This window comes from Streptomyces solitudinis, from assembly GCF_036323765.1.
Taxonomy (GTDB): Bacteria; Actinomycetota; Actinomycetes; order Streptomycetales; family Streptomycetaceae; genus Streptomyces.
In genome coordinates this window covers 797,077-891,313 of record NZ_JAZDCW010000001.1, presented here as the reverse complement: position 1 = coordinate 891,313, position 94,237 = coordinate 797,077, and the positions used below count along the sequence as shown (strand labels likewise).

The following is a 94,237-nucleotide window of genomic DNA, read 5'->3' as shown; positions in this document are numbered from 1 at the left end:
GTCTCCGACTCTACCAGAACCTTTTCCCGTCTTTCACATTCACGTTCCTGCGGTAAACCGGCAGGAGGGAATCCGAAGAGTGGAACAGAATGGATTCATCAAAGGTGTGCCCGCGCCGTTGGCGTCGAGCAGGGAGTCGACAGTACAGGGGTGCGAGCGGCGAGGCAAATCGGTGCTCCGCCGCCTCCTGGCGTGCCATGCCGCGTGCCGGGACCGGGCCCCGCACGCTCGTGCGGAAACCGCAGTTCACATGACTTAGGCTCGGGACGGTACGCCGTCCGGCACGTAGCGGCGGCAACTGAACGATCCCCGCCCCTGGGAGGCTTCCCATGACCACCGTGACGTCACCGATGACCGGACGCGTCATCGGACTCGCGGCTGTGCCCGATCCGGTGTTCTCCGGCGCGATGGTCGGTCCCGGTACCGCCATCGACCCCGTGCGTGAGCCTTCCGAGGCGGTGGCACCCGTGGACGGCGTCATCGTCTCGCTCCACCCGCACGCCTTCGTCGTCGTCGACTCCGAGGGACACGGCGTCCTCACCCACCTCGGCATCGACACCGTCCAGCTGGGCGGGGAGGGCTTCGAGCTGCTCGCGGCGAAGGGCGACACCGTCAAGCGCGGCGACGCCGTGGTGCGGTGGGACCCGGCCGCCGTGGAGCGGGCGGGGAAGTCGCCCGTCAGTCCGGTCGTGGCCCTGGAGGCGACGGCCGAGGCGCTGTCCTCCGTGGCGCAGGACGTCGAGCTGAGCGCGGGCGACACCCTCTTCGCCTGGAACTGAGACCACCGCGGCCCCGGTGACCGAGCGGTCGCCGGGGCTTTCGTACGAGACGTACCGCGGTGGTGCGTCCGCCGCAGGAACCGGAGACGGTGAGATGGACACGAAGCTTCAAGGTGTCGGGGTCAGCCACGGCGTAGCCATCGGCGAGGTACGGCACATGGGTACCGCCGTCCTGGAGCCCCCGGCGAAGCAGATCGACGCCGGGGAGGCGCCCCGGGAGCAGCAGCGGGCCCGCCAGGCGGTGGAGGCGGTCGCGGCCGACCTCAACGCCCGCGGCAACCTGGCCGGCGGCGAGGCCCAGGCCGTGCTGGAGGCACAGGCCCTGATGGCGCAGGACCCGGAGCTGCTGGCGGACGTGGAGCGGCGCGTCACGGCGGGCAGTACCGCCGAGCGCGCGGTGTACGACGCGTTCGCCGCGTACCGGGCGCTGCTGGCGGGGGCCGGTGAGTACCTGGCCGGGCGGGTCGCGGACCTGGACGACGTGCGGAACCGCATCGTCGCGCGGCTGCTGGGCGTGCCGATGCCGGGCGTCCCGGACAGCGACCAGCCGTACGTGCTGATCGCCCGTGACCTGGCTCCGGCCGACACGGCGCTGCTCGACCCGGCCCTGGTGCTGGGTTTCGTGACGGAGGAGGGCGGACCCACCAGCCACAGCGCGATCCTGGCGCGGGCGCTCGGCGTACCCGCGGTGGTGGCGCTGCCGGGCGCGGGCGAGCTGCCCGAGGGCACGGTGGTCGCGGTGGACGGGAGCACCGGTGCCGTCGTGGTCAGCCCCGACGAGGCCGAGCGCACCGAGCTGGCCGCCGCGGCGGCGGCCAGCCGGGCGGCGCTGGAGGCGGCGACGGGGCCGGGCGCGACGTCGGACGGCCACAAGGTGCCGCTGCTGGCCAACGTCGGGGGCCCCGCCGACGTGCCGGCGGCCCTGGAGGCCGGTGCCGAGGGCGTGGGGCTGTTCCGGACCGAGTTCCTGTTCCTGGACGACAGCACGCAGGCGCCGTCGGAGGCGAAGCAGGTCGAGGCGTACCGGCAGGTTCTGGAGGCCTTCCCGGAGGGCCGGGTGGTCGTGCGGGTGCTCGACGCCGGAGCGGACAAGCCGCTGGACTTCCTGACGCCGTCCGACGAGCCGAACCCGGCACTGGGCGTGCGGGGGCTGCGGACGCTGCTGGACCACCCGGAGGTGCTGCGGACGCAGCTCAGGGCGCTGGGCACGGCCGCCGAGGGGCTTTCGGTGTACCTGGAGGTCATGGCGCCGATGGTGGCGGACCGGGCGGACGCGAAGGCGTTCGCCGACGCCTGCCGGGAGGCGGGGCTGGACGCGAAGTTCGGCGCCATGGTGGAGGTGCCGTCGGCGGCCCTGCGGGCGCGGTCGGTGCTCCAGGAGGTGTCGTTCCTGTCGCTGGGGACGAACGACCTGGCGCAGTACACCTTCGCGGCGGACCGGCAGGTCGGAGCGGTGTCCCGGTTGCAGGACCCGTGGCAGCCGGCGCTGCTGGACCTGGTGGCCCTGTCGGCGGAGGCCGCCAAGGCCGAGGGCAAGAGCTGCGGGGTGTGCGGGGAGGCGGCCTCCGATCCGCTGCTGGCGTGCGTGCTGACGGGGCTCGGTGTGACGAGCCTGTCGATGGGCTCGTCGGCGATCCCGTACGTACGGGCGACCCTGGCGAAGCACACGCTGGCCCAGTGCGAGCGGGCGGCCGCCGCGGCGCGGGCCGCCGACAGCGCCGAGGAGGCGCGACGGGCCGCGCAGGCGGTGCTGTCCGGGGTGTGAGGCGGGTTGCCGCGTCCGACGTCGCCGGCCGTCCCGGGCTTCCGGGGCGGCCGTCGACGTTCTCCGGGGTGGGTGTCAGGGGGCCGGGAGGTGCAGCCCCGGGCGGTAGTCGACTCCTGGTTCGGGGGGCACGGGTTCGCCGGTGAGCGGATCCGTGCAGTAGGCGGTGAAGACCTCCGCCTCGGTGAGCGGGTGGAGCCAGCCGTCGTGCAGCCGCCAGGCGCGCACGGTGTCCCGGCCCCCGCGCGTGGTCCGCAGGACGACACCGCCGGGCAGGCCCGTGGTGAGGGCGGCGGCCAGGACGGTGGTGAACAGGTGCCCGGCCGTCCGCGGGTACCGCGGGCCGCTCAGGGGCCCGGTGCCCTGTTCGGCGTGGACGGCCGCGGCCAGGGGCGGCCCGGCGCGTCCGGTGGGTGTCACGCTGCACACGAGGTGGTGGCGGCCGTGCCCGGCCGCGGCGAGGAGGCGGGCGAGGGCGGTGCGGGCACGGTCGTGGGCGTCCTCGTGGTGCTGGTGCATGGTTCCCCCCTGGCTGCGGTGAATGACGGGTTCGTCACTGAAAGTAGCCAGGGGGTGTGACAGCCGGGTGGTCAGCGCGGGGAGGACGCGCGCCGGCGCGCGAGGGCCTCGTACTCCCTGAGCAGGCCGACGTCGTCGACGGAGCCGGGGTTGACGGCCTTCTCCAGCGGGGTGCCCTGGAGGAGACGCTTCACGGGGACCTCCAGCCGCTTGCCGGTGAGGGTGTGCGGGACACCGGGGATCTCGATGATCTCGTCGGGGACGTGCCGGGGCGAGAGCTGGTCGCGGATGACGTGCTTGACGCGGTCCCGCAGGGCGTCGTCCAGGGTGGCGCCCTCGGCGAGGTGGACGAAGAGCGGCATCCAGTAGCCGCCGTCGGGTTCCTCGACGCCGATGACGAGGGATTCCCGGATCTCCGGCAGGCGTTCGACCGCCTCGTAGATGTCGGCCGAACCCATGCGGACGCCCTGCCGGTTGAGAGTGGAGTCGGAGCGGCCGTGGATGATGACGGAGCCGCGGGAGGTGAGGGTGATCCAGTCCCCGTGGCGCCAGGCGCCGGGGAACATGTCGAAGTAGCTGTCGCGGTAGCGGGAGCCGTCGGCGTCGTTCCAGAAGCGCACCGGCATGGACGGCATGGGGTTGGTGACGATCAGTTCGCCCACCTCGTCGGTGAGGGGCTCGCCGTTCGGGTCCCACGCCTGGAGGTCGGTGCCCAGACAGGGGGCCTGGAGTTCGCCGATGTGCACGGGCAGCGTCGGCACGGCTCCGGCGAAGCAGCTGCACACGTCGGTGCCGCCGCTGACGGAGGCGATCCACAGGCCGGCGCCGGCTTCCTCGTGCAGCCAGCGGAAGCCGTCGGGGGGCAGGGGCGAGCCGGTGGTGGCCACGCAGCGCAGAGCCGACAGGTCGCGGTCGCGGCCCGGGTGGACGCCGGCCTTGCGGCAGGCCATGACGTAGGCGGCGGAGGTGCCGTAGAAGGTGGCGCCGGTGCGTTCGGCGATGCGCCACTGGGCGTCGGTGCCCCGGTGGCCGGGGCTGCCGTCGTAGGTGATGACGGTGGTGCCGGTCAGCAGGCCGGAGACGAGGAAGTTCCACATCATCCAGCCGGTGGAGGTGTACCAGAAGAACCGGTCGCCGGGGCCGAGGTCGCAGTGGAGGCCGAGCTGTTTGAGGTGTTCGACGAGGATGCCGCCCTGGGACTGGACGATGGCCTTGGGCAGGCCGGTCGTGCCCGAGGAGTACAGGACCCACAGCGGGTGGTCGAAGGGCACCTGCTCGTAGACGGGTGCGGTGTCGGCGGAGGTGACCGCGGCCCACTCCAGCGCGCCGTCGGGGGCGGGGGCACCCAGCAGCGGGACGTGCACCACGGCGCGCAGGGTGGGCAGCTCGCGGCGCAGTTCCGCGACGGTGCCGGTGCGGTCGTGCTCCTTGCCTCCGTAGCGGTAGCCGTCCACGGCGAAGAGCACGACGGGTTCGACCTGCTGGAAGCGGTCGAGGACGCTGCGGGCGCCGAAGTCGGGGGCGCAGGACGTCCACACCGCGCCGACGGCCGCGGTGGCGAGCAGTGCGACGACGGCCTCGGGCACGTTGGGCAGGTAGCCGCTGACCCGGTCGCCGGGGCGGACGCCGAGGTCGCGGAGCCGGGCGCTGAGGGAGCCGACCTGGCGGCGCAGCTCGGCCCAGCTGACCTCGCGCGGGGCCGCCTCCGCCGGGCCCGCGGCGTCCTGGTGGTTCTCCGTGACGTGGACGAGGGCGGGTTCGTGGGCGCGGGCGGGGTCGTCCGCGGTGCGCAGGGCGTGCTCGGCGTAGTTCAGCGTGGCGCCGGGGAACCAGGTGGCGCCGGGCATGGCGCGGTCGGCGAGCACCGTCTCGTACGGGCGGGTGAACCGCACGCCGAACCACTGGGTGACGGCCGTCCAGAAGGCGTCGAGGTCCGCCACGGACCAGTCGTGCAGCGCCGCGTAGCTCCCGGCCGGGTCTTCCGGGGCCGGGGCGGGCGCGCCGTGCCGTTCGGCGGCCCAGGCGTGGAAGCGGGTGAGCCGGGCGGAGGCGACGCGGTCGGGGCCCGGCTGCCACAGGGGGCCGGGCTGCTCGGTGGCGGGCGTGGCGGTCATGGGCTGCTCCGTACGGGACGCGGGGTGTGCGTGCGGTCCGCGCACGGGCGGGGTGTGCGCGTGACGCGGCGGCTGTGCAGGACGATGCCACGTGATCGTTCGCCGCACCAGGGGTGCCGCCCCACATCGGGGGCGGCGGGTATGTGGCGCAACGGTGGGGGTGCGGGCGGTGAACGGGAGTTGAACAGCACCCGGGTCCGGGGGCGGCTGGTGGCACTCTGAGCAGCATGGACGCTGGGGGCGCCGGTGGCGCTGGGGGCCTGGGGCGGTCGCTGCGGCGGCTTCGTGCCGTGCGCGGGCTGCGCGGGCCGGGGACGAGTCGCGCGCGGGCCGTCCTCCCGTCGCGGCAGGCGGGCGGGGAGGGGCTGCGGGCTCGGGTGCCGGGTCCGGTGCTGGGCGCCGAGCCGGGACCGGGCGGTGGTCTGGTGCGGTGCGCGCGGTCGGTGCTGCGGGTGGAGGTGACGAGCGGCGGCTCGGTGTTCCTGGGGTGGGACGGTGCCGGTCCCGGGCCCTCGGCGGCGCTGGTGGCGGGGTGTCCGGCGGTGGACGGGCGGGCGACGCTGGAACCGGACACGGACGGCGGCTGGCGGGTGGTGGCCCAGCGGGTGCTGGTGACGGTGTCCCGTGACGGCACGGTGGTGGTGCGCACGCCCGGCGGGGTGCTCCTGCGCCGGGATCTGCCGCCGCGCTGGTGGGAGAGCGAGCCCGGCGCCGGGGGCGCGTGGGTGCAGCGTGCGGAGGTCGCGGCGGACGCGCGGTTCCTGGCGGTGGACGGGGCGCCGCTGCCGGACGGGACGTACGCGGTGCCGGGGAGTGCGTCGCCCGGGGTGCGGGCGTCCGGTTCCGGTGTGGTGGTTCCGGTGCAGCTCGTCGTCGCGGAGGCGGGGACGCACCTGGTGTTCCACGACGGTGGGGGCGGCGGGCGGGTGTCGCTGCGGGCGGGGGCGTGGGGCGGCGGCTCGGGGCACGACCGGGCGGGGCGCTGCGAGCTGCGGATGGCGGGCGGTCCGCTGCGGTACTGGGTGCTGCCCGGGCCGCGGGAGCGGGCGTTGCGGGAGTGGGCCACGCTGACCGGGGCACCGGTGGACCCGGACGCGGGCGGCCCCGGCGGGCCGGGGCGCTGAGGCCGGGGCGCACGGGCGGACGGGGGGCCGGGACACGGCGTCGCGGACGGTGCGGCGGTGGACGGCGGGCGGCGTGTCCCCCGGACGGGTGGTTGTGGCGGGACGTGCCCCGCGGGCGCGGCGCGGCGCGGGTAGAGGTGGGGCCGTGCGACGTGTGACGGGTGCGCTGCTGGGTGCGGCGCTGCTGGTGGCCGTGGGGCCGACGGCGTGGGGCGGGCGGGAGCCGCGGGCCCCGGCGGACTTCGTCGCGCTGCGGGACGTGGCGCCGCAGGTGCTGGAGGACATCCGCTACGCGGGGCCGCACAACTTCACGGGGGTCCGCGTCGACGGCTACGCGGCGCCGCTGTGCCTGCTGGCACGTGACACGGCGCTGGCGCTGCGGGCGGCTCAGCGGGCGGCCGCACGGCGCGGCTACGGCCTGAAGGTGTACGACTGCTACCGGCCGCAGCGGGCAGTGGACCACTTCGCCGCGTGGGCCGGGGACGCGGGCGACGCGCGGATGAAGGCGGAGTTCTATCCGCGCGTGGCCAAGGAGCGGCTGTTCGCCGAGGGCTACATCGCGCGGCGCTCCGGCCACAGCAGCGGCGGGACCGTGGACGTGACGCTGGTGCGGATGCCCGCGCGGGCGGCGCGGCCGTACGTGCCCGGGCAGCCGCTGGTCCCGTGCTTCGCTCCCCGGCCGCTGCGGTTCCCCGACAACTCGGTGGACATGGGCACCGGCTACGACTGCTTCGACCGCACGGCCCGCACCCGTTCGCCGGAGGTCACCGGAGGGCCGCGGGCGCACCGGCTGCTGCTCGTGCGCCTCATGGCGGACGCGGGTTTCACGAACCTGCCGCAGGAGTGGTGGCACTTCACCCACCGGGACGAGCCCCACCCCGGCCGCTCCTTCGACTTCCCCGTCAGCCGCGGCTCGCTCGGCGGCGGGGACCGGCCGCGCCGCCGCCCGCAGGACGGCACCGCGGCCGGACGCGCCGCGCGGCACGGGCACACCGGCCGGGGCCACGTCGGTCATCCTGATCCCCCACCGCCCGCAGCGGCCTCTTCGGGCGGGGCACGAGCGAGGAGCCGTCATGGACTACGCCTCCGGCGACATTCTCGTCGGTGAGATCATCGGCACGGCGATCCTGGTCCTCTTCGGGGTCGGGGTGTGCGCGGCGGTCACGCTGCACCACTCCAAGGCGCGGGCGAGCGGCTGGATCGTGATCGCCTTCGGCTGGGGCTTCGGTGTGCTGGCCGGTGCCTACACGGCGGGGCCGCTCTCGGGCGGTCACATCAATCCGGCGGTCACGGTCGGCATCGCCGTGGAGAGCGGGGAGTGGGCGAAGGTGCCGCTCTACGTCACGGGCCAGCTGGTGGGCGCGGTGACCGGCGCCGTGCTGGCCTGGCTGGCCTACTACGCGCAGTTCCGCGCCAACGCCGACCCGCGGAACGCCCAGCCGACGCTGGGGGCCTTCGCGACGATCCCGGAGATCCGGCATCCCGCGGCCAACCTGGTCACCGAGATCATCGCCACGGTCGCCCTGGTGCTGCCGGTGCTGGCGTTCGGCCTGACGGAGGGCCTCGGCACCTCGGGCACCCAGACCCTCATCGTGGCCCTCCTGGTCGTCGGCATCGGGCTGGCGCTCGGCGGACCGACCGGCTACGCGATCAACCCGGCCCGTGACCTCGGGCCGCGCCTGGTGCACCACCTGCTGCCCCTTCCGCACAAGGGCGGCTCGGACTGGGGCTACGCCTGGGTGCCGGTAGCCGGTCCGCTGCTGGGCGGCGCCATCGCGGCGGGCCTCTTCAACCTGGCGTTCTGACGGGCCCCCGGTCGGCCCGGCGCTCGGGGCCGGGTCAGCGGCCGACGGGCTGGCGGCGGGCGGCGGCCGTGCGCAGGGCGTGCTCGACGAGTGCGACCAGCACGTCGCGCGCCGACTCGCGGCGCCGGGCGTCGCACAGGAGCAGCGGCACGTCCTCGTCCAGGTCGAGTGCGGCCCGCACCGTCTCGACCGGGTGGACGCGGGCGCCGTCGAAGCAGTTGACGGCGACGGCGAAGGGCAGGCCGCGCCGCTCCACGTAGTCGATGGCGGCGAAGCTGTCCTCAAGGCGCCGGGTGTCGGCGAGGACGACGGCGCCGAGGGCACCGCTGGCCAGTTCGTCCCACAGGAACCAGAAGCGGTCCTGGCCCGGGGTGCCGAAGAGGTACAGGACCATCGTGTCGCTGAGGGTGATGCGTCCGAAGTCCATGGCGACGGTGGTGGTGTCCTTGGCCTCCACGCCGTCGAGCCGGTCGAAGGGACGGCTCGCCTCCGTGATCGCCTCCTCCGTGCGCAGCGGTCTGATCTCGCTCACGGCGCCGGTGAAGGTCGTCTTGCCGGCGCCGAAGCCGCCGGCCACCAGGACCTTCAGCGTGACCGGATCGGCGGCGCGGCGCGCGGCGCGCTCAGAGCGCCCGAAGGCCATCGATTACCCCTCGCAGGATGGACTCGTCCGGCAGTTCGGCCGGCGGGACGGGTCGGGTGACGCGGACGAGGTCGGCGGTGACGAGGTCGCCGACCAGGACCCGCACCACGCCGACCGGGAGGTCGAGGTCGGCCGCGAGTTCCGCGACCGACTGGGACGCCTGGTGGCAGCGTCGCAGGATGTCCAGGTGCTCGGGCGCCAGGCCCAGGTCCGCGGCGTCCTCGGGACCGCCGACCGCCCGGTCCCCGCCGGCGCTCCCCCCGGTGACCGGGGAAGGGGCGTCGGCGGTGACCAGGGCGATGAGGTCGAGCTGGATGCCGGCCCCGCTGCGGGTGCGGCCGCGCGTCATCGCGTAGGGCCGCACCACCGGACCGGCCGCGTCGTCGAACCAGGCGTCCGTCATGCCCCGCCCCTTCACCCTCCGCCGGGCAGGTCGGTGCGGGTCGCGGTGCCCAGGTGCGCGCCGACCCGCTTGACGAGCAGGGTCATCTCGTAGGCGACCTGGCCGACGTCGGATTCCGCGTCGGCCAGCACCGCGAGGCAGCTGCCGTCGCCCGCGGCGGTGACGAACAGGAAGGCCTCCTCCAGCTCGATGACCGTCTGCCGCACACCGCCCACCGCGAAGTGCCGGCCGACGCCCCGGGCGAGGCTGTGGAAACCGGAGGCGACGGCGGCGAGGTGCTCGCCGTCCTCGCGGGAGAGGTCCGCGGACACGCCTCTGGGCAGGCCGTCACCGGACAGGACGAGGGCCTTGCGGATGCTGCCGACGCGTCCGACCAGCTCGTCGAGGAGCCAGTTCAGTTCACCGGCTTCGTGGGCGGCGTTGTGGCTGGTGGCATGCGATGCGGTCATCGACCGTCCCCCTCGGGTGTGGTTCCGTCGTTCTGTTCCCGGCCGCGCCGCCAGCCGCGCTGGAGGGCGGCCATGCGGTCGCGGACGGCTTCCGCGTCCCGCTCGTCCGGCGGCTTCGCCGGTCCGCCCGGGACCGCGGACGGGCCCGGAGCGTCCGCCCCGCCGCCGGAGGGCGGGTCGTCCTCCTTGAGCTGCGGGGCGAGACTGGCCTGGCGCCTGCGGCGCGGCAGGCCGCCGATGGTGGCGGGCGGCTGCGGTTCGCCGGCCGGGCGCGGTCCGCGCGGGCCGGGCCCGGCCTGGGCGGTGCGCGGGCCGTCTTCCCGCTGCTCGCCCGGGTCCGCCTGGTCCGGCCGGTCCTCTTCGCGCCGGTCCCCGTGCCCGGCCGGGCGGGCGTGGTCCCCGACGGGGCGCCCGTGGTCGGAGACGAGGACGGGGCGGCCGGTGGCGCCGGGGCGGCGTTGGGGCAGCGGGGTCGCACCGCCGTGCTGCGGAGCGTTCTCGGCGCGCTTCACCGGCGGGTGACCGGTGCCGTCGCGGTGCGGTCCAAGGGCACCGTCCGCGTTCCCGTGCCGCTGGTGCAGCGAACGCAGGAGGTGACCGATGCCCTCGGGCGCGGAGGTGTCGGCGCCGCCGGGGGCGTCGTCGAAGTCGTCGAGGGGGCCGTCCAGTTCGACGGGCCCGCCCCTGCTCCGTCCGCTCGCGCCGCCCCGCTGGCCACGGCCGTCCGTGCCCAGCGCCGCCGCCAGGTCGCGCCGGGACCCGGGCGGGACGCGGGCCAGGGCCGGCGGGCCTTCGGCCTCACCGGAGCGGGCACCCTCCAGCGTGGCGGCGCCGTTGTCCGCCTCGTTGAGCACCGAGCCGGGGACCAGTACGACGGCGGTGGTTCCGCCGTAGGGGGAGGGCTGGAGGGACACGCGCACGCCCTGGCGCTGGGCGAGCCGGGAGACGACGAACAGTCCGAGCCGGTCGGTGTCGGACAGCTCGAACTCCGGGGTCTCGGCGAGCCGCAGGTTGGCTTCGAGGAGCGTCTCGGGCGTCATGCCGAGGCCCCGGTCGTGGATCTCCAGGGTGAACCCGTTGGCGACGCGCTCGCCGCGCACCTGGACGGCGGTGTGCGGCGGGGAGAAGGAGGTGGCGTTCTCCAGCAGTTCGGCGATGAGGTGGGTGAGGTCGCCGACGGCCGGGCCGTCCACGGTGAGCGGGGCCAGGCGGCGGATCTCGACGCGTTCGTAGTCCTCGACCTCGGCGACGGCCGCGCGGACGACGTCCATGAGGCTGACGGGCCTGCGCCACTGCCGCGTGGGGGCGGCGCCCGAGAGGATGACCAGGCCCTCGGCGTGGCGCCGCATCCGGGTGGTGAGGTGGTCGAGCCGGAAGAGGTCGGCGAGTTCGTCGGCGTCCTCGGTGCGGCGTTCCATGGTGTCCAGCAGGGCGAGCTGGCGGTGGGTGAGCACCTGGCTGCGCCGGGCGAGGTTCACGAACACCTCGGAGACGCCGCGCCGCATGTCGGCCTGTTTCACCGCGGCCTCGACCGCGGCGCGCTGGAGGGTGTTCAGCGCCTGGCCGACCTGCCCGATCTCGTCGGGTCCGTAACTCAGGCGCGGCGCCTCGGTCTCCACGTCGACGTGCGAACCCGCGGCCAGCCGGCGCATGACGCTGGGCAGCCGCACCCCGGAGACCTCGTGCGCCTCCTTGCGGAGCGCGCCCAGGTCCCGGACGAGTCCGCGGCCGATGCGGACGGAGACGACGACGGACAGCAGGACGGCGCAGAAGCCGCCGACGCCCGCCAGTCCGGCCCGCCACAGGACGGAGGTGGCGACCGGCTCGATGCGCTCGGCGTAACGCTCGGCCGCCTCGTGGTCCAGGCGGTCCAGGTCGTCCAGCACGGTCGTGGCAGCGGCGTCCCAGCGCTCGGCGTTGACGGCCCGCAGGGCGCCGGCGGCGCCCGCTTCGGTGGCGGCGTCCTCCAGGGAGGCCAGCGTCTGCCCGCCGGCCCCGGCCCAGTAGTTCTCGAAGGCGCGGCGGTCGCGTTCGGGCAGCGCGGGAAGGGTGGTGCTGTAGATGACCCGGCGCTCGGCGACGCGGTCGGAGAAGTCCCGCAGTTCCTCGGGGGTGATGCGGCCGGCGGCGAAGGCCGAGGCGAGCAGGGCGTCCTCCCGGGCGAGGATCTCCCGGGCACGCAGGAGGCCCACCAGCGCCCTGCCCTCCCTGTCGAGGGTGGCGTCGCGCAGCGCGTGCAGCGACGCCAGCAGGTCGTAGCAGGGGTCGATGACGGCGCTGTAGGCGGCGGACGCGCTGCGGCGGTTGGCGGTGTTGTTCTCCACCTGCTCGCGCGCGGTGCCCAGCATGTCCAGCTCCAGCAGGAGGCGGTCCAGCCGGTCGCGGGAGTTCGCCGGGAGCCCGGCACGGGACTCCCGTGCCTTCCCGCGCATCCGGGCCACGGCCCGGTCGGTCTCGGTGCGGGCTGCGGCGAGCTCGGTGAGCGCGTCGGACCGGCGCGGATCGCCGAGGTGGACGAGGACCTGGCGGCGCTCGGCCTGGAGGGTCTGGACCATGTCCTCGGCCGGGTGGCCGACTTCGGCCACGAAGCGGGCCGCGTCCAGCAGTTCCTTGGCCTCGCGGCCGGTGAGGTAGGTGGCGAAGCCCCAGATGGAGGTGAGGGTCACCAGGGGCACGAGCAGCAGCGCCACGATCTTCCGGCGGATGGACTTCCCGCGAAAGCGCATGGCCTCCCCTACGTCACAACGCCGCCGGGCGGTGGCGTCGGGTCTTGTCGCGTGCGTCAGCGTCGTGGGCGTGCGTCGGACGTCGGACGGTTCTTCCCACCGGTTCTTTCCACGGAGTTCGGACGGTCGCCGCCCCCCGGATGCGGGGGCGGGGTGCAGCAAACGGCGCGAGCCTACTACTGGGTCCCGGCCGTTCCACAGACATGTCCGAGCCATGGAACGCGCGGACCGCGTCATCTCGTCCTGAAGTGTCGGGTGATGACCGGACGAAATCCCGCCTCCTGTGGTACAGCACACGTGCGTCGGGCAGGCGTCCGCGGTGAGACGAGGAGGGGTACCCATGTACGACGACAGGCCCAGACTGCCCGATCCGGTGCGGGCGGCGGCGGTCCGCGCGGTGATCGTGGCCGCGGTGACGCTGGTACTGGCGATGATCGCCGTGCTGTGCTCGCTGGCGGAGGTGTGGCTCGCCTTCCCCGCCGTGCTGTGTGCCCTGGCAGGCGCGGTGGTGGCGACCTGGGCGGTGCTGGACGTGTGGATCACCCGCCAGGTGTGGCGGCAGCGCAACGGCGTGCTGTCCGAACCCAGCAGCGTGGCGCGCGACCGGCTGGTCCGCCGGCGGGCGGAACCGCAGGGCTGAACGCGGGCCGGGGGGCCGGGGCCCCGGGGCGCCGTCAGGGGCGGTCCGGGGGGCGGCGGTACATGCGGGTGGCGGTGATCTGGCCGTGGACGGCCTCCTCCGTGTCGCCGGGGGCGGGCCCGGGGAGGCCGGGGCGCAGGTGCTCCTCCACGCTGATGTACTTCAGGCCCGCGCGCAGGTCCGCGTCGTTGCGCAGCCGGATCACCAGGGGGAACTCGGCGAGCGCGGTCGTGTCGAACAGGCCGGTGGTGTAGAGGAGCTGCACACCGAGCGCGTCGGCGACCGCCCGCTGGAGCTCCAGCAGGTAGGTGGCGTTGGCGCGGCCGATGGGGTTGTCCAGGAACAGCGTGCCGGCGTGCCGGTGCTTGTCGCGGCCGCGGTCGTTGCTGCGCAGGGCGGCCATCGTGCAGTAGAGGGCGATGGCCGCGGTCAGGAGCTGGCCGCCGGAGAAGACGTCACCCATCTGCCCGACGGGCACCCGCTCGGCGCGCAGGACGGCGTCCGGCTTGAGGATCTCCACGCTGACCCCGCGCGGCTGGAGGGCCGCGTGCACGCCGCGCAGCAGCAGCGTCATGCCGTCCCGGCGCAGGTCGCTGTTCTTGCGGACGGCGGCGCGGGTCGCCTCGTCGATGACCTCCCCGAGCCGTTCGGTGAGGGTGGCCTGGTCGGGGTCGTCGAAGCGGATGCGCAGGAACTCCTGGCCCGACCACTCCCCCAGCCCCTCGGGCAGCCGGGACAGCCGCTGGGCGGAGCGGAGCGTGGCGAGCGCCGACTCGGTGAGCCCGCGCAGCCGGTCCACGATGCTGTCCCGGTTGCGTTCCAGCTGCCGCAGCTCGTCGGTGAGGACGCGCAGCCGGGGGGCGAACGCCTCCGCCCAGGCCGCGGCGTGCTCGGGCAGGGCGGCGGCGGGCAGCTCCCTGATCTGCTGCCGCGCCGGGGTGCGGACCGGTTCGTAGCGCACGGAGTTGGCGTGCCGCACGAGCACGTCGCCCGCCTCGCGGACGGCCGTCTCGGCGGCGGAGAGGTCGGCGGCGCAGCCGCGCAGGGAGCGGCGGGCCTCGGCGGCGGCCTCGCGGGCCTGTGCCGCGCTGCCGGGGTAGGGATCGGGCCGCTCCTGCCCGTCCTCGGCGTGCGGCGGGTCGCGGAGCAGGTCACGCAGGAGGGCGGCGGTCTCCTCGAAGGCCGCGGCCGCGTCCTCGGCGGCGCGGTGGGCGTGGCGCAGCTCCTCGTGGGCGGTGCGGGCGGACTGGAGCGCGTCGGTGTGCCCGGCCAGTTCGGTGCCGGCGGCCCGCAGCAGGGTCTGGGCCTGCTCGGCGTCACCGGGCACCCGGTCCTCGGGGAGGGCCGCGTGGGCCGCTCCGTCCTGCGGGGCGAGGCGTTCCGCCTCCCCTCGCAGGCGGCCGAGCTGCTCACTGGCCGTCGCCGCGCGGGCCTCCAGCATCTGGACCCGCTCCTCGGCCCGGGCGGCGGCGGCCTGGCGGGAGGGGCCGTCGGCGCCGTCGGCGGTCTGGAGGAGCTGGGCGGCGCGGGTGCGGACCTTGTGGGTGAGCCGGTCCAGTCCGGCGAGCGCCGCGCTCTCGTCGCTCTCGGCCCGGGCCTGCTCGGCGCGCAGGTCGGCGCCGACGCCGACCTTGTCGTAGAGCTGCGAGGCCGAGCGGTACGCCTCCCGCAGCGCGGGGAGGGAGGCGGCGGGCTCGGTGCGGTCCCCCGCTTTGGTGCCGTCGTCCGCGTCCGGCAGTTCTCCGGGGACGCCGGCGATCTCGGCACGCTCGGCGCGCAGCGCACGGGCGGTGCGGTGGGCGTCGTCGGCGGCCCGCTGGGCGGCGCGGCGGTCCTCGTCGGCGGCCCTGGCCGCTTCCACGCGCTCGGCGGCCCGCGTGAGGGCGTCGGCGGCCTCGTCGGACAGCTCGCGCAGCCGGGCCTGCCACGCCGCCCGCTCGCGCAGCCGGAAGGCGAGCCCGGCCAGCGCGTCGGCGGAACGGCGTGCGCGCTGGGCGGTCTCCTGGCGGGCGTCCCGCGCCGCGACGGCCTCGGCGGCGGCCTGCTGGGCCTCGGCGCGGGCGGCGGTGGCCTCGGTGTGCCGGTCCACGGCCTCCGCGGCCGCCTCACCGGCCGAGGCGGCGGCGGCGGTCAGCTCCGCGAGGCGGCCCGGCGGGCACCCGGTGCGCCAGGAGGCCAGCCGGGCGGTCAGGGTGCGGTACTGGGCGAGCCGGGCGGCCAGGGCGCGGATCTCCTCGTCGCGGACGGCGGCCCTCTCGCGCAGGGCGTGGCGCTCCCCGTCGGCGGCCTGCTCGTCGTGCATGGCCGGGTTGGGCGGCACGAGGAAGACGCCGCTGCCCGCGCCGGCCGCGGCGGCGGGGGCGAGCAGCGCGGCGGCGGTGCCGACGGCGACCGCCGAGCGCGGCAGCAGCGCGGCGGCGGCCAGCACCTCGCGTGCCCTGGCGTGGCTGCCGGCGTCGGTGATGACGACCCCGTCCACCAGTTCGGGGCGGGCGGCCAGGACAGCGGCGTGGTCGGCCGGGTCGACCGCCTGGGCGAGGTAGCGCCAGCCGGGCAGGGCCGGGATGCCGTGCTCGCCCAGGTACTCGACGGTGGCCAGGACGTCGGGGCCGGGCGGCAGCAGTCCGCCGTCGCCGAGGGCGGCGAGCATGCGGGTGTCGTCCGCGGCGGCGGTGCGCAGGTCGAACAGCCGCCGTTCGGCGTCGGCGACGCGCTGGTCGAGCATCTCCCGCAGGCTGTCCGCGGCCCGGTCGAGTTCGGCCGCGGTGGGCGGCGTGCCGGTGCCCAGGAGCGCGACCACGCCGGGTTCCGCGCCGAGGGCTTCGGCGGTGGCGCGCTCGGCGGCCAGAGCGGCCTCCGCGGCGCGGGCGGCGTCGGCGGCCCGGGCGGCGGCCAGTTCGGTGCGGGCCAGCTCGGCCGCCGTGTCGCGTTCGCGCTCGGCGGCGCGGCGGGCGGTCTCCCGGGCGGCGTCCCAGGCGGCGGTGGCCTCCCGTTCGGCGTCGCCGGCGGCCAGCGCGGCCCGGACGGGGTCGGTGTCGGCCGACGCCTGTGCGAGCCAGCCGGCCCGTACCGCCTCGGCGGTCTCCCGCTCGACCTCGGCCAGCCGTTCGCGCAGGTGCTCGCTCTCGCTGCGGGCCCGCTGCGCGTCGGTGGCGGCGGCGGTGGCCTCGCGGTGCGCGGCCTCGGCCGCCTCCTGGAGGGCGGCCGAGCGCTCCTCCCCCGTGGCCGCCTGCGCCTCGGCGTCGCCGGCTGCGGCGTGCAGGGCCCGGACGAGGGCGTGCGCGGCCTTGGCGCGGGCGGCGAGCGCCGGGGCGGCGTCCCGTTCGGCCTCCCGGATGGCGGCGGCGGAGCGGGCGGCGCGGTCGGCGGCGGCGCGGTGCCGCAGCACCGTCTCGGCGGCCTGCCATGCGGCGTGCAGCGTGCGGGCGTCGGACAGTTCCCTGCGCTGCGCCCCGGCGGACTTCTCGGCGGCGGCCAGTGCGAGTGAGGCGTGCCGGTAGGCGAGTTCGGCGGCGACGGCCGCCGCGCGGGACCGGGCGCCCTCGGCAGCGGTGACGGCGTCGGCGGCCCGGTCGGTGCGCTCGGCCAGTTCCGCGGCCCTGCCCCGCTCCTCACGGCCGCGCACGGCGAGCCGGGCGGCCAGGGCGCGGGTGCGCTGTTCGGCTCCGGCGTGGACGGCGCGGGCCCGGTCGCGGTCGGCGGCGGCCTCGGCGATGCGGGTGAGGAGGTCGAGCGATCCGGCGGTGAAGTCCCGTTCGGCGGTCAGTTCGGCGCGGCGGCCCAGTTTGTGGGCGAAGCCGTGGACGAGGTCGGCGAGGCCGTCGGTGTCCCGGGTGTCGGTGACGGCGCGCAGCAGGAGGTCGGTGAAGTCGGCGTCGTTCTTGACGGCGAACAGACCGGCGGCCTCGCCCTCGTCGGCGTTCATCTCGCGCTGGTAGCGGAACAGTTCGGGGTCGAGCCCGATGCCGTCGAGGTGTTCCTTCCAGCGGTCGTGGACCTCCTCCCAGACGACGTCCAGGTTGGGGTAGGCCCTGCCGTTCTCGGTCAGGACGTCCCGGAAACCCTTCATGGTGCGGCGGCGGCCCCTGGCCGCGGAGGCGCCCTCGGCGCTCGCCCGCAGCGCGGTGGACTCGGCGACGGGCAGGGAGTCCAGCGTCATGCCCGGGCCGGGGCGGAAGGAGTACCAGGCTTCGGCGAACTTGCGCGGGTCGCTGGCGACCTGCCGACCGCGCCACTCGCTGACCTTGCCGACGACGACGGACTCGCCGGTGAGGGTGTGCTGCCACTCCAGGGCGACGTGCCCGGTGTCGTCGGCGAGGAGGAACTTGCGCAGCACGCCCGAGCTGGCGCCGCCGAGGGTGTTGCGGTGGCCGGGCAGCATGACGGAGAAGATCAGTTTGAGCAGTACCGACTTGCCGCCGCCGTTCTCCAGGAACAGCACCCCGGCCGGGGCGGGGCGGCGGGGCGGCCCGGTGGGCTCGTCCTCGAAGAAGTCCGCCTGGGCGGGGGCGGGGCTGGGCACGGGCTCCCCCACTCCGCGCAGGTCCAGCACGGTGTCGGCGTAGCGCGCACCGGCGGGGCCGATGGAGTACAGACGGATGCGGGACAGCTCGTACATGGCGGAACTCTCGTCGGCGTGCGGGGCGGGAAGGGGGGGGACGGGGTCGGGGCGGGGCGGCGGGGTCAGGAGTGGAAGGGCAGCCCGGCGCCGTCCGCCAGCTCGGCGCCGTCGTCGTCCGCGGGAGGCAGCAGGGTGCCGCTGCCGTCGCTGACGGGGACGATGCCCAGGTCCAGCAGTTCGGCGAGGGCTGCGCTGCCGGCCATGTCGCGGACCTGGAGCTGGTAGCGGGCGGTGGTGCGGAAGGTGCCGCCGCCCTCGTCGCCGGTGCGCTGGAGGAAGCCGGAGTCCACCAGGAAGGCGACGGCCTTGCCGACGATGCCGGTCGTGGAGCCGGCCAGCCGCCGCGCGTCCTTGGTGGCGCCGGTGGCGCTGCGCCGGGCGTAGACCCGCCAGGCCGCCTCCAGGCCCGGCGCGTCGCTGGCGGGGTCGGTGTTCTCGCCCTGCTCGGCGGCGCGTTCCTCCAGCCTCCGGCACGCCTGGCGCACGAAGGCGTCCACGCCGTTGACGGAGACCCGGCCGATGTAGCCGTCGTCCGCGAGGTCCTCGGGGCGCGGGAAGGCGAGGGCGGCGGTGGCGAGGTGGGCGAGGCCGTGCAGGAAGCGGTCGGTGGCGTCGGTGGCGGCCCGCTTGGCGTAGTCGCCCATGCGGACGGCGAAGACGGAGTCCTCCGCGGCGGTCACGGCCATGCCCGCGCGCGGGGAGACCTCCAGGACCACCAGGCCGAGCCCGGTGGCGACGGCGTCGGCGAGCCGCGCGAAGGGCGGCTCCTCACGGTAGCGGCGCAGCAGTCCGGCGTAGTCGGCGTCGCGGGCGGGCGCCAGCTTGGGCTGGAGGCCGAAGGAGACCAGCCGGGCGGCGTCGGCGGCGTCGGCCGGGGTGAGGGCCGCGGCGGGGCGTTCCGCGGCCGGCTGCGGGTCCGGCTCGGTGCCGTAGTCGGACACGGCGGTGGCTCCTCGGTGGTGCGGTTGCGGTGCGTGCGGGGTGCCGGGGGCGGTCACGGTGCCGCCTCGCTGCGGGCGGCCGCCATGGAGGCGGCGTCCAGCAGGGCGGTGCCGACGACGAGGTCGGCGCCGCCGAACTCCGGGTCGTCCAGCTCGGTGCCGTCGTCCACGGCGAACAGTAGCTGCCGCTCGCCCTGCCGGTAGGCGGTGCCCACCGGGGGGCTGGCGGCGTGGACGGCGAGCAGGGCGACGAGGTAGGGCAGTTCCGGATCGCGGCGGCGCGCCTCGGTGAGCAGCCCGGACAGGCGGCGCGGCGCGTCGGGCGGGAGCCGCAGCAGCTCGGTGGCGGCGGCCAGTTGCTCCTCGCTGAAGCGGCTGTCGTCGGGCGTGGCCACGAGGTCGGGCTCGGGCATCTCGGCGCCCAGGTGTTCGCGGGGCGCCGGCGGGGTGAGCAGCAGCTCGGTGAGGTCCCCCAGGCGGACGGCGCCGGGTGTGCGCAGCCCGGTGCCGCGGGCGAAGAACGCGTCGGTGACCCGGCTGGCCCGCTCCACCGGTTCGGGCAGCAGCGGGGCGAGGAGCTGCCCGTACAGGTCGAGCCCGGCGCGGGCGGCGGGCGGGGCGAACGCCTGGCGGTCCTGCTCGGCGCGGAACAGCGGCCCGGCCTCCAGCAGGCGGGACTGGAGCTGGGTGTGGCGGCGGATGCAGTCCTTGACGATGTCGACCAGCTCGGCGGCGCGCAGCTTGTGGTCGGGGTGCTTCTCCTCGCCCGTCTCGTCCCGTGCGCGGCGGATGTTGGTGAGGATGGCGTTCTCGTGCCGGTAGCGGTCGGCGACGTGGTCCAGGGCCTCGGTGATGAGGTCGGGCACGGCGTGCAGCCAGTCCACGGCGCGGACGTTGCGCCGGGTGGCCTCCAGGGTGCGGCGCAGCGTCTCGGCGTACTGCACGGTGCGGTAGCGGGCCTGTTCGGCGGCGAGCTGGGCGTCTGCGAGCCGGCCGCGGCTGACGAGGACCTCCAGCTTGACCTCGGCGGCGATCTGGGCGCTGGTGACGTCGGTGTCCAGCGCGCCGACGAGGACGTTGACCGCCTCGTCCGTGGTGCGCAGGTAGACCCGGCCCCCGGGGCCGGGCACCTCCTCCAGGAGTTTGAAGTCGTAGTCGCGGCGGACGTAGGCGCCGTCGGGCGCGAAGGTGCCGTAGACGGCACGGAAGCCCCGGTCGACGCTGCCGACGTTGATCAGGTTCTCCAGCACCCAGCGGGCCACCCGCTCGTGCTCGGCGGCGGGCCGCCCCGGTGCCTGGGCGGCGACCCGGGGCAGCAGCCGCGTGACGACGTCCTCGTGGTCGGCTCCGGTGTCGAAGTCCATCTGGAGGGTGACGAGGTCGATGGCCGCGAGCGCGACCTCGGCCATGGCGTAGGCGCCGTACTCGCCGGAGAGGTTGGCCTTGCGCGCGTCCAGGTCGTGCAGCGGCGCGGTGCAGGCGAGGGCGCGCAGCCGGCGGGACAGGCCCTCGTCGGCTGCGGGGCCCGGGGCCGGGCGGGCGGTGGCCTGCCCCGTCGCGGGGTGGGCGGATACGGCGGAACTCACGACGGACAGGGTATGCGCCGCCACCGACACCGCCCGCCACGGCCGTCCGCCCGGGCCCCCGCGGCGGCCCGGCGGCCCGGCGGCCGGACCGCGACGCGGCCGGGGCGCCAGGGCCCGCCGGGGGCGGGCAGTTCAGGCGAGGACGGCCCCGCGCGCGTCCAGCACCTGGGCGTAGTGCTCCAGCAGCCGGTCTCCCACGGCCTCCCAGGTGCGGTCGGCGACGGCGGCGCGTCCGGCGGCCGCGAGCAGCGCGCGCCGCCCGGGGTCGTCGCGCAGGGCGCGCACCGCCTCGCGGACGGCGGTCGCGTCGCCGGGCGGCACGAGCAGCCCGGTGCGGCCGTGGTCGATCAGGTCGAGCGGCCCGCCGGCGGCGGGTGCGACGACCGCGACGCCGCTGGCCTGCGCCTCCTGCACGGTCTGGCAGAACGTCTCGAACGGGCCGGTGTGCACGAAGACGTCCAGGCTGGCGTAGAGGCGGGCCAGTTCGTCGCCGGTGCGGCGGCCGAGGAACCGGGCGTGCGGGAGGGCGGCGCGCAGCGCCGGCTCGCTGGGCCCGTCGCCGACCACGACGAGCCGCACCCCCGGGAGCCTGCCGGTTCCGGCCAGGAGCGCCACCTGCTTCTCCGGGGCGAGCCGGCCGACGTAGCCCACCAGCAGTTCGCCCTCGGCGGCCAGGGTGGCGCGCAGCGCGGGGTCGCGGCGGGCGGGGCCGAAGCGGGAGGTGTCCACGCCGCGCGGCCACAGGTGCACCCGGGGCACGCGGTGGTCGCGCAGGTCGGCCGCGGCGGCCGTGGAGGGGGCGAGGGTGCGGTCGGCCGCGCTGTGCACGGCCCGGATGCGGCGCCAGGCGGCGGCCTCCCCGGCGCCGAGGTAGGTGCGGGCGTACCCGGCCAGATCGGTCTGGTAGACGGCGACGGTGGGACGTCCGGCACGGGCGGCGGCGGCCATGCCGCGCACGCCCAGCACGAACGGGCTCGCCAGGTGCACGACGTCGGGCCGGTGGTCGGCCAGCGCGGCCGCGAGCCGCCGGCTCGGCACGGCGACGCGGACCTGCGGGTAGCCGGGCAGCGGCAGGGACGGGATGGCGACGACGGGCACCGGCTGCGCGCCGGGCAGCCGGCTGCCGGGAGGCGGCGCGGGGGCGATGACCTGCGGCTCGTGGCCGCGGGCGGCGAGGTGGCGGGCGGTCTGCCAGGCGCAGTGCGCCACGCCGTTGACGTCGGGCGGGTAGGACTCGGTGATGAGCGTGACTCTCATGCCGTGATACCTCGCCGCCCCGGGCGTGCCCGTGGTCGCGGGCGGGTGGCCGGGAGCCGAACGGCCCGTGAGCGCTTGCCCCGGCGGTGCGTGCGGCGCACCGCCCGGTGCGGACCGCGCGGCCGGGCGGGTGCCTCAGCCGGGCTGGCGGCCCGTGTCCAGGCGCCCGCGCACCGCGCTCTGCACGCCGGCCTCCTCGGCGGGGTCGGCGGCGAGGTTGCGCAGCCGTTCGACGACGCGGTCGTCGCCGGTGGTGGCGGAGCGGGCGGCGATCTCGCGGGTGGTCTCCTCGCAGTCCCACAGGCACTCGATGGCGAAGGACGCGGCGAAGGACGGGTCGGTGGCGGCCAGCGCCCGCGCGGCGCGGCCGCGGAGCTGCGAGGAGGTCGTCTCCCGGTAGAGGTGGCGCAGGACGGGCGCGGCGCAGGCGATGGCCAGCCGCCCGGCGCCGTCGACCAGCGGCCACAGCGCGTCGCTGTCGCACCCCTGGGCGCGCACCGTGCGCCGCAGCGCGGCGAGCACGGCCCCGGCGTCCTCCTGTCCGCCCCGGCAGGCGAGCATGGCCGCCGCCTCGGCGCCCAGCGCGTCGTCGCGGGCGGCCCAGCGGCGGGCCCGCTCCAGGGCGGCGGGGCCGCGCATCCGGCCGAACGCCGCCCGTGCGGCGTCGGCGACGGCGGCCGGGCCGGTGGTGACGGCCTCGTCGATGAGAAGGAGCGCTTCGGGGTCGGCGCGCTCGGCGAGGTGGTGCAGCGCCACGGCGCGGGCGGCGTCCGGGCCGCCGCGGGCGGCGTCCAGCAGCGCGGGACGGTCCTCGGGCCCGGCGACGGCGGCCAGGCACCGGGCGGCGGCCGCCTCGCGCTGCTGGCGGGCCTGTTCGGCGTCGTACGCGGCGGGGTCGTGGCCCGGCGGGGGCTGCGGGGTCTCCTGTGCCCAGGCCAGGACTTCCCGCACGCACCATCCAGGACGCGGTCCGGCCGAGCGCAGCTGCCGCGACCAGCGGTCGAAGGCGTGCTGCTCCTGGGCCCGGGCGAGGCGTTCGCCCTGTTCGGGGCGGCGCCGGTCCTCGCTCCACAGCCGCCACGGGCGTGGTTCGAAGGCGTCGCGCAGGGCGGTCGCCAGCTCGGCTTCGCCCTCGGGGGTGCGGGGGAAGCGGGCGAGCACGGCGGGGCCCAGCCGCCGCAGGGCGGCGTCGTCGTCCCGGACGGCCAGCTCGTCCAGGGCCCACTGCCAGTTGGCGCCCCGTGCGGCGTAGCGGCGCAGCAGCCGCAGGGCGCGCAGGTCGCCGTAGGAGGAGAGGTGGCCGAGCACCGACAGCGCCAGGCCGGTGCGCTCGGGCCGGGTGTCGACCTGGTCCTGCGGGGCGAACAGGTGTGCCTCGACCGCGTCGAGGCCGGCGTTCAGGTCCCGGTGCAGGCGTGCGTAGTAGAGGGAGCGGTGCTCGACCTGCCAGTCGCGGCGCGGGTCGTTCGCCAGGCAGTGGTGCAGTGCGGCGAGGGCCTCGGCACGCGGTGCCGCCAGCGCGTGCAGCGTGCCGTCACCACGGCCGCGCTGCAGCAGCCCGAGCAGCGTGCCGCTGGGCGCTATGTCTGGATCGACGTATTGGCCGAGATTTTCCGCGAACATAGGGGTCAGCATCCGGTGCGGGGTATGGGACTGGCAACGGGATTTCCGCTGCCGGGCTTCTTGCCGGGCGCGGCGGGGTCCATTCCTGTCCCTCCGGGCCGCGGACGACGCGCAGCCTACTGGGAACCCGGCGTTCCGCCAGGGCGGGGCGGTGCCGCAGGCACGTGCCCGCGGCACCACCGTATCGGGTGTTGCGGAATCCCTTACGGGCCGTCGCGGGCTGTGCAAGAGTCGTCACCCCGACTGTTGCCCGGCGCACACCGCTCACTGCCCGTATCGGAGTACGCGATGCCCTCCCACCCCTTCGCGGACGGCCCGGCCGTTCCACCGTCCGCCCACGGCCCCGCCGGTGCCCTGGACGCGCTCATCTCGCAGACCCGCAGCCTGCGCGGCGGCGTGGACGCGGTGCGTCGCGAGGCGGCGGTGGACGACGGGGACCGCATGACCGATCCGCATGCCCGCTGGCAGCGGGCCCTGGTCGAGCTGGCCGCCCGCCACCTGGACGATCTGGGCAGCCGGCTGGACCAGTTGCGCGACGGCCTGCCCGGCGAGGGGGGGCCGGCGCCCGCCGGGCAGGCCGCCCCGGCGCCGCCCCGCCCGTCCGAGGTGCCCGGACGCGTCGGCAGCGCGGAGTGGGACTTCCTCACCGACGAGGTGCAGTGGTCCCCGGAGCTGTACGCCATCTTCGGACGTACGGTCGAAGAGGGGCCGCTCTCCCTGGACGAGCTGCCCACCTGGCTCCTGCCCGACGACCAGCTGTGGATGATGGAGGCCGTCACCGACTGCCTGGTGGACGGCAAGCCCATCGACGGCGAGTTCCGCATCCTGCGGGACGACGGCTCGGTCCGCACGCTGCACATGCAGGGCGAACCCGTGCTCGACGGCGGCGGCCGGACGGCGTCGATGTGGGCGGTGCTGCGGGACGTGAGCGCCCTGCGCCGCAGCGAGCGTACCGCCCGGGAGAGCCGTGACCTGGTGCGGCAGCAGCGGCACCTGGCGCACACCGAGCGGCGCCTCGCGGTGGAGCTCCAGGAGGCGGTGCTGCCGCCGTGGCGCGGCGCCCAGCGCCTGACGGGGCCGGGGCTGCCCGCCGGCGGACTCGAACTGGCGGCGCACTACCTGCCCTCGGCCTCCAGCGCCCTGGTCGGCGGCACCTGGTACGACGCGCTGGAACTCCCCGACGGGGCCACGCTGCTGACCGTCGGGGACCTCACCGGGCACGGCGTGGAGGCCACGTCGGGCATGGCGATGCTGCTGGGCGCCGTCCGCGGCATGGCGCTCGCGGGCCTCGGCCCCGGCGCCCTGATGGGCCATCTCAACCAGTTGCTCGACGGCGCCGCCCAGCCCGCGCTGGGCAGCGCCGTGTGCTGCCGTTACGAGCCGGACGGGCACACGCTGACCTGGGCCCAGGCCGGGCACCCCGCACCGCTGCTCTACCGCGCGGGCGAGGGCCGCCGGCTCCCGCCGCCCGAGGGCGTCCTGCTGGGCGCCACCACCGGCGCCGCGTACGGGCAGCACACCGAGCACCTGGCGCCCGGGGACCTCCTGGTCCTGCACACCGACGGGCTGGTGACGCGCGACGGCCGGGTGCCACCGGACGTGCCCCCCGGCACCGAACCGCTGCTGCGCCTGGCGCCCCGCTTCGCGGCGGCGCGCACCGCGCAGGAGTGCGTCCGCGCCGTGGTGGAGGAGTTCGGCGAGGCGGACCGGGAGGACGACGCCTGCGCCCTCGTCGCCCGGGTGCGCGCGAGCGTGTGAGCACGTCGGCACACCCAGGCGCCGGCCCGCGCGTTCACACCCTGAGGTGCTTCGGGCTCGTGACCGGGCCGGTCCGGGACGGGCGGGGCGCCTTGGGCAGGGCCTCCCGCAACTCCTCGCGCAGGCTGTCGATCCGCGGGGAGCCGGAGTACCGCGCGGTCAGCCGGTACATCTCGCGCAGCCGGTCCCAGGTGCGGTGCGAGCTGTTCTCCCGCACGGAGACCAGGGCCAGCCGGGCGTAGGTGTCGGCCTGCTCCGGGTCGTCGGCGAGGAAGCACGCCGAGGCGAGGGAGATGTAGTCGAAGGTCTGGGAGCGCTGGAACCCCTCGCCACGCAGGGTCAGCGCCCGCTTGGCGTGGTACTCGGCCGAGGCGGCCGCCGAGGCGTCGTGCTCGGCCAGGGTGCGGAACGCCAGCGCCTCCATGCCGTGCAGGTCGGCCGCGTCGAAGCTCTGCATCCAGCTGGGGGGTGGCACGTCACCGCGGTCGGAGGCGAACAGCTCCTCGGCCTCGCCGAGCGTACGCCGGACCGCCTGGCCCCGGCCCAGCGACGCCTGGGCCCACGCCTCCACGGTGTGCAGCATGGCGCGGGTGCGCGGCAGGGTCTCCTCGCCCGACCCGGCGCGGGCGAGTTTCATCAGGTCCAGCGCGTCCCCGGGGCGGCCGAGGTGGACCATCTGGCGGGCCGCCCGGGACAGCGCCTCCCCCGCCCGGGGCCGGTCGCCGCCCTCCCTGGCGGCGTGCACGGCGATGACGAAGTACTTCTGGGCGGTCGGTTCCAGGCCGACGTCGTGGGACATCCACCCGGCCAGCACCGCGAGGTTGGCCGCCACGCTCCACAGCCGCCGTTCCAGGTGCGGGGGGTGGTGCACGGCGAGCATGCCGCCCACCTCGTTGAGCTGGCCCACGACGGCCTTGCGCTGGAGTCCGCCGCCCCGGCGCGCGTCCCAGGCCCGGAAGATCTCGACGGAGTGTTCCAGCGCCTCGATCTCCTCCGATCCCACGGGAGGTGCCTCGTAGGCGTCCAAACCGGCGGGGTCGGTGGCGGACAGGAAGGAGGCGTGCGTGCCGGGTGTGTGCGGGGCCGTCTCGGTGAGCAGCCAGTCGTGCAGTGAGGTGTGGAGCGCTGATCCCGCGGTGAGCGCGGCACCCGCGCCCACCAAGCCGCGTCGGTTGAGCATGAGGTCCATTCCCGTGAATTCGGTGAGGACCGCGGCCGTCCGGTCGGGTGCCCACGGCAGTCCGCCGACGGACTGCCGCCGGGCTGCCTGCCCCGACCTGCCGACCCCGAGGTCCTCGATGGTCACGACACGGCCGAGTCGCTCGGTGAACAGCGAGGCCAGCACCCTGGGCACCGGATCGCGCGGGGTCTCCCCCATGTCGATCCAGCGCCGTACCCGCGAGGTGTCGGTCGCGAGCTGCGGGTGGCCCGTGGCCGCCGCGTGCCGGTTGACCATCCGGGCGAGTTCGCCCTTGGACCAGCCGGTCAGCTCGAACAACTCCGCGAGACGGGTGTTGGGTCCCTTGTTCACGTCAAGCCCCCAGGTTCTCGGCTGAGTCGACAGTAACCGTCACTCCGGGGGGCGGCGAGTATTCGCCAGGGTTCGCCAGGGTCCGCCAGATGGTGTGCCACCCGCGTCCGGGTGTCATGTAGAAAGGCGCCGCCCCGGCCCGGTCGCCCGCGAGGGCGCGTCCGGCCGGCCGGCCGGGACCGACCGGCCGACCTGACCACAGGACCCGCCCTGGCCGCCACCGGCACTCCCCAGGGTGCCGTACCGGCCCGTCGGCCGGGCGGGGGCCGCGCGTGACCTTGTCGGCACACGAAGGGATCTGGCTCGCCCATGTATCACCCAACGTCCCCCGTGTCCGCCCCGCCCCGGAACCGGGTGCCGCAGGGCTTCGCCACCGCCCCGGCGGCGGGGGGGCCGTACCGGACGCGCGGGACGGCCGTCCTCGGCGCCCGGCAGCCGCACAGCGGCAGGCTGGACCTGTCGGGCCCGCACGGGGCGCGCCTGCGCGCCGCCCTCTCGCTGGTGCACCGGGTCTGCCCCGACTTCCACCCGGTCCAGGTGCTGCGGCGCAGCGGACGTTCGGCTCTGCTGGCGGGCTCCATCGGCCGCACGCCGGTGGTCGCCAAGTGCCTGCTGGACCACTCCCCCGCGTGGGTCGAGCGGTACCGGCAGGAGATAGGGGTGTACCGGACGTTCGTCCGGCACCGGCCGCCCGTGCGGACGCCCCGGCTCGTCGCCGCCGACCCGGACAGCTGCACGCTCGTCATCGAGCGGATGCCCGGCCGGCCGGCCGCGTTGCAGCGCCACCCGGTGAAGCCGCCGCCGGGGACGGACGTGCGGGCGGTGCTGGGCGCGCTGGCCCGGCTCAACGCCTGGCAGCCGCCGCCCGGCCTGTTCGACCGCCCGCTGGACTACGGCGTCCGGCTGGCGCGCTACCACGAGCTGGGGCTGCTGACCGACCGGGACATGGGGGACCTGCGCAAGCTGCTGCACGACGCGGTGCACTCCGGCGGCGGCCAGGGGCCGGGGTGGCAGTTCTGCCACGGCGACGCCCTGCCCGCCAACGTGCTGCTGGCACCGACCGGTCCGGTCCTGCTCGACTGGGAGCACGCCGGCTGGTACCTGCCGGGCCACGACCTCGCCACCCTGTGGTCGGTCCTGGGCGACGCCCCCCTGGCCCGGCGGCAGATCAGCCTCGCGGCGCAGGCCAAGGGCCCGGCCGCGCAGGCCGCCTTCCTGGTGAACCTGATGCTCGTCCTGACCCGGGAGATCCGCACCTGCGAGACGGCGGTGCAGCGCGCCATGCGCGAACCGGCCCCGGCGCCGGGCGGACCGGCGGGCGCTCCGGCGCCGGGTGAGGAGCAACGGCTCCTCCTGCGACGGCTGCACGACGACGTGGGCCTGGCGCGCCGGGCCGTACGGGCGGTGGTGGGCACCCGCTGACGACGGCCCCGCCCGCCCGGGAGCGGGGCCCGGACCGGGCACGGGCCGCTGCCGGACGGGACGGCCGTGATGGTTGACGCACGGTCACGGACCGGATACCCCTGGTGCGTCGGCCCGCCCCGGGTCCGTCACCCGAGGAGGCCGCCGTGTCCGGTACCGCTCCCGCCGCCGCGACCGCCGGTGCCGCCTCCGCAGCCGGGCGGCGGACCGTCCGCAGCCGGAAGCGGCGGACGCGCCGGGCCCTGCGCCGGTGCGCCGTCGCGGTGGCCGCGGGATCACTCCTGACGGCGCTGGTGTCGGCCGCCCCGCCGGGCCCGGACGTACCCCCGGACCGCACGCTCCAGGCGGCGTTCCGCGCCGCCGCCCGGCAGCACGGGGTGCCGGAACAGGTGCTGCTCGGCGTCTCCTACCTCCAGACCCGCTGGGACCAGCACGCCGGGGCGCCCAGCGTGTCCGGCGGCTACGGCCCCCTGCACCTGACGGACGTCCGTTCGGCGCTGGCCACACCGGCGCCGCACCACGGCCACGGGTCCGAGGACCCGCGCGGCGACACCGCCAGGCCCGCCCGGACGGTGGCCGGCCTGGCGCCGGACGTACGCACGCCGCCCGAGCGGCTGCGCACCCTGGAGCGGGCCGCGCGGCTCACCGGCATCGCCCCCGGGCGGCTGCGCACCGACCCTGCGGCGAACGTGCACGGCGGCGCGGCGCTGCTCGCCGCGGCCCAGCGGGAACTGGGGCAGCCGCCGAGCCCCGACCCGGCCCGCTGGTACGGGGCCGTGGCGCGCTACACCGGGTCGCTGCCCGCGTCCCCGGGCCGCCCGGCCGGTGCCGGGGAGGTCCGCGCGGCCACCGCCTTCGCCGACGAGGTGTACGCCGTCCTGCGAAAAGGCGCCCGGCGCACCACGGACAGCGGGCAGCGCGTGGAACTGCCGCCCGCCCCCGGGCTGCGGCCCGGCCGCGGACGGCTGCGGGCGCCCGGGCCGGACGCCCGCGCGGCGGCGTCCCCCGAGTGTCCGCGCGGCATCTCCTGCGCGTGGGTGCCGGCGCCCTACGAGGAGTACCGGACGCCGGACGGCGGCACCGACTACGGCAACCACGACAAGGCCGACCGTCCGCGCTCGCAGCGGATCGAGTACATCGTCATCCACGACGTCGAGGGCTACTGGGAGGGCGCCCTGTCCCTCGTGCAGGACCCGCGGTACGTCTCCTGGCACTACACGCTGCGCTCCTCCGACGGGCACGTCGCCCAGCACGTGCCGACCAAGGACGTCGCCTGGCACGCGGGCAACTGGTTCGTCAACACCAAGTCCGTCGGGCTGGAGCACGAGGGGTTCCTCACCGCGCCGGACGCCTGGTACACGGAGGCCATGTACCGGGCCTCCGCCCGCCTGGTGCGGTACCTGGCCGGGCGGTACGGCATCCCGCTGGACCGGCAGCACATCATCGGGCACGACAACGTCCCCGGGGGCACCGCCGCGCACATCCCGGGGATGCACACCGATCCGGGGCCGTACTGGGACTGGTCCCACTACTTCGACCTCCTCGGCGCGCCGCTCGGTCCCGCGCCGGAGGGCGGAGCCGGGCAGGTGACCATCCGGCCGGACTACAACACCCACCGTCCCGGCTACACCCGGTGCGACGGCACCGCCTCGCCCTGCCCGCCGCACGGCTCGGGCGCCGTCCGGCTGCATACCGCGCCGGACGCGCGGGCGCCGCTGGTGCGCGACGCGGGGCTGCGGCCGGACGGCGGGGAGTCGACGACGGGCGTCAACGACACCGGCGCCCGGGCCTCGACCGGGCAGCGGTACGCGGTGGCCGAACGGCGCGGCGACTGGACGGCCGTGTGGTACCTGGGCGGCAAGGCGTGGTTCCACGATCCGGCGGACCGGCCGACGGCCGTACCCGCCGCCGGGCGGACGGTCACCCCGCGGCCGGGCCTCGCGTCGGTGCCGGTGTACGGGCGGGCGTACCCGGAGGCGGGCGCCTACCCCGAGGGCGTGCCGGTGCAGGACGTCTCCCCGCTGCCGTACCGGCTGCCGGCGGGCCAGCGGTACACGGCGGGGCCGCGGACGCCCGGCGAGTACTACCGGGCCACCACGTTCGACCCGGCGGGGCACGTGCTCGTCCGGGGGGAGGCGTACTGGCAGATCCAGTTCGGGCACCGCACGGCGTTCGTGCGCGCCGCCGACGTGCGGGCCACCGGGGGGCGGTGACGCGCGGGTCAGCCCTGGAACAGCTCGGCGGGCAGCGGCTTGAGGAGCTGGTAGAGGTCGTCGGTGATCGGCCGGTCCCAGCTGGCGATGGTGACGAGCACGCCGTCGCTGCGGTCGAACTGGACGCAGGCGATGCGCCCTTCGGAGCAGGTGACGCGGCGGACGATCAGCAGGTTGCCGTCGTGCATGACCGGGCAGTCCTCGGTGCCGGTGACGTGCACCGGCTCGTCCGTCTCCAGGGCCGCGAGGAGCTGCGCCACCTCGAAGGGCACCTCGTCGTCGGCGGTCTCCCGGGCGGGCGAGCCCTCCGGGAGGTTGCCGATGATCATGGCCGGTCCGCGGCCGCCGAAGAGGTCGTAGCGCAGGAAGACACCCTGGCAGCTGCCGTCCGGGGCGGGCAGCAGCCCGGCGCCCAGGTTGCCCGGCCAGTCACCGGGGTCCATGGCGAGGACGTCGAAGTCCGGCCCGGCGGGCGAGGCGGCGCTGCGGCGGCGGAGGAAGGACATGGAGCAATGGTACGCGGAGCGCCGGGCACTGTCGCCGAAGGGCTCCCCCTCCGCCTCCCCGCCCCGGCGGTCCGCACGGCGGCCGGTTCCCGGGCGCACGCGCCCCCGCGGGCCGCGGGCCGGTGCCCCCTCGGCGGCGGACGGCGACGGGCCCGGCCCGCCCGGCCGGCTAGCCCGCCCGGCGGGCCAGGTCCTCCAGGGTGGCGACGGCCACCGACGCCACCTCGTAGGGCACGAACAGGTGGTCGTGGTGGTGGCCCGCGACCACGTTGCAGCTGATCCCCGCCTCGGCGAGCGCCGTGGTAACGGCCGCCGACAGGCCCACGGCCGCCAGCGCCGAATGGACGCGCAGGGTGATCCACCCGGCGACGTAGTCGTAGGGCAGCCCCGCGGCGTCCGCCTCGGAGCGCGGCAGGACCAGGGTCGTCCCCTCGTCCTCGGCCACCGTCACCACGGGGTGCAGCCCCACGGGCGCCGGTCCCGTCACGGTGGTGAACACGTACGGGCCCTGCCGCAGGTCGGGCCGCATGCCGCTGAGGAGTTTCGTGAGGTCACGTTCGCCTGACACGCCGCCCACCCTATGCCGCCCGGGGCGCGCCCGCTATCCGTCCCCGCGTTGCCCGGGGCCCGACGGCACCCGGGGCCGGCCGTCGGCGGCCTCCGGGGCGGCGGCGGCCGGGGCGGGCACGAACCCGGTGGGGCCGCCCTCGGCCGCCCGTTCGATCCGGACGATCCCGAACGGCTCCAGGTCGGGCAGCGCGCCGGGCGCGAACCAGCCCACCTCCAGCGACTCGTCGTCGTTGACCCGGGCGTCCGCGGCACTGCCGGGCAGGGCACGGCAGCGGAACGTGATGTCGAGGAACTGGCACACGTCACCGTTGGGGTAGCGGACGGGCTCCCGCGTCTCCACGAGGACGACCTGCTCGGCGACGCAGCGCACCCCGGTCTCCTCGAAGACCTCCCGCACGGCCGTCTCGGCGGGCTGCTCGCCCGGCTCGCAGATGCCGCCGATCACCGCCCAGCGGCCGGTGTCCGCCCGGCGCCCGAGCAGCACGCGTCCGGCCTCGTCGTGGACGATCGCGGTGACGCCGGGCAGGAACAGCAGACGCCGGCCCACGGTGGCGCGCAGTTCGCGGATGTAGTCGGGGGTCGCCATGCGGGCGAGCGTAGCCGGGAGCGTCGGCCCGCGGTCCGCGAAGCGGCGGTTCAGGCGGAGCTCAGCGCCGCCAGCAGCCGCCCTTCGGCGTACCCGAGCGCCGCCGCGCCCAGCGCCGCGGGACGTCCGCCGTGCAGGACGGCCAGCTTCGGGGAACCGCCGGCCGGTGCGGTCCCCGGGGCCGCGGCGGCTCCGAGCCGGCGGAGCGCCTGCGCGGCGACGGCGTCCGCCGAGCCGCGCAGGACCGGCCGGGCCGCTCCGGCGCCGCGCAGCGCCTCCGCGATGCGGCCGGCGACCAGTTCGTAGTGGGTGCAGCCGAGTACGACGGTCCGCACTCCCGCCGGAGTAAGGGCCGCGGCGGCCTCCACGGCGGCGTCGACGGCCGTCTCGTCGCCGCGCTCGACGGCGTCGGCGAGCCCGTGGCAGGGCACCTCGGTGACCTCCACCCCGGCGGCGTGGTCGGTGATCAGGCGGCGCTGGTAGGGACTGCCGGTCGTGGCGGGCGTGGCCCACACGGCGACCGGACCGCCGTCGGCGGCGGCCGGTTTGACGGCGGGCACGGTCCCGATGACCGGCACCGCGGGCTCCAGTTCGGCGCGCAGCGCGGGCAGCGCGTGGACGGAGGCCGTGTTGCAGGCGACGATCAGCGCGTCGGGGCGCAGTCGCACGGCCGCCCTGGCGCAGGCGAGCGCCCGGGCGGCGATGTCCCCGGGACCGCGCGGGCCCCACGGCATGCCGTCCGGGTCCGAGGACAGGATGAGCCCGGCGTCGGGCCGCCGCCGCCGCACCGCCGCGGCGGCGGCGAGCAGCCCGATTCCGGAGTCGACGAGCGCGATCTTCACGCGCAAAGGGTACGCGGCCCCCGTTGCCCGGTGCCGCCCGCCGGCCTCACTTGCGGCCCGGCGTCCACTGCATGCCCCAGCCGTAGGCGGCGTCCACGGTCCGCTGCGGGCTCACGCCCCGGTCGGGCACCAGGTAGCGCGCCTCGCGCTGGACGACCAGTTCCCCGTTCTGCTGGGTGAGCAGCGCCAGCGCGCAGACCGTGGAGGGCACGGTGCACTCGTCGAGGAAGAACTCCACCGGCGCGCCGTGCTGCGGGCTGAGGGTGACGGTGGCGTTGAGCCCGGCGAAACTGCGGGCGCCCTCGTAGACGGTGACGAAGACGAGGACGCGGCGCAGCTGGTCGGCGTGGTCGAGGCTGATGCTCAGGTTCTCGCCGGTCGCCTGCGCGCCGGTGCGGTCGTCGCCGTCCAGGTGGATGTAGGGCGGCTGGCGCAGGGCCCCGAAGGCGTTGCCCAGGGCCTGCACCACGCCCTTGCGGCCGTCGGCGAGTTCGTAGAGGGCGCACAGGTCGAGATCGGGGCCCGAGGACTGGGCGAGGGCCCGGCTGAGGCGGCCCGTCCATCCGGAGTTCTGCTTGCCCGACGCCTGCTCCCAGTTGAGGTTGACGCGCAGGGTGCCGGAGGTGCCGCCCTGCTTGGCCAGGGAGACGCGCGGCGACTCCTTGGTGAGCGTGACCTTGGTCAGCCGCACCGGCGCCGCCGGGACGGGCTGCGCGGCGGGGGCGGGAACGGCCGGGGCCGGCGGTGCGGCGGGAGCGGGCTGCGCGGCAGGGGCGGGCTGCGGCTGTTCGACCGTGATGCCGAAGTCGGTGGCGAGACCGGCGAGTCCGCTGTCGTATCCCTGGCCCACCGCGCGGAACTTCCAGCCGCCCTGCCGCCGGTACAGCTCGCCGAGGACGAAGGCGGTCTCCCCGGTGGCGTCCGTGCTGTCGAAGCGGGCCAGTTCGGTGCCGTCAGCGGCGTCCAGGACGCGGACGTGCAGCCCGGAGACCTGGCCGAACGTGCCGCCGTCGGCGGAGGCGGCGATCACGACCGTCTCCACTTCGGCCTCCACGGCGGCCAGGTCGACACCGATGCGCTCGGTGACCGTGCCGCCCGCACCGTCCGCCCGCGCCTTGCCTTCGTGACGGACCGCGTTCGAGGCGTGCGCGGGCTGGTTGTAGAAGACGAAGTCAGCGTCGGAGCGGACCGTGCCGGAGCTGAGCAGCAGGGCCGAGGCGTCCACGTCGGGCCCGCCCGCGCCCGTGTTCCAGCCCGTCTCCACGCGCAGGGCTGTGGTGGGCAGCGCGACGTTCGTTCCCTTGCTCATCGTCATGCGGGCTTCTCCATGTCATCGGGGCGTGTGTGGGCCGTCCAGCCCGCCCAACGTACTCCGACGGGCCCGCGCGGCCCCGAACTACTGCTGAGAACGCCCCCTTTACAACATCTCAACGGGTATGGCAGACCGTTTTCTCCTTGTTCGCCCGCATTGGCGAATGCCAGTCACTCGCTGTACGCGAAATGACCCCCTAGCCGGGCTCCTCATCCGGCACATCTTCGGCTTAACTTATGGAGCATGACCTCCCCCCGCAGCACGTACGGCGGTGGCTACTACGCCGCGCCGTCCTTCGCTGACACCCCGATCTACGACAGCCTCGTGGCCGAGCGCGGTACCCCGCAGATCGCGCCCATCCGCGTTCCGTCCGCCTACGAGAGCGGCAGCCAGCTGCCCGCGCTCCCCGCCGCCCTCCCGGCGCTCTCCGCCGGACCGGGTGCCCCGTCCCCAGCGCCCCGGGGCTACGGCTATCCGCAGCCGACGCCGCAGGCACCGCCGCCGTACCAGGCACCGGCGCCCTACGTCCCGCAGCAGAACACCGGCGAGCGCGGCTACGGCGTGCCGCAGCCGGCCGCGCCGGCTCCCGCGCCGTACGCCCATCCGCAGCAGCCGCAGCCGCAGCAGATGCGTCCGGTGGCGCCCCGGCCCGCCGCCCCGCGGCCGATGCCGGCGCCGGCGCAGACGCCCTACGGCGGCTACGACGACCCCTACGGCCGCCAGCATCCGGCGCCCGGTTACTGACACCGCCCGGTGCCGCACCGGCACGCGGCGCCCCGTCCGGTGGCGGGGTGCGGCTCGCCGCGCCCGGCCCGCGGTCGCTGACCACGCAGCCGGTCCGTCCGGGGGGACGGTACGGACCCGGCTGCGGGGTCGAAGCGGTACCGGTCCTGGGCCGCGCGGACCTCACGCGGTGCCGTGCGGCCCGAACGCCTCGATGAGGCGGCTGCGCGAGCGTTGCAGCCGGTGCGAGATGATCTCGCCGACGGCCAGGGCGAGGGCGTAGCCCAGCTCGTGGTCCTCCTCGCACAGCCGCCGTACCTCGGCCGCGTCGAACTCCAGGGCCCGCACCGGGCTGCCCGCCTCCGCGCCCATGTGCCAGCTGTACGGCCTGAACAGCCAGGACCATCCCAGCAGCTCGCCGTGCCCGACCGTCTCCACCGCCTGCGGCTGGCGGCCGGGGATGCGCTGGTCGAGGGTGACGGAGCCGGTATGGATGATCCAGAAGCGGTCGGCCCGCGCGCCCTCTTCGAAGATCCGCGCTCCGGCCGGGAAGGACACCGGCCGGCCCAGCTCCCGCAGGCGGTCGCTGTGGCCCGGGGGGAGCGAACCGAGCAGTCCGGTCATGGTGCGCATCGCTGACCTCCTCGCCCGTCGGCCGGCCCTCCCGGGCTCCGTCTCCGGGGCCCGGCACGAGTGTGACCGGCCGCTGGACGGAAACCCGCTGGGTGGACCGCCTTAGTCGCCGACCCTGGCCGGAGGGCCGCATGACGAACTCCCATCCTCTCACCGAACGTGGCTGCCAGCAGCTCGACGCACACTGGCGGGCGCTGAACTACCTCGCCGCGGGACAGCTCTACCTGACCGGCAATCCGCTGCTGCGCACGGAGCTGCGGCCCGAGCACGTCAAGCCCCGGCTGCTGGGCCACTGGGGCACGTGTCCGGGGCTCGGCCTGGTGTACACGCACCTCAACCGGGTGATCACCGAACGCGGGCAGCAGACGGTGTGCGTGTGGGGCCCGGGGCACGGGGCGGCGGCCGTGCTGGCCGGCGCGTGGCTGGAGGGCACGTTCGGGGAGCTGAACCCGGACGCGGCGCGGGACGAGGCCGGGATGGGGCACCTGTTCCACCAGTTCTCACACCCCGGCGGCCTCGGGAGCCACACCGGTCCCGCGGTGCCCGGCTCCCTCCAGGAGGGGGGCGAGCTGGGGCACTCCCTCTCCCACGCCTACGGCGCCGCCTACGACAACCCGGACCTGCTGTCGGTCTGCGTGATCGGGGACGGCGAGGCGGAGACGGGGCCGCTGGCCGCCGCCTGGCACTCGAACAAGTTCCTCGACCCGGTGCACGACGGGGCCGTGCTGCCGGTGCTGCACCTGAACGGCTACAAGATCGCCAACCCCGCGGTGCTCTCCCGCATCCCGGAGGAGGAACTGGCCGGGCTGCTGCGCGGCTACGGGCACGACCCGCTGTTCGTCACCGCGACGCCCGACAGCGACCCCGGCGAGGTCCACCGCGCCATGGCCGGGGCGATGGACACGGCCCTGGACCGCATCCGTGCCCTCCAGCAGGCGGCGCGCGCCGAGGGAGACCGTACCCGGCCGCGCTGGCCCGCGATCGTCCTGCGGACGCCGAAGGGCTGGACCGGCCCGCGCGCCGTGGACGGGCAGCCGGTGGAGGACACCTGGCGCTCCCACCAGATCCCGCTGTCCGGCGTCCGCGACGACCCAAAGCGCCTGGCGGAACTGGAGGGCTGGCTGCGCTCCTACCGCCCGCACGAGCTGTTCGACGCCGCCGGCCGGCCGCACCCCGAGGTGACGGCCTGGGTGCCGGACGGCGAGCTGCGGCTGGGCGCGAACCCGCACGCCAACGGCGGGCGGCTGCGCCGCACCCTGCCCCTGCCGGACCTGGCGGACCACGCCGTGCCCGCAGGTGAGCCCGGAGCCGGTTCGCACGAGCCCACCCGGGTGCTGGGCGGCCTCCTGCGGGACGTGCTGGCCGCGACGGAGGACCGGCGGGACTTCCGGGTGCTCTCCCCCGACGAGATGGACTCCAACCACCTGGGCGCGGTGTACGAGGTGACCGAGCGCGCCTGGCAGGGCGGCTCGCGGGACAGCGACGAACACCTGGGGCACCACGGCCGCGCGATGGAGGTGCTCTCGGAGCACCTGTGCCAGGGCTGGCTGGAGGGGTACGTGCTCACCGGGCGGCACGGGGTGTTCGCCACCTACGAGGCGTTCGCGGGCGTGGTCGCCGACATGGCCACGCAGTACGCGAAGTGGCTCCACAGCGCCCGCGAGGTGCCGTGGCGGGCACCGGTCGCCTCCTTCACGTACCTGCTGACCTCCCACGCCTGGCGGCAGGACCACAACGGCTTCTCGCACCAGGACCCGGGCTTCGTGGACCACGTGCTCACCAAGAGCCCCGAGGTGGTGCGGGTGTACCTGCCGCCGGACGCCAACACCACCCTGTGCGTGGCCGACCGGGTCCTGCGCTCCACGGACGTGCTGAACCTCGTCGTCGCCGGGAAGCAGACCCGCTTCGACTGGCTGGGGCTGGAGGACGCCCGGGACCACACTGCGCGCGGTGCGGGCATCTGGGAGTGGGCCGGCACCGAGACCGGCGAACGGGAGCCGGACGTCGTCCTCGCCTGCGCCGGGGACGTGCCCACCGAGGAGACGCTGGCCGCCGCGTCGCTGCTGCGCCGGTGGCTGCCCGGGCTGGCGGTGCGCGTGGTGAACGTCGTGGACCTCGCCCGGCTGATGCCCGCCGACCGCCATCCGCACGGAATGACCGGGACGGAGTTCGGCTCACTGTTCACCGAGGAGCGGCCGGTGGTGTTCGCCTACCACGGCTATCCGTGGCTCATCCACCGGCTGACGCACGGCAGGGACGCCCACGAGCGGTTCCACGTGCACGGCTACCGGGAGTCGGGGGCGACCACCACGCCTTTCGACATGCTCGTCCGCAACGGGATGGACCGCTACCGGCTGGTCATGGACGTGATCGACCGGGTGCCGGGGCTCGCCGCCCGGGCCGGTACCGTCCGGCAGGCGATGGCGGACGTCCGGAACCGGCATCACGACTGGGTCCGCGCGCACGGAACCGATCTGCCGGAGGTCACCGGCTGGCGCTGGAGCGACACGAAGGTGTGAACGCGGGGCCGGCCCCGGGCCGCGGAGCGGGACGGCGGGCACCGGCCCGCCGCCCCTGCTTCCCCCGCCCCACTCCCCCTCCTCATCGCCGGGACGTCACAGCTCCACGTGTTCCAGCACACCGAGGGCGTCGGGCACCAGCACCGCGGCCGAGAAGTAGGCGCTCACCAGGTAGGAGATCACCGCCTTGTCATCGATGCCCATGAACCGGGCGTTGAGGCCGGGTTCGAGCTCGTCCGGGATGCCGGTCTGGTGCAGGCCCACCACACCCTGGTTCTCCTGGCCCACCCGCAGCGCCAGGACGGAGCTGGTACGAGCGGGGCTGACGGGGATCTTGTTGCACGGCAGCAGGGGAATCCCGCGCCAGCTGCGGACGGTGCTGCCGGCGGCCTCCGTCTCGCCCGGGTAGACGCCTCGCCGGCTGCACTCGCGGCCGATGGCGGCGATGGTCTGCGGGTGGGCGAGCAGGAACTGCGTCTTGCGGCGCCGCGAGATCAGCTCGTCCAGATCCTCCGGCGTGGGCGGTCCCGAGCTGGTGTGCATCCGTTGCCGCGGATCGACGTTGCGCAGCAGCCCGAACTCCGGGTTGTTGACGATCTGGTGCTCCTGGCGCTCCCGCAGCGCCTGCACGGTGAGGCGCAGTTGCTCCTCGACCTGGTTCATCGGCTCGTTGTAGAGGTCGGCGACCCGGCTGTGGACGCGCAGCACCGTCTGCGCGACGCTCAGCTCGTACTCCCGCGGCGCCGTCTCGTAGTCCACGAACGTGCCGGGGAGGACGGGCTCGCCGTCGTGGCCCGAGGCCAGGGCGATGTCGGCCTCGCCCCGCTTGTTCTGCCGGGGCAGGGCGCGGGAGAGGTAGCCGTCCAGGTGCCCGCGCAGCGCCTCGGAGCGGTCCGCGACGGCGCGGAACTCCGGCAGGGGCAGCGCGAGCACGGTGCACCGGGTGACGGCGCGCAGGGAGCAGCTCCAGGTGCCGGGCTCGGCCGTCAGCGCGTGCTCGCCGGCCCACTCGCCGTCGGCGAGCACGCCGAGGCGGCTCTCACCGTCGTAGGCCCCGGCGGACACCTTCGTCACCTTGCCGTGGCCGATGATGAGCAGCTCGTCGACGGGGCTGCCCTGCTCGGCGAGGACGTCCCCGGGCCCGTAGTGCCGCTGCACGCACCGGGCGGCCAGCGCCTCCAGTTCCTCGGTGCCCCCGAAACCGCGCAGTGCGGGGATCTCGGTGAGCTGGGCGGGGATGACGCTCAGGTCGGAGCCGTTGACGAGGAACTCGATGCGCCCGTCGCCCACGGTGTAGCTGAGCCTGCGGTTGACCCGGAAGGTACCGGCGGAGACCTGTACCCACGGGAGGATTCTCAGCAGCCACCGCGAGGAGACGCCCTGGTTCTGCGGTGGTGTCTTGGTGGTGGTGGCGAGCTGGCGGGCGGCCGCCGTGGCGAGGCTGCTCGATGGCTGCGCGCCGGGACCGGGAGCCGGCGGATGGTGTGTCGTCATACCGGGTGTGCTTTCGTTCGCGGTCGGTCGTCGTCCGGGCCCTGCGTCGGGTCAGTGCCCGATCTCGACGTCCTCCAGAATTCCGAGTGCGTCGGGGACCAGGACGGCGGCCGAGAAGTAGGCGCTCACCAGATAGGAGATGACGGCCTTCTCGTTGATGCCCATGAAACGCACCGAGAGACTCGGCTGGTATTCGTCGGGAATTCCGGTGCGGTGCAGCCCCACGACGCCCTGCGCCTTCTCTCCGGTGCGCATCGCCAGCATGGAGGTCGTGCCCTGGCCGCTCACCGGGATCTTGTTGCAGGGCAGGACGGGCACGCCGCGCCAGGAGGGCACCGAGTGCCCCTGGAGGTCGGCGTTCGCCGGGTAGATGCCGCGGCGGCTGCACTCGCGCCCGAAGGCGGCGATGGCCTGGGGGTGGGCCAGGATGACGCTGGGTTCCTTCCAGACCTTGGACAGCAGCTCGTCGAGGTCGTCGGGGGTGGGCGGGCCCGTACGGGTGTGCACCCGCTGGCCGAGGTCGGCGTTGTGCAGGAGCCCGAAGTCCCGGTTGTTGACCATCTCGTGCTCCTGGCGCTCCCGCAGCGCCTGCACGGTGAGGCGCAGTTGCTCCTCGACCTGGTTCATCGGCTCGTTGTAGAGGTCGGCGACCCGGCTGTGGACGCGCAGCACCGTCTGCGCCACGCCCAGCTCGTACTCCCGCGGCGCCGTCTCGTAGTCCACGAACGTCCCCGGCAGGTCGGGCTCGCCGTGGTGGCCCGCGGCCAGCTCGATGGCCGCCTCGCCCTCGGCGTTGCGCTGGCCGGGGACCGCGGCGCGCACCGCCGCGAGGTGGTCCCGCAGTCCCGTCGCGCGCTCGGCGGCCTCCTCGACCGCCTGGCGGGGCAGCAGCAGGACCGTCCCGCTCGTGACGGAGCGGAGCGTGTACTCCCAGGTGCCGGGCGTCTCGGCGGCCAGCTCCCGCGCGCCGGCGTGGTCGCCGTCGGCGAGCACGCCGAGCGACGTCTCCCCGTCGTACGGTCCCGAGCCCACCTTGCCGAGCTTGCCGTGCGCGATGAGCACCACCTGCTCCACCGGCGTGCCGGCCTCCACGATGACCTCACCGGGGCCGAAGTCCCGCTGCTCGCAGCGGTCGGCGAGCTGGCGCAGCACCTCGGCGTCGGTGTAGCCCCGCAGCGCCGGCAGCTCCTGCAGCTCCTCGGGGATGACGCGGACGTCCGCGCCCGTCGTCGTGAACTCCACGCGCCCGTCGCCGAGGGTGTGGGCGAAGCGCCGGTTGACGCGGAACGTGCCGCCGGACACCTGGACCCACGGCAGCACCTTGAGCAGCCAGCGGGGCGAGATGCCCTGCATCTGCGGCGGTGTCTTGGTGGTGGTGGCCAGCTGGCGGGCCGCGGCTGTCGTGAGGCTCGACCGCGTGGAGGAGCCGTCGCCACCGGAATGCATTTCGATCGGGTCGGCCGAAGTCGTCACGCAGGACACCGCCTATCTCTTTTTTCCCACGGGCCATTCGCCCGCCGTGCGGGACGAAAATAAGCAGGCGGCGGCATGTCGTGCAATCACTCAAAAGAATCGCCATACATATGAATGACCGCCGTGCGGATGGGTATTGCGGGAGCGGAATTCCCGCCCCACCGCGCACGAGCCGTGACACCCGCGCCCAGAAGATGACGGTGGGCTACCGGATGCCCGGATGACGGCGCGTGGTGGTGCGGAGGGGGCGCGCAACCGGGAAGGAAACGGAGCGCCCCGCGGCCCGGGAGCGGGGCGCCCCTCTCGCCGCTGACCGGCGTCCGGCCGCCGGTCAGGAGGGGGAAGGCGTCAACTGGTGCGTGCGGCAGGCGCTACCGTGGTGCGGACCACGCGCGTGGCGGGGAGCCGCGCCCTGCCCGCAGGGCGCGGCCGCGCCGTCCGCACCGCCGCGCAACGGCACGCAACAGCAGGTCCGCACACGAGGTTTGGGGCACGACGGTCCATGGCTCACGGCTCGGTACAGGTGACGTACACCGGCACGTCGCGGTGGCGGCGCCGTACGGGGGACTACGCCTCGCTCGCCGCGGCGCTGGAGGCCGCCGGAGACGGTGACGTCCTCACCGTCGCGCCCGGCTCCTATGCGGAGAACCTCGTCATAGAACGGGCCGTCACCCTGCGCGGCCCCGAGCGCGCGGGTGTCGGCTCGGTACGGATCACCCCGCCCGACGGGGTGCCGCTGACGGTCCGGGGCACCGAGGCCGTCGTGCGCGACCTCCAGGTCGAGGGGCGGGACGCCTCCGCGCCCGCCCTCCTCGTGGAGGGCGGCGCGCCGGAGCTGACCGGGCTGCGGGTGCTCACGCGGTCGGCCGCCGGGATAGAGGTCCGCGACGGCGCCCGTCCCACCGTGCGGCACTGCTCCGTGGACAACGCGGGAGGGCTCGGCTTCGGCCTCTTCGGCGGCGCCGGCGGGCTGTTCGAGGACTGCGAGGTGGTGGCGGCCGGGCAGTCCGGCTTCGCGGTGCGCGACGGGGCGCGCCCGCGCCTGGAGCGGTGCCGGGTGCACCACGCCGTCGGCGCGGGTCTCGCGCTGACCGGCGAGGGAACGGCGGTGGAGGCCGTCGGGTGCGAGTTCTACGAGATCCGCGGCACCGGGGTGCAGGTGGCCTCGCGCGCCACCGGCCAGCTCACGGACTGCCGGGTCCACCGCACGTCGGCGGACGGCATCACCCTGGACACCGACGCGGTGCTGACACTGACCGACTGCGACGTCCACGACGTCCCGGAGAACGCCGTCGACCTGCGCTCGCGCTCGGTCCTGACGCTGACCCGCACCAGTGTGCGCCGGTTCGGCCGCAACGGCCTGTCGGTGTGGGACCCGGGCACGCGGGTGGACGCCAACCGGTGCGAGATCCACGAGAGCACCGGCGACTACCCGGCGGTGTGGGTGAGCGACGGGGCGAGCGCGGTGCTGGACACCTGCCGGGTGCACACCGTGCCGGACGCGCTGTTCGTGCTCGACCGGGGGTCGCGCGCCGACGTGGTGGACAGCGACCTGACGCAGGTGCGCGGAACGGCCGTCTCGGTGAGCGACGGGGCCACCGTCGAACTGGACGACTGCCGCATCCGGGAGGCGGCCACGGGGGCGTGGTTCCGTGACCACGGCAGCGGCGGCACGCTGGCGGGCTGCACGATCGACGAGACGGCCACGGGGGTCATCGTCACCAAGGGCGCCGACCCGGTGGTGACGCGGTGCACGGTGGGCGGTCCGGCCGAGGCGGGCTTCTACGTGTCGGCCCAGGGGCGCGGCACGTTCGACCAGTGCCGGGTGACCGGGTCGCGGGGGTACGGCTTCCACGTCATCGACGGCTGCCGCCCGGCGCTGCGGCGCTGCCGGACCGAGCGCTGCGCCCGCGGCGGGTACGAGTTCGCCGAGGACGGCCCGCTGGTCGAGGAGTGCACGAGTGACGAGACGGCCGGCCACTCCGCCGCCGGGCCGGCGCCCGTCACGCCCCCGGGCGGCGCCGGACTGCTGGCTCCGCTCCCCCGGCCCGGCGGCCCCGGCCCGGGCGCGGCGCCGCAGCCCTCCCCGGCCGCGTCCGTGCCGCCCCTGCCCTCCGTGCCGCCGCCGGGCGCACCGCCGTCCACGCCGCCGGGCGCGGCACCGGACGCCGCGGCGGCGCGGGACGCCGACGGCGGACCGCCCGTCCGTCCGGCGCCCGACGTGCTCGCCGAGCTGGACGCGCTGGTCGGCCTGGCCAGCGTCAAGCGCGAGGTGCGGGCGCTCACGGACATGATCGAGGTCGGCCGCCGGCGTCAGCAGGCCGGGCTGAAGGCCGCCTCCGTCCGCCGCCACCTGGTCTTCACCGGGGCCCCCGGCACGGGGAAGACGACGGTGGCCCGGCTCTACGGGGAGATCCTGCGCTCCCTGGGAGTGCTGGATAGCGGCCACCTGGTGGAGGTGTCCCGGGTGGACCTCGTCGGCGAGCACATCGGTTCGACCGCGATCCGCACGCAGGAGGCGTTCGCCCGGGCGCGCGGAGGAGTGCTGTTCATCGACGAGGCGTACGCCCTCTCCCCCGAGGACTCGGGCCGCGACTTCGGCCGGGAGGCCATCGACACGCTGGTGAAGCTGATGGAGGACCACCGGGACGAGGTGGTGGTCATCGTCGCGGGCTACACCGCGGAGATGGAGCGGTTCCTCGCCGTCAACCCCGGGGTGGCGTCGCGCTTCTCCCGCACCATCACCTTCGGCGACTACAGCCCCGAGGAGCTGCTGCGGATCGTGGAGCAGCAGGCCGAGGACCAGGAGTACCACCTGGGTGAGAAGACGGCCCAGGCGCTCCTGGCGTACTTCGCCGCCGTTCCGCGCGGCCCGTCGTTCGGCAACGGCCGCACCGCGCGGCAGACGTTCGAGGCCATGGTCGAGCGGCACGCCGGCCGGGTGGCCCAGCTGTCCGAGCCCACCACCGACGAGCTGACCCTCCTCTACCCCGAGGACCTGCCCGCGCTGCCCTGAGCCGGGCCGGTGCGGGGCCGCTCCGCGGCTCGCGGCGGCCGTGCCGCGCGTCCTGTGGCGGGCGGGGCCCCGCCGTCCTCGCCGGTGCGTCCGGGGCGCGGGGAGGTGGCGCCGTCCGCAGGCGTGCGGCCGCCCGGGGGCGTGTCCGGGCCCGGCGGCGTCCTGGTACCGAGCCGGGCCAGCAGCTCCGCGCGCTCCTCCGCGAAGCAGGAGTCGTCCTGGTAGTCGCCGTGCCCGAGCACCGGTGCGGGCAGCGGGTCGCGCGGGGTGCGGCCGTAGGTGCGCGGGTCGGGCAGCGGGCCCTGGTCCACGCCCGCCACCTTCACCGGGCCGCCGATGGGGTCGGTGAGCCGCCACAGGTTCCGCCAGTGGTCCACCTGCCGGGCCAGCCCGTGCAGCGCGCCGGGGCCGAAACAGGCGGGGAACCACCGCCCGTAGAGCCGCTCCAGCGGCGAGCCGTAGGTGAGCAGCGCCACCTGGCGGCGGGTGCGCGGGTCCAGTTGCCACACGGCAGCGGCGGCCAGCACGCTGCCCTGGGAGTGGCCGGAGATGACCAGGCGCCCGCCGGTCAGTTCCGTCCAGGTGCTCATGCGCCAGGTCAGGTCGGGTACGGCCCGCTCGGCGTAGCAGGGCGGGGCGAAGGGGTGGGCGGCGCGCGGCCAGAAGGTGCCGACGTCCCACAGGATGCCCACGGTGCGGCGTGCCCCGGCGTCCCGGTAGGCGCGCCGCCCGGTGGCGACCAGCAGCACGACGAGCGCGCCCATCAGCCAGGAGCCGACGCCCTGGGCCAGCTCCGCGACGGCGGTCAGCGGGGCTGGCGCGCCCTCGACGGCCCGCTCGGGCGCCCTCCCGCTGAACAGGGCTCCGGCGACCGCGCCGGCTCCCAGGACGGCGGTCAGCACGGCGACCGTGCCGACCAGCACGGGTACGGAGTCGGTGGTGCCCGCGCGGGCGATGGCGGCCGCGATCCGCCCGCTGCGCACGGGGTCGTCGGCGCGCTCGTCCGGGTAGCCGCGGGCGATGTCCGGGACGAGGCGCCGCCCCTGCCGCCGGACCCGTACGGCGCCCACGGCGGCGAAGACGGCGGCGGCCAGCACGACGACGGGTATCACGGCGGCCTGCCAGGTCAGTACCACGGGCGGGCCCGGGAGGGCGGCGGCCGGCGCACCGGGCCCGAGGGTGTCGGCCACGCGCTGGGCGACGCCGCCGGACAGCAGTCCGCCCAGCAGGCAGGCCAGCAGCGCGACGGCGGCCCCGCCCAGTCCGTGCAGCGCGCTGCGGTGGCCCTCGGGGGCACGCCGGTGCAGGACCAGGGCGGTGGCGGCAAGGGCCGCCACCAGGACGCCCTGCGTGACGGAGGAGACCGCGAAGTAGCCGGTGCCCGGCAGCCTGCCCTCGGCGTGCCACCCGGGCCGCTCCCAGCTGGTGTGCACGACGGTGAGCGCCAGGAGGACCAGGGCCGCCTGGGGCAGTCGGCGGACGGCGGGCGGGTCGGTCCGCTCGTCGGCCACCGCCTCGCTGCGCCCGCGCCGGACGACCACGGCGAGCACGGCGGCCCAGCCCACCGCGCCGAGCGCGCCGAGCGCGGCGCCGAGGGCGGGCAGGGCGCCGTCCTGGCGCACGTCGTACTGCGCGGTGGCGGCCTGGAGCGCGGAGGTGACGGTGAGGAGGGCCGCGGCGGTGTGGGCGGCGCGCAGCCTCTGCACCAGGCGCCGTCCGAACCAGAAGCCGGGCAGGCTCAGCGGCGGCCCGTCCTCGTCGGCCGGTTTGGCGAGCGCCGGGGACCGGTGCGGCGGCGGGGCGGACTCGTACGCGTCCCAGGTGCGGCGGGAGAGCCACCACAGCAGGGCGGCCACCGCGAGCGGCAGCAGCGCCGCGACGACGAGCCGGCGGCCCGGCACGCTCCACCAGCCGCCGTTGTCCTCGGCGAGGAAGGACAGCCATCCGGTGCCGGCCGCGCACCGGACCGAGCCCGCGCACTGCCAGGCGACGAGGTCGAGCGCCACCTCGCAGGCGGCGGCGACGAGCAGCACCGTCAGCGACAGGGCCACCAGCCGCACCAGCACGGAGTACACGCGGTGTGCCGGGTGGGTGCGGGCGGCGGCCGGGCGCATCCAGTGGGCCAGGTTGACGATCATGAACGGCAGCAGGACGAGCCACAGCGCCCGCGCCCCGTTGCCCGAGGTGAGACCGGACCAGCAGTACGCCTCGGGCACCGGACGCCCGGCGTACTGGGCGGGCCGCTCCTCGGCGTCGGCGTCGACGGCGCGCCGGTGGAGGCCCGCGGTGTCGTCGCCGGTGACGCGCACGGTGCGCGGGTCGTCGAGCATGGCCTCGGCCGTGGTGCCGCCGACGCCGTGCACGAGCAGTTCCAGGTTGAGGGCGGCGGGCGGCGCCGGCGGCTGCCCGGGTCCGCGCGTGTGCGGTACGTCAGCCATCGTCGGCCCCCCTGGGGTTCCTGCGTCGCCCCTGCCCCTTCGGCGGCGGCCCGCCGCCGCTCCCGCGCGGCACGGGGCCCGGCGGCGGAGCACCATCGTGGCAGACGGTGGTGAGGGTGCGCGTGCGAGGATGAGCCGGTCCCCGGCGGCGATGGCGCGAAACGGAGCACGAGGTGGGCGAGAACCCGGGTCTTCTGGCGGAGCAGCGGCGGGCCCTCATCGTCGAGGAGGTGCGCCGCCGCGGTGGCGTGCGGGTGGGTGAACTCACCCGCAGGCTCGGGGTGTCGGACATGACGGTGCGGCGCGACCTGGACGCGCTGGCCCGGCAGGGCGTGCTGGAGAAGGTGCACGGCGGCGCGGTGCCGGTGGCCCAGGCCAGTACGCACGAGCCGGGGTTCGAGGCGAAGTCGGCCCTGGAGCTGCCCGCCAAGCAGGACATCGCCCGCGCCGCGGCGGCACTGGTGGGGCCGGGCAGCGCGGTGGCGCTCTCGGGCGGCACCACCACGCACGCGCTGGCCTCGCACCTGGTGGACGTGGCGGACCTGACGGTCGTGACGAACTCGCTGCGGGTGGCGGACGTGTTCCACCTCGCGGGCCCGTCGCCCGGTGCGGCCACGGTGGTGCTGACGGGCGGGGTCAGGACGCCGTCGGACGCGCTGGTGGGTCCGGTGGCGGACGCGGCGATCAGCTCGCTGCACTTCGACGTGCTCTTCCTCGGGGTTCACGGGATCTCGGCCGGCGTGGGCCTGTCGACCCCCAATCTGGCGGAGGCGGAGACCAACCGTCACCTCATCCGCGCCGCGCGGCGCGTCGTGGTGGTCGCCGACCACACCAAGTGGGGCACCGTGGGCCTCAGTTCGTTCGCCTCGCTGTCCCAGGTGGACACCCTCGTCACCGACGGCGGCCTGCCGGAGGCGGACCGGGCGGAGGCCGCGGAGCGGGTGGGCGAGCTGGTCCTCGCCCCGCCGGCGGACGCCGGGTAGCCCGGCGTCCGCCGGGGGTCAGGCGGTCTCGGGCCAGCCGCCGGTGGCGAGGAAGGCGGTGAGGGCCGACGCGTACGGGCGGATGTCGAGGCCCTGTCCGGCGAGCCAGGCATCGGAGTAGTACTTGTCGAGGTAGCGGTCGCCGGGGTCGCAGATGAGGGTGACGACCGATCCGGTGCGCCGCTCGGCGACCATCTCGGCGACGATCTTGAACGCGCTCCACAGTCCGGTCCCGGTCGATCCGCCCGCCCGGCGCCCCACCGCCGACTCCAGCGCGCGGACGGCGGCGACGCTGGCCGCGTCCGGCACCTTCATCATCCGGTCGATGGCGCCGGGCACGAAGCTCGGCTCCATGCGGGGCCGGCCGATGCCCTCGATGCGCGAGCCGCAGTCGCTGGCGGCGTCCGGATCGCCCGTGACCCAGCCGTCGAAGAAGCAGGAGTTCTCCGGGTCCGGCACGCACACGCGGGTGTCGTACTGGAGGTAGCGCACGTAGCGGGCGATCGTCGCCGAGGTGCCGCCGGTGCCCGCGGCCGCCACGATCCAGGCCGGTTCCGGATAGCGTTCGAGCCGCATCTGGTGGTAGATCGACTCGGCGATGTTGTTGTTGCCGCGCCAGTCCGTCGCACGTTCGGCGTAGGTGAACTGGTCCATGTAGTGGCCGCCGGTCTCGGCCGCGAGGGCGGCGGAGACGTCGTACACCGTCTGCGGGTCGTCCACCAGGTGGCACCGGCCGCCCTGGAACTCGATGAGCCGGGTCTTCTCCGGACTGGTGGTGCGCGGCATGACCGCGATGAACGGCACACCGATCAGCGAGGCGAAGTACGCCTCGGAGACGGCGGTGGAGCCGCTGGACGCCTCGATGACCGGCTTGCCGGGACGGATCCAGCCGTTGCACAGCCCGTAGAGGAACAGCGAACGGGCGAGGCGGTGCTTGAGGGAGCCGGTGGGGTGCGTCGACTCGTCCTTCAGGTACAGGTCGATGCCCCACTCCTGCGGGAGCGGGAAGCGCAGGAGGTGCGTGTCCGCGCTGCGGTTGGCGTCCGCCTGGACCTTGCGTACCGCCTCCTTGAGCCAGGACCGGTAACCGGGGTCGCTGCGGTCCACGTCCAGGGTCGGGCGGGGCGCCCCGGCGGGCGCCGTCCGGCGGGGCCGGCCCGGCTCTGGGGCCCGTGCACTGTGCTCGCTGCTCACGCGGCGATGATAGGCGGCCTCTGGCCCTGGGCGCCGGACACGGGCACACTGCGCTGGAGGACACGGCTGCGGTGTGGGCAGCGGTGCGGTGGAGGCGGTGCGCGATGACGGTGGTCGAGTTCGAGACGAGCGGTGTCCCGGTGCGGCGGCTGCTGCGTTCCCTCACCCGGGCGGGGCAGGTGCTCGTCCACGACGGGCGGCTGTCCCTGCTGACCAGCTACGGGCGGGAGATCGACAGTGCGGCGGTGGAGCGCGTGCGGGTACTGCGGCCCTGGACGGAGCGTCTGGCTCCCGGCCGGAAGCGGACGGTGCTGAGCCTGGACGGTGCCCGGTACACGCTGCGGCTTCCGGGCGCGGTGCGCGAGCGGCTGCGCACGGCGCTGGAGGAGGCCAGGGAGCGGGCCGCGAAGATCGCCGCGGACCAACGCACCGTGCACCCTTGAACACCACCCGATTTGCGCAACCATGTGAGCTGGATCACGCTGATATGCCAGAGGGCGCGCCGCTTTCGGCGCGTCCGCAGCCACGCACGCCGCCCCGGCCCCAGGGAGTCGCAGCCGTGATCAGTCACCCCGCCCCCAGCAGGCACTGTGCGGTCGAGTTCCGGGCCCTGCCCTCGCGCATCGGGCAGGTCCGCCGCATCGTCTCCGCCCAGCTCCGCTACTGGCACCTGGACCAGCTCGTCGACACCGCCGCGCTCGGCGTCACCGAGCTGCTGGCCAACGTGCACCGGCATACCGGCCCCGACAAGCACTGCACCGTGGAGATCGCGCTGCTGTGGGACAGGCTGACCATCTCGGTGCGCGACCACGACCCGCGGCTGCCCGAGGTGCGCGCGGCCGGTGCGCTGGCGACCGGCGGGCGCGGTCTGGCCCTGGTGGCGGCGGTCAGCGAGAGCTGGGGCATGCGCGCCCAGCAGGGCGGTGAGGGCAAGGTCGTCTGGTTCACGCTCCCCGTGCCGCCGCACGCGGTACGGCCGTCACGGCCCGACGACGCCACCGGACTGACCGCGCCCGCCGTCTCGGCCCAGGCCGCCGCCGGCGCCGTCCCGGGCTGAGACGCCCGGCAGCAGCCGGGCGGGCGCGGTGTCGCGCCGCATGCACACCCGCGGCCAGCGCTCCAGACCGAGAGCGCGCTCGTGGGCGCGGATGCGGCGCAGGCCGGGCGTCCAGGCGTCCTTGGGCAGCCTGACGAAGCCGAGCCGCGCGTAGTACGGCGCGTTCCAGGGCACGTCGCGGAACGTGGTGAGGGTCAGCGGTGCTCCGGTGGCCGCCTGGGCGTGGTCGATCAGCGCCCGTCCGATGCCCCGGCGCGCGGCGCCGGGGTGTACGGAGACCTGTTCCACGTGCGTGCAGCCGTCGACGGGCTCCGCCATCAGGTAGCCGAGCACCGGGCCGTGCCCGGAGCCGCCGGCCGCCACCCACAGCAGTCCGGCCCCGCGGACGTCCTCCAGCGCGGCGAGCGGGGGCGGCTCGTCGTCGGCGACCGCCGCCATGCCCAGCTCCCGGAAGGGTTCCCCGGCGGCCCGCTCGACGTCCTGACAGTGCGGCAGGTCGGCGGGCTCACCCGCCCTGACGCGCATGCCTCAGCCCTCCTGGAGGAGCAGCGGGTCGTCCAGGACCGGCTGCCAGGCGAGTTCCGCGGCGCCGACGAGGCTGTTGTGGTCCAGGGTGCAGGCCAGGACGGGCACCTCGCCGCTGCGTCCCCACAGGCTGCGGTCGGCGATCACCGCGCGCAGCCGCCCCTCGTCGGCGTGCAGCAGTTCGCGGTGGAGTCCGCCGAGGATGATGCGGTCGGGGTTGAGGATGTTCACCAGCCCGGCCAGGCCCAGACCGAGCCGGTCGATGAGCCGGCGCGTCGCCTGCCGCACGCCGGCGTCCTGCGGGTGGGCCGTGCGCAGCAGGTCCCTGGCCTGGTCCAGCAGGGAGACCTCGGGGCCCGGTTCGCGTCCGGCGGCCTCCAGCAGCGCCAGGGGGTCGGTCTCCACGTCGAGGCAGCCGCGGCTGCCGCAGTGGCAGGGCCGCCCCTGCGGATCGACGGTCAGGTGGCCGACCTCCAGGGCCAGTCCCGCGCTCCCGGTGTGCAGGCGGCCGTCCAGCACCAGGGCCCCGCCGACCCCCCGGTGCCCGGTGGCCACGCACAGCAGTTGCCGGACGCCGCGGCCCGCGCCGTGCCGGTGTTCGGCGAGCGCCTGGAGGTTGACGTCGTTGGCCGCGTACCCGGTGGCGACGCTCCCGGGCGCGGGCCCGCTGATGCCCGCGTCCGCGAGGCACTGGCTGAACACCGCCCGCACCGGGGCGCCGGCGGGCCAGGCCACGTGCAGCGGGTTGAGCGCGGTGCCCTCGGGTTCCGCGACGGCGGAGGGCACCGCGAGACCCGCTCCGACGCAGCGCCGGCCGGTGTCCCGCAGGAGGCCGGCCCCGGCCTCCACCACCTCGCGCAGGACCTGGCCGGGGTCGGCGTCCACCGTTCCGCAGCCGGGCGCGGTGGCGACGACGACACCGCCCAGGCCCACCAGGGCCGCCCGGAACCCGTCGGTGTGGACCTGGGCGGCCAGGACGACGGGGCCGCCGGGGTCCACGCCCAGCCGGTGCGACGGCCGGCCCTGGGCCCCGGCGGCGACGGCGGGCCGGGAGTCGACCGTGATGAGGCCGAGTTCCTGGAGTTCGGCGGCGACGGCTCCGGCGGTGGCCCGTGTCACCCCCAGCTCGGCGGTGAGGACGGCGCGGGTGGGCGCGCGGCCCGTGTGCACGAGTTGCAGGGCGGGTCCCAGCGCGCTGCGGCCCCGGTCCGGGCGGGAAGGGTTGTGGGTCACGGCACCATTCTTGCTTTGTGCTGCCCGTGAACAAAACCCGCCGCACGCCACGCCGTCCACGGACCTTCCCGGTGCGGTCACCCCACGCCCCGGCCCGGCCGGCACCCGGCGGGGCGTGCGGACCCGGCCGGCACCCGGCGGGGCGGGCGGGACCCGGACGCCCAGGACCATCCGACGACACCGCTGGTCGCGTAGACGGCGAAGGTGAACGCGAGCACCCCGGCGGCTGCGGTCACCAGTGGCGCGCTGCGCCGGATGCCCTCGGCCACGGCCGCCACCGTGTCGAGGCCCCGGTCGTGTTCCCGACGCGCGGCCCCGCGGCGGTCGCGGCGCGGGTTCAGCTCTTGCGGTCCAGGACGGTCAGCGCGCGGCGGGCCAGCGGGTGGGTGCGCACCAGCTCGGCGAGCGTGGTGGAGCCGCGGGTGATCTCGGCGAAGGTGTTCCACGCCGGGCGGAAGCCGGTGAGCGTCGCGTGCAGCATGCCGGGGCGCCGGGCGAAGACGTGGTACAGGCGCCGTCCCACGCCCATCTCCACGCCGAGACCGGACTTGATGGCGAACGCGTAGTTGAGCGCCTGGCGCCGGGCGTCCACGGCGTCGCTCGCCCCGGCGATGCGCGCGGCCCACTCCCCCGCCAGCCGCCCCGAGCGCAGGGCGTAGGAGATGCCCTCGCGCGTCCACGGCTCCAGCAGCCCGGCGGCGTCACCGCACACCAGGACGCGTCCCCTGGACAGCGGGGAGTCGTCCGCCCGGCAGCGCGTCAGGTGGCCGGAGGACACGCGCGGCTCGAAACCGGCGAGCCCCAGGCGCGCGGTGAAGTCCTCCAGGTAGCGCTTGGTGGCCGCGCCGTCGCCGCGTGCGGAGATCACCCCGACGGTGAGCGTGTCACCCTTGGGGAACACCCAGCCGTAGGAGCCGGGCAGCGGGCCCCAGTCGATGAGGACGCGTCCGGCCCAGTCCTCGGCGACCGTCTTGGGGACCGGGATCTCCGCTTCCAGGCCGAGGTCCACCTGGTCCATCCGGACGCCGACGTGCGCTCCTATCCGGCTGGCGCTGCCGTCGGCGCCGACGACCGCCCGGGTCAGGACGGTCTCGCCGCCGCTGAGGACGACCGCGACGGTGCGCCGGTCGGGGACGGCCGGGCCGTGCTGCTCGACCCGGGCGACGGTGGCACCGGTGCGCAGTTCGGCGCCCGCCTTCTGCGCGGCCTCGACCAGCGCCTGGTCGAACTCGGGGCGGTTGACGAGGCCGAACAGCATGCGCCGGGACCGCCGGGTGCGCGCGAAACGTCCGTCGAGCGAGAACGTCACCGCGTGCACCCGGTCCTGGAGCGGCAGCTCGACCCCGGGCGGCAGCGCGTCGCGCGAGGGGCCGATGATGCCGCCGCCGCAGGTCTTGTAGCGCGGCAGCTGGGCCTTCTCCAGCAGGAGCACCCGGCATCCGGCCACGGCCGCCGCGTGGGCGGCCGACGCTCCGGCCGGCCCCGCCCCCACGACGACCACGTCCCACACCGGGCCGGGGCCGGACCGCTCGCGCCCGGCCGGGCCGTCGGCTGCTCCTGGGATGTTCTCGCTGCTCACGATCTGTTCTGCTCCCGCTCGACCGGCCGGCTTGGGTGGGGCGCGCCCTCGTGGCATCCTACGGCCCGCCACCGCGCACACCCGCTGTGGGAGGATCAACACACCCTCCGGACGTGCGGCGATCCCGCCCTCCGGCCCCGATGCGGCTTCCCAGAAGGAGCGTTCCATGGCGTACGACACCGCGCCCACGCCCGCGCACGTCCCTGACCCGGCGTCCGGGCCGCTGACGGCCGGACCGCTCGCCGCCACCGTCGAGTCGCTGCTGCCGCAGGCCCGGGCGGAGCTGGCCCGGCTGGTGCGGTTCCGGTCCGTCGCCGACCCGGCGCAGTTCCCGGCCGACGAGTGCGCGGCCGCCGCGCGCTGGATCGCCGGCACACTGCGTGATGAGGGGTTCACGGACGTGGCGGAGCTGGAGACGCCGGACGGCACGACGTCCGTCTACGGGCTCCTGCCGGGTCCCGAGGGCGCTCCCACGGTGCTGCTGTACGCGCACTACGACGTGCAGCCGCCGCTGGACGAGGCCGGCTGGCACTCGCCGCCGTTCGAGCTGACCGAACGGGACGGCCGCTGGTACGGGCGCGGCACCGCCGACTGCAAGGGCGGCTTCCTCATGCACCTGCTGGCGCTGCGCGCACTGCGGGCGCACGGCGGGGTGCCGGTGACCGTGAAGGTCATCGTGGAGGGTTCGGAGGAGCAGGGCACCGGGGGCCTCGAACGGTACGCCGAGGCGCACCCCGAGCTGCTCGCGGCGGACGCCGTCGTCATCGGGGACTCCGGCAACTTCCGCGCCGGGCTGCCGACCGTCACCAGCGTGCTGCGGGGCATGACGCTGGTGCGCGTGCAGGTGGACACCCTCGAAGGCAACCTGCACTCGGGGCAGTTCGGCGGTGCCGCTCCCGACGCGCTGGCCGCTCTCATCCGGGTGCTGGACTCGCTGCGCGCGCCCGACGGCTCGACCGCCGTGGACGGCCTGGCGGCCGACGCCTCCTGGGACGGCCTCCAGTACACCGAGGAGGACTTCCGGCGGGACGCCAGGGTGCTCGACGGGGTGGCGCTGACCGGTTCCGGGACGGTGGCCGACCGCCTGTGGGCCCGTCCCGCCGTCACCGTGCTCGGCATCGACTGCCCGCCCGTGTCCGGTGCCACCCCGTCCGTGCAGGCGGGCGCCCGCGCCCTGGTGAGCCTGCGCGTGCCCCCGGGTACGGACGCGGGCGAGGCGACGAAGCTGCTCGCCGCCCATCTGCGGGCCCACGTCCCGTGGGGCGCGAGGATCGCGGTGGAGCAGGCGGGCCAGGGCCAGCCGTTCCGCGCCGACACCTCCAGCCCGGCCTACGCGGCGATGGCCGAGGCCATGCGCGCCGCGTACGACGGGGTGGAGATGGCCGTGGCCGGGCAGGGCGGCTCGATCCCGCTGTGCAACACCCTCGCCGCCCTCTACCCGCGAGCGGAGATCCTGCTGACGGGCCTGAGCGAGCCGCAGGCGCAGATCCACGCGGTGAACGAGAGCGTCTGCCCGGACGAGCTGCGGCGGATGTCGGTGGCCGAGGCACTGTTCCTGGCCGGGTACGCCGCCCGCCGCTGACGTCGCGGCACGCCCGGCGCCGGCTCACTCGCCGACGGGGACGCCCGCCTCCAGGTTGAGGGGGCGGCCCCGCTCGCGTGCCCGCAGCGCCCAGCGCAACCGCTCCCGCCGGACGGGCGGGAGCAGGTGCGCGGCCTCCGTCTCCGTGACGAACCGCCAGCCGCGCAGTTCGGCGCCGGGCAGCAGCAGCCCGCGGGCGGCCTCCTTGGTGAGCCGGCCGCCGTCGAAGAGCAGCCGCAGTCCGCCGAACCCGGGGGGCTCGGGCGGCTCCCAGTCCACGACGAGCAGCCGGGGCGGCTCGGCCAGGCGCAGGCCCAGTTCCTCGGCCACCTCGCGCATCCCGGCCCGGGCGGGGGCCTCGCCGCGCTCCACCACGCCGCCGGGGAACTCCCAGCCGGGCTTGTAGGTGGGGTCGACGAGCAGGACCCGGTCCTCCTCGTCGAAGAGGAGGACCCCGGCCGCCACGGTCTCGCCCGACGGCTCCGGGGTCTGCACGATGGCGCAGGCGCCCGCGCCGGCGCGGACGGCGCGGGCCACCGCCTCGGCCGTCTCCCGCGGGGTGAGCGCGGCGGTGTCGACGGTGCGGGCGTCGGCGGTCAGCCAGCGCCGGGCGGCCGTGTAGGCGGTGACGTGGCGCAGCCGCCAGGCCCGGGTGTCCTCGGCGTCGGTGGCGGCACCGCGGGCGATCCGGGCGCGGAGGATCGTTTCGTCGGCGTCGAGCACGAAGTGCCGCACCGGTATGCGGCGCGCCGCCAGGCCGCCGAAGATCTCGTCGCGGTAGTCCTGCCGCAGCAGTGTCATCGGCACGACCAGCGGGCCGGGCACCTCGCAGAGCAGCGCCGCCGCCGTGTCCACGACGAGCCGCCGCCAGGCGGGCAGGTCCTGGAAGTCCTCCACCTGCGCGAGGCGTTCCTTCGGCAGCATGCCGTGCAGCGCGGCGCCGACCAGTGCGGGGTCGAACAGGGTGCTGTCGGGGAGCAGCTGCACCAGTTCCCGTGCCGCGGTGGTCTTTCCCGCGCCGAAGGCGCCGTTGAGCCAGACGATCACGGTTCCCCCTCCTGGTCCGCCCCCGGTTCAGTGCCCCCTTCACCCTGCCACCCAAACGCCGCGCCCTCAGCGGGGCGTGGGAGCGGGCACCGGTACGGGCCCGGCGGGCGGGGCCGGGGCCGGGCCGGACTGAGCGTCCGGGGCCGAAGCGGTGCCCGCCGCCGCAGCGGCCGCCGGTCCGGTGGCGGCGGCCCGGCAGGCGGCCGCGGCCCCGACGAGCCCGGCGTCGTTGCCGATGGCGGCCGGGACGACCCGCAGGCCCCGGACGAAGGAGAGGGTGGCGTAGTCGGCGAGGGCGGCGCGCAGCGGGCCGAACAGCACGTCCCCCGCCTGGGCCACTCCCCCGCCGATGACCGCGGTCTCGATCTCGGTGAGCGCGGCCGTGGCGGCGATGGCGGCCGCCAGGGCGCGGGCCGCGCGGGCGAAGGCCGCCTCGGCGGCCGGGTGCCCGGCGCGGGCGGCGGCGGCGACCCCGGCGGCACCCGCGTCCTCGCCGTCGCCCGGGCGCCACCCCAGCGCGCGGGCGTGGCGGACGATACTCGGGCCGCTGGCGAGGCGCTCCACACAGCCGCGTCCGCCGCACGGGCAGCGCTCACCGTCGAGGTCGACGCTCAGGTGGCCGATGTGCCCGGCGTTGCCGGTGGGACCGGGGTACGGCCGCCCGTCCAGCACGAGCCCGCCGCCGACCCCGGTGGAGACGACCATGCCGAGGGCGCCCGCGCAGCCGCGGGCCGCGCCGCCGGCGTGTTCGGCGGCGGTCATGGCGACTCCGTCGCCGACCAGGGTGACCGGCAGGCCGCCCACCGCCGCGCGGACCCCCTCCACCAGGGGGTAGTCGCGCCAGCCGGGGATGTTGACGGGGCTGACCGTGCCGCGGCGGGCGTCGACGGGACCGGCGCTTCCGATGCCGACCGCCGTCACCCGGTCCCAGCCGGGCGCGGAGCGCAGCGCGCCGAGCACGCCGGCCACCGCGGCGAACACGCGGTCGCCGGTCTCCCGCGCGGGGGTGGGGAGCCGCGTGCGGTGGTGCGGGACGCCGTCCCGGTCCACCAGGGCTCCGGCGATCTTGGTGCCGCCGATGTCCAGGGCGGCGACGAGGTCGTGATCCATGCCGGGTATGGTCGCCTGCCGAAGACAACGTTGTCCAGGCGGCCCCGGACGGCCGCCGTATGCTCGGGTCCGGCCCGCTGACCGGGGCCGCGGCCCGCCACCGGGCCGACACGACAGGTGAGGAGTGCAGTGGCCGAGACCGCGCGTGCCCACCGGGCGCCCGACCGCCGCTACGGCGCCCGGCCCACGATGAAGGACGTCGCCGCCCGGGCCGGGGTGGGGCTGAAGACGGTCTCCCGGGTGGTCAACGGCGAGTCCGGGGTCACCGAGGAGACCGAGCGGAGGGTGCGCGAGGCGATCGCGGCGCTCGGCTTCCGCCGCAACGACAGCGCACGCATCCTGCGCAAGGGGCGCACCGCGAGCATCGGCCTGGTGCTGGAGGACCTGGCCGACCCCTTCTACGGCCCGCTCAGCCGGGCGGTGGAGGACGCGGCGCGGGCCGAGGGCGCCCTGCTGTTCCACGGCTCCAGCGCCGAGGACCCGGAACGGGAGCGGGAGCTGGCGCTGGCCTTCTGCGCCCGCCGGGTGGACGGGCTGATCATCGTCCCGGCCAGTGACGACCACGCCTACCTGGAGCCGGAGGCGGCGGCGGGGACGGCGGTCGTCTTCGTCGACCGGCCCGGGTCCCGGCTGGAGGCCGACACGGTCCTGTCGGACAACTTCACCGGGGCGCGGGACGGCGTGGCGCACCTGATCGCCCACGGCCACCGCCGGATCGGCTTCCTCGGGGACGCGCCCCGCATCCACACCGCGGCCGAACGCCTGCGCGGCTACCGCGCGGCGATGGCGTCCGCCGGCCTTGAGGTGGCCCCGGACTGGACGGCGCTCGGGCCGACGACGCCCGAGCGGGTGCGGACGGACGCGGTCCGGATGCTGTCGGGTCCGCAGGCGGTCACCGCGCTGTTCTCCGGCAACAACCGGGTGACCGCCACCGTCGTCCGCGTGCTGGCGGGGCTGCGGCGGCCGGTGGCGCTGGTCGGGTTCGACGACCTGGAACTGGCCGACCTGCTGGACCCGCCGGTCACGGTGGTGGCGCAGGACGCCGCCCGGCTCGGCCGGACGGCCGCCGCGCTGCTGTTCCGCCGCCTGGCCGGTGCCCGGGACGCGGCGCACCGGATGGAGCTGCCCACCCGGCTGATCCGCCGCGGCTCCGGGGAGCTGCCGCCGTCCCCCTGAGCGGGGCGGCGCGGCCGCGTACCCGGCCGCCGCCCTACGGGGCGCCGTCCCGCGCCGGGGCGGCGGCCGTCAGCGCGCCCCGGCGCGGCGCGGCGTAGCCCTCCAGGCGGGCACGGCTCAGCCCGGTGGCCGAGACGACCTCGGCGTCGTCCAGCGCCCCGCAGTCCAGGCCGCGCAGCAGGTAGCCGCTGAGGGCCTTGGCCGTGGCGGGCTCGTCCAGCACCGCTCCGGCGTCCTGGCGCGCGTAGGCGGCCAGCCGGGCGGCGGCGGCCGCGTAGCCCTCCCGGTAGAAGGCGTAGACGGCGGCGTAGCGGGTGGGCAGGTGGCCGGGGTGCATGTCCCAGCCCTGGTGGTAGGCGCGGGCCAGCGAGCGGCGTACGAGGGCGTGGTGGAGCCGCCAGGCGTCGTGCACCTGGGCTCGCCCGCCGACCGGCAGCACGTTCGTCGAGCCGTCCGACAGGCGCACCCCGGTGCCCGCGGCGGCGACCTGCATGACGGCCTTGGCGTGGTCGGCCGCGGGGTGGTCCGGGGACTGGTGGGCGGGGCTGACTCCGCAGCAGGCGCTGTAGTCGAAGGTGCCGTAGTGCAGGCCGGTGGCGCGGCCGCCGGCGGCGTCGATCATCCGGGCCACGGTGGCGCGTCCGTCAGGGCCGAGGATGGACTGGCTGGTCTCGATCTGGATCTCGAACCCGATGCGCCCCGGTGGGAGGCCGCGGGCCAGTTCGAACTGCTCGCACAGCCGGGCCATCGTGGCGACCTGCTCGGGATAGGTCACCTTCGGGAGGGTGAGAACGAGGCCGCCGGGCAGGCCGCCCGCCGCCATCAGGCCGGTGAGGAAGACGTCCAGGGTGCGGATGCCCCGGTCGCGCACGGCGGCCTCCATGCACTTGAGCCGGATGCCGAGGTACGGGGGCACGCGAGAGGGGTCGCCGTCGTCACAGGCCGCCGCCACCAGTGCGGCGGCGCGGGCCGCCGCCGCGTCCTCCTCGGCGTCGGGGCGGTTGCCGTAGCCGTCCTCGAAGTCGATCCGCAGGTCCTCCACCGGCTCGCGGAGCAGCTTCGCCCGCACCCGCTCGTGGACGGCCGCGGCCAGTCCGCCCTCCAGGCCGAGCACGGCGCCGAACGCGTCGGCGTCCGGGGCGTGCTGGTCCAGCAGGGCGAGGGCGGCGTCACCCCAGGAGCGGACGGTGTCCGCGCCGAAGACGTCCCCGGGCACGTAGACCGTGTGCACCGGCTGGCGGGTGCCGGGGTCCCCGGGGTAGCGCCGCTCCAGCTCGGCGTCGACGGCGGCCAGCGCGGCCCCGGCCTGCGCGCGTACGGCGTCGGGGAACGTGGTGCCCACCGCCGCGTCCGTCCCGACCGGTTCGCCCTGCGTCATCAGCACTCCCTGCCCTTCCGCCGCCGTCCCCGGCATCAACAAAACGTTGAAGTTGTGCTGGGACGCTATGCCTCCGCCTCCGGGCCCGTCAACCGGTGCGCCGGGACCGCGCCGCCGCCCGGGGCGTCCGGGCGCACACGCGGACGGCCGGGGGCCGCGCGCACACGCGGACGGCCGGGGGCCGCGCGGCGTCTTGCACCGCGCGGCCCCCGGCCGTCCGAAACGGGGAGCGTCAGCCCTTGCGGGTCCTGACCTCCTCGGTGAGCTGCGGGACGACCGTGAAGAGGTCGCCCACCACGCCGTAGTCGACCAGGTCGAAGATCGGGGCCTCGGCGTCCTTGTTGACGGCCACGATCGTCTTCGAGGTCTGCATACCGGCCCGGTGCTGGATCGCGCCGGAGATCCCGGCCGCGACGTAGAGCTGCGGCGAGACGGACTTGCCGGTCTGGCCGACCTGGTTGGCGTGCGGGTACCAGCCGGCGTCAACGGCGGCGCGCGAGGCGCCTACGGCCGCGCCCAGCGAGTCGGCGAGGGACTCGACGACGTTGAAGTTCTCCGCACCACCGACACCGCGGCCGCCGGAGACGACGATCGCGGCCTCGGTCAGCTCGGGGCGGCCGGAGGACTCGCGCTCCTTGCGGGAGACGACCTTCGTGCCGGTGGCCAGCTCGCCGAAGGTCACCGCGAGCTGCTCGACGGTGCCGGCGGCCGAAGCGGCCTCCGGGGCGGCCGAGTTCGGCTTGACGGTGATGACCGGGGTGCCCTTGCTGACGCGCGACCGCGTGGTGAAGGCGGCGGCGAACACCGACTGCGTGGCCACCGGGCCGTCGTCGCCGGGCTCCAGGTCGACGGCGTCGGTGATGATGCCGGAGCCGAGCCGGACGGCGAGGCGGGCACCGATCTCCTTGCCCTCGGCGGAGGAGGGCAGCAGGACGGCGGCGGGCGAGACGGCCTCGACCGCGGCCTGCAGCGCGTCCACCTTGGGCACGACGAGGTAGTCGGCGTACTCGGCCGCGTCCGCGGCGAGGATCTTCACCGCGCCGTACTCGGCGAGGACGGGGGCGGCGGTGTCGGCGCCCGCACCCAGGTGGACGGCCACCGGCTCGCCGATGCGGCGGGCGAGGGTCAGCAGTTCCAGGGTGGGCTTGCGGACGGCACCGTCCACGTGGTCGACGTAGACGAGGACTTCAGCCATGGGAGTGCTCCTGCGGGGATAAGGGCGGGCTTGAGGCGGACGGCCGGGCTCAGATGAACTTCTGGCCCGCGAGGAACTCGGCGAGCTGCCTGCCGCCCTCGCCCTCGTCCTTGACGACGGTGCCCGCGGTGCGGGCCGGACGCGCGGTGGCGTCCTCGACCTTGGTCCAGGCGCCCTCCAGGCCGACGTCCTCGGCCTCGACGTCCAGGTCGTCCAGGTCCCAGGACTCCACTGGCTTCTTCTTGGCGGCCATGATGCCCTTGAACGACGGGTAGCGGGCCTCGCCGGACTGGTCGGTGACCGACACGACCGCCGGGAGAGCGGCCTCAAGGTGCTCGCTGGCGGCGTCGCCGTCGCGGCGCCCGGTCACCTTGCCGCCGTCCACGGCGACCTCGGTGAGCAGCGTGACCTGCGGTACGCCCAGGCGCTCGGCGAGCAGCGCCGGCAGCACGCCCATCGTGCCGTCGGTGGAGGCCATGCCGCAGATCACCAGGTCGTAACCGGCCTTCTCGACGGCCTTGGCGATGACCAGGGAGGTGCCCATGACGTCGGTGCCGTGCAGGTCGTCGTCCTCGACGTGCACGCCCTTGTCGGCCCCCATCGACAGCGCCTTGCGCAGCGCGTCACTGGCGTCCTCGGGACCCACGGTGAGCACGGTGACCTCGGCGTCGTCGGCGTTCTCGGCGATCTGCAGCGCCTGCTCGACCGCGTACTCGTCGAGCTCCGAGAGCAGGCCGTCCACCGCGTCACGGTCAGTGGTCAGGTCCTCGGCGAAGTGCCGGTCGCCGGTGGCGTCGGGCACGTACTTCACACAGACAACGATCCTCAAGCTCACGCCGGCTCTCCTACTGCATCGTCTTTACGGGCTGCCTTGAGCAGGCAGCATAGGCGCCTGCCGGGGCGGGTTCCGGTCGGGCGGACCGGCCCGTCCGCCCAGTTTATTACTCGCCAGTACATCCATCACTTTCCCATGGAGCAAGGCCGGTTAACTGTGACCTTGCCAACGCCGCCGGACGGCACCACTCAATCACGCAGCGCGTTGAAGCGCCCCTGGTGGTACAGCAGCGGACGGACCGGCCCGGCGGTGCTCCCCTCGCACACCCGGGCGATGACCACGTGGTGGTCCCCCGCCGGCACGCGGGCGGCGATCTCGCAGACCAGCCAGGCGCACACGCCCTCCAGCACCGGCACCCCGTGCGGACCCGCGTGCCAGCGCACCGGGGACGCGAAGCGGTCCGCGCCGCTGCGGGCGAAGGTCTCGGCCAGCTCCCGCTGGTGCTCGGCCAGGACGTGCACGCCCACGTGCCCGGCGGCGGCCAGCGCGGGCCAGCTGGAGGAGTTCTCACCGACCCCGAAGGAGATCAGCGGCGGCTCGGCGGCCACCGAGGTCAGGGAGGTCGCCGTGAAGCCGACGGGCCGAGGGGCACCGCCCCGCTCCGCCGGGGCGTCCACGGCGGTGATCACGGCCACGCCCGCGGCGTGGCGGCGGAACGCGTCGCGCAGCAGTTCGGCGCCGTCCCGCCGCGCGCTCGCCGCGGCGTCCCCCCGCCGCACCCCGCTCACCAGCGGCTCCCGCGTATGACCTCACCCATAGCGTCACCCTGACGAGAGGAGGGGCGCAGCGTCAAGCCGGACCGGCCGGATGCGAGACCGCTCACGCGCGGGCGCTCCCCGCCGGGCGCGCCGGAGCGCCGCGGCTAGAGCACCGCGCCCAGTGCGGCGATGACGTCGGCAGTGCGGGGCAGCCCGCTCGCGCGCCGCACGACGACGCCGGCGGGGTCCAGGACGAGGACGGTGGGGGTCCGCTCGACGGCCAGCCGGCGCACCAGCGGCAGCCGCTCCTCCGCGTCGATCTCGACGTGCGTCACGCCGGGGACCATGGCGGCCACCTGGCGCAGGACCTGGCGGGTGGCGCGGCAGGGCTGGCAGAAGGCCGTGGAGAACTGGAGGAGGGTGGCGCGCTCGCCCAGCCGGGCGACGCCGACCTCCTCGGCGGCGAGCCGCCCGGGCCGGTGTCCCGATGCCTCCATGGTGTTCCTCCCGCGCCGGGCCCCGAAGGCCCGTCTCCTCTTCGCCGCCAGCCTCTGACCGCCAGCCTCTTGACCACAGGCCCCTCCGCCGCTGACCGTGCGCCCGCCGGCCCGCCCGGGACCGCGGGCGGGCGTCCCCGGTGAACGTCCGGGCGCGCGAGGGCATTCCCGGCTGCCGGTGGCGTGAAAGCATCGCACTGGTGACCGGAATCTCTCCGCAGCCGTCTGGCCGGGACAACTTACGCACGCGTAGGTTGGGCGGGGCCGGGCATACCCTCCGGCAGGCACATCCTCACGAAGGGTCCTCCATGGCAGAGCTGGTCTACCCGCCCGTCATCGGCGCCGCGCGCACCCTGTTCAAGGTGCTCGACCTGCGCTTCGACATCCAGGGGACCGAGCACGTGCCGAAGCGGGGCGGTGCCGTCATGGTCAGCAACCACGTCAGCTACCTCGACTTCGTCTTCGCCGGGCTGACAGCGCGCCCGGCGAAGCGGCTGGTGCGGTTCATGGCCAAGGAGTCGGTCTTCCGGCACAAGGTGTCCGGGCCGCTCATGCGGGCGATGAAGCACATACCAGTGGACCGGGAGGCGGGCCTGGACGCCTACCGGCACGCCGTGCGGGCCCTGCGGGACGGGGAGATCGTCGGCGTCTTCCCCGAGGCGACGATCTCCCCGTCGTTCACCCTCAAGGCGTTCAAGACCGGTGCGGCGCGCATGGCGCAGGAGGCGTCCGTCCCGCTGCTGCCCGTGGCCCTGTGGGGCACGCAGCGGCTGTGGACGAAGGGACGGCGGCGGGACTTCGGCCGCAACCACTTCCCCGTCACGATCCGCGTCGGCGCCCCGCTCCAGCCCGGCCCGGACGAGTCGGCCGGCTCGGTCACCGACCGGCTGCGGGAACGGGTCCAGGAGCTGCTGGAAGCCGCGCAGCGCGCCTACCCGGCCCGGCCCGACGGACCGGACGACGCCTGGTGGCTCCCCGCCCACCTGGGCGGCACGGCGCCCGCCCCGGCGCCGCAGGCGTAGCGCCCCACAGCGCCGCGGACGGCGGGCGGCGCCCGCGTGGATCACCGGATCACCGGCGGCCGGTGCCAGGTCCATGCGGCCGCGCGCCGTCTAACCGGCCATCTCCGCGCGGAGGGCGGCGACGAAGCCGTCGACGTCCTCCTCGGTGGTGTCGAATGAGCACATCCAGCGCACGTCTCCGGCCGCCTCGTCCCAGAAGTAGAACCGGTACCGCTTCTGCAGCCGCTCGCTGACGTCGTGCGGCAGGCGCGCGAAAACGGCGTTGGCCTCGACGGGGTGCAGGACGCGCACCCCCTCGACGGTGCGCACCCCCTCGTAGAGCCGCCGGGCCATGGCGTTGGCGTGCCGCGCGTTGCGCAGCCACAGGTCACCGGCGAGCAGCGCCTCCAGCTGGACGGAGACGAAGCGCATCTTCGAGGCGAGCTGCATGGACAGCTTGCGCAGGTGCTTCATCCCCCGTACCGCGCCGGGGTTGAGCACGATGACCGCCTCGCCGAAGACGGCGCCGTTCTTGGTTCCGCCCAGGGAGAGGAGGTCGACCCCGGCGACGTTGGTGAAGGCACGCATCGGCACGTCGAGTGCGGCGGCGGCGTTCGCCAGCCGGGAGCCGTCCAGGTGCACCACCATGCCGCGCTCGTGGGCGTGCTCGCACACGGCCCGGATCTCCTGTGGGGTGTAGAGGGTGCCCAGTTCGGTGCTCTGGGTGAGGGAGACGACCTGCGGCATGGCCCGGTGCTCGTCGTCCCAGCCGTACGCCTCGCGGTCGATCAGCTCGGGGGTGAGCTTGCCGTGTCCGGTGGGCACGGTGAGCAGCTTGAGCCCGCCCACCCGCTCGGGCGCGCCGCACTCGTCCACGTGGATGTGCGCGGTGTCGGCCGCGATCACCGCGCCCCAGCGGTCGGTGACCGCCTGGAGCGCGACGACGTTGGCGCCCGTGCCGTTGAAGACGGGGAACGCCTCCGCCCGGGCGCCGAAGTGACGCCGCACGACCTGCTGGAGGTGGTCGGTGTAGGCGTCGCCCCCGTACGCGCTCTGGTGCCCGCCGTTGGCGAGAGCGAGCGCCGCCAGCACCTCCGGGTGCGCGCCCGCGTAGTTGTCGCTGGCGAAGCCGCGCACCCCGGGGTCGTGGTGCTGCTTGGCGTCGGTCCTCGGGGCCTTGGCCCTCGTCAGGGCTTGGGGGTGAGCCACAGGCGGTGTCCGTTCACTTCCTCGGTCGGCTTGCTCCAGGCTCCGGCGACGGCGTCCGCCAGGTCGGCCACGTCCGTGAACCCGGAGAACTTCGCCTGCGGCTTGTCCCGCCGCATCGCCTCGTGCACCAGCGCCTTGACCACCAGGATCGCAGCCGCGGCGCGCGGCCCCTCCTCGGCCCCCGTCTTGCGGAAGGCGTCCGCCAGGGCCAGCGTCCACGCCTCGGCCGCCGACTTCGCCGCCGCGTAGGCGGCGTTGCCCGCGGTCGGCTTGCTCGCCCCAGCGGCGCTGACCAGCAGGAAGCGTCCGTTTCCGCTGCGGTTGAGCGCGTCTTCGAAGGCGAGGGAGGTGTGCTGGACGGTGCGGATGAGGAGGTCCTCCAGCACGTCCCAGTCGCCCAGCTCGGTCGCGGCGAAGGAGGCCGCGCCGCGCCAGCCGCCCACGAGGTGCACCAGGCCGTCGACGCGTCCGAACTCCTGCTCGGTGCGGTGGGCCCACGCGCGCGTCTCGTCGAGGCTCAGGAGGTCCACCGTGTCCCCGGTGACCGTGGCACCGCCGTGCGCGAAGCGGGCCGCGTCCACGCCCTCGGCGAGCCGCGCCGGGTCCGCGTCGGCGCCCACGACCACGGCTCCGGCCTCCGCGAGGCGGAGCAGCACCGCGTGCCCGGCGGGCCCGCCGGCTCCGGCCACGGCCACGACCGCGCCCTCCAGTCCCGTGACCCGTCCGCTGTCCGGGGTAGCGCTCGTCATCCCGTTCGCCTCCTTGGTTCCGCCGGGCCCCGCATCCGCCGGGCCCCGTCCTGCCGCACCGTCCGCGGTGCTCACGCCGCCACCGGACGGACGTGCTCAGCGGTGATGCCCTCCGTCGAGGCGATCACACCCCGCAGCTTCTTCGCCAGCGCCTCGTAGAACATGCTCAGCGGGAACTCGTCCGGGTGCACGTCGTCCACCAGCTTGCGCGGCGGCAGGGTGAGGTCGAGGGCGTCCGGGCCCTTGGCCCAGGTGGAGCCGGGGTGCGGGGCGAGGTGGGCGGAGACCAGCTCGTACGCCTTGAGCCAGTGCACCAGCTTGGGGCGGTCGATGCCGCGGCGGTAGAGCGTCTCGATCTCCTCGCGCAGCCGGACGGTGGCCTCCCGCGCACGGTCCCAGTCGATGGTGAGCCGGTTGTCGGTCCACCGCAGCGCGTCGCTGCGGTGCAGGTAGGCGAAGAGGAGCTGGCCGCCGAGGCCGTCGTAGTTGCGGTTGCGCTCGCCGGTGACCGGGAAGCGGAACAGGCGCTCCAAAATCACCGCGTACTGCACGTCGCGGCCCTGCGGGAAGCCGTCGGCCTCCAGCTTCACCGCCTCGTGGAAGGCGGTGAGGTCGCAGCGCAGCTCCTCCAGCCCGTACATCCAGAACGGCTGCCGCTGCTTGATCATGAACGGGTCGAAGGGCAGGTCGCCGTGGCTGTGGGTGCGGTCGTGGACCATGTCCCACAGGACGAACGTCTGCTGGGCGCGTTCCTGGTCGGCGAGCAGGCCGCGGGCGTCCTCGGGCAGCTCCAGGCTGGTGACCTCGCAGGCCGCCTCGACGACCCGGCGGAAGCGGGCCGCCTCGCGGTCGCAGAAGATGCCGCCCCAGCTGAACCGCTCGGGCGCCTCGCGCACCGCGATCGTCTCCGGGAAGAGGACGGCGGAGTGGGTGTCGTAACCGCTGGTGAAGTCCTCGAAGGTGATGCCGAGGAACAGCGGGTTGTCGTAGCGGGTGCGCTCCAGCTCGGCCAGCCAGTCCGGCCAGACCATGCGCAGGACGACGGCTTCCAGGTTGCGGTCCGGGTTGCCGTTCTGGGTGTACATGGGGAAGACCACGAGGTGCTGCCGCCCGTGCTCCCGCTGCCGGGCCGGCTGGAAGGCGAGCAGGGAGTCCAGGAAGTCGGGCACGGCGAAACCGCCGTCGGCCCAGCGGCGCAGGTCGGCGACGAGCGCGCGGTGGTAGGCGGCGTCGTGCGGCAGCAGCGGGGCCAGCTCCTCGACGGCGGCGGCCACGCGCCCGGCCTCGGCCGCGGCGGCCTCCCGGGTGGGGGCGCCCTCGGCCGTGAAGTCGATGGAGCCGTCCGCCTCCTGCCAGGGGCGGATGCGCTCGACCGCGCCCTTCAGCTCGGCCCAGGCCGGGTGGGCGACGACGGAACGGCCCGCTCCGGCTCCGGGCCGGGCCGTTCCGGCTGACGCGGCCGAACGGGCGGAGGCGACAGGAAGAACATCGTCCTGAGCAGCCGTAGGCGAAAGGGTCTCCGTCATCACTATCCCTCCACGGGAAAACATCGCGTAGACCCCACCGTAGGCACAGATCATCGCCGCACTCAAGTGGAGGCACGGGAAATCCTCCCGCACAGGCAGGGAAACTGCAGAGAATCTTCACCCACACCTGAGATTCGCAGGAAGTTCATGGATACATTCCCGACATCCCCGGTTTACGGGCCGCCTCGGGCGGCCGGACCGGCGTCCGGTCCGCCGTCGCGGTGACAGCGACCGCTGCGCGTCGCCCGGCGTTCAGCCGCCGTTGGGCACCCGTGCCTACGCTGCCCGGTGGGCGGCCCTCCGCCCGCTGACCTGCACCGACACGCGCCGCACCGGGAGAGACCAGACGTGGCACTGCTGACCGTAGGACACCGCGGCGTGATGGGCGCCGAGCCGGAGAACACCCTGCGGTCCTTCCGCCGGGCCGAGGCCGAGGGCCTCGACGTCATCGAACTCGACCTGCGGCTGAGCGCGGACGGCGCGCTGGTGGTGATGCACGACGCCCTCGTGGACCGCACCACGAACGGCACCGGACGCGTCAGCGACCTGACCCTGGCGCATCTGCGCGCCCTCGACGCCGGCCGGGGCGAACGCGTCCCGGTGTTCGACGAGGTCGTCGACGCGGTGCGCACGCCCCTGCAAGCGGAGATCAAGGACCCGGCCGCCGCCCGGGTGCTCGCCGAGCTGATCGAACGGCGCGGGCTCCACCGCAGGGTCCGGGTGATCTCCTTCCACCCGGCGGCGCTGCGCGAGACGCGGAACCTGCTGCCCGCCCTCCCCATCGCCCTGGTGACCGGCCGGTCGACGCCCGACGCCCCCGAGACGGCCGCGCGGCTGGGCGCCGGCATGGTCTCGTGCGAACTGCGGCACCTCACCGCCGAGACGGTCCGGCGGTGCCACGCCGCTGGCGTCGAGGTGATCAGCTGGACGGTCAACACCCCGCACGAGCTGGCCCGCGCCCGCGCCCTGGGCCTGGACGGCGTGGTCACCGACCTGCCGCGCATCCGGGAGGCCGTCAGCGCAGCGGTCTGACCAGCAGCTCGAACCGCAGGTCGTCCCTCAGCGGCACACCGAAGCGCTCGTCGCCGTACGGGAACGGGCTGAACCGGCCGGTGCGGACGTAGCCCCGGCGCTCGTACCAGGCGATGAGGTCGGCCCGCTGCTCGATCACCGTCATGTGCATCTCGCGGGCGTCCCACGCGTCCAGCGCCCTGCGCTCCGCCTCCGCCAGCACCAGCCGGCCCAGCCCCGCGCCCTGGAGCGCGGGCGAGACCGCGAACATGCCGAAGTACGCCGCGGGCGCCCCGTCGGCGAGCGTGCGCCGCTCCAGGTGGCAGCAGGCGACCGTCACCCCGCCCCGCACCGCGGCCAGCAGTGTGCTGTCCGGGTCCCGCACGAGGGCGCGCACAGCGTCGGCGTCCGTGCGCTGCCCGGCCAGCAGGTGCGCCTCGGTCGTCCAGCCCGCCCGGCTGGACTCTCCCCGGTAGGCGGACTCGACGAGCGCCACCAGAGCCTCGACGTCGTCCTCGGTGGCCGCGCGGAAGGCGAGCGGCGTACGGTGCGCGGTCTCCATGCGGCCCGAGCCTAGCCGGGCGGCCACGGGCCGCGGGGGGCTAGGGTCGCGGCATGGTTCACGTACTGAGCAGCAGGGTGTTGTTGCGGCCGACGGACCCGCAGGAGGCCCGGGACTTCTACGGGCGCCGGCTCGGCCTCGTCGTCCAGCGGGAGTTCGGCACGGGGCCGGAGCGCGGCACCGTGTACTTCCTGGGCGGCGGCTTCCTGGAGGTCTCCGGACGGGCCGAGCGCCCCAGCGCCCCGGGGCTGCGGCTGTGGCTCCAGGTGGCCGACGCCGCCGCCGCGCACCAGGAACTCGCGGACCGGGGCGTACCGGTGCTGCGGGAACCGGTGCGGGAGCCGTGGGGGCTGGTGGAGATGTGGCTCGCCGCGCCCGACGACGTGCGGCTGTGCGTCGTGCAGATCCCCGACGACCACCCGCTGCGCTACCGGCCCGGCATCTGACGCGCGCCCCTCCGCTCCGGTGCCTGCTCCGGTGCGCTCCCGTGTGCGGGCCCCGGCCGGGGCAGCCTCTCCCCGACGCCGCTGGGGAGGTGGGGCCATGCACGGCCCGGCGCTGGTGGGCTGGCTGCTGGCCGCCGTGTGCGCGCTGGCCGCGGCCGTCTGCCTGGCGAGGGCCCGGCACGCCGGGGGCCGCGCCGGGCGGCAGGCGGCCGGTGCCGAGGCGTTCATGGGGCTGGCCATGGCGGTCATGGTGCTGCCGGGCGCGGCGCTGCCCACGGCCCTGTACCTGGCCCTGTCCGGGCTCTCCGGCGCGGGGGCGCTGGCGTTGCTCCCGCGCGGCGCACCGCACCAGGGCCACCACCTGGCCGAGGCGTGCGCGATGGGGTACATGGCCGTGGTCATGGGCGCCGGGCACGGGGGCGGGCACCCCCTGGCCACCGGCGCCCTGCTGCTCTACTTCGCCGGGTACGCCCTCACCGCCGGGGCGCGGCTGCTCCCGGCGGCGCCCGCCGTGGCGGGCGGCCACACAGCCCCGGTGGCGGGGGCACCGGCGCCACTGGCGGCGCTGCCGGAAGTGGCGGACGCCTGCCGGCTGGCGCTCACCCTCGCCATGTGCGCGATGCTGCTCGGGATGTGACGGCGCTCGCCCGTCGGTCCGCACGCCGCGCCTCCCGCGCCGGGGAGTCCACACGTCACCGGGCTGAGGCGTGCGTCACTTCGGCGCCTCCGCCGTACCCGGCGGTAGTCACCGGTCCTAGGCTGGCCCCATGACGGTCGCGTTCGCGCTTCTGCTCCTCGGCGCTCTGACCGCGGCGATGACGCCGCGCCTGATGGCCCGCGGTTCCTGGGCGGACCGGGAGCCGGTGCTCGCCCTGTGGGCCTGGCAGTGCGTCGTGGCCGCCGTGCTGCTGTGCTGCGTCCTGGCCATGGCGCTGTGCGCCGCCGAGGCGTGGCAGGCCGTCCGCGGCCACGTCTTCGCCCCCGCCCCGCGCCAGGTCCTCGACGCGTACGCGCTCTCCGACGACGCCCACCCCTGGGCCGCGGCGCTCGCCGTCGCGCTCTTCGCCGGTGGTGTCTGGACGGCGGCCATGCTGGCCCGCGAGGTGATCCGCGCCCGGGCCGGACGCCGGGCCAAGCGGGCGGAGCTGCGGACCCGGGCCCCGCTGATGCCCGGCGAGGAGGAGGTCCGGGGCGACCGGCTCACCGTACTGGAGGGTGAGCGCCCCGAGGCGTGGTGGCTGCCGGGGCCGGCGCCCCGGCTGGTGATCACCACGGCGGCGCTGCGCCGTCTGGGGGGCCGCCAGCTCGACGCCGTCCTCGCGCACGAGGAGGGGCACGTACGGGCCCGGCACGACTGGCTGCTGCACTGTTCGGCGGCGCTGGCGTCGGCCTTCCCCCAGGTGCCGGTGTTCCGCGCGTTCCGGCACCAGATGCACCACCTGGTGGAACTGGCCGCCGACGACGTCGCCTCCCGGCGGCACGGCCGGCTCACCACCGCGCTGGCGCTCGTGGGGCTGAACGAGGACCGGGGCGTCTTCGGGCCGTGTGCCTCGCACCACGACGCGGTCCCGCGGCGGGTCGACCGGCTGCTGGGCCCCGCCGACCGGCTCCCGGTGGGGCGGCGGCTGCGGGCGACGGCGCTGGCCTCGCTGGTGCCCGTCGTCCCCGTGGTGGTGGCGTTCGTCCCCGGGCTGCGCGCACTGGGCTGAGCCCCGTGTGGGGCCGGTCTCGGACGATCCCCCGCGTCGCCCGAGACCGGCGTGCCGAAGTGCACCGCAGGGGCGTGCTCCAGCACCTGGCTGAGTATATTGGCTGGGAGCCAGTCAACCAGGAGTTACAGGATGTCCCCTCGGAGCGCATCGGTCAACGAAGAATTGCGCCGACGCTCGCGCGAGCGGATTCTTCAGGCGACGGTCGAGCTGGTCGGGGAGCGGGGTTTCGAGGCCACCACGCTGGGGGACATCGCGGTGCGGGCCGGAGCGGCACGGGGTCTGATCTCCTATTACTTCCCCGGCAAGCGGCAGTTGCTGCAGTCCGCCGTGCACCGTCTGATGCACCGTACGCTGGCCGCGGCGCTGGAGCGGCAGCCCGAGCCGCAGGGTGCGGTGGCGGGGCGCGAGACGCTGGCACGGGCCGTCGACGCGATACTCGGCCTCGCGCGGGACCACCCCACGCTGATGCGCACCCACATGGCGGGGATACTCCAGCAGGAGGGGTTCGTCCAGTGTGAGGAGCAGCAGCGGCTGGCCCGGCTCCTGCGCCTGGCCATGGAGCGCTACGGCTCCACGGACCCCGACACGGACTACCCGCTGCTGCGGGCGCTGCTGATGGGCGCCGTCGTGGCCGTGCTCCTGCCGGGGGCGCCGATGCCGATGTCCCGGCTCCGGGCCGAGCTGTTCGCCCGCTACGGCCTGGAGTGGGAGATGGGGGTCCCGCCGGGCGGGAAACCGCCCGGCGGGACCCGGGAACTCACCGCGCACTCCGGGGAGTGCCGCTGCGCGGTCAGCGGTAGCGAGGCTGCGTCTGGGCGTTGAACTCGTCCATGCGCACCCGCTTGGCGCTGTCGGTGCGGCGGTCGTCGATCCGCAGCACGTCCAGGCCGTTCTGGTCGTTCGAGTAGATGTGGCCGTTGTAGTAGTACGCGGACCACGTGCCGCCGAAGGACAGGCGGTCGGTCGACTCCGGGCCGCGCTCGAAGTAGCCGATCTCCCGCGGGCGGCGGGAGTCGGTGAAGTCCCAGACGGACACCCCGCCCTGGTACCAGGACTGCACCATGATGTCGCGGCCCCGCACCGGGATCAGGGAGCCGTTGTGGGCCACGCAGTTCTCGGTGTCCGCCTGGTGGCGCGGGATCTTGTAGTAGCCGCGGAACTGGAGCTGCGCCTTCTTGCCCTTGCCGGTGACGTGGTAGATGCCGTCGGCGCCCTTCTCCGCACCGGTGCGCGCGTTGCAGGTGGCGCCCGAGCCGCCGCCCAGCTCGTCGGTGAAGACCACCTTGCGGCCGTCGTTGCTGAAGGTGGCCGAGTGCCAGAAGGCGAAGTTCTCGGCGTCCTGCACCCGGTCGATGACCCGGGGGCGCTGCGGCTTGCTGATGTCGAGCAGCACCCCGTCGCCCATGCAGGCGCCCGCCGCCAGCTTCAGCTCCGGGTAGGCGGTGATGTCGTGGCAGCCGGTGGTCGCGGAGTTCTGGGGCCGCCCGGGGTCGCCGGGGTAGCCGCCGTCGGGGAAGAGCCCGGCGAACGAGGCGAGGCGGGCTCGCTCCGGCGCCTTGCGCGGGACCTTCACCACGGAGATGCCGTCGTGCGGCGGCTGGCAGTCGGGGAACGTCGCGCTCGGGAAGTAGGAGGAGACGTAGACGTAGACGTCCCGCTTCGTCGGCACGAGGGTGTGGGTGTGCGATCCGCAGGCCGTCTCCACGGCGGAGACGTAGCGCGGGTTGCGCTTGTCGCTGATGTCGAAGACCCGCAGGCCCTCCCAGGAGTCCTTCTCGGTGGCGGGCTGGGAGACGCTGGAGCAGGAGTCGTCGCTGCGCGAGGAGTCGACCGACAGGAACAGCAGGTCACCGGAGACGGATATGTCGTTCTGGGCGCCGGGGCACAGCACCTGGCTGACGACGCGCGGGGCCTTCGGGCGGCTGATGTCGTAGACGACGAAGCCGTCGTAGTTCCCGGCGAAGGCGTAGTCGCCCTGGAAGGCCAGGTCGGAGTTGGTGCCCTGGAGCGCCCCCTTGGGCAGCGTCGTCAGGTGGGTGATGTTGTCACTGTGGACGATCTCGCCCGGCCCGGGGACGTCACCGCGGGCGATGGCGGCCTCGGTGGCGGCCCGCTCGGACGAGGTGGTCCGGCCTGCGGCCGGCGGCGCGTCACCGGGGTCGGGGACGGCGGCTGCCGGATGGGTGGTCAGCAGCGCGGCGAGCAGGCCGAGTCCGGCGGCGCCCACGCCGATTCGTCTGCGCCGCACGCGGGGTGAGTGCAACGACGTCACGGGATTCCTCCTTCTGCCCTTCCGTTCGGGAAGGAACGCGGTAAGGACTTGCGAGCAGTATGCAGCTTGCATGTACACCTCAACAGAGGTTAGAACCGGCTACCTGAGGAGCCGTTCATCCCGCACGGCGCCGCACCAGCCGGTCACCCCCGGCACACCCGCCCCAGGAGGCATGGTGACGATCCGTCGCACACCCCGCCGCGTCCCCGCGCGCGCCCTGCCGCTCACGCTGGCCGCGCTGACCGCCCTGCTGGCCGGCTGCACCGGACCGGCGAAGGACGAGCCCGCAGGCGGCGGCCCGGCGGTGATCGCGCCCGGCTCCCCCGGCGAGGCGGCACGCACGGTCTCCCCCGAGGAGGCGCAGGAGGCCGGGCGCAGGCAGACCCGCCCGAACACCGCGGATGTCACCTTCATGACGATGATGATCGAGCACCACCAGCAGGCCCTGGTCATGGCGGACCTGGCCACCGAGCGCAGCGGCAGCAAGCCGGTGCGCGCGCTCGCGGAGCGCATCCGCGTCTCCCAGGGCCCGGAGATCGCCGCCATGCGCGCCTGGCTGGACCGGAACGACGCCGCCGGCCCGGCCGCGGGCGGCCACGAGCACGACCACGGCGGCATGCCCGGAACGGCCTCGCCCGAGGAGCTGGCACAGCTGCGCGCGGCCCGGGGCGCCGACTTCGACTCCCGCTTCCTCGCCCTGATGACCGCCCACCACGAGGGCGCGGTGGAGATGGTCACGGACGTCCTGGCCGACGGCAACGACGTCACCGTGGAGGAGCTGGCCACGGAGATGGCCGCCCAGCAGACGGCGGAGATCGTACGGATGCGCCGCATGGGGTAATCGAGCACCCACCGGCGGCTCGCTCCCCTCCCCGGCCGCGGCGCGGCGGTGCCATCCTGGGGACCCCGGCAGAAGGGAGCCGCTGTCGTGAGCGCTCTTACCCGTGTGGCGGTCGTCGGATCGGGGCCCAGCGGCCTGTACACGGCACAGGCCCTGCTGGACCAGGAACGGTCGCCCCACCTGACCGTCGACGTCCTGGACCGGCTGCCGAGTCCCTACGGGCTCGTGCGCTACGGCGTCGCACCGGACCACGAGAAGATCAAGTCGCTCCAGCACACCCTCCGCCGGGTGCTGGAGGACCCGCGCGTGCGGTTCGCGGGCAACGTCGCGGTCGGCCCCGGCGGCGTGTCCACCGAGGAGCTGCGGGGCCTGTACCAGGCGGTGGTCTACTGCGTCGGGGCGGCGGCCGACCGCAGGCTGGGCATCCCCGGGGAGGACCTGCCGGGCAGCTCCTCGGCCACCGACTTCGTCTCCTGGTACAGCGGCCACCCGGACGCGGGCGGCGGCTTCCCCCTCACGGCCCGCTCGGCGGTGGTGATCGGCGTCGGGAACGTGGCCGTGGACGTGGCCCGCCTCCTGGTGCGCGGTGCCGCCGAACTGCGCGGCACCGACATGCCGCAGGGCCCGCTGGACGCGCTCGTGGCGAGCGGGGTCCGCACGGTCCACATGGTGGGCCGCAGAGGGCCCGCCCAGGCGAAGTTCACCACCAGGGAACTGCGGGAGCTGGGCACCCTGCCGGGCACCGACGTCGTCGTGCGCGGGGAGGAGCTGGCCGGCGGCCCCGCGGACACCGCGCCGGACGGGCTCCCCACCGCCGTCCGGCGGAACCTGGACACCCTGCGCGCCTGGGCGCGCACCCCGCCCGCGGGGCAGGACCGCCGCATCGAACTGCGGTTCCACCTGCGGCCCGTGGAGATCCTCGGCGACACGGCGGACGGTGTGCGCGCGGTGCGGTTCGAGCGGACGGCTCCCGACGGTGAGGGCGGGGTGGCGGGCACCGGGGTGTTCGAGGACGTTCCGGCCCAGTGGGTGCTGCGCTCGGTCGGCTACCGCGGCGTGCCGCTGGCGGGCCTGCCCTTCGACGACCGCAGCGGCACGGTGCCGAACGAGGGCGGCCGGGTGCTGCGGGACGGCGCGCCCTCGCCCGGTGAGTACGTGGCGGGCTGGATCAAGCGGGGCCCCACCGGCGTGATCGGCACCAACCGGCCGTGCGCCAAGGAGACGGTGGCCTCGCTGCTCGCGGACGCCGGGGCCCTGGCCGGGCGGCCGGTGGCCGACACGGACCCGCTGCGGGCGCTGGAGGCCCAGGGCCGCTCCCCCGTGCTGTGGCCGGGCTGGCTCGGCATCGAGGCGGCCGAGACGCGGCTCGGCCGCAGCCTGTCCCGCACGACGGCGAAGATCCCCGACTGGGACGGCCTGCTGAGCGCCGCGCGGGAGCCGGGCTCCGGCGCGTCCGGCCTCGGCGGCGCCGTCACCGGCGCGGCGGGCTCACCGGCCTGAGCCCGGCCCTGCGCGCCCGCGGCAGGCGTGGCCCGGGGCAGGCGTGGCCCGGGGCAGGCGTGGCCCGCGGCAGGCGTGGCCCGCGGCGCGGCGGGGCGGCGGACGCTCCGTGGCTCAGTGGCCGCGCTCCGCCTCCTGACCGGCCGCCGCGAGGACGCTGTCGAGCAGCCCGGGGAACAGCGCGTCCAGGTCCGCCCTGCGCAGGGCGTTCATCTTGGCGGTGCCGCGGTAGGTCTGCCGCAGGACGCCGCTCTCCCGCAGCACCCGGAAGTGGTGGGTGGAGGTGGATTTGCTCACCGGAAGTTCCAGGGACGAGCAGCTCTGCTCGGCGGCGCCGCCCGCGAGGCGGCGCACGACGGACAGCCGCATGGGGTCGGCCAGCGCGTGCAGCACGCTGTGCAGCCGGATCTCGGCGCGCGCCGGGTGGTCCAGCGTGCGGCCCGTGGGCGGGGATGCGGGCGGGGTCGGAGGCGCAGTCGTCACGCCCACCATCGTACGAGATCCTTCGTAGTTTGACATCTGACGTACTACGAGGGATATCGTACTTAAGCGCGTCCAGCGCAGAGACCGCCCAGCGTGAGGAGCCCGACGTGAGCGCCCTGTTCGAGCCGTACACACTCCGGTCCGTGACCCTGCCGAACCGGGTGTGGATGTCCCCCATGTGCCAGTACTCGGCCGACACGGCAGGCCCGGACACCGGCGTGGCGAACGACTGGCACGTCGCCCACTACGCGGCGCGGGCCGTCGGCGGTACCGGGCTGGCCCTCGTGGAGGCCACCGCCGTGAGCCCCGAGGGCCGCATCACGCCCGCCGACCTCGGGCTGTGGAACGACCGGCAGGTCGCCGGGCTGCGGCGGATCACCGCCTTCCTCAAGGACCAGGGCACGGTCCCCGGCATCCAGATCGCACACGCCGGCCGGAAGGCCTCGACCGGCCGGCCCTGGCACGGCGGCGGGCCGCTGACCGCGGCGGAGGGCGGCTGGCAGCCGGTGGCGCCCAGCCCGCTCCCGTTCGACGAGGGCGGCCCCGTGCCGGACGAGCTGAGCCGGGAGCGCATCGGGGAGATCACCGCGCAGTTCGCCGAGAGCGCACGGCGGGCCCTCGCGGCGGGGTTCCAGGTGCTGGAGGTGCACGGCGCCCACGGGTACCTCCTGGGTGAGTTCCTCTCCCCGCACAGCAACCACCGCACCGACGGCTACGGCGGGTCCTTCGGCAACCGGGCGCGCTTCGCCCTGGAGGTGGTCGGCGCCGTACGCGCGGTGTGGCCCGAGGAACTGCCGCTGTTCTTCCGCGTCTCGGCGACCGACTGGCTGGAGGACGGCGGCTGGACCGTCGAGGACACCGTCCGGCTCGCCGTCCTGCTGCGGGAGCGCGGCGTGGACCTGCTCGACGTCTCCAGCGGCGGCAACGCGCCCCGGGTGCCGATCCCCACGGGCCCCGGCTACCAGGTGCCCTTCGCCGCGCGGGTCAGGGCGGAGACGGGGCTTCCGGTCGCCGCGGTCGGCATGATCACCGAGCCGGGGCAGGCGGAGAAGATCCTCGCGGGCGGTGAGGCCGACGCCGTCCTGCTCGGCCGTGAGCTGCTGCGCGAGCCCTCCTGGGCCCGGCGCGCGGCCAAGGAACTCGGCGCACCGGCCCCCGCCGTGCCCCATCCCTACGAACGCGCTTTCTGACCTGCGCCTTCCGCCTCCGGGACGCCGTTGTCAGTGGCCGGGGGCACACTGGGCGCCAGTCCGGCGGTGGCGCCGGAGGACGGCGTCCCGGAGGTGTCCTGGTATGGGTGAGGTACTGCTCGCGGTCGGTACGCGCAAGGGGCTGTTCCTGTTCCGGCGGCGGCGTCCCGGGGCCGGGCGGCCCGGCGCCTGGGAGACGGCCGGAGCGCACTTCACCGACCAGGCCGTCTACGCGCTGGCCGTGGACCAGCGCTCCGGAGGCACCCGGCTGCTGGTCGGCGGGGACAGCGCCCACTGGGGCCCGTCCGTCTTCCGCTCCGACGACCTGGGCGCCTCCTGGCAGGAGCCCGGGCAGCCGGCCGTCCGGTTCCCCGACGACACCGGGACGTCGCTGGAACGGCTGTGGCAGCTCGCCCCGGGCGGTGCCGGGGAGCCGGACGTCGTCTACGCGGGCACCGAGCCGGGGGCCCTGTACCGGTCGGCGGACGGCGGCGCCTCCTTCGAGCTGGTCCGCTCCCTGTGGGAGCACCCGCACCGGGAGCAGTGGGTGCCCGGTGGCGGCGGGCTCGGGCTGCACACGGTCCTCGTCGACCCCCGCGACGAGCGGCAGGTCACCGTCGCGGTGTCCACCGGCGGCGTCTACCGCACGGAGGACGGCGGCGCGAGCTGGGCGCCGGCCAACCGGGGCGTCAGCGCGGTCTTCCTGCCCGACGCCGAACCGGAGTTCGGCCAGTGCGTGCACAAGGTCGCCCGGGATGCGGCCGATCCGGACCGGCTGTACCTCCAGAACCACTGGGGTGTCTTCCGCAGCGACGACGGCGGGCGGCAGTGGGCGGCCATCGAGTCCGGGCTGCCGTCCACCTTCGGCTTCCCCGTGCTGGCCCACCCCCACCGGGCGGACACCGCCTACCTCTTCCCGCTGAACGCCGACTACGACCGGGTCCCGGCCGGGCGCCGCTGCCGGGTGTACCGCACCGAGGACGCGGGCGCCTCCTGGACGGCGCTGGACGCCGGTCTCCCGGAAGCCGACCACCACGGCCCGGTCCTGCGGGACGCCCTGTGCACGGACGGCGGCGACCCCGCGGGCATCTACTTCGGCAACCGCAACGGCGAGCTGTACGCCAGCGCCGACGACGGCGACTCCTGGCGGCAGGTGGCCGCCCACCTGCCGGACGTCCTGTGCGTGCGGGCCGCGGTGCTCTGACGCCGGCCCGGGGCGTCCGGTCCTACGGCAGACGCCAGTCGACCGGCTGCGCCCCCTGGCGGACGAGGAGGTCGTTGGCGCGGCTGAAGGGCCGGGAGCCGAAGAAGCCGCGGTCCGCCGACATCGGTGACGGGTGAGCCGACTCGACGGCCGGGAACTGCTCCAGGAAGGGCCTGAGGTTGCGGGCGTCGCGCCCCCACAGCACGGACACCAGCGGCTTGCCCCGTGCGACCAGGGCGCGGATCGCCTGTTCCGTCACCTCCTCCCAGCCCTTGCCCCGGTGCGCGCCGGGTGTGCGCGGCGCCGTGGTCAGCGCCCGGTTGAGCAGCAGCACGCCCTGGCGGGTCCACGGCGTGAGGTCGCCGTTCGACGGCCGGGGCAGCCCCAGATCGGAGTGCAGTTCGCGGAAGATGTTCTCCAGGCTGCCGGGCAGGCGCCGCACCTCGGGTGCGACCGCGAAGCTGAGCCCGATGGCCATGCCCGGGGTCGGGTACGGGTCCTGACCCACGATCAGCACGCGCACCTCGTCGAAAGGCTGCTGGAAGGCGCGCAGGACGTCCGGCCCCGCGGGGAGATACGTCCGCCCCGCCGCCACCTCCGCCCGCAGGAAATCACCCATCTCCGCGATACGCCCGGCCACGGGCCGCAGCGCGTCAGCCCACCCGGGCTCCACCAGCTCATTCAACGGTCGTGCTGCCACACCACGTCACCCTACCGGCCCGGGTCCACCGGTCCGCTCCGCCTCCGGTACGAACAGCCGGTCCTGCCCTAGGCTTTCGCCGTCCACCTCCTCCTCGCCTCCCGGAGCGGTCCATGGAGTCGCGCAGACGTCCGCCGGCCAGCGTGGGCCCGCGCCGCCCCGCGCCCGCCCGGCGCCGGGCCGCCGCACGGCCGGGCCGCCCGTGTCCGTCATGACCGGCTGGGTCCTCGGCGTGGATTCGGGCGGCTCCGGACTGCGCTGCGCCCTCGCCCCCTGCGCCGGACCGGAGCGGGCCTCGCCGGCGCCCCGGCCGGCGGGCCGCGTCGTCACCGGCGGCCCGGTGCGCACCGGCCCCGGCGGCATCGACGCCGAGGACCTGCTGCGGCGGCTCCTGCCCGCCGTCCGCGCCCTGCTGGCGGAGGCCGGAGCCGTCCCCGGCGCGGACCCGCCGCCCCTCCGGGCGGTGTGCGTCGGCGCGGCCGGGATGGCCACCCTCGGGGAGCGGCTGCGGGCCGCGCTGCCCGGCGCCCTGGCCGGGGCGTTCGGCGTGACGCGCTGGGCGCTGGCCGCCGACGCCGTCACGGCCTACGCGGGAGCGCTCGGCGAGCGCCCCGGCGCGGTGGTCGCGGCCGGGACCGGGGTGATCGCCCTCGGCACGGACCTGCGGACGTGGCGCCGGGCGGACGGCTGGGGCCACCTGCTGGGCGACTGCGGTGGCGGCGCGTGGATCGGGCGGGCCGGTCTGGAGGCGGCGCTGCGGTCCCACGACGCCCGGCCGCACGGCTCGGCGGCGCTCCGCGCCCGCGCCGAGGCCGCCTTCGGGCCGCTGGCCGGGCTGCCCGCGGCGCTGTACCCGCGCGACGACCGGGCGGCCGTCCTCGCCTCCTTCGCCCCCGACGTCGCCGCCTGCGCCCGGACGGACGCCGTCGCGGAGGACGTCCTGCGCCGGGCGGCCGGGCACCTCGCCGGCTCCGCCGCCGCCGTCTGCCCGGGCGGGGACGCCGCCCTGGCGTTCACCGGCGGACTGCTGCGGCTCGGTGCCCCCCTGCTCGTACCGCTGCGCGCGGAACTGGACGCGCGGCTGCCGCACGTGCGCCTGGCCGAGCCCGCCGCCGACCCGCTGGGCGGCGCCCTGCTCATCGCCCGGCAACACGCCGCCGGCACGCTCGCGCTGCCGCCGGACGCGGCGCTGCTGCGTCTGGGCTGAACCGCCACAGCACACGGAAAGACGCAGCTCAATAGCTTGTTCCCACAAAACCGACGGTGCGTGCGGTACGGCACGCGCGGGAGGAAACGGGACAGAAGCGGACTCCCGTGCCCCGACCCCACTGTGGGGTGCGTCAAGGCATTAGCATGCGGCGCCATGAGCTCCTCCACTGGTCCCGAAGGCGGCCTGCCCGTACGTATGCCGCGCCCCCGCAAGCCCGGACGGCACCGCCGGCCGGAGCCCGTCACCGCCCCGGAGGGCGCGCCCGCGCTGGTGCTGGCCGTCCCGGGCGAGCCGTCGGGCACGGTCCGCGGGCTGGCCGAGGAGATACTCAGCATCGCGCGCTCGGAGCTGCCGGGCATGGACGCGCGCATCGGGTACCTGGACGGCGGCGGGGAGGAGTTCCCCGCCCTGGAGGCGGTGCTCGCGCAGGTCGCGGCCGACCGCGCGGCCCGCGCCGCCGCGTTCTCGGCGCTGACCGCCTCCGGTGACGGGGACGCGGACGGCGGGGGGGAGCCTGCGGGCGGTGCCCCCGGCGACGAGCGCGGCGCCGTCGTCGTGCCCCTGCTGGCCGGTCCGGACGCCGCCGTGCTGCGCCGGATACGCCAGGCGGTCCTGGGCAGCGGCGCGCCCGCCGAGCTGACGGACGTGCTGGGGCCGCACCCGCTGCTCGCCGAGGCCGTGCACGTGCGGCTGTCCGAGGCGGGGCTGGCCCGCGCCGACCGGGCGCGGCTGTTCACCGTGGCCACGGCGGCCGACGGGATCGTGCTGGCCACAGCGGGCGGCGAGGAGGCGGTGCAGGTCGCGGGCATCACGGGCATGCTGCTCGCCGCCCGGCTCGCGGTCCCCGTCCTGGCCGCCGCGCTGGACGAGGAGGGCGCCGTCGCACGCGCCGCCGAGGAACTGACCGCCGCCGGCTCGCAGCAGCTCGCGCTGGCCCCGTGCCTGATCGGCCCGGAGGTCCCGGAGGGCCTGCTCGCCGCAGCCGCGCGGGAGGCGGGCTGCCACGCGGCCGAGCCGCTGGGCGCCTATCCGGCGGTCGGCAAGCTGGTGGCCGCCGCGTACGGGGCCAAGGCGGGCATCGGGGCCGCGCAGGCGCCGCAGGGCGCGCCGGTCCGCTGACACGCGGTGGTGGCGGGGCGGGCGCACGGCGGCCGCCCCGCCACCGTCCGTCAGGCGAAGACCACGCAGGTCGGCGCCGGGACCGGCACGGTGCCGCCCCGGTGCGGCGTCCCCGTGGCCGGGTCCACGGTGAACCAGGTGACGTCACCGGAGCGTTCGTTGGCCGCGTACAGGCGCCGCCCGGCCGGGTCCACCGCGAGGTCGCGCGGCCAGTGGCCGCCGCAGTCGACGGTGGTCAGCAGTTCGGTGTCCGCGCCGTCGCCGAGCGCGAGCACGGCGATCGTGTCGTCGCCCCGGTTCGCCACCCAGGCGAACCGGCCGTCCGCCGACAGGACCAGGGCCGACGGGTAGTTGTCCCCCCGCGCCCGCGCGGGGCGGGTGGAGGTCTCCCCCACCGGCTCCAGCGTGCCGGTCTCGGAGTCCCAGCGGCAGGCCGTGAGGGTCGAGTCCAGTTCGCCCACGACGTAGGCCCGGTCGCCCCCGGGGTGGAAGGCCAGGTGCCTGGGCCCGCTGCCGGGCCGCAGCGACGCCTCGCGGTGCGGGCCCGGTGCCGCCCCCGCGTGGTCCAGCCGGTACGTCCACACCGAATCGGTGCCGAGGTCGACGGCGAGCAGCCAGCGCCAGCCCGCGTCGGCCACCACTGCGTGCGCGTGCGGCCCCTCCTGGCGGCTGCCGTCCGGGCCCGCGCCCTGGTGCTGCTGGAGGGTGCGCCGGGCGGCGTGCAGGGTCCCGTCGGGGCGCACCGGGAGGGCGCTGACGCTGCCGGAGCCGTAGTTGGCGGTGAACAGCTGCCCCGCGGCGACGGTGAGGTGGGTGGGCGAGTCGCCTCCCACCGGCACGGGGTCCTCCAGCAGCACGGGCCGGGCCGGATCGGCGAGCGAGAAGGCCGCCGCCCTGCCGTCGGCCGTCTCGCTGACCGCGTAGAGGACCCCCGCGCCGGGGGCGACGGCGAGGTAGGACGGGTCGGCGACCGCGTCCGTGTGACCGAGCACGCTCAGTGCCCCGCTGCCGGGGTCGACGGCGGCCGTGGTGACGCCCTTACCTCCCGCCGAGGTGAACGACCCGATGTATGCCCGCTGCCCGCTGCCCGTACCGGCCACTGCGCCGCCCCTTTCTCGACCGGGTGAGACCACCATTGTGCCGGGCACCGTAGCAGTTGGTCTGGACCATGTCGCGGGCAGGTGGGAGCGCGCCCAGCACGGACACCCGAGCCGGCCCGCCGGGCAGGGCGGGCCGGAGCCGGTGGGGATGCCCGGGCTGCGGCGCTCTGAGGGGCGCGCCGTGCCCCGGCAGCGGCCGGGTCAGGAACCGGCGGAGGGAGAGCGCGGCGCGGTCCGCAGCGGTGTCGCCAGCGCCGACAGGGCCCGCTCCAGGCCGTACAGGTGTACCAGCGCCGCCGCGGCCGCCCCGCGCTCGTCAGCGGTGTGCGTCCCGGCCGTCTCCCGGCCGCTGCCGACGCCGCTGGCGGTGACGGCCTCCATGGCGGCCTCCACCCGCCAGCAGGCGGCGACCAGGCGGGGATCGTGCGAGGCGACCGGGTCGGCCGCCACCGAGACGAGACCGCGCACCTCGCGGGCACAGTCGTCCAGCAGCGCGATGACCTGACGGGCCCGCGCCTTGCGGGCGCGGAACGGGTTCAGGGGGTGCACGAGCGGGGCGAGTGCCGTCCGCACCCGGCCGAGCAGCAGCTCCAGCTCGGCGGCGTACGGGGCGGGGTCCTTGCCGGGGTCTCCGGCCAGGCGGGCGGCCGCCTCCCGGGTGGCCGCGTGCACGCAGTGCAGCGCGCGCCGGATCCAGGCGTCGTTCGTGGCGTGCGTCGTGACGGGGAGGACGAGCACCACGGCCAGCGCGGCGCACACCGCGCCGACGCCGGTCTCCGCCAGGCGCAGGGCCAGCAGACCGGGCTCCAGCACCCCCAGCAGCCCGTAGAGCGAGCTGACGAGCACCGTCACCGCCAGCGTCATCCAGGAGTAGGAGACCGCGGCGGTGTAGAAGATGCCGAAGACGCAGACGGCGACGAGGACGGCCGTCGGGGCGGGCTCACCGCGCAGCGGGACGGCCACGAGCAGGCCGACGACGATGCCGGTCACGGTGCCCAGCACCCGGCGGAAACCGCGGACCAGCGTCTCACCGCGGGAGACCGTGTTGACGAAGATCCACCAGGCGGCACCGACGGCCCAGTACCAGCGGTCCTCGGAGATGACCTGGCCCGCCAGCAGCGCGAGGGCGCAGGCGACCGTGGCCTGGACCGCCTGCCGGGTCGTGGGCCGCGCCAGCCCCGTGCCGGGCAGGGCGGGCGGAGCCGGAGCGGGCGGCGTGCGGCGTTCGACGCGCCACAGGACGAAGCGCACCGTGCCCGAGGCGAGGAGGCCGAGGGCCATCGCGGCGTACAGCTCGGCGAGCTGCGCGGGCACCGCGCCCAGGAACTGCGCGACGAAGAAGTGCATGAACGCGAAGATCCCCAGGGCGTGCCCCCGGGCGCCCCAGCGCCGCGCGTAGACGCCGCAGAACACGACGCCGACGAACACCGCGTCCCGCGCCAGCGGGAGGCCGTGGAGGGCGGAGGCCAGGGCGAGCGCGGGCACACCCGCCGCGGGGAGCAGCGCCGTGGTGACCCGCTGGGCCCCCACCGTCGCGTCGGTGACGGTGAAGAGAGCGAGAAGCGCGGCCAGACCGCCGACGATCGCGCCCGTCATCGTCAGACCGGACACCCCGGACAGTGCGACCGCCAGCGCCACACCGACGACGGCACGCGACGCGTTGCGCAGCCTGAGGCGTCCCGGGTCCGGGGCTGTCAACATCCTCTTCATGGCGGTGTGCCGCCCCCTGTAGTGATGCACGCCGCCCCGCCGCCGGCCCGGGGTGGTGGGCCGCGCACGGACACGACGAAGGCACCGCGGTCCGGATGCGGCCTCGTCGCCGTCCGGCGCTGCGGCGCCTGGAAGTACACGGATGATCCCCATCGTAACGCAGCGGCAGCGGCGCCGGCCGCCGCCCGGAGGCGGCTCCGGGCGGCGGCCGGCAGGGCGTGTGCCGGGGGCGCTTGAGGCCCAGAGTGCGCGGGTGAAGATCACACAGGCGCGACGGCTGTGACGCGTGGCGCCGTGCGCACGGCTCAGCCCAGGAACGACAGCCGGACCCGGCGCTCGGGGTTGTCCTTGTTGGTGTCGACCAGGCACACCGACTGCCAGGTGCCCAGGGACAGCGTGCCGCCCACGACCGGCAGCGTCGCGTGCGGCGGGACGAAGGCGGGCAGGACGTGGTCGCGGCCGTGGCCGGGGCTTCCGTGGCGGTGGCGCCAGCGGTCGTCGGCGGGCAGCAGGTCGCCGAGGGCGGCCAGCAGGTCGTCGTCGCTCCCGGCCCCGGTCTCCAGGACCGCCACGCCCGCGGTGGCGTGCGGGACGAAGACGTTGAGCAGCCCGTCCCGGCCCTCCGCCACCTCGCCCAGGTAGCGCTCGCACTCCCGGGTGAGGTCGGTGACCGTTTCGGCGGAGCCGGTGGTGACGTCGATGAGGCGGGTGCTGAAGCGTTCACTCATGCCCCCATCCTCCCCAACGGGAGGCGGGAAGCACGGCCGCCGTCCCGTGGTTGCCCCAGGCATGGAGAACGTCGAGGTCCTCGTCGCGGGGGGCGGGCAGGCCGGTCTGGCCGGCGCCTACCACCTGCGGCGGCGGGGGTACGTGCCGCACGAGGAGTTCGTGGTGCTCGACCACGCGCCCGCCGCGGGCGGTGCCTGGCAGCACCGCTGGCCGACCCTCACCTACGGGAGGGTGCACGGCATGCACGCGCTGCCCGGCCTGGAACTGGGCGACGCGGACCCCGCCCGGCCCTCGTCCGAGGTGATCGGCGGGTACTTCGCCCGCTACGAGGAGGCGTTCGCGCTGCCCGTGCGGCGCCCCGTCAGCGTCCGCGCCGTCCGTGACGCCGGTGACGGGCGGCTGCTGGTGGAGACGTCGGCGGGCACCTGGCGCACCCGGGCGCTGATCAACGCCACCGGGACCTGGGAGCGCCCGTTCTGGCCGCGGGTACCCGGGCAGGAGGGCTTTCGCGGCCAGCAGGTGCACACCCGCTGGTATCCGGGCCCCGCCCCGTTCGCCGGCCGGCGTGTCGTGGTGGTGGGCGGCGGTACCTCGGCCGTGCAGCACCTGCTGGAGATCGCCGAGGTGGCCGACGGGACCACGTGGGTCACCCGGCGCCCGCCCCTCTTCCGCGCGGGGCCGTTCGACGAGGAGGCGGGCCGGGCGGCCGTCGCCGCGGTCGAACAGCGGGTGCGCGACGGGCTGCCGCCCCGCTCGGTGGTGTCGGTCACCGGGCTGCCGCTGACGGAGGCGATGGCCCGGGCGGGCGCCGCGGGCGTGCTGGAGCGGCTCCCGCTGTTCGACCGGGTGACGCCCGAGGGGGTGGCCTGGGACGACGGCCGCCGCGTGCGGGCGGATGTGATCGTGTGGGCGACGGGCTTCCGCGCGGCCCTGGACCACCTCGCGCCGCTGCGGCTGCGCGAGGCGGGCGGCGGCATCCGGCTGGCGGGCACGCGGGCGGTGCGCGACCCGCGGGTCCACCTGGTCGGCTACGGGCCGTCGGCCAGCACGATCGGCGCGGGCCGGGCGGGCCGGGCCGCCGTGGCGGAGCTGTCCGCCCTGCTGGGGCGGCCGCGGCCGCGGGACGGCCGGCGGGCCGCGGCCGGTATCGCGGTACCGGGATGAGCACCCGGCCCGGGCCGCCCTAATGTCGTGCCATGACCATGACGTACGGACGTTACTGCGACGAACTCCTCTCCCAGACGCGAGCCCTGTGCGCCGTCCTCACCACCGGCGACCTCTCCGGCAGGGTGCCGACCTGTCCGGACTGGACGCTCGGCGAGCTGGCCACGCACGTCGGCCAGGCCCACCGGTGGATGACACACATCGTGCGCACCCGCGCGACCGCCGAGGTGGCGGAGGCGGACGTGCCGGACATCGCGGGGCCGGGCACCTCCGACGCCGCCGCGCTCACCGCTTGGCTGGGCGAGACCGCGTCGTCGGCCGCGGACGCGCTGCGTGCCGCCGGGCCCGGAACGCCGGTGTGGACGTGGTCGGGTGACCGGCACACGGACTTCTGGGCCCGGCGCATGACGCACGAGACGGCCGTGCACCGGGCGGACGCGTGCGGCGCCGCGGGCATCCCCTTCACGCTCGCCCCGGACGTGGCCGTCGACACGATCGACGAATGGCTGGACATCGTCAGCAGCCCGGAACTCCAGGCGCACGACCCGCGCCTGCGGGAGCTGCGTGAGCGTGCGGGCTGCACTCTGCGCCTGCACGCGACGGACGCGCCGGACGACCTCGGCGCCGAGTGGCTCATCGAGCTGGGCGCCGACGGAATCGGCTGGCGGCGCGGCCACGCGGCGGCGTCCGTGGCGCTGCGCGGCCCGCTCACCGACGTCGCCCTCGCCCTCTGCCGGCGGCTGCCGCCCACCAGCGGCCGCGTCGAGGTGGTGGGCGACGCGGAGCTGCTGGATTACTGGCTGGCGAGGACCAGCTTCGAATGACGCCCTGTTCGTGCGGAAGTCACTGACACGACCTGCGCGCTCGGGAGGATGAAGCGGCAGGCCCGCCGCGGGCGGGGGCGTCTCCCTACGGTCCCGGCGGTGACCACCCCACCGGCGCGGTGCTGTGCTGAGACCTCTGGCGGCCGGCGGTGGGGAGCTTGAGTACACGTACTCATGTCCTCCTCGCCGCCGCCGGGGATGCTGTGGGGCATGACGACACCGGTGCACCGCGCCACCACGGCCGCGTTCTACGTCCAGTCCATCCTCGCCTTCGGCCTCTCCCTGGCCGCGGTGACCATCGGCGTGGCATACATGCCGATCGGGCCGTGGGAGCGCGGGTTCCTCGCGCTCGGCCTGCTCTTCCTCGTCTCCTCCACGTTCACGCTGGCCAAGTGCGTGCGCGACCGGCAGGAGATACAGGCGGTCACCACGCGCGTGGACCAGGCGCGCATGGAGAAGCTGATCACCGAGCACGACCCGTTCGAGGTGAAGAACCTCTGACCGGACGGGCCCGCCCGCGCGCTCAGCGTCCGGTCACGGCCGCCTCGAAGGCGGCGTGGGCGGTGGCGTCGAACAGCACGAAACGCACCTCGTCGAAACGCCCGGCGTCCTGGGCACGGACGGTGTCCACCGCGATCCGGGCGCCGTCCTCCAGCGGCCAGCGGTACACGCCGGTGGAGATCGCCGGGAAGGCGACCGTGCGCGCGCCGAGCTCCGCGGCGACCTCCAGCGAGGCGCGGTAGCAGGAGGCGAGGAGGCCGGAGCGGTCGTCGGACGCCGACCAGACGGGGCCGACGGTGTGGATCACCCAGCGCGCCGGGAGGCGGCCCGCGGTCGTGGCCACCGCCTGACCGGTGGGCAGGCCCTTGCCGTAGCGCCCGGCGCGCAGGGCGCGGCAGGCGGCGAGGATGTCCGGGCCGCCCGCGCGGTGGATCGCGCCGTCCACACCACCGCCGCCGAGCAGCGAGGAGTTCGCCGCGTTGACCACGGCGTCGACGTGCTGGCCGGTGAGGTCACCGCGTACGAGCGTTACCGTCATGCGGCCATCCTGCCAGCCGGACGCGCTGGAGGCGGGACGGAGCAGTAGCATCCCGTCATGGCCGCACGTTTCAAGGACCTGGCGCTCGACGCCGTCGACCACCAGTCGCTGGCCGACTGGTGGTGCACGGCGCTCGGATACACCCGGCGGCTGCCGCACCCCGGACAGGAGCCCTCGCCGCCCGAGTGGCCGGTCGCCATCCACGACCCCCACGACAGGGGCCCGCTGATCTGGCTGAACCCCGTCGCGGAACCCAAGACGGTCAAGAACCGCATGCACCTGGACGTGTGGGGCGAGCCGGAGGAGCTGCTCGCCCTCGGCGCCACGCTGGTACGGCGCCGGGAGGGGCAGCGGGACTGGGACGTCCTGGCGGACCCGGAGGGCAACGAGTTCTGCGTCTTCACGCCCGATCCGCACGCCGCACCGTCGGTCCCGCTGACCCGCCGGTGAGCGGGAGCGGCCGGCGGAACGCGGCGGAGACGGCACAGGCGCCCGGGGGGACGGTCATCGACACCGTGGCGTGGCTGCACCTGCACGACGGGCGTGTGCTGGCGACACGTTCCGCGGGCAAGCGGCTGTTCTACGTACCGGGCGGCAAGCGGAACCCCGGCGAGAGCGACCTCGACACGCTCGTCCGGGAGGCGGCCGAGGAACTGACGGTCACCCTGGACGCGGACAGCGCCCGGCACTTCGGCACCTACCGGGCGGCGGCCGACGGGCACGGCGTCGGCGTCACCGTGACGATGGCCTGCTACACCGCCGGTTTCCGCGGGACACCCGTCGCCTCCGGGGAGATCGCGGAAGTCGTCTGGCTCTCGTACGCCGACCGGGACCGCACCGCACCGGTGGACCGCCTCCTCTTCGACGACCTGCGGGCTGCCGGGCTGCTGCTGTGATCCGGCGCGCTCAGCCGTCCCCGGCGTCCAGGCCGGCCGCCTCGGCGCGGCGGTCCCGGCGGACGAGCGCGGCGTAGCGCCCGTCCCTGGCCATCAGCTCGCCGTGGGTACCCCGCTCGGCGATCCGGCCGCCGTCCAGGACGACGATCTGGTCGGCCGTGCGGATGGTCGAGAGCCGGTGCGCGATGGTGAGCGTGGTGCGGCCCGTGGCCAGCTTGTCGATGGCCTGCTGGACGGCCTGCTCGGTGCGGGCGTCCAGCGCGGAGGTGGCCTCGTCCAGCAGCAGGACGGGCGGGTCGCGCAGAATGGTGCGCGCGATGGCCAGCCGCTGCTTCTCGCCGCCGGAGAAGCGGTAGCCGCGCTCCCCCACCAGGGTGTCGTAGCCGTCCGGCAGCCCCGCGATGTGCTCGTGGATCTGGGCGGCCTCGGCGGCGGCGCGCAGCTCCTCGTCGGTCGCCCCGGGCTTGGCGAAGCGGAGGTTGTCGGCGACGGTGGCGTGGAAGAGGTACGTCTCCTGGCTGACGACGCCGACCGCACGTGCCAGCGACGCGAAGTCCAGGTCGCGCACGTCCGTGCCGTCGAGGGTGACCCGGCCGCCGGTGACGTCGTACAGCCGCGGCACGAGGTAGCCCAGCGTCGTCTTGCCCGAGCCGGTGGCGCCGACGAGCGCGAGGCTGCTGCCCGCGGGCACGCTCAGGTCGATGCCCTCCAGCGTGGGAGCGGCCGCTCCGGCGTAGGAGAACGAGACGCCCTCGAAGCGGACGTCCCCGCGGGGGGCGGACAGCCGCACCGGCCGCGGCCGTTCGGTGAGGCCGACGCGCAGGTCGAGGTACTCGAAGATGCGCTGGAAGAGGGCCAGCGAAGCCTGGACGTCGACACCCGTGTTCAGCAGCGACACGGCCGGGCGCAGCAGGCCCTGCTGGAGGGTGACGAACGCGACGAGGGTGCCGATGGACAGCGCGGGGCCGCCCACGTGGAGCAGGAGCCCGGCCGACCAGTACAGCAGGGCGGGGATGGCGGCCATGATGGTGCCGATCGTGGCCATGCGCCAGCGGCCGGCCATGCTGGAGCGGATCTCCAGCCCTGCGAGCTTGTGGGACTCGTCGGTGAAGTCGGACGTGAGGGAGCCGCCCCGGCCCATGGTGCGGCCCAGCAGGATGCCGCTGACGGACAGGGACTCGGTGACCATCGCCGCCATGGCGGCCATCTGCCGCTGCCGCTCGGTGGTGATCCGTTTGCGCTCCCGTCCGACGCGGCGGCTGATCCACACGAACAGCGGGAGCAGCGCGAGCGAGACGAGCGTCAGGCGCCAGTCGAGGACGAGCATCGCGGCCAGCGTCGCCACCACCGAGGTGAGGTTGGAGACCAGTGACGTGGCGGTGGAGGTGACCGTGGCCTGCATGCCGCCGATGTCGTTGGCGATCCGCGACTGGACCTCGCCGGTGCGGGTGCTGGTGAAGAAGGCCAGCGGCATCTGCTGGAGCTTCGTGTAGACGCCGGTGCGCAGGTCGTGCATGACCCGCTGCCCCACCGTGGTGGAGATCAGGGTCTGCAGCACGCCGAAGACGCTGGTGAGCACGGCGATGGCGATCATGCCGAGGGCGAGCAGGGTGAGCAGGCCCGTCCGCCGTTCGGGAAGGGCCACGTCGAGGATCTCGCGCAGCAGGAACGGTGAGGCGACCGTGACCACCGAGGCCGCGGCGACGAGCAGGCCGACGAGTGCGAGCCTGGCCCGGTAGGGGAGGAAGAGCCGCAGGATGCGGCCGATCTGCGCCGGCGGGTCGGGGTGGTGCGGGTCCTTGGACGGTGGTGTCCACGAGGGCGCGTCGTGGTGCATGGGCTCCTTCGGTGCAGAGGGACCGGGGACGGGCTCGGTGCGCGCGGCGACCCGCCCGCGACCGGCCCCGGCAATGTTACCCATACTCACAATGAACCTTGTCCTGCTAGCCTCGCGGCATGGTTCCCGCCGATCCCGCGAGCCCGCTGGCCGACCAGCTCATCCGCCTGACCCGCCGCCTGCACCGGGCGCAGCGACGGCACCTGGAACCGTTGGGGCTGACTCCCGCGCAGGCCAGGCTGCTGCGCACCGTCGCGCACTGCGCCTCCCCGCCCCGCATGGGCGACCTGGCGGAGCGGCTCGACGTGGTCCCCCGGGCGGTCACCACACTGGTCGACGGCCTGGAGGCGTGCCGGGCCGTGCGCCGCGTCCCCGATCCGTCCAACCGCCGCGTGACGCGCATCGAGCTGACCGGGAACGGGCGCGAGCTGCTCGTCCGGCTGCGCGCGGCCCGCCGGGAGGCCGCCGAGGAGCTGCTGGCACCGCTGGGTGACGCGCAGCGCGCCCGGCTCAGCGACCTGCTGACGGCTCTCGACACTCCGCATGCCCCCAGGACCGCGCGGTAGGCCCGGGGCGGGGGCGACGAAAACCCGTTGCGCTCCCCCCGCTTCCCGGAAAGCCTGAGCAGGCCGCGGCGCCCCGACCGGCCGCCGGCCGCCACCCCGTGCCGCATCCGAGCAGACCTGGGACGTTATGCGCATCCGCGACCTTCCGTATTCCGATCCGGGCACACCCGACGTACGGTCAGGGCCGCGGCTCCTGTGGTGGCTGGCACGCGGCCAGCTCGGCGGCCAGGCCAAGGCGCTCGCCTGGGGGACGCTGCACATGGCCGCCGTCGCGGCCGTCCCCGTGACCGTGGGACTGGCCGTCCAGGCGGCCGTCGCCCGGTCCGGGGAACGCCTGGTGGCGGCCGGTGCGCTCCTCCTCCTCGCGGGGATCGCCATGACCGTCGGGGACACGATGCTGCACCGCGCCGCCGTCACCAACTGGATCACCGCGGCGGCCCGCACCCAGCAGCTCCTGGCCCGGCACACCGCCGCGCTGGGTGCCGCGCTCACGCGGAGGGTCGCGGCGGGCGAGGTGGTGGCCGTCTCCACGGGGGACATCGAGAAGATCGGGTGGTGCGTGGAGTCGGCCTCCCGCTTCTCCGCGGCCCTGCTGGGCGCGGCCGGGGTGTGCACGGCGCTGTTCTGGTACGAGCCGCGGCTGGGCGCGCTGGTACTGATCGGGGTGCTGGCGCTGGCCGCGACGGTGCTGCCGCTGCTTCCCCGGGCGACGCGCCGGGCCGACGCCCAGCGGGAGAAGGCCGGCCGGGCGACCGAACTGGCCGCCGACACCGTCGCCGGGCTGCGCGTACTGCGCGGCATCGGCGGCGAGGACCTGTTCCTCGACCGGTACCGGCGGGCGTCCCAGGAGGTGCGCCGCGCCTCGGTGCACACGGCGCGCATGTGGGCGGTCATCGAGGCGGTGCAAGTGGCCCTGCCCGGCCTCCTGCTGATCGCCGTCGTCTGGCGCGGCGCCACGCTGGCGATGGACGGGCGGATGGTGGTCGGCGAACTCGTCACCGTGTACGGGGCCGTGCTCTTCCTGCTGTTCCCCCTGCGGCTGTTCCAGGAGTTCGCCATGGCCTGGTCCTTCTCGCGGCCTTCGGCGCAGCGTGCCGCGCGGGTGCTGGCCCTGCGCCGCGAGGCGGCGGACGCGGACGGGCCCCGGGAAGGCGCGGACAGGGCGCCGGGCGCCCCGCTCGCGGGGGACCTGTACGACCCGGCCACCGGACTGCTCGCCGGCACGGGACGGCTCACCGCCGTCGTCAGCGGCGACCCCGACGCGGCGGGCAAGCTCGCCGAACGCCTCGGCGGGCATCCGCCGGACACGGCGGGTGGACCCTCGGTGCTGCTGGGCGGCACGGCTCTCGACACGGTGACGCTGGAGTCGGCGCGGGCGGCCGTCCTCGTCCAGGACAAGGACCCGGTGCTGCTCTCCGGCACACTGCACGAACTGCTGGACGTGCCGCGCTCGGGGGCCGTCTCGTCCCGGCAGGCCCTGGAGGCGGCCCAGTGCTCCGACGTGCTCGACGCGCTGGCGCGGGCCGCGGGCGCTGCGGACTCGGACGACCCGCTGGACATCCGGATCACCGAACGGGGCCGCTCGCTGTCGGGCGGACAGCGCCAGCGGCTCGCGCTCGCCCGGTCCCTGGTGGCTGACCATCCGGTACTGGTGCTGGACGAACCGACATCGGCGGTGGACACCCACACCGAGGCCCGGATCGCCGGGGAGCTGGCGCGGCTGAGGGCGGGGCGGACGACCGTCGTCTTCACCTCCTCCCCCCTCGTCCTGGACCGGGCCGACCAGGTGGCCCTGATGAAGGACGGCGCGGTCAGCGCGGTCGGCACACACCGGGAGCTGCTCCGCGGGAACCGGCTGTACCGGGCCGTCGTCAGCCGGGAGTCCGCCGAAGCGGCGCCCGGCGAGGCGGCGGGAGAGCGTGTGGAAGAAAGGGAGACGGCATGATCGGCATGGCCCCGCCGGCCTACGACCCGGCCACCGACGAGACGGCCGCGAACCTCCCGGTCGCCTCGTCGGCGACCGTCCGCTCCTACGTGCGGGACCTGGCCGGGCGGCACCGCCGGGCCTTCGCCGTCCTGATCACCGTGCACGCCGTCGCCGTCGTCGCCTCGATGGTGGGGCCCTACCTGCTCGGCGGCCTGGTGGAGGACCTGTCCCGGGGGGTACGCGACGTGCCGCTGACGGAAGTCCTGCTCGCGTTCGCCGCGGCGCTGGCCGTGCAGACCTTCTTCGTCCGCCAGGTGCGGCTGCGCGGCGCCGTGCTGGGCGAGGAGATGCTCGCCGACCTGCGCGAGGACTTCCTCGTGCGGTCGGTGCGGCTGCCGCCCGGGGTGCTGGAGCGTGCGGGCACCGGCGATCTCCTCGCCCGCATCACCACCGACGTCGACCGGCTGGCCAACGGGATGCGCGAGGCCGTGCCGCAGTTGCTGATCGGCGTCGTGTGGGCGGGCCTGCTGCTGGGCGCGCTCGCGGTGACCGCTCCCCCGCTGGCGGCCGCCGCCCTCGTCGCCGCCCCGCTGCTCTACCTCGGGTGCCGCTGGTACTACCGCAGGGCGCCGGGCGCCTACCGTTCGGAGGCCGCCGGCTACGCTTCGGTGGCCGCCGCGCTGGCCGAGACGGTGGACGCGGGCCGCACGGTGGAGGCGCACCGGCTCGGCGCGCGCCGTGTGGCGCTCTCGGAGCGGCGCATCCGCGAGTGGACGGCCTGGGAGCGGTACACGCTGTGGCTGCGCACCGTGCTCTTCCCCGTCGTCAACGCCACCCATCTGCTGATCCTGGGAGCCGTACTGCTGTGCGGCGGCGCGTTCGTCCTCAAGGGGTGGCTCACCGTGGGGCAGCTGACCACCGGGGCGCTGCTGGCCCAGATGCTCGTCGAACCGGTCGGGCTCATCCTGCGCTGGTACGACGAGCTTCAGGCGGCTCAGGTCTCGCTGGCCCGGCTGGTGGGGGTCCGGGAGATCGAACCGGAGTCCGGGGACGGCGGCGTCGCGCCCCGGGGACGGGACCTGCACGCGGACGCCGTCCGGTTCGGCTACCTGGAGGGCGCGGACGTGCTGCACGGCGTCACGCTCGCCGTCCGCCCCGGCGCCCGGGTGGCCCTGGTGGGCCCCTCCGGCGCGGGGAAGTCCACCCTCGGCCGGCTCCTGGCCGGTATCTACGCCCCGCGCCGGGGCTCGGTCACCCTCGGGGAAGCCGAGCTGGGCCGGATGCCGGCCGAGCAGGTGCGCACGCACGTGGCGCTCGTCAACCAGGAGCACCACGTCTTCGTCGGCTCGCTGCGCGACAACCTGCTGCTGGCGCACACCGGTGCCACCGACACCCAGCTGTGGGCGGCCCTCGGCGCGGTGGACGCCGAGGGCTGGGCCCGGAAGCTGCCCGAGGGGCTGGACAGCGACGTCGGGTCCGGCGGCCTGGTCATCACCCCGGCGCAGGCACAGCAGATCGCGCTGGCCCGGCTGGTCCTGGCCGATCCGCACACCCTGGTGCTGGACGAGGCCACCTCGCTGCTGGACCCGC

General features: G+C 75.6%; 80 protein-coding genes and 2 pseudogenes (1 of these 82 cut by a window edge). 37 read left to right on the top strand and 45 right to left on the bottom strand.

Translation table 11 applies throughout. The annotated features are described in order from the left end of the window. Positions 1-329: 329 nt before the first annotated feature. Positions 330-779, top strand: coding sequence for a PTS sugar transporter subunit IIA (locus V1J52_RS03750; protein WP_330138070.1), 450 nt, complete (start codon positions 330-332; stop codon positions 777-779). 94 nt (positions 780-873) lie between these two features. Then, complete coding sequence (gene ptsP, locus V1J52_RS03745) at positions 874-2,544, top strand: phosphoenolpyruvate--protein phosphotransferase (protein ID WP_330138069.1); 1,671 nt, start codon at positions 874-876, stop codon at positions 2,542-2,544. Positions 2,545-2,619: 75 nt separating this feature from the next. Here ptsP and V1J52_RS03740 read toward each other — a convergent pair whose 3' ends face one another. Then, entirely contained in the window at positions 2,620-3,063 is a 444-nt protein-coding gene (locus V1J52_RS03740) for a hypothetical protein (protein ID WP_330138068.1), read from the bottom strand. Positions 3,064-3,134: 71 nt separating this feature from the next. Beyond that, positions 3,135-5,177, bottom strand: coding sequence for an acetoacetate--CoA ligase (locus V1J52_RS03735; protein WP_330138067.1), 2,043 nt, complete (start codon positions 5,175-5,177; stop codon positions 3,135-3,137). Between the two features lie 227 nt (positions 5,178-5,404). Between V1J52_RS03735 and V1J52_RS03730 the strand changes: the two genes are divergently transcribed. The 3 genes and pseudogenes from V1J52_RS03730 (at position 5,405) to V1J52_RS03720 (ending at position 8,106) form a co-directional block, all read left to right on the top strand. Next, positions 5,405-6,301: a hypothetical protein gene (locus tag V1J52_RS03730; protein WP_330138066.1), complete on the top strand. Its 897-nt coding sequence runs from the start codon at positions 5,405-5,407 to the stop codon at positions 6,299-6,301. 145 nt (positions 6,302-6,446) lie between these two features. Then, positions 6,447-7,226, top strand: a pseudogene (locus V1J52_RS03725) (M15 family metallopeptidase); the annotation flags it as partial. Positions 7,227-7,374: 148 nt separating this feature from the next. Continuing rightward, a complete protein-coding gene (locus V1J52_RS03720) occupies positions 7,375-8,106 on the top strand; it encodes an MIP/aquaporin family protein (protein WP_330138065.1) in 732 nt (243 codons plus the stop codon). 34 nt (positions 8,107-8,140) lie between these two features. On the opposite strand, the gene V1J52_RS03715 is transcribed toward V1J52_RS03720, so the two are convergent. Genes V1J52_RS03715 through V1J52_RS03700 form a run of 4 tightly spaced genes read right to left on the bottom strand, consistent with a single transcriptional unit; the run spans position 8,141 to position 12,327 of the window. Next, positions 8,141-8,749 carry a GTP-binding protein gene (locus V1J52_RS03715; RefSeq protein ID WP_330138064.1) on the bottom strand — a complete coding sequence of 203 codons (609 nt, stop codon included), beginning with the start codon at positions 8,747-8,749 and terminating at the stop codon, positions 8,141-8,143. Continuing rightward, positions 8,730-9,152 carry a DUF742 domain-containing protein gene (locus V1J52_RS03710; protein ID WP_330138063.1) on the bottom strand — a complete coding sequence of 141 codons (423 nt, stop codon included), beginning with the start codon at positions 9,150-9,152 and terminating at the stop codon, positions 8,730-8,732. The genes V1J52_RS03715 and V1J52_RS03710 overlap by 20 nt, the downstream gene beginning before the upstream one ends. Positions 9,153-9,163: 11 nt before the next feature. Continuing rightward, positions 9,164-9,601: a roadblock/LC7 domain-containing protein gene (locus V1J52_RS03705; protein ID WP_330138062.1), complete on the bottom strand. Its 438-nt coding sequence runs from the start codon at positions 9,599-9,601 to the stop codon at positions 9,164-9,166. Then, positions 9,598-12,327 (bottom strand): nitrate- and nitrite sensing domain-containing protein, encoded by a 2,730-nt coding sequence (locus V1J52_RS03700; RefSeq protein WP_330138061.1) that lies wholly within the window; start codon positions 12,325-12,327, stop codon positions 9,598-9,600. The genes V1J52_RS03705 and V1J52_RS03700 overlap by 4 nt, the downstream gene beginning before the upstream one ends. A 340-nt stretch (positions 12,328-12,667) precedes the next feature. On the opposite strand from V1J52_RS03700, the gene V1J52_RS03695 reads away from it, so the two are divergent. Next, positions 12,668-12,967, top strand: a complete 300-nt coding sequence (locus V1J52_RS03695; RefSeq protein ID WP_330138060.1) for a hypothetical protein — start codon at positions 12,668-12,670, stop codon at positions 12,965-12,967. Positions 12,968-13,001: 34 nt separating this feature from the next. Here the strand turns inward: V1J52_RS03695 and V1J52_RS03690 are convergent, their stop codons facing one another. The 5 genes from V1J52_RS03690 to V1J52_RS03670 all read right to left on the bottom strand — a co-directional run bounded on the left by V1J52_RS03690 (position 13,002) and on the right by V1J52_RS03670 (position 23,007). Beyond that, the gene (locus V1J52_RS03690) at positions 13,002-17,585 is read right to left on the bottom strand and encodes a hypothetical protein (RefSeq protein WP_330138059.1); all 4,584 of its coding nucleotides are present in this window, start codon (positions 17,583-17,585) and stop codon (positions 13,002-13,004) included. 65 nt (positions 17,586-17,650) lie between these two features. Beyond that, complete coding sequence (locus V1J52_RS03685) at positions 17,651-18,529, bottom strand: hypothetical protein (protein ID WP_330138058.1); 879 nt, start codon at positions 18,527-18,529, stop codon at positions 17,651-17,653. A gap of 53 nt (positions 18,530-18,582) precedes the next feature. Then, positions 18,583-20,115 carry a hypothetical protein gene (locus V1J52_RS03680; RefSeq protein ID WP_330138057.1) on the bottom strand — a complete coding sequence of 511 codons (1,533 nt, stop codon included), beginning with the start codon at positions 20,113-20,115 and terminating at the stop codon, positions 18,583-18,585. 132 nt (positions 20,116-20,247) lie between these two features. After that, positions 20,248-21,372, bottom strand: coding sequence for a glycosyltransferase family 4 protein (locus V1J52_RS03675; protein ID WP_330138056.1), 1,125 nt, complete (start codon positions 21,370-21,372; stop codon positions 20,248-20,250). A 135-nt stretch (positions 21,373-21,507) separates the two neighbouring features. Beyond that, positions 21,508-23,007: a HEAT repeat domain-containing protein gene (locus V1J52_RS03670; protein WP_330138055.1), complete on the bottom strand. Its 1,500-nt coding sequence runs from the start codon at positions 23,005-23,007 to the stop codon at positions 21,508-21,510. Positions 23,008-23,283: 276 nt separating this feature from the next. Here V1J52_RS03670 and V1J52_RS03665 point away from each other — a divergent pair, with 276 nt between their 5' ends. Beyond that, the gene (locus tag V1J52_RS03665; RefSeq protein WP_330138054.1) at positions 23,284-24,753 is read left to right on the top strand and encodes a PP2C family protein-serine/threonine phosphatase; all 1,470 of its coding nucleotides are present in this window, start codon (positions 23,284-23,286) and stop codon (positions 24,751-24,753) included. Between the two features lie 34 nt (positions 24,754-24,787). Here the strand turns inward: V1J52_RS03665 and V1J52_RS03660 are convergent, their stop codons facing one another. After that, positions 24,788-26,284, bottom strand: coding sequence for a DNA-binding protein NsdB (locus V1J52_RS03660; protein ID WP_330138053.1), 1,497 nt, complete (start codon positions 26,282-26,284; stop codon positions 24,788-24,790). Positions 26,285-26,593: 309 nt separating this feature from the next. Between V1J52_RS03660 and V1J52_RS03655 the strand changes: the two genes are divergently transcribed. Both V1J52_RS03655 and V1J52_RS03650 read left to right on the top strand, forming a co-directional pair. Further along, the gene (locus V1J52_RS03655; RefSeq protein ID WP_330138052.1) at positions 26,594-27,706 is read left to right on the top strand and encodes an aminoglycoside phosphotransferase family protein; all 1,113 of its coding nucleotides are present in this window, start codon (positions 26,594-26,596) and stop codon (positions 27,704-27,706) included. 242 nt (positions 27,707-27,948) lie between these two features. Then, positions 27,949-29,919: an N-acetylmuramoyl-L-alanine amidase gene (locus V1J52_RS03650; protein WP_443075711.1), complete on the top strand. Its 1,971-nt coding sequence runs from the start codon at positions 27,949-27,951 to the stop codon at positions 29,917-29,919. 8 nt (positions 29,920-29,927) lie between these two features. Here the strand turns inward: V1J52_RS03650 and V1J52_RS03645 are convergent, their stop codons facing one another. The 5 genes from V1J52_RS03645 to V1J52_RS03625 all read right to left on the bottom strand — a co-directional run bounded on the left by V1J52_RS03645 (position 29,928) and on the right by V1J52_RS03625 (position 33,738). Beyond that, on the bottom strand, positions 29,928-30,425 hold the full coding sequence (locus V1J52_RS03645) for a hypothetical protein (protein ID WP_330138051.1): 498 nt from the start codon (positions 30,423-30,425) through the stop codon (positions 29,928-29,930). A 169-nt stretch (positions 30,426-30,594) separates the two neighbouring features. Further along, complete coding sequence (locus tag V1J52_RS03640; RefSeq protein WP_330138050.1) at positions 30,595-30,993, bottom strand: ACT domain-containing protein; 399 nt, start codon at positions 30,991-30,993, stop codon at positions 30,595-30,597. Positions 30,994-31,026: 33 nt separating this feature from the next. After that, positions 31,027-31,581 (bottom strand): NUDIX hydrolase, encoded by a 555-nt coding sequence (locus tag V1J52_RS03635; protein ID WP_330138049.1) that lies wholly within the window; start codon positions 31,579-31,581, stop codon positions 31,027-31,029. A gap of 50 nt (positions 31,582-31,631) precedes the next feature. Beyond that, positions 31,632-32,423, bottom strand: coding sequence for a glutamate racemase (locus V1J52_RS03630; RefSeq protein WP_330138048.1), 792 nt, complete (start codon positions 32,421-32,423; stop codon positions 31,632-31,634). A gap of 46 nt (positions 32,424-32,469) precedes the next feature. Continuing rightward, positions 32,470-33,738: a TerD family protein gene (locus V1J52_RS03625; RefSeq protein WP_330138047.1), complete on the bottom strand. Its 1,269-nt coding sequence runs from the start codon at positions 33,736-33,738 to the stop codon at positions 32,470-32,472. A gap of 240 nt (positions 33,739-33,978) precedes the next feature. Between V1J52_RS03625 and V1J52_RS03620 the strand changes: the two genes are divergently transcribed. After that, positions 33,979-34,479 carry a DUF6643 family protein gene (locus V1J52_RS03620; protein ID WP_330138046.1) on the top strand — a complete coding sequence of 167 codons (501 nt, stop codon included), beginning with the start codon at positions 33,979-33,981 and terminating at the stop codon, positions 34,477-34,479. A 162-nt stretch (positions 34,480-34,641) separates the two neighbouring features. Here the strand turns inward: V1J52_RS03620 and V1J52_RS03615 are convergent, their stop codons facing one another. Next, on the bottom strand, positions 34,642-35,091 hold the full coding sequence (locus tag V1J52_RS03615) for a Crp/Fnr family transcriptional regulator (RefSeq protein ID WP_330138045.1): 450 nt from the start codon (positions 35,089-35,091) through the stop codon (positions 34,642-34,644). Between the two features lie 131 nt (positions 35,092-35,222). On the opposite strand from V1J52_RS03615, the gene V1J52_RS03610 reads away from it, so the two are divergent. After that, a complete protein-coding gene (locus V1J52_RS03610; RefSeq protein WP_330138044.1) occupies positions 35,223-37,610 on the top strand; it encodes a phosphoketolase family protein in 2,388 nt (795 codons plus the stop codon). 96 nt (positions 37,611-37,706) lie between these two features. Here the strand turns inward: V1J52_RS03610 and V1J52_RS03605 are convergent, their stop codons facing one another. Both V1J52_RS03605 and V1J52_RS03600 read right to left on the bottom strand, forming a co-directional pair. Continuing rightward, a complete protein-coding gene (locus tag V1J52_RS03605; protein ID WP_330138043.1) occupies positions 37,707-39,104 on the bottom strand; it encodes a family 2B encapsulin nanocompartment shell protein in 1,398 nt (465 codons plus the stop codon). A 51-nt stretch (positions 39,105-39,155) separates the two neighbouring features. Beyond that, entirely contained in the window at positions 39,156-40,577 is a 1,422-nt protein-coding gene (locus V1J52_RS03600; protein WP_443075703.1) for a family 2B encapsulin nanocompartment shell protein, read from the bottom strand. Positions 40,578-41,079: 502 nt separating this feature from the next. Between V1J52_RS03600 and V1J52_RS03595 the strand changes: the two genes are divergently transcribed. Continuing rightward, a complete protein-coding gene (locus V1J52_RS03595) occupies positions 41,080-43,593 on the top strand; it encodes a right-handed parallel beta-helix repeat-containing protein (protein ID WP_330138042.1) in 2,514 nt (837 codons plus the stop codon). Here V1J52_RS03595 and V1J52_RS03590 read toward each other — a convergent pair. Continuing rightward, a complete protein-coding gene (locus V1J52_RS03590; protein ID WP_443075702.1) occupies positions 43,563-46,031 on the bottom strand; it encodes a hypothetical protein in 2,469 nt (822 codons plus the stop codon). The two genes, V1J52_RS03595 and V1J52_RS03590, sit on opposite strands and share 31 nt — an antisense overlap. Before the next feature lie 173 nt (positions 46,032-46,204). Between V1J52_RS03590 and V1J52_RS03585 the strand changes: the two genes are divergently transcribed. After that, positions 46,205-47,014, top strand: a complete 810-nt coding sequence (locus tag V1J52_RS03585) for a DeoR/GlpR family DNA-binding transcription regulator (RefSeq protein WP_330138041.1) — start codon at positions 46,205-46,207, stop codon at positions 47,012-47,014. An 18-nt stretch (positions 47,015-47,032) separates the two neighbouring features. Here the strand turns inward: V1J52_RS03585 and cds1 are convergent, their stop codons facing one another. Next, the gene (cds1, locus tag V1J52_RS03580; RefSeq protein ID WP_330138118.1) at positions 47,033-48,127 is read right to left on the bottom strand and encodes an L-cysteine desulfhydrase Cds1; all 1,095 of its coding nucleotides are present in this window, start codon (positions 48,125-48,127) and stop codon (positions 47,033-47,035) included. Positions 48,128-48,312: 185 nt separating this feature from the next. Between cds1 and V1J52_RS03575 the strand changes: the two genes are divergently transcribed. Together V1J52_RS03575 and V1J52_RS03570 are read left to right on the top strand one after the other, a co-directional pair. Next, entirely contained in the window at positions 48,313-48,651 is a 339-nt protein-coding gene (locus V1J52_RS03575; protein WP_330138040.1) for a hypothetical protein, read from the top strand. 116 nt (positions 48,652-48,767) lie between these two features. Continuing rightward, complete coding sequence (locus V1J52_RS03570; protein ID WP_330138039.1) at positions 48,768-49,265, top strand: ATP-binding protein; 498 nt, start codon at positions 48,768-48,770, stop codon at positions 49,263-49,265. Here V1J52_RS03570 and V1J52_RS03565 read toward each other — a convergent pair. From V1J52_RS03565 to V1J52_RS03550, 4 genes are all read right to left on the bottom strand, one after another. Beyond that, complete coding sequence (locus tag V1J52_RS03565) at positions 49,188-49,790, bottom strand: GNAT family N-acetyltransferase (RefSeq protein ID WP_330138038.1); 603 nt, start codon at positions 49,788-49,790, stop codon at positions 49,188-49,190. The genes V1J52_RS03570 and V1J52_RS03565 overlap by 78 nt on opposite strands. A 3-nt stretch (positions 49,791-49,793) precedes the next feature. Further along, on the bottom strand, positions 49,794-51,023 hold the full coding sequence (locus tag V1J52_RS03560; RefSeq protein ID WP_330138037.1) for an ROK family protein: 1,230 nt from the start codon (positions 51,021-51,023) through the stop codon (positions 49,794-49,796). A 77-nt stretch (positions 51,024-51,100) separates the two neighbouring features. Beyond that, positions 51,101-51,292, bottom strand: a complete 192-nt coding sequence (locus tag V1J52_RS03555) for a hypothetical protein (RefSeq protein WP_330138036.1) — start codon at positions 51,290-51,292, stop codon at positions 51,101-51,103. Positions 51,293-51,360: 68 nt separating this feature from the next. After that, on the bottom strand, positions 51,361-52,602 hold the full coding sequence (locus tag V1J52_RS03550) for a geranylgeranyl reductase family protein (protein WP_443075701.1): 1,242 nt from the start codon (positions 52,600-52,602) through the stop codon (positions 51,361-51,363). Positions 52,603-52,825: 223 nt separating this feature from the next. Between V1J52_RS03550 and V1J52_RS03545 the strand changes: the two genes are divergently transcribed. Continuing rightward, positions 52,826-54,184 (top strand): dipeptidase, encoded by a 1,359-nt coding sequence (locus V1J52_RS03545; RefSeq protein WP_330138116.1) that lies wholly within the window; start codon positions 52,826-52,828, stop codon positions 54,182-54,184. Between the two features lie 24 nt (positions 54,185-54,208). Here V1J52_RS03545 and V1J52_RS03540 read toward each other — a convergent pair whose 3' ends face one another. Both V1J52_RS03540 and V1J52_RS03535 read right to left on the bottom strand, forming a co-directional pair. Next, on the bottom strand, positions 54,209-55,231 hold the full coding sequence (locus tag V1J52_RS03540) for an NUDIX hydrolase (protein ID WP_330138035.1): 1,023 nt from the start codon (positions 55,229-55,231) through the stop codon (positions 54,209-54,211). 66 nt (positions 55,232-55,297) lie between these two features. Continuing rightward, positions 55,298-56,341 carry an ROK family protein gene (locus tag V1J52_RS03535; protein WP_330138034.1) on the bottom strand — a complete coding sequence of 348 codons (1,044 nt, stop codon included), beginning with the start codon at positions 56,339-56,341 and terminating at the stop codon, positions 55,298-55,300. A gap of 189 nt (positions 56,342-56,530) precedes the next feature. On the opposite strand from V1J52_RS03535, the gene V1J52_RS03530 reads away from it, so the two are divergent. After that, complete coding sequence (locus V1J52_RS03530; protein WP_330138115.1) at positions 56,531-57,517, top strand: LacI family DNA-binding transcriptional regulator; 987 nt, start codon at positions 56,531-56,533, stop codon at positions 57,515-57,517. 34 nt (positions 57,518-57,551) lie between these two features. Here V1J52_RS03530 and V1J52_RS03525 read toward each other — a convergent pair whose 3' ends face one another. The 5 genes from V1J52_RS03525 to V1J52_RS03505 all read right to left on the bottom strand — a co-directional run bounded on the left by V1J52_RS03525 (position 57,552) and on the right by V1J52_RS03505 (position 62,120). Further along, the gene (locus V1J52_RS03525; protein ID WP_330138033.1) at positions 57,552-58,895 is read right to left on the bottom strand and encodes a DUF6986 family protein; all 1,344 of its coding nucleotides are present in this window, start codon (positions 58,893-58,895) and stop codon (positions 57,552-57,554) included. A 232-nt stretch (positions 58,896-59,127) separates the two neighbouring features. Further along, on the bottom strand, positions 59,128-60,090 hold the full coding sequence (locus tag V1J52_RS03520; protein WP_330138032.1) for an electron transfer flavoprotein subunit alpha/FixB family protein: 963 nt from the start codon (positions 60,088-60,090) through the stop codon (positions 59,128-59,130). A gap of 49 nt (positions 60,091-60,139) precedes the next feature. Beyond that, positions 60,140-60,925, bottom strand: a complete 786-nt coding sequence (locus V1J52_RS03515) for an electron transfer flavoprotein subunit beta/FixA family protein (RefSeq protein ID WP_330138031.1) — start codon at positions 60,923-60,925, stop codon at positions 60,140-60,142. 188 nt (positions 60,926-61,113) lie between these two features. Next, on the bottom strand, positions 61,114-61,644 hold the full coding sequence (locus V1J52_RS03510) for a flavin reductase family protein (protein ID WP_330138114.1): 531 nt from the start codon (positions 61,642-61,644) through the stop codon (positions 61,114-61,116). A gap of 143 nt (positions 61,645-61,787) precedes the next feature. Continuing rightward, positions 61,788-62,120, bottom strand: coding sequence for a TlpA family protein disulfide reductase (locus V1J52_RS03505; RefSeq protein WP_330138030.1), 333 nt, complete (start codon positions 62,118-62,120; stop codon positions 61,788-61,790). A gap of 308 nt (positions 62,121-62,428) precedes the next feature. Between V1J52_RS03505 and V1J52_RS03500 the strand changes: the two genes are divergently transcribed. After that, the gene (locus V1J52_RS03500; RefSeq protein WP_330138029.1) at positions 62,429-63,142 is read left to right on the top strand and encodes a lysophospholipid acyltransferase family protein; all 714 of its coding nucleotides are present in this window, start codon (positions 62,429-62,431) and stop codon (positions 63,140-63,142) included. A 90-nt stretch (positions 63,143-63,232) separates the two neighbouring features. Here the strand turns inward: V1J52_RS03500 and V1J52_RS03495 are convergent, their stop codons facing one another. The 3 genes from V1J52_RS03495 to V1J52_RS03485 form a co-directional block, all read right to left on the bottom strand. Further along, entirely contained in the window at positions 63,233-64,330 is a 1,098-nt protein-coding gene (locus V1J52_RS03495; RefSeq protein ID WP_443075700.1) for a threonine aldolase family protein, read from the bottom strand. Continuing rightward, entirely contained in the window at positions 64,309-65,079 is a 771-nt protein-coding gene (locus V1J52_RS03490) for an SDR family NAD(P)-dependent oxidoreductase (protein ID WP_330138028.1), read from the bottom strand. Before V1J52_RS03490 ends, V1J52_RS03495 begins: the two co-directional genes overlap by 22 nt. 71 nt (positions 65,080-65,150) lie before the next feature. Next, positions 65,151-66,605: a DUF6421 family protein gene (locus V1J52_RS03485; RefSeq protein ID WP_330138027.1), complete on the bottom strand. Its 1,455-nt coding sequence runs from the start codon at positions 66,603-66,605 to the stop codon at positions 65,151-65,153. 348 nt (positions 66,606-66,953) lie between these two features. On the opposite strand from V1J52_RS03485, the gene V1J52_RS03480 reads away from it, so the two are divergent. After that, positions 66,954-67,637, top strand: coding sequence for a glycerophosphodiester phosphodiesterase (locus V1J52_RS03480; protein ID WP_330138026.1), 684 nt, complete (start codon positions 66,954-66,956; stop codon positions 67,635-67,637). Here V1J52_RS03480 and V1J52_RS03475 read toward each other — a convergent pair. Further along, entirely contained in the window at positions 67,621-68,178 is a 558-nt protein-coding gene (locus tag V1J52_RS03475; protein WP_330138025.1) for a GNAT family N-acetyltransferase, read from the bottom strand. The two genes, V1J52_RS03480 and V1J52_RS03475, sit on opposite strands and share 17 nt — an antisense overlap. A 53-nt stretch (positions 68,179-68,231) precedes the next feature. Here V1J52_RS03475 and V1J52_RS03470 point away from each other — a divergent pair, with 53 nt between their 5' ends. The 4 genes from V1J52_RS03470 (at position 68,232) to V1J52_RS03455 (ending at position 71,158) form a co-directional block, all read left to right on the top strand. Beyond that, complete coding sequence (locus tag V1J52_RS03470; RefSeq protein WP_330138024.1) at positions 68,232-68,624, top strand: VOC family protein; 393 nt, start codon at positions 68,232-68,234, stop codon at positions 68,622-68,624. A 97-nt stretch (positions 68,625-68,721) separates the two neighbouring features. Then, entirely contained in the window at positions 68,722-69,261 is a 540-nt protein-coding gene (locus V1J52_RS03465; protein ID WP_330138023.1) for a DUF5134 domain-containing protein, read from the top strand. A gap of 130 nt (positions 69,262-69,391) precedes the next feature. After that, positions 69,392-70,333, top strand: a complete 942-nt coding sequence (locus tag V1J52_RS03460; RefSeq protein ID WP_330138022.1) for a M56 family metallopeptidase — start codon at positions 69,392-69,394, stop codon at positions 70,331-70,333. Between the two features lie 132 nt (positions 70,334-70,465). Continuing rightward, positions 70,466-71,158, top strand: coding sequence for a TetR/AcrR family transcriptional regulator (locus V1J52_RS03455; RefSeq protein ID WP_330138021.1), 693 nt, complete (start codon positions 70,466-70,468; stop codon positions 71,156-71,158). On the opposite strand, the gene V1J52_RS03450 is transcribed toward V1J52_RS03455, so the two are convergent. Then, positions 71,127-72,608, bottom strand: coding sequence for an LVIVD repeat-containing protein (locus V1J52_RS03450; protein WP_330138020.1), 1,482 nt, complete (start codon positions 72,606-72,608; stop codon positions 71,127-71,129). The genes V1J52_RS03455 and V1J52_RS03450 overlap by 32 nt on opposite strands. 172 nt (positions 72,609-72,780) lie before the next feature. Here V1J52_RS03450 and V1J52_RS03445 point away from each other — a divergent pair, with 172 nt between their 5' ends. Together V1J52_RS03445 and V1J52_RS03440 are read left to right on the top strand one after the other, a co-directional pair. Further along, positions 72,781-73,449, top strand: coding sequence for a DUF305 domain-containing protein (locus V1J52_RS03445; RefSeq protein WP_330138019.1), 669 nt, complete (start codon positions 72,781-72,783; stop codon positions 73,447-73,449). An 87-nt stretch (positions 73,450-73,536) separates the two neighbouring features. After that, positions 73,537-74,949: an FAD-dependent oxidoreductase gene (locus V1J52_RS03440; RefSeq protein WP_330138018.1), complete on the top strand. Its 1,413-nt coding sequence runs from the start codon at positions 73,537-73,539 to the stop codon at positions 74,947-74,949. A gap of 114 nt (positions 74,950-75,063) precedes the next feature. Here V1J52_RS03440 and V1J52_RS03435 read toward each other — a convergent pair whose 3' ends face one another. Next, the gene (locus V1J52_RS03435) at positions 75,064-75,432 is read right to left on the bottom strand and encodes an ArsR/SmtB family transcription factor (RefSeq protein WP_330138017.1); all 369 of its coding nucleotides are present in this window, start codon (positions 75,430-75,432) and stop codon (positions 75,064-75,066) included. Between the two features lie 107 nt (positions 75,433-75,539). Between V1J52_RS03435 and V1J52_RS03430 the strand changes: the two genes are divergently transcribed. Then, the gene (locus tag V1J52_RS03430) at positions 75,540-76,622 is read left to right on the top strand and encodes an NADH:flavin oxidoreductase/NADH oxidase (protein WP_330138016.1); all 1,083 of its coding nucleotides are present in this window, start codon (positions 75,540-75,542) and stop codon (positions 76,620-76,622) included. Positions 76,623-76,725: 103 nt separating this feature from the next. After that, on the top strand, positions 76,726-77,826 hold the full coding sequence (locus V1J52_RS03425) for a WD40/YVTN/BNR-like repeat-containing protein (RefSeq protein ID WP_330138015.1): 1,101 nt from the start codon (positions 76,726-76,728) through the stop codon (positions 77,824-77,826). A gap of 22 nt (positions 77,827-77,848) precedes the next feature. On the opposite strand, the gene V1J52_RS03420 is transcribed toward V1J52_RS03425, so the two are convergent. After that, a complete protein-coding gene (locus tag V1J52_RS03420; protein ID WP_330138014.1) occupies positions 77,849-78,526 on the bottom strand; it encodes a uracil-DNA glycosylase in 678 nt (225 codons plus the stop codon). A gap of 211 nt (positions 78,527-78,737) precedes the next feature. Here V1J52_RS03420 and V1J52_RS03415 point away from each other — a divergent pair, with 211 nt between their 5' ends. Then, complete coding sequence (locus V1J52_RS03415; protein ID WP_330138013.1) at positions 78,738-79,733, top strand: N-acetylglucosamine kinase; 996 nt, start codon at positions 78,738-78,740, stop codon at positions 79,731-79,733. Between the two features lie 156 nt (positions 79,734-79,889). Further along, positions 79,890-80,855: a sirohydrochlorin chelatase gene (locus tag V1J52_RS03410; RefSeq protein ID WP_330138012.1), complete on the top strand. Its 966-nt coding sequence runs from the start codon at positions 79,890-79,892 to the stop codon at positions 80,853-80,855. 50 nt (positions 80,856-80,905) lie between these two features. On the opposite strand, the gene V1J52_RS03405 is transcribed toward V1J52_RS03410, so the two are convergent. The 3 genes from V1J52_RS03405 to V1J52_RS03395 all read right to left on the bottom strand — a co-directional run bounded on the left by V1J52_RS03405 (position 80,906) and on the right by V1J52_RS03395 (position 84,393). After that, positions 80,906-81,955 (bottom strand): lactonase family protein, encoded by a 1,050-nt coding sequence (locus tag V1J52_RS03405; protein WP_330138011.1) that lies wholly within the window; start codon positions 81,953-81,955, stop codon positions 80,906-80,908. A 201-nt stretch (positions 81,956-82,156) separates the two neighbouring features. Continuing rightward, the gene (locus V1J52_RS03400) at positions 82,157-83,656 is read right to left on the bottom strand and encodes an FUSC family protein (RefSeq protein ID WP_330138010.1); all 1,500 of its coding nucleotides are present in this window, start codon (positions 83,654-83,656) and stop codon (positions 82,157-82,159) included. 314 nt (positions 83,657-83,970) lie between these two features. Then, complete coding sequence (locus tag V1J52_RS03395; RefSeq protein WP_330138009.1) at positions 83,971-84,393, bottom strand: YjbQ family protein; 423 nt, start codon at positions 84,391-84,393, stop codon at positions 83,971-83,973. A gap of 61 nt (positions 84,394-84,454) precedes the next feature. Here V1J52_RS03395 and V1J52_RS03390 point away from each other — a divergent pair, with 61 nt between their 5' ends. The 3 genes from V1J52_RS03390 to V1J52_RS03380 all read left to right on the top strand — a co-directional run bounded on the left by V1J52_RS03390 (position 84,455) and on the right by V1J52_RS03380 (position 86,883). Then, on the top strand, positions 84,455-85,558 hold the full coding sequence (locus V1J52_RS03390; protein WP_330138008.1) for an NAD(P)-binding domain-containing protein: 1,104 nt from the start codon (positions 84,455-84,457) through the stop codon (positions 85,556-85,558). Positions 85,559-85,590: 32 nt separating this feature from the next. After that, entirely contained in the window at positions 85,591-86,382 is a 792-nt protein-coding gene (locus V1J52_RS03385) for a maleylpyruvate isomerase family mycothiol-dependent enzyme (protein WP_330138007.1), read from the top strand. A gap of 210 nt (positions 86,383-86,592) precedes the next feature. Beyond that, entirely contained in the window at positions 86,593-86,883 is a 291-nt protein-coding gene (locus tag V1J52_RS03380) for a YiaA/YiaB family inner membrane protein (protein WP_330138006.1), read from the top strand. Between the two features lie 22 nt (positions 86,884-86,905). Here V1J52_RS03380 and V1J52_RS03375 read toward each other — a convergent pair whose 3' ends face one another. Then, complete coding sequence (locus V1J52_RS03375) at positions 86,906-87,421, bottom strand: O-acetyl-ADP-ribose deacetylase (RefSeq protein ID WP_330138005.1); 516 nt, start codon at positions 87,419-87,421, stop codon at positions 86,906-86,908. A 57-nt stretch (positions 87,422-87,478) separates the two neighbouring features. On the opposite strand from V1J52_RS03375, the gene V1J52_RS03370 reads away from it, so the two are divergent. Together V1J52_RS03370 and V1J52_RS03365 are read left to right on the top strand one after the other, a co-directional pair. Next, entirely contained in the window at positions 87,479-87,871 is a 393-nt protein-coding gene (locus V1J52_RS03370; RefSeq protein WP_330138004.1) for a VOC family protein, read from the top strand. Then, positions 87,868-88,317 carry an NUDIX hydrolase gene (locus V1J52_RS03365; protein ID WP_330138003.1) on the top strand — a complete coding sequence of 150 codons (450 nt, stop codon included), beginning with the start codon at positions 87,868-87,870 and terminating at the stop codon, positions 88,315-88,317. Before V1J52_RS03370 ends, V1J52_RS03365 begins: the two co-directional genes overlap by 4 nt. A 10-nt stretch (positions 88,318-88,327) precedes the next feature. Here V1J52_RS03365 and V1J52_RS03360 read toward each other — a convergent pair whose 3' ends face one another. Further along, the gene (locus V1J52_RS03360) at positions 88,328-90,154 is read right to left on the bottom strand and encodes an ABC transporter ATP-binding protein (RefSeq protein ID WP_330138002.1); all 1,827 of its coding nucleotides are present in this window, start codon (positions 90,152-90,154) and stop codon (positions 88,328-88,330) included. Positions 90,155-90,273: 119 nt separating this feature from the next. Here V1J52_RS03360 and V1J52_RS03355 point away from each other — a divergent pair, with 119 nt between their 5' ends. From V1J52_RS03355 to V1J52_RS03345, 3 genes and pseudogenes are all read left to right on the top strand, one after another. Next, on the top strand, positions 90,274-90,720 hold the full coding sequence (locus V1J52_RS03355; RefSeq protein WP_330138001.1) for a MarR family winged helix-turn-helix transcriptional regulator: 447 nt from the start codon (positions 90,274-90,276) through the stop codon (positions 90,718-90,720). A gap of 127 nt (positions 90,721-90,847) precedes the next feature. Next, entirely contained in the window at positions 90,848-92,665 is a 1,818-nt protein-coding gene (locus V1J52_RS03350; RefSeq protein WP_330138000.1) for an ABC transporter transmembrane domain-containing protein, read from the top strand. Further along, positions 92,662-94,237, top strand: a pseudogene (locus V1J52_RS03345) (ABC transporter ATP-binding protein) (its annotated part continues 203 nt past the right edge of the window); the annotation flags it as partial. The gene V1J52_RS03350 and the pseudogene V1J52_RS03345, both read left to right, overlap by 4 nt.

Excerpts from the sequence above, each read along its gene's own strand:
- V1J52_RS03750 (WP_330138070.1), top strand. The coding sequence starts at position 330 with ATGACCACCGTGACGTCACCGATGACCGGACGCGTCATCGGACTCGCG.
- ptsP (WP_330138069.1), top strand. The coding sequence starts at position 874 with ATGGACACGAAGCTTCAAGGTGTCGGGGTCAGCCACGGCGTAGCCATC.
- V1J52_RS03740 (WP_330138068.1), bottom strand. The coding sequence starts at position 3,063 with ATGCACCAGCACCACGAGGACGCCCACGACCGTGCCCGCACCGCCCTC.
- V1J52_RS03735 (WP_330138067.1), bottom strand. The coding sequence starts at position 5,177 with ATGACCGCCACGCCCGCCACCGAGCAGCCCGGCCCCCTGTGGCAGCCG.
- V1J52_RS03730 (WP_330138066.1), top strand. The coding sequence starts at position 5,405 with ATGGACGCTGGGGGCGCCGGTGGCGCTGGGGGCCTGGGGCGGTCGCTG.
- V1J52_RS03720 (WP_330138065.1), top strand. The coding sequence starts at position 7,375 with ATGGACTACGCCTCCGGCGACATTCTCGTCGGTGAGATCATCGGCACG.
- V1J52_RS03715 (WP_330138064.1), bottom strand. The coding sequence starts at position 8,749 with ATGGCCTTCGGGCGCTCTGAGCGCGCCGCGCGCCGCGCCGCCGATCCG.
- V1J52_RS03710 (WP_330138063.1), bottom strand. The coding sequence starts at position 9,152 with ATGACGGACGCCTGGTTCGACGACGCGGCCGGTCCGGTGGTGCGGCCC.
- V1J52_RS03705 (WP_330138062.1), bottom strand. The coding sequence starts at position 9,601 with ATGACCGCATCGCATGCCACCAGCCACAACGCCGCCCACGAAGCCGGT.
- V1J52_RS03700 (WP_330138061.1), bottom strand. The coding sequence starts at position 12,327 with ATGCGCTTTCGCGGGAAGTCCATCCGCCGGAAGATCGTGGCGCTGCTG.
- V1J52_RS03695 (WP_330138060.1), top strand. The coding sequence starts at position 12,668 with ATGTACGACGACAGGCCCAGACTGCCCGATCCGGTGCGGGCGGCGGCG.
- V1J52_RS03690 (WP_330138059.1), bottom strand. The coding sequence starts at position 17,585 with ATGTACGAGCTGTCCCGCATCCGTCTGTACTCCATCGGCCCCGCCGGT.
- V1J52_RS03675 (WP_330138056.1), bottom strand. The coding sequence starts at position 21,372 with ATGAGAGTCACGCTCATCACCGAGTCCTACCCGCCCGACGTCAACGGC.
- V1J52_RS03670 (WP_330138055.1), bottom strand. The coding sequence starts at position 23,007 with ATGCTGACCCCTATGTTCGCGGAAAATCTCGGCCAATACGTCGATCCA.
- V1J52_RS03665 (WP_330138054.1), top strand. The coding sequence starts at position 23,284 with ATGCCCTCCCACCCCTTCGCGGACGGCCCGGCCGTTCCACCGTCCGCC.
- V1J52_RS03655 (WP_330138052.1), top strand. The coding sequence starts at position 26,594 with ATGTATCACCCAACGTCCCCCGTGTCCGCCCCGCCCCGGAACCGGGTG.
- V1J52_RS03645 (WP_330138051.1), bottom strand. The coding sequence starts at position 30,425 with ATGTCCTTCCTCCGCCGCCGCAGCGCCGCCTCGCCCGCCGGGCCGGAC.
- V1J52_RS03635 (WP_330138049.1), bottom strand. The coding sequence starts at position 31,581 with ATGGCGACCCCCGACTACATCCGCGAACTGCGCGCCACCGTGGGCCGG.
- V1J52_RS03625 (WP_330138047.1), bottom strand. The coding sequence starts at position 33,738 with ATGACGATGAGCAAGGGAACGAACGTCGCGCTGCCCACCACAGCCCTG.
- V1J52_RS03620 (WP_330138046.1), top strand. The coding sequence starts at position 33,979 with ATGACCTCCCCCCGCAGCACGTACGGCGGTGGCTACTACGCCGCGCCG.
- V1J52_RS03615 (WP_330138045.1), bottom strand. The coding sequence starts at position 35,091 with ATGCGCACCATGACCGGACTGCTCGGTTCGCTCCCCCCGGGCCACAGC.
- V1J52_RS03610 (WP_330138044.1), top strand. The coding sequence starts at position 35,223 with ATGACGAACTCCCATCCTCTCACCGAACGTGGCTGCCAGCAGCTCGAC.
- V1J52_RS03605 (WP_330138043.1), bottom strand. The coding sequence starts at position 39,104 with ATGACGACACACCATCCGCCGGCTCCCGGTCCCGGCGCGCAGCCATCG.
- V1J52_RS03595 (WP_330138042.1), top strand. The coding sequence starts at position 41,080 with ATGGCTCACGGCTCGGTACAGGTGACGTACACCGGCACGTCGCGGTGG.
- V1J52_RS03590 (WP_443075702.1), bottom strand. The coding sequence starts at position 46,031 with ATGGCTGACGTACCGCACACGCGCGGACCCGGGCAGCCGCCGGCGCCG.
- V1J52_RS03575 (WP_330138040.1), top strand. The coding sequence starts at position 48,313 with ATGACGGTGGTCGAGTTCGAGACGAGCGGTGTCCCGGTGCGGCGGCTG.
- V1J52_RS03565 (WP_330138038.1), bottom strand. The coding sequence starts at position 49,790 with ATGCGCGTCAGGGCGGGTGAGCCCGCCGACCTGCCGCACTGTCAGGAC.
- V1J52_RS03535 (WP_330138034.1), bottom strand. The coding sequence starts at position 56,341 with ATGGATCACGACCTCGTCGCCGCCCTGGACATCGGCGGCACCAAGATC.
- V1J52_RS03530 (WP_330138115.1), top strand. The coding sequence starts at position 56,531 with ATGAAGGACGTCGCCGCCCGGGCCGGGGTGGGGCTGAAGACGGTCTCC.
- V1J52_RS03525 (WP_330138033.1), bottom strand. The coding sequence starts at position 58,895 with ATGACGCAGGGCGAACCGGTCGGGACGGACGCGGCGGTGGGCACCACG.
- V1J52_RS03520 (WP_330138032.1), bottom strand. The coding sequence starts at position 60,090 with ATGGCTGAAGTCCTCGTCTACGTCGACCACGTGGACGGTGCCGTCCGC.
- V1J52_RS03505 (WP_330138030.1), bottom strand. The coding sequence starts at position 62,120 with ATGGAGGCATCGGGACACCGGCCCGGGCGGCTCGCCGCCGAGGAGGTC.
- V1J52_RS03500 (WP_330138029.1), top strand. The coding sequence starts at position 62,429 with ATGGCAGAGCTGGTCTACCCGCCCGTCATCGGCGCCGCGCGCACCCTG.
- V1J52_RS03490 (WP_330138028.1), bottom strand. The coding sequence starts at position 65,079 with ATGACGAGCGCTACCCCGGACAGCGGACGGGTCACGGGACTGGAGGGC.
- V1J52_RS03485 (WP_330138027.1), bottom strand. The coding sequence starts at position 66,605 with ATGACGGAGACCCTTTCGCCTACGGCTGCTCAGGACGATGTTCTTCCT.
- V1J52_RS03475 (WP_330138025.1), bottom strand. The coding sequence starts at position 68,178 with ATGGAGACCGCGCACCGTACGCCGCTCGCCTTCCGCGCGGCCACCGAG.
- V1J52_RS03470 (WP_330138024.1), top strand. The coding sequence starts at position 68,232 with ATGGTTCACGTACTGAGCAGCAGGGTGTTGTTGCGGCCGACGGACCCG.
- V1J52_RS03465 (WP_330138023.1), top strand. The coding sequence starts at position 68,722 with ATGCACGGCCCGGCGCTGGTGGGCTGGCTGCTGGCCGCCGTGTGCGCG.
- V1J52_RS03460 (WP_330138022.1), top strand. The coding sequence starts at position 69,392 with ATGACGGTCGCGTTCGCGCTTCTGCTCCTCGGCGCTCTGACCGCGGCG.
- V1J52_RS03455 (WP_330138021.1), top strand. The coding sequence starts at position 70,466 with ATGTCCCCTCGGAGCGCATCGGTCAACGAAGAATTGCGCCGACGCTCG.
- V1J52_RS03445 (WP_330138019.1), top strand. The coding sequence starts at position 72,781 with ATGGTGACGATCCGTCGCACACCCCGCCGCGTCCCCGCGCGCGCCCTG.
- V1J52_RS03425 (WP_330138015.1), top strand. The coding sequence starts at position 76,726 with ATGGGTGAGGTACTGCTCGCGGTCGGTACGCGCAAGGGGCTGTTCCTG.
- V1J52_RS03415 (WP_330138013.1), top strand. The coding sequence starts at position 78,738 with ATGACCGGCTGGGTCCTCGGCGTGGATTCGGGCGGCTCCGGACTGCGC.
- V1J52_RS03410 (WP_330138012.1), top strand. The coding sequence starts at position 79,890 with ATGAGCTCCTCCACTGGTCCCGAAGGCGGCCTGCCCGTACGTATGCCG.
- V1J52_RS03400 (WP_330138010.1), bottom strand. The coding sequence starts at position 83,656 with ATGTTGACAGCCCCGGACCCGGGACGCCTCAGGCTGCGCAACGCGTCG.
- V1J52_RS03395 (WP_330138009.1), bottom strand. The coding sequence starts at position 84,393 with ATGAGTGAACGCTTCAGCACCCGCCTCATCGACGTCACCACCGGCTCC.
- V1J52_RS03390 (WP_330138008.1), top strand. The coding sequence starts at position 84,455 with ATGGAGAACGTCGAGGTCCTCGTCGCGGGGGGCGGGCAGGCCGGTCTG.
- V1J52_RS03385 (WP_330138007.1), top strand. The coding sequence starts at position 85,591 with ATGACCATGACGTACGGACGTTACTGCGACGAACTCCTCTCCCAGACG.
- V1J52_RS03380 (WP_330138006.1), top strand. The coding sequence starts at position 86,593 with ATGACGACACCGGTGCACCGCGCCACCACGGCCGCGTTCTACGTCCAG.
- V1J52_RS03375 (WP_330138005.1), bottom strand. The coding sequence starts at position 87,421 with ATGACGGTAACGCTCGTACGCGGTGACCTCACCGGCCAGCACGTCGAC.
- V1J52_RS03370 (WP_330138004.1), top strand. The coding sequence starts at position 87,479 with ATGGCCGCACGTTTCAAGGACCTGGCGCTCGACGCCGTCGACCACCAG.
- V1J52_RS03360 (WP_330138002.1), bottom strand. The coding sequence starts at position 90,154 with ATGCACCACGACGCGCCCTCGTGGACACCACCGTCCAAGGACCCGCAC.
- V1J52_RS03355 (WP_330138001.1), top strand. The coding sequence starts at position 90,274 with ATGGTTCCCGCCGATCCCGCGAGCCCGCTGGCCGACCAGCTCATCCGC.
- V1J52_RS03350 (WP_330138000.1), top strand. The coding sequence starts at position 90,848 with ATGCGCATCCGCGACCTTCCGTATTCCGATCCGGGCACACCCGACGTA.